Source organism: Streptomyces sp. NPDC048419, assembly GCF_043200415.1.
Classification (GTDB): Bacteria; Actinomycetota; Actinomycetes; order Streptomycetales; family Streptomycetaceae; genus Streptomyces.
This window is the reverse complement of sequence record NZ_JBICXT010000009.1, coordinates 76525-189628: the sequence shown is the minus strand read 5'-3', so window position 1 is coordinate 189628 and position 113104 is coordinate 76525. Positions and strand designations below refer to the sequence as shown.

Here is a 113104-nt window from a genome sequence, read left to right as displayed (position 1 = left end):
CGGTGGGAATGCCAGCGGTCCCAGCACGGGAACCTGCTGCTCCCCGAAAGGCCGGACCGGAAAGCAAACATCCGGGTTCGACTGCTCCGGACTGACGCTCTACGCCTACGCCAAGGCCGGTATCTCCCTGCCCCGCACGGCAGCCGAGCAGTACGCGGCCTCCGAGCCGGTCAAGCCCGGCGACGTACGCCCCGGCGATCTCGTCTTCTACGGCTCAAGTCCCGCATCCATCCACCACGTCGGCCTCTACATCGGCGGCGGCTGGATTCTCGACGCCCCCCGCCCCGGCACCAAGGTCCGCTTCGACCCCATGGACACCATGCCCGACCTGTACGCCGTCGCCCGCCCCACCTCCCGCCAGAACAAGGAGATCTGATCCATGTCCAAGCTCAGCATCCTGGCCAAGCCCACCGACATGTCCGGCGGGTTCAAGGACTTCTTCGACACCATCGGCCTGACCGGTGGCGGCCTGGTCACCAAGGGCATCGCCGCCGTCATCGCGATCATCGCGCTGCGCATGCTGCTCCAGCTGTCCGGCGACCCCAAGGGCGCGCTGCGCAAGGGCAGCACGGCGATCGGCACCCTGTTCGTCGCCGTCGTGCTCGCCCTGTACGGGGACACCCTGTTCTCCACCGTCACCCAGGCCAAGGGCTGATGCCCCATGGCCAGTGACCCGTGCGACGCCATCAAAGGGCCCGGCAAGGCGTACTGCGAGCGAGACCCCGGCTCCAACGGTCCCCCCGGCACCGGCAGTACCGGGGGCGCCTCCGACCACGTCCGCACCCTCGCCGACAGCCTGATCAAGAAGATCGACGGCCTGATAGCGCCGAAGGACGCGTGGGCGCCCTCTCGATCCGACAGCACGCTGTACGAGCCGTTTCTATGGCTCGGGCAGCATCTGGCGGTCGCCATCTTCGTCTGTGTCGTCGTCGTGTGTGCCCTGACCGCCTGGCAGGGCACACCCCGCCTCAAGCAGATGGGCGCGTCGACCGGATGGACCCTGGCGGCCGTCGCCGCCATGGCGTCGGTCCCCGGCGCGGTGATGCTGCTGAACAAGGCCGTCAGCTCTGCGTTCACGGCCGCGTTCAGCAGCAACGAGTCCACCCTGTTCGGCGCGATCAGCGACGACATGCAGCACGCAGCGGACTCCGGCAACCCACTCGCCATCCTGATCATCTTCAGTGCGCTGGTGGTCGCCCTCGCCTTTGCCGCGCTGGTGTTCATGACCCGCCAGCTCGGCATCCTGGCGTTCGTGTGCATGGCCCCTCCGGTGCTGGCCTCGCTAGCCCGCGGGGGCGACACCTCGGCGGTCAAGACCTGGGCAATGCGGCTGCTGGGCCTGACGTTCGCCCCGTTCGCCCTGCTGCTCGTCTCGCCGTTCGTCGAACTCGCCAAGGGCTCCCTGGTGGTGGACGCCGTCCTGCTCATCGCCGCGGACGCCCTCATGCTCCGCATGATCTTCCACGGGGTGCCGTACTTCGGACCCAAGGTGGCCCGCGCCGCCCGCTCCTACGTGGAAAGCAGGATCCCCAGCCCACTGGCCCACGCGGTGGTGCGGGCCGGTGTCCCCGATTTCTACGAGAAGGAGAACACTCCGCGCGGCCCCCGCACGGTGAACACCCCGGGCCGTGCTTTGTCCCAGGACCGGGGCGTGCTGTTCGCGGCCTACGGCCTCAACAAGCCCGACCGGTCTGGGCGGCTGACCACCGCATCGGCCGTCGCCAAGGAACAGCGCGACAAGCGCGAGACCGCCGCCCGCCGGCAGCAACTCCGGGAAGTGCGCGAGCAGTACCGCACCACCCCTCAGCAGGCCGCGGCACCCGCAACCCAGCCGGACACTGCACCCACCCCCGGCCCTGTTCCGGCGCCGAGCCCCCAAGGGCCGGCGGCAACGCCGCCGCCGGCCTCGGGCCAGCCGAACACCCCGTAGAGCCGCCTCCTGGCCCGGCGCCCGCTCCTTCACCGAGCGGGCGCCGGGCCAGAGGCGCTCACCTTCACAGACTTCAGGAGGTTGCTCGCGTGTACTCCCTGACCCCTGGCTACCGCATTCCCGCCGTGCAGCGCGGACTCAGCCGCGCCGAAACCCTGCTGACCAAGGTGAACGCCGGGCTCGGGAGTGCCGCGCTGATGTCCGCGGCCATCACCCCGCCCCCGGTGTGGACTTTCGCCGCCGTCGGCGCCACGGCCGCCGTGCTCAACCTCGCCCCCGGCCCGCGCTCGTTCGCCCGCTGGGCGACGATCGGCTACCGGCATCTACGCGAGCGCGATGCGCCCGACACCATGGCCGCCCACCCCGGCGCCACCACGTCCTGGTCGGTGTACCCGGGACACGGCGCCATGCAGGACCCGCAGCGCCGGGCCGCATTTCACGCTGCGTTCGCCCGGGCCCTCACGTTCGCCAGCGGGCAGGCCCGCACTGCGGGCGTCCAAGTCCACGTCACCCACCACACCACCGCCCACGACTACACCGACCACACCCAGACCATCACCGTCCACGTCCCCAAAGGACTGATCGCCCACCCCGACCGGATCATCGACAGCCTGGAGCATGAATTCGCCGGCCTCGGGGCACTGACCCGCCTCACTCCTCAGGGAGTGCCCCACGTGACCGAACGAGGCTCCGCCTGGGCTGGGTTGACCGACGGCCGCTTCGTGTCGACCGCGCGGATCACGGCCTGGCCGGAGGAGACGGATGGCGACCTCATGCCGAACCTGCTGCTGGCTCCGGGCACGGACCGGTCCCTCGCCGTGCTGTACCGGCCGCTGCCGGTGGGCCAATCCCGCCGCTCCGCGAAGTGGCAACGCGCCGCCTCCGAGGCCTTCACCGCCGACAAGGTCAAGCAGGATGCGCACGACATGGCCAGCGGGACAACGCACGGCGCGCTCGTCCAGGGCGCCACCCTCGTTGATCTGGATGCATACCTGTCGGTGTGGGGCGACAGCCCCGGGAGCGTCACTGAGGCCCGCTGGCAGGCATCCCTCATGGCCGATCGGCACCGCATCCGGCTCGACTGGCTCACCGGCCAGCAGCACCGCGCACACGTGATGACCACCCCGCACGGAGCCTCCACCAGGAAAGGGGCCATCCTGTGATCCGACTGCCCACCACCCACGCCGCGATCACCGCGCCGCTGGTCGCCTCCAGCACCACTTTCCCCGGCATCCTGATCGGCCGCTCCCTGCTGGACGGGCGAGAGTTCCGCCTGTCCCCGGTCCAGACGTCGGCCGCGCTACTGCCGTCAACCAACTCCCTTGCCCTGGGCGGGCTCGGCTCCGGCAAGAGCACCACGGCAAAAACGCGGATCCGCAGGGAGATCCTCGATCACGGTCACCAGGCCGTCGTCATCGACTCCTTCGGCGAGGACAACGCCGGGGAGTGGGCGCCGCTGGCACGCTCCCTGGGCGGCCGGGTCATCGAGGCCGGCACCTTCACCCTCAACCCGGTCAGCACCCTGTTCCCGCCCGAGGTGCGCGAACAGCTGGTCCGCTCGTTGATCCTTGCGGTCGAACCGGGCGCACTCACCTACCAGGCCACCCACGCGCTCCAGCACGCCCTGAACCACCCCAAGGCCACCTCCCTCAACGGCCTGGTCGACGCCCTGGTCAGCCCGGAAGACGGCCGCTGGCCGGCCGCCAAGCTGACCGACTGGGGGGAGGGCGCGGCCATCGGCCTGTCCCGCTACACCGAAGGAAGCCTGCGCGGCCTGTTCGACGGACAAGGTGCGAGCCTGCCCGAAACCGACTTGCCGATCATCTCCTTCGACTTCTCCCACCTGGACCGCAACAGTCCGGCGATCCCCTCGCTGATGGCCGCGGTCAGCTGCTGGGCAGAACACGTGTGGCTGCGCCAGTCCACCGCCGTACACAAGCACCTGGTCCTGGAAGAGGCCTGGCAAATCCTGCTCTCCCCAGCCACCTCCGAGCTGATCCAACGGCTGCTGAAGAACAGCCGCAAGGCCGGTCTCTCGCTGGACGTGCTGATGCACACCCTGTCCGACCTCGGGGAAGGCAAGGCGCGCGACTTGGCCCGGCTGTGCGAGATCGCGCACGTCGGACGCCTGAACCCGGAAGAGGCCGCCCTCGTTGGCACCCTGCTCAGGCTGCCCACCTGGGCCATCGAGAGGATCCCTACGCTTGATCCGGGACAGGCGGTGTGGAAGGTCGGCCCCGACTACGTCGACATCGTTCAGACGGTCCTCAGTGAGGAGGAAGCCGCGCTCACCGACACCTCAGCACGCCGCCGCATGGCACAGCAGGTCCTAATCCTCGAACAGGACACCGCTGCCCCGGAAACGCCGGTCGCGGAGTCAAGCGGGGACAGCGCCGTCGCCGTCGACCCGAGCGAGGATCTGTACGCGCCGTTCACGACGGCTGATGACACCTGGGACTGGGAGACGCTGCCGCCCAACGTCATCGGCGGTGCGCGGCACTTCGACCTCGCCCGGCACGAGAGCGTCATTCAGGCCGCGATGGACGGCCGGTTCAGCGAGGCCGCCGACCTGGCCGTCCTCTACGAGAGCCAGGACATTGGCGTCCACGGCCTCAACTCCCCTCAGGCGCTTGCCTGGTTGGAGACGCGCGCGCAGGTGGCAGATCTGCGCGGGGAGCCCGGACAAGCCATGCAACTGCGCGCTACCGTCGCCCGCATGGGCAACGACGACGTCGAATGGTTCGAAAAGAGCGCCGACAGCACGTCTCCGGCCTGGCACAGCATGCCCCAACCACCCACCCCCGCAATGCCAGTGGGCGACGACCAGCCCGCGCGGGCCCGCCGGCGCACCTGGCCCTACGTCGCCGCGATCGCCACCCTGTCCATCGCGGCGGCCTGCGTCTGGACCAACGCACAGAACGAACACCACGCACAGGAACGCCAGCAGAAGGCCGCCAACTACAAGGGCCGCTCAGGCGCGGCGCTCACCCTCGACGGCGTCAAGACCACCATCGTGGCCCAGTGGAACACCGACCGGGACCACGTGGAACTCGACCTGAGCTCCCTGTTCGACCGGAACGCGCGCTACCTGCGGATCGATGCATCAGGCAAGACCGCCCAAAGCACTCTGGGAAACGACCGGTGGTTCCCCAAGGACCCCAAGATCTTGCTGCCCGTTACCGATCCTCTCGCCGATGTGACGGTGCACGTCGCGGTCGGCGGACGCACCTGGAAGGAAGGCTCCCGAGCCGCCACCCGGACCGTCCGCCTGTCGCCCGACGGAATCGCCTACGACGCACAGACCGGAGACGAGCTCCCCTCCGATCTCTGAGTTCCGCCGACTGAAGCCGAAGGTCGCACGGCTGGCGTGATGGGCTTCCGGTGCGCACGCTGGTCGCAGGCGGAAGTCTGCGAAGTAGAGGGTCTGGCGGAGTGGTCATTCCGTTGTTTTGAGATCAGGCCCGGTGCCGGATGCGGTCCAGATCTGCGTCGAGAACGACCAGGTCGGGGTGGTCTCGAAGCTGCTGCTCACGCGCCCAATCGCCGAGGTCGGCTTTGTGAGCAGCCCGCACGGCGTCGAGGTTGACGCTGGCGAGAGTGGCGAGCAGGACCACTTCGGCGTCGTCGAGGCCGTTGTACCGGTTGGCGGGCGCGTAGATAGCAGCGGTATCGGCCGCGTACTCGCATCCGGCTGCGGTGAGCTTCTCGTACAGCCAGCGCCGGAACGGGGTGTCCTGGTTTTCCCAGGACGGGTCCCAGGCGTCGTTCTCAGGGTCGTCGGGGCCGGGGCCGATGATGGGCATGGGCGATCTCTTTCCACGACTCAGCCGCGGTATGCGGCATTTGCCTGAACTCGGCATCCCGATCGCTCACTACCTTGACCCGCCGTTTTCACGTTGGCGGGGCCTTCTGACGCACATCGCCGCTAAGGGCCCGCATCCCCGAGGGTGCGGGCCCTTTCTCGTGCTCGCCTCCGGACGCTCCGTCCAGTCCTCGCCCACCCGCCCCCGCGCGGTGAACGAGCACTGAACAGGCCGCCCGGCCTCACCCACCACCCCACCCAGCGAAGGAGACCCGTTTTGGCGAAAGCCCCGACCGTCATAGGCGTGCTCACCGAACCCACCCCGCCCACCTGGTGGAAGGCCAACCGGCACAAAGTCCTCGCCATCGCTGGACTGCTCATCGGCCTGTACCTCGGCACCCACCAGGACGGAACCCAACCGCCAGCCCAGGCCCCGCGTCCTGGCCACACCACTCCCGGCCCGAGCAGCACGAACACGGCCCCGCACGCGCAGCCGGAGACCGGCCCCGCCAGCCCAGGCCGCATCACCATCCGACTCTTCCGCTCCGAGCGCTGACCTGCGAAGGAGCGCCGTGTTCGAGATCCGCATCATCTGCGCGCCGGACGACGCCGACCGCGTCCGCCAGACCCTGGCCACCGCGTTCAACACCGGCCCGGCACGCCAGTACCCCACCCGTGACAGCAAGCGCACCCGCCTGTACGTCACCGCCGCCCACCGGCCCGACCCCTCCAACGTCGACACACCCAAGGAACCCTGATGGACATCGACCCGGACGAGATCGTCACCGTCGAACTGAGCTGGGACAACGACGGGTTACCGGAGTCCTACAGCCGCGAGATCACCCGCCAGCTCGGCAACCTGCTCTTGCAGGTCGACGACCTGGCCGCCGACACGGAGGCCGCATGAGCGCCGTCCTGTGGCCGGTCACCGCCCGCATCACCGCCGCCCTCAATGCGGCCAACGGCACCGGCCAGCACGAAACGGCGATGCGCCTGATCAAAGTCGTAGAGGAGGCGGGCGAGGCGTCCGCCGCCTACATCGGCGCCACCGGTCAGAACCCCCGCAAGGGCACCACCCACACCGCGGCGGACGTCGCCGACGAACTGTGCGACGTCATCATCGCCGCCGCCGTCGCCCTGCACTCCTTCACCACCCACCCACCCGCCGTGCTGGACGCCAAGCTGCACGCCGCCGCCCGGCGACTGGAAGTTGCGGCCTCGCAGGACGGCACACAGGCCTGCCGCGCGGCACTGATCGCCGCCGGCCGATGCCCCAACTGCCAATGGCCGGCCCAGGACTGCAACTGCGCCGACCACCCCGACGCCTAGACCGGACCCGAAAGCGAGTGACCATGTCCTTCGGAGAGACCCCGATCACCATCATCGGCAACCTGACCGCCGACCCGGAACTGAAGTTCACCGCCTCCGGCCAGGCCCTGGCCAAGTTCACCGTCGCCTCCACCCCGCGCACCTTCGACCGCGAGGCCAACCAGTGGACGGACGGCACGTCCACGTTCTTCCGCTGCGCCGCCTGGCGCGCACTCGCCGAACACGTCGCCGAATCCCTCGCCAAGGGCTCCCGGGTGGTGCTCTCCGGTCGCATCCGGCAGCACGACTGGCAGACCCCGGAGGGCGACAACCGCAGCATGCTCGCCGTCGAGGTCGACGAGATCGGCGCCTCCCTGCGCTTCACCACCATCACGATCAACGCCAAGCGCACCAGCAGCAACGGCGCCGCCCCGGCCGGCGACACGTGGAACACCGGGGACAACCAGCCCGCCGCAGCGGGCAACGAACCGCCCTTCTAGACCCGCCCGGGGCGGGCGTCCTCTCGCCAAGAATTCGCGCCCGCCCCGGTCCTCCAGCCACTTCCAACAGAAACCGGAGCCTTGAGTTGCTGACCCTGACCGATCTGTTCTGCGGCGCCGGTGGATCGTCCACCGGCGCCCTCACAGTGCCCGGTTTGAGCGTGCGGATGGCCGCCAACCACGCGCGGCACGCCATCGACACCCACCAGGCCAACCACCCCGACACCGACCACGACTGCGCCGACCTCTCCCAGGTCGAGCCACGCCGCTACCCCGCCACCGACATCCTGTGGGCCTCCCCGGAGTGCACCAACCACTCCATCGCCAAGGGACGCCGACGCGGCCACGGCGAACACACCGACGGCCTGTTCGCCACATCCGGCGTGGACGAAGCCGCCATCCGCTCCCGCGCCACCATGCACGACGTGCCCCGCTTTGCCGAGGTGCACCGCTACCGGGCCATCGTCGTGGAGAACGTGGTGGACGCCTACTGGTGGGGCCCCAAGGAAGCCCCGGGCGCGGTGTTCGACGCCTGGCTGCGCACCCTGCACGCCTGGGGCTACGAGCACCGCATCGTGTGGATGAACTCCATGCACGCCGCCGCCTACGGGAGCGCGGCCCCGCAGTCCCGCGACCGCATGTACGTGGTGCTGTGGCGTAAGGGCGACCGCATGCCGAACTTCGACAAGTGGACCCGCCCGCAGGCCGACTGCCCTACCCACGGCCGCATCCGGGCCATCCAGGGGTGGAAGCAGACGAAGATGTGCAGCCCCACCCGCCCGTGGGGCCGCTACGGCGCACGTGCCCAATACCTGTGGCGCTGCCCGCGCGTGGAGTGCCGCAACCAGGTGGTCGAGCCGGCCGTGCGACCTGCCGCCGAGGTCATCGACTGGACGCTGCCCGCTCCACTGATCGGGGAACGCACGGGCAGCGAAGCGCTCGCGGCCGACACCATGCGCCGCATCCGCGCCGGGTTCACCGCGTTCGCCGCACCGCTCGCGGTGCCGGTGGAGGGCCGCGACGGCAAGAAGGCCGCCCCGGTCGCGGCGCCCCTGCGCACGGTGACCACCCGCAATGAAACCGGGCTCGCGCTGCCGCCGTACATGGTCGAACTCAGGGGCGGGGGCTCCTCCCACCGCGCCATCACCAGGCCGCTGGCCACGGTCACGGCGGGCGGCAACCACCACGGCATCGTCACCGCCCCCGACCTGGTGGTGCCCTACTACGGCAACGGCACCGCCCGCCCCGCCACCCGACCGCTGCCGACGGTGACCACGGTGGACCGGCACGGCGCCCTGTACGGCGGCACCGTGGCCAGCGTGGACGAATGCGGCTTCCGCATGCTCGAGCCGCACGAGTACGCCGCCGCCATGGCCTTCCCCGACACCTACCGGCTGATCGCCACCAGCAAGCGCACCAAGGTGCTCATGCTCGGCAACGCCGTCACCCCGCCCGCCGCCCGCGACCTGATCGCCATGGTCACCGAAGCCGTCACCGGCGAGGAACTCCCCCTCGCCCACGGCCGGTAAAGACGCCCGGGGCGGGCGTCCTCTCGCCAAAGATTCGCGCCCGCCCCGGTCTTCCAGCCACTTCCAACAGAAACTGGAGACCTCCAGCATGCCCCAACCCAACCCCGCCGCGCTGCTGGCCGCAGCGCTGCAAGCCGCCGCACGCGGCTGGTGCGTCCATCCGCTCCGGCCCGGCGGCAAGGGCTCAGCCCTGCACGGCGAACGGGCCTGCCCCCGCACCGGTGAATGCGCCGGCGGGCACGTGAAGTGGGAACAGCGCGCCACCACCGACCCCGACCGCATCCGCGGCGCATGGTCTACGGGCGCGTTCAACGTCGGCATCGCGCCCGGGCCCTCGGGTCTGGTCGTCGTCGACCTGGACGTGCCCAAGGAGGAAGAGCAGAAGGGCAGTTCGGCCGCGCCTGGCGGCGCGACGTCCTTTATGGCGCTCTGCGAGCGCGCCGGAGAGTCCTGGCCGACTACCTACATGGTGCGGACGCCCTCCGGCGGCATGCACCTCTACTTCACCGCCCCGCCGGACGTCCGCCTGCAGAACACTGCGCGCACTGTGGCGCCCTGCGTGGACACCCGCGCGTGGGGCGGCAACGTCGTCGCCGCGGGCAGCACCACCCCACAGGGCGCCTACATGGTGGCCGACGCGGCGCCTGTGACCGCCCTGCCGTTCTGGCTGCTGTCCCACCTCCAGAACCCGCCCACGCGCCAGGCGGCACCCGCCCCGCTTCTGATCCCGGGACAGGCCACCCGCCGCGCCATGGTGGCGCTGGAACGCGAGACGGCCGCCGTGTGCGGCGCCTCGGAAGGCGGCCGGAACAACAGGCTGCTGGCGGGCGCCCGCGCCCTGGGCAGGTTCGTCGCCTGGGGCGAGATCCCCCGAGACGCGGTCGAGGAGGCGTTTCAGGCGGCGGGCGAGGCGGCCGGACTGTCCCCGACCGAGTGCCGCAGCACCATCCGCAGTGCCCTGGACTGGTCGATTCGCACCTGCCGGCCACGGGAGGCCGCGTGAACCCCCGCCCCGCCCCTGAAACGCCTCACCCGCCCACACCCGGCCGTCCGCGCCTGTCAGCGGCCAACGGGGACACCGGCCGTGGCACGAAGAACGACGGCCGACAGGCCGTCCTTTCATCCCTTCCCCCCGACCAGCACCCCACCGGCCCGGCCAGCGGTGACGGCCGGTTCCCCGTGGCCTGGCTCACCATCTGCGCGCCGCGCGGTGCCACCCCGACCGCCACGTCGACGTGCCTGTGCGGCAGAAACCGCAGCGCGGTCGGCCACCCCAAGGTGCATGCACTGATCGCCGACCACGCAACGCACCGCGACGTCTGCCCGCTCCGCACCACCCAGGAAAGGAGGAACGCCGCATGACCAGCACCACGACGCCCGAGCCGTCCATCGACGGCGCGGCCCTGCTCGATGAGGTCGAAGCGTTCCACCGCCGCTTCAACGTCTTCCCCACCGAACACGCCTACACCGCCGTCACCCTGTGGGACGCGCATGCGCACCTGATGGACGCGCTCGATGGCACCGCCCGCATCGCGTTCCTCAGCCCCGAACCCGGCTCTGGAAAGTCGCGAGCCCTGGAAATCATCGAGACCCTCACGCCGCGCGCGGCGACCACCGTCAACGCCTCCGCCAACGCCCTGTTCCGGCTCGTCTCCGCAGACGAGGGCACACCCACCCTCCTCTTCGACGAGATCGACACCGTATTCGGGCCCAAGGCCGGCGGAAACGAGGAAGTCCGCGGATTCCTCAACTCCGGCTACCGGCGCGGTGCCAAGTCACTGCGCTGCATCGGCGAGGGATCGGACCAGAAAGCCGCGTTCCTTCCGTCGTTCTGCGCGGTCGCCATGGCCGGACTCGGCTCGCTGCCCGACACGATCCTGACCAGGTCGGTCATCGTCCGCATGCGCAAGAAGGCGCCCAACGAGAAGTGCGAGCCCTACCGGCGGCGCATCCACGAGAAGCAGGGCCACGCCCTACGGGACCGGCTCGCCGACTGGACGGCCACCCTGCACGACCAGGTCGCCGCCGCGTGGCCGGAGATGCCCGAGGGCGTCACGGACCGGCCAGCCGACGTGTGGGAGCCCCTGCTCGCGGTCGCGGACGCGGCCGGCGGGCACTGGCCCGAGCGGGCCCGCGCAGCGTGCGTGGCGCTCATCAAGGCCGCGTCCGAGGGCGATCAGGCATCCCTCGGGGTACGCCTGCTGACCGACCTGCGCGACAAGGTGTTCTGCGGAGTGGACCGGATGCCCACCGCGGCCATCCTGGAAGTCCTCCTCAACCTGGACGACGCCCCATGGGCCGACATGAGCGAGGACGGACAGAGCAGCAAGCCGCTCACCGCACGTGCCCTGTCCAAGCTCCTGAGCCAGTACGTGCGACCCGACAACAGCCCCATCAAGCCCCGTGGGATCCGGGTCGGTGCGACGACCCCCAAGGGCTACTACGCGGAAGACCTCAGCGACGCCTGGGCCCGCTACTGCCCCCCGGACCCCCAGAAGTCCGCAACATCCGCCACATCCGCAACAACGCAGGTCAGCGGGGGTGAACTTGTGGCGGAAGGCCCGTCCGAGAGCCGCCACATGTTCGCCGAAACCGACACACGCACCCTCCGCAGCGTCGGCTGACGCTGCCCACCCTCGGTCCCGCCACGCGCCCCGCGTGGCGGGACCTATCCGCAACAGAAACGGCATCCGCCACAAATTCAAGCCGCTGACCAGCAATGTTGCGGCGTGGCGGATGTTGCGGATTCCCCAGAAGGCAGAGAGGAGTCACGAAGGTGCCGAAGGAGAGTGGACTTCCCCTGAGCTATTCAGCGGCGGAGGTAGCGACGTCACTGGGGTGCTCGGAGTGGTGGGTGAAGGAACAAGTCCGCCGACGGCGCATCCCCTTCCTGAGGAGCGGTGGCGGGTACCGCTTTACCAGCGATCACGTTCGAGAGATCTTCCACATTCTCGAAGAGCGGCCCAGCCCGGCAACTGCCATCGAGGGCGAAGCAGTGCCCCGGCGCCGCACTGCGGCGCAGCCGGTACGGCCGGTGGCGAGTCTCCGTGCGCGCCGTCCGCGTCGCGCACGGAATGCCGCCTGACAGAACAGCTGATCACGAGGGGTGGAGGCAAGCGATGGTCTCCACCCCTCGCTTGTTGCGAGAGGTAACCATGGGCTACGGCGAGAAGCGTGCCGATTACTACCGAGGCCGGTACTGGATTGCACCTGGTGTGCTCCGCACCGTGGTGGACGCCAATGGCGCCACGATCCGATTCGCCACCAAGCGCGAGGCCGCGAAGGCAGCGAACGATGCGGAGGCCAAGGTCCGAGAGGTCGGCTATCGCGACCCGAATGCCGGGAAGGAGACCTTCGGCGAGTACGTGAACCGCTGGTATGCGGCACAGGAGTTGGCCGCATCGACCATGCAGAACTACAAGCGGCACATCGAGGAACATCTCCTCCCGGCGTTCGAGAGCAAGGCCATCGCCGACATTCAGCCCACGGACGTTGGTGCCTGGGAAAAGAGGGAGCGAAAGCTCTACGCCCCGTCCAGCGTGAAGACTTGGCACGGCACCCTGCACCTCATCCTCGCGGACGCCGTGGACGAAGGGCTTCGCGACTCCAACCCGGCCACCAAACGGCGCGGCCGAGGCAAGCGCGCCGGCCGCTCCCGGAACCGGGGCCCCGAGAAGGTGGTGACCGACGCTCTCGGCATCCTCCTGACAGCCGAACGGGCCTCGCTATTGTCCGGCCGCGATGACGAGTTTGTGGCCGTGGTCCTGAAGGGTTACACCGGCATGCGATGGGGCGAAATCGTCGGCCTGGAGCGCAAGTTCGTCCGCCCCACCTCCGTGCGCGTGGAGTGGCAGCTATACGAGCTCGACTCGGGGGAGTTCGAGCGCTGCCCGCCCAAGGACGACTCCTACCGGACCATCGACACGCCGAAGTGGCTGTCTGGCTTGGTCGCAAGCCATATCGCCCGGACCCAATCGGCACCCTGCCCGTGCCACGAGCACGCCTACGTGTTTCGCGGCCACGGTCCCGCCAACGGCGCTGCCCGGCACGTCGGCGCCAAGCTGGTCGACGTCGCCCGCCGCGCCGAGGTCTCCGCAGCAACCGTCTCGAACGTCCTGAACCGGCCGGACACGGTCGCGGAGCGGACACGGATCAGGGTGGAGACAGCCATCGCGGAACTCGGCTACGTCCGTGCGGGCAAGTCGGGAGAGACGGCCGCGCACTGGCGCCGTACCGGTTTCGCGACCTGGCTGTTCCATCCGGCCACGACGGGGTGGTATCCGAAGAAGGCCCCGCAGGAGGCGCGCCCTGTCCCCGTGATGGCGCACCCTTGGCCTGGGGTGCCAGCGCGGGGCCGGAATGCCTCGGGCCGTGCCGACGCATGCTGGCTGCCGATCGCGCGAGGTCTCACTCCGCACGGGCTCAGGCACTCCCACAAGACGGTCATGGAGGAGCTCGGGACCCCACCGAAACTCATGGACGAACGCATGGGACATGAGGATGGCTCCGTGCAAGCCCGCTACTCGCACATCACGTCGCGGATGAGGAACCGGCTCATGGACGAACTGACCGAGCAGTGGGAGGAGGCGTTGGCCGCTCGGTCTGCCATGCGCCCGCGGTCACCGGTCCACGCGCTTGATGCGCTACTGAGAGCGCGTCTAGCGTGACGTTCGGGGAGTCGATTTCCTTGATCCACTCCCCATTCACTCCCCGGGGACCCTGTAGAACGAATCAGGGCCGATTTCCCGTGGAGGGAAACCGGCCCTGACCTGGTGTTTCAGCTGTCGGGGTGGCGGGATTTGAACCCACGACCTCTTCGTCCCGAACGAAGCGCGCTGCCAAGCTGCGCTACACCCCGATCGTCGCCACTGCTCGCGGCGACGTCGTTTACTTTAGCCCACGGGTGGCTGGAGACGAAATCCGGTTTTGCGGCGGGTGCGGACCGGGTTGGGGCGGGCGTGGTCGAGGGCGACCAGGAGGACCGCGAGGCCGTAGAAGGCGAGGCCGAGCAGGAGGGCGTTGGCGAGGACGTTCTTGTAGCTGTGCAGGTCGACGTCCAGGAAGGGGTAGAGGTAGCGGCCGGGTGTTCCGGGCAGGATCAGCTCGCCCCTCGCGAAGGAGAACAGCAGGTAGGCCAGCGGGTAGAGCAGCCATGTCGCCGCCTGGCGGAGGTGGAGGCCGCCGCGGGGTGTCAGCAGGAGCCAGTCCAGCAGGGCGGCGATCGGGACCACCGTGTGCAGGATCTGGTTGCTGATCCACTGCCAGCCGGTCAGGGCCGTCGTGGTGCCCGTCATGGCGAACCTGGGCGAGGCGCCGGCCAGGAGCAGGTGGTACACCAGCCCGGTGATGATGATGTAGAGCAGCGTCGCGCCGGTCCACGCCGAGGGGAGCGGACGGCGGGCCGCCCAGGCGCGGCGGGCCGAGAGGGCGAAGACCACGGCCAGGAGGATGTTGCTCTGGATCGTGAAGTAGCTCAGGACCCGGACGGGGCTGCCGAGGAGCAGATCGATGGTGACGCCCGCCGCTGCCGCCAGGGCGACCAGAAGGCGGTAGACGGCGGCGAGGGGACGGCGTACGGGAGTCACCACCGCGGAGGCGGGGACGGCGGAGGGCAGCAGCGGGGGGACCCCGGAGAGGGCGGGAAGGTCCGGGAGGTCCCTGGGTATCGGGGCGGTCATGCCCTCAAGTTAGGCAAAAGGGGCATATGCGGCCACGCGGGTGGGCCAGGCGGGTGGGCCGCGCGGGTTACCCCCGGCCCGCCCTCGTCAACTCAGCCCTCCGGGGCCTCAGTCCCGGCTCACCAGCGTCAGCAGCGACGCCTCCGGCGGGCACGCGAAGCGCACCGGCGTGTAGCGGTTCGTGCCGCAGCCGGCTGACACGTGGAGATAGGACGTGCGGCCCTCCGCCGAGTGCGTCGACAGGCCCTTCACCCGCTCCGTGTCCAGGTCGCAGTTGGTGACGAGGGCGCCGTAGAAGGGGATGCAGAGCTGCCCGCCGTGCGTGTGGCCCGCGAGGATCAGCGGGTACGCGTCCGCCGCGAAGGAGTCCAGCACGCGCAGGTACGGCGCGTGCACCACGCCCATCGAGAAGTCGGCCGCGCCGGAGGGGCCGCCGGCCACCTGGAGGTAGCGGTCGCGCTTGATGTGCGGGTCGTCCAGGCCCGTGAGCTCGACGGAGACGCCCTCGACCTTGAGCGTGCCGCGTGTGTTCGTCAGGTTCAGCCAGCCCGCCGCGTCGAAGCCGTCCCGCAGGTCCTCCCACGGGTTGTGGATCGCGCCGACGACCGGCGGGTTGCCGTTCAGGCCGTGCCGCCGCTGGGTCTTCTCCAGCAGGTAGCGGGCCGGGTTGCGGAACCTGGGGCCGTAGTAGTCGTTCGAGCCGAAGACGTACGCCCCCGGGAACTCCATCAGCGGGCCCAGCGCGTCCAGGACCTCCGGCACGCCCTCGGGGTCGGACAGGTTGTCGCCGGTGTTGATCACGAAGTCGGGGCGCAGGCCGGCAAGCGAGCGCAGCCAGCGCTGCTTCTTGTGCTGCCCGCCGACCATGTGGATGTCGGAGACCTGGAGGATGCGCAGAGGCTGCATTCCCGCGGGCAGGACGGGGACCGTCACCCGTCGCAGCCGGAAGGAGCGGGCCTCGAAACCCGCCGCGTACACCACACCGGCGGCGCCGGCCGCCGCGATTCCCAGAGGTACTCCGTATCGAGCGCGCATACATCCATCGTGTCAGACCCGCGGGCCCTCCCGAGCCCCACCGCCCCTTAAATCCACGGGCATCGGGCCTTGCGCACCTGCGACAATCGGTGCCATGACCACCACGCTCAAGTCGAAGCTGCAGGAAGACCTCAACGCCGCGATCAAGGAGCGCGACGAGCTGCGCTCCTCGACGCTCCGGCTGACGCTCGCCGCGATCACCAAGGAGGAGGTCGCGGGCAAGGAGAAGCGCGAGCTCTCCGACGACGAGGTGCTGAAGGTGATCACCAAGGAGGCGAAGAAGCGCCGTGAGGCGGCCGACGCCTTCGCGCAGGGTGGCCGGCCGGAGAGCGCGGAGCGGGAGAAGGCGGAGGGCGAGCTGCTCGCCACGTACCTGCCCAAGCAGCTCGGAGACGAGGAGCTGGAGCGGATCGTCGCCCAGGCCGTCGAGGAGGCCAGGGCGGCCGGCGCCGAGGGACCCCGCGCGATGGGTGCCGTCATGAAGATCGTGAACCCGAAGGTGGCGGGCCTGGCCGAGGGCGGCCGTGTCGCCGCGGCGGTGAAGAAGCTGCTGGCGGGCTGATCCGCCGGGGAAGCCGTACGGGAAACGGCCCCTGACCGTCGTAGCGAGATCACTCTCGTACGACGGTCAGGGGCCGTCTCTGTCTCAGTCCGCGGCGGATCAGTCCGCGGCGGATCCGCTCAGGGCGGATCCGCTCACGGCGGGCAGGCTCACGGCGTCAGCCGCGGCGCCCTCCGTTGCCGTTCGCGTTGCCGCCGTTCTGGCCCTGGAACAGGTTGGACGGGATGGAGAAGGTGGGCGTCGGGAAGGTGCCGCCGTCCGTGTTGCCGCCGTCGGTGCCGCCGTCGGTCAGGCCGCCGAGGAGGCCGCCGTTGGCGTTGCCGCCGTTGTCGCCGTTGTTCCCGTCGTCGTGGCCGTGGCCGTGGCCCTTGCCCTTGTCGCCGTCGGGGATGTCGACGAGGTTGAAGTCCTCCACGGGCTTGCCGTCCAGGGCGCCGCTCATCATGTCGCGCCAGATGGGGCCCGGGACCTGACCGCCGTAGACCTTGGCGTTCCAGGTGCCGCCGATGCTGATGTTGACCATCCGCCGCTTGTGCGTGGGGTCGCCGACCCAGACCGCGCCCGCCATGTTCGGGGTGTAGCCGACGAACCAGGCCGCGTAGCGGTTGTCCGTCGTACCGGTCTTGCCCGCGCTCGGGCGGCTGCCGAGGCCCGCCTGCTGACCCGTGCCGTCCTCGACCACGCCCTTCAGGAGCGTGCTCACCGTGTCGGCGGTCTTCTCCGACATCGCGCGCGAGCAGGTCGACTTCGGCACCGCCAGCGACTTCTTCTGGCTGCCGACGGTCTGGGTGATGGACTCGATGGCGACCGGCGTGCAGTACATGCCGCGCGAGGCGAAGGTCGCGTAAGCGTTCGCCATCGTCAGCGGGGACATCTCCTGGGTGCCGAGCGCGATGGAGGGCGCCTGCTGCATCTTGCCGCCGTCCGCGCGCTCGACGCCCATCTTCTTGGCCATGTCGACGACCGGGCAGATGCCGATGTCGCTGATCAGCTGCACGTAGTAGGTGTTGACCGACTTCGCGGTCGCCTGCTTCATGCTGTACGGGCCGTGCTCCTCGGTGTTCTCGTTCGTCAGCTTGGCCGGGTTGTTCGGATCGGTGCGCCACTCCTTGCCGTCACAGATCGACACCGGGCTCGGATAGGCCATCGCGTACGGCGAGGAGTACGACTGTGTCGCCGGCGTGCCGCCCTCAAGCGCCGCCGCGGCCACGATCGGCTTGAACGTCGAACCGGTCTGGTAGCCCGCGCCGCCGCCCGCGCTCTGGTCCACGGACAGGTTGATCTGCGTCTCGTGCTTGCGGAAGCCGTAGGGCCGGGACTGGCCCATCGCGAGGATGCGGCCGGTGCCGGGCTCGACGATGGTGGCGGCGGTGGCCACGTCGTCGCTCTTGTAGACGTGGTCCTTGATCGACGCCTGGGCCGACTCCTGGGCCTGCGGGTCGAGCGTCGTACGGATCGTCAGACCGCCCTGGTTCCAGACCTTCGCCCGGGCCTCCTTGGTCTTGCCGAAGACCGGGTCGTTCAGGAACACCTCGCGCACGTAGTCGCAGAAGAAGCCGGCGCCCTTGACCGCGGTGATGCAGCCGTTCTTGGGCTTGCTGGGGTTGAGGCCCAGCGGCGTCTTCCCGGCCTTGTCGGCCTCCGCCTGCGAGATGTCGCCCATGTCGGCCATGCGCTGCAGCACGGTGTTGCGGCGCTTGGTGGCCTCCGCCTCGTCGTTGACCGGGTCGTACCGGGTCGGCGACTGGACGATGCCCGCGAGGAGCGCCGACTCCTGGAGGTTGAGGTCCTTGGCGTGCTTGGAGAAGTAGCGCTCGGCGGCCGCCTCGACGCCGTAGGCCTGCTCACCGAAGAACGTGATGTTCAGGTAGTTCTCGAGGATCTTCTTCTTGCCGAGCTCCTCCTCGACCTGGATCGCGTACTTCAGCTCCTTGATCTTGCGGCCGAGGGTCTGCTGGGTGGCCTGGGCGACCTTCGTCGGGTCGTCGCCGGCCTCCTCCACGAAGACGTTCTTCACGTACTGCTGGGTGAGGGTGGAGGCGCCCTGGGAGACGCCGCCGCTCTGCGCGTTCTTGTTCAGCGCGCGCAGGATGCCTTTGAGGTCGACCGCGCCGTGCTGGTAGTAGCGCGAGTCCTCGATCGCGACGATCGCCTTCTGCATGTACGGCGAGATGTCCTTGAGGTTCACCACCGTGCGGTCACGCGAGTAGACGGTGGCGATCTGGCCGCCTTCGGCGTCGAGGATGGAGGTGCGCTGACTCAGCGGCGGCGTCTTGAGGTTGGCCGGCAGCTCGTCGAAGCTCTCCACCGATCCCTTGGCCGTGAGTCCGAGGGCGCCGACGGCGGGCAGCGCGATGCCGGCCAGCACGGCACCGGCGAGCACACTGACACCGAGGAACTTGGCGGCCTGCTGCGTTGGCGACAGACCACCGCCCGAGCGCTTCTTTGGCATGGGGGCAGCCTACGTTCTCATTCGCCGGACACGCGTATATGCCTTGGCCTAAGCTGCTCTCAACTGTCACAGCAGTGGGGCCACGTATCAATACGTCCGGCGACCCCGAATCGTTCCGGAGGTTCCCCGACTTTTTTGGTGGGGCCGTGTCCGAATCCGCCTCGTGTGTCAGTTGGCGCCCGTTGTGACCCAACAGAACTGTCCCGGTTTGCCGGGAAGGTCACGCATGTCACCAGCTCACTCCCCCGGGTGATCTGCCGCTTACGCATAGTCCGTTCGGGCCATTCAAGATTGGGCCCGAAGGGGGTGTTGCGCTGTGCCCGCCTTCCGTAACGTCCTCAACTGGCAGCGGTGAATATGCCGCTGCCGCCGTGGGGGAGCCTCGATTCGGGAGAGGACGGCGCCGGTATGGGCTGGGTAACCGACTGGAGTGCGCAGGCCGCCTGCCGCACTACCGATCCGGATGAACTGTTCGTGCAGGGAGCGGCGCAGAACAGGGCCAAGGCGGTGTGCACCGGATGTCCGGTACGCACGGAATGCCTGGCTGATGCGCTGGACAACCGCGTCGAGTTCGGCGTGTGGGGAGGCATGACGGAGCGGGAGCGCCGCGCACTGCTGCGCAGGCGGCCCACCGTGACCTCCTGGCGCCGGCTCCTTGAGACGGCTCGTCTGGAGTACGAGCGCGGAGTGGGCATCCTGCCGCTCGACGACGACCAGGTGTACGAGAACTACGCGGCGGTGAGCTGAGGCCACCCCCGCTTCACGGGGCGGCCTCCGGCGCACGCCTACGGCAGCTCGGGCCGATTGGCCGCGAGCCGGTCCCCGATGTCCCGCAGTCCCGCGAGGTCGTGCACGTCGCCGGGCAGCGCGGCCACTTCGGCCACCGCCACCTCGGGGTGGCGTGCGGTGAAGCGGTCACGCGTGCGCTGCTCACGGGAGAGCAACTGCATACGCTCGGCGTGTAGCCTCAGCAGGCCTGCGGTGAGCCGCTCGACGCCCTGGTCCTCCTGATCCGGACCGGGGGAGCCGGGCTCGGACGGGGACGACTCGACGGGCGCGGATGCGGAAGATTCTGAACTTCCGTACAGGTCGGGAGAGTTACGAAATCCAGCTTTCCCGCCGTCCTGATCGACAATGCGGGGCTCCACAAGATTTTCCGCGGCGGCGAGCGCACGCTCGGCCGACAGCCGGGCGGCGCCGCTGCCATGGACGCGGTTGAGCACCAGACCCGCGAGCGGCATCTCCTCGGCCGCCAGCCGCTCCACGAAGTACGCGGCCTCACGCAGCGCGTCCCGCTCCGGCGCCGCCACCACGAGGAACGCGGTCCCGGGAGCCTGCAGCAGCTTGTACGTCGCGTCCGCGCGCGTGCGGAAGCCGCCGAAGGTCGTGTCCATCGCGGCCACGAACGTCTGGACGTCCTTGAGGAGTTGACCGCCCAGCAGCTTGCCGAGGGTGCCGGTCATCATCGACATCCCGACGTTCAGGAACTTCATCCCGGCGCGGCCGCCCAGCTTGGCGGGCGCGGTCAGCAGCCGGATCAGCCGCCCGTCCAGGAACGAGCCCAGCCGCTTGGGCGCGTCCAGGAAGTCGAGCGCCGAGCGGGACGGCGGGGTGTCGACGACGATCAGGTCCCACTCGTCGCGCGCCCGCAGCTGCCCGAGCTTCTCCATCGCCATGTACTCCTGCGTGCCCGCGAAGCCGGCGGAGAGCGATTGGTAGAAGGGGTTCGACAGAATCGTGGCGGCCCGCTCGGGGTCCGCGTGCGCCTCGACGATCTCGTCGAAGGTGCGCTTCATGTCGAGCATCATCGCGTGCAGTTCGCCCGCGCCGTCGACGTCCTTCACCCGGCGCGGGGTGTTGTCCAGCGAGTCGATGCCCATGGACTGGGCCAGCCGGCGCGCCGGGTCGATGGTCAGCACGACCACCTTGCGTCCGCGCTCGGCGGCCCGGAGGCCCAGCGCCGCCGCGGTGGTCGTCTTTCCGACGCCGCCCGAGCCGCAGCACACCACGATCCGGGTCTGCGGGTCGTCGAGCAGCGGGTCGAGGTCGAGCACGCGCGCGGGGGAGAGGCGGTGACGCGTGCTCTCCTGCTCCGCGACCGGGTCCTCACTCATGACATCCCCTGCTTCCGCAGCTCGGTGGCCAGCTCGTACAGCCCGGCCAGGTCCATGCCCTCGGTGAGCAGCGGCAGTTCGTGCAGCGGCAGGCCCAGCTCGCCGAGCACCGCGCGCTGCTCGTGCTCCAGCGCATGGCGCTCGCCGTACTCCTCGGCCTGCCGCAGCAGGGGGGCCACCAGCTTCTCGGCGTTCCCACCGCGGCGGGCGCCGCCGAGTCCCGCCGATGACAGTGCCTTCGCCACTGCGGAACGGGGCACGCCGCTCACGAGTTCCAGCTCCGCCGCGTCCAACACCTCGGGGCGCACCATGTTCACCATGATCCGGCCCACCGGGAGCTTCGCGGCGCGCAGTTCGGCGATGCCGTCCGCGGTCTCCTGGACGGGCATCTCCTCGAGGAGCGTGACCATGTGCACGGCCGTCTCCTTCGACTTCAGCACCCGCATCACGGCCTGCGCCTGATTGTGTATCGGGCCGATCTTCGCCAGGCCCGCCACCTCGTCGTTCACGTTCAGGAAGCGGGTGATGCGGCCTGTGGGGGGCGCGTCCATGACGACGTAGTCGTAGGCGAACCGGCCGCTCTTGTCCTTGCGGCGCACCGCCTCGCACGCCTTGCCGGTCAGGAGCACGTCCCTGAGGCCCGGCGCGATGGTGGTGGCGAAGTCGATCGCGCCGAGTTTCTTCAGGGCTCTGCCCGCACCCCCGAGTTTGTAGAACATCTGGAGGTAGTCCAGAAGGGCCAGTTCGGGGTCGATGGCGAGGGCGTACACCTCCCCGCCACCTGGAGCGACGGCGATCTTCCGCTCCTCGTAGGGCAGCGCTTCCGTCTCGAAGAGCTGCGCGATGCCCTGGCGCCCCTCGACCTCGACGAGAAGCGTCCGCTTCCCCTCGGTCGCGAGGGCCAGCGCTAGAGCGGCGGCGACCGTCGTCTTTCCGGTCCCGCCCTTGCCGCTGACGACCTGGAGCCTGCTCACGCCTTCGAGCCTAACCAGTCCGTGCACCAAGCACGCGACAGCCTGTGGACAACTCGACCGCGGGCGGTGGGTGGGCAGCGGCTAGAGTCGGCCGCATGACCAAGTGGGAATACGCAACCGTGCCGCTGCTCGTCCATGCCACGAAGCAGATTCTGGACACCTGGGGCGAGGACGGCTGGGAGCTCGTCCAGGTCGTGCCCGGCCCGAACAACCCCGAGCAGCTCGTCGCGTACCTGAAGCGGGAGAAGGCATGAGTGTCGTAGAGGCGAAGCTGGCCGAACTCGGCCTGACCCTGCCGCAGGTCGTCCCGCCGCTGGCCGCGTACCAGCCGGCCGTGCAGTCGGGCGTGTACGTCTACACCGCCGGCCAGCTCCCCATGGTCGAGGGCAAGCTGCCCATCACCGGCAAGGTGGGCGCCGAGGTCACGGCCGAGGAGGCCAAGGAACTCGCCCGCACCTGCGCCCTGAACGCGCTGGCCGCGGTCAAGTCCGTCGCCGGTGACCTGGACCGCGTCGCGCGCGTGGTGAAGGTCGTGGGCTTCGTCGCCTCGGCCGCCGACTTCACCGGACAGCCGGGCGTGGTCAACGGCGCGAGCGAGCTGCTCGGCGAGGTCCTCGGCGAAAAGGGCGTGCACGCGCGCAGTGCGGTCGGCGTGGCGGTGCTGCCGCTGGACGCACCGGTCGAGGTCGAGATCCAGGTGGAGCTCACCGGGGCGTAGCCCCCGCCGTCCCGGACCGGACCGGCGGTGCGGGCGCACGGGCCCGGTCACCGCTCTGACCTCGGGGGCTCTCGAACATTCGCGCACCACGGGATAGCCTCCGCCCATGGCGAATGGGCAGTGGTTTCCGCAGGACTGGCCGGAACGCATCCGTGCGCTCTCGGACGGCACGCTGACTCCGGTCGTCCCCAGGCGCGCGGCGACCGTCATGCTCCTGAAGGACACCGACAGCGGTCCCGCGGTGCACATGCTGCGCAGACGCGCCTCCATGGCCTTCGCCGGAGGCGCGTACGCATATCCGGGCGGCGGCGTCGACCCGCGTGACGACGAGCACCACGTCCGCTGGGCGGGCCCCACGCGCGCGTGGTGGGCGGACCGGCTCGGCGTGGACGAGGCGACCGCCCAGGCGATCGTCTGCGCGGCCGTACGCGAGACGTACGAGGAGGCAGGCGTCCTGCTGGCCGGGCCGTCCGCCGACTCCGTGGTCGGCGACACCACGGGCGAGGACTGGGAGGCGGACCGTGCGGCCCTGGTCGCCCGCGCCTTCTCCTTCGCCGAGTTCCTGGACCGCCGCGGCCTGGTGCTGCGCTCGGACCTCCTCGGGGCCTGGACCCGCTGGATCACCCCGGAGTTCGAGTCCCGGCGCTACGACACCTGGTTCTTCGTGGCCGCCCTCCCGCACGGCCAGCGCACCCGAAACGCCTCCACAGAGGCCGACCGCACGGTGTGGATCCGGCCCCCCGAGGCCGCCGAGGGCTACGACAAGGGCGAGCTGCTGATGATGCCGCCCACCGTCGCGACCCTGCGCCAGCTGCTCCCTTACGGCACGGCCGCCGAGGCGCTCGCCGCGGCCCCCGGCCGGGACATGACCGCCGTACTGGCGCGGGCCCGGCTGGAGGGCGGCGAGATCGTGCTGTCCTGGCCGGGGCACGACGAGTTCACCAAGCACATCCCGACTGACCTGCCGACCGGTGGAGCCTGAGCATGACGGACGCAGCAGCTCTTCCCGGCCGGCCGCGGGGCGGGGTCCTCAGCGGCCCCGCCACGTCCCGGGCCGTCAACGTCCTGGCGCCCAACGCCTCGGCGATGACCCTCGACGGCACCAACACCTGGATCCTCGCCGAGCCGGACTCGGACCTCGCCGTGGTCGTCGACCCCGGCCCGCTGGACGAGGGCCATCTGAGGAACGTCGTGGACACGGCCGAGAAGGCAGGCCGGCGCATCGCGCTCACCCTGCTGACCCACGGCCATCCGGACCACGCGGAGGGCGCCGCCCGCTTCGCCGAGCTGACCGGCACGAACGTGCGCGCCCTGGACCCGGCGCTGCGGCTGGGCGACGAGGGGCTGACCGCCGGAGACGTGGTCACGGTCGGCGGCCTGGAGCTGGGCGTCGTGCCGACCCCGGGCCACACCTCGGACTCCCTCTGCTTCCATCTCCCGGCCGACCGGGCGGTCCTGACGGGCGACACGGTCCTGGGCCGCGGCACGACGGTCGTGGCGCACCCCGACGGCCGTCTGGGCGACTACCTGGACTCGCTACGACGGCTGCGGTCGCTCACCGTCGACGACGGCGTCCACACCGTGCTCCCCGGGCACGGCCCCGTCCTGGAGGACGCCCAGGGGGCCGTCGAGTTCTACCTCGCCCATCGCGCCCACCGCCTCGCGCAGGTCGAGACGGCGGTCGAGGACGGCTACGACAGCCCGTCCCAGGTCGTTGCCCACGTCTACGCGGACGTGGACCGCTCCCTGTGGCCGGCGGCCGAGCTGTCGGTGCGGGCCCAGCTGGACTACCTGGAGGAGCACGGGCTGATCTAGCCCCTGGGGCTTTTCACGCCGTGCACGCGCGCGTACTCCTCGGCGAGCCACGGCCCCAGGTCGTCGACGTAGGAGCGCAGTACGGCGGCGTCACCGGTCGGCTCCCAGCCCCGCAGGGCCGCGGTGCGCATCTGCTCCGCGCGCTCGGGGTAGTACGCGCCGAACGCCTCGGCCATCTCCGCGAGATCGCTGGTCCAGCCGTTCCAGCGGGGCATGACGAGCGTGAACCCGGTGCGCACGAGATGCCGGGACATGAACCGCACGAGCGGCCGCCGGGCCGCCTCGGTGTCCTCGGCCTCCGCGATCCGCCGCCGCCAGCGGGGCAGCAGCAGGGCGAGGTCCCCGTTGGTCTCGCGGGCGAGCCGGGAGTCGGGCCGGTAGCGGGGCAGGTACTCGGCGAGGTCCTCCCCGAGCAGCGGGGTGCACATACAGGCCACGAACCAGCCGAGGTCGTACGTCTCCGCCGCGCTCAGCAGCCGCGCCCGGCCGTACAGCAGCGTGCCGACACCGTCGAGCTGCGGGAACTCCTTGCCGACGGCCTCCTCGAGCGCCCGTACACCGGCCCGGTCGGTGTCCGCCGGTTCCTCCTGCAGCGCGACGAGCAGATCCAGATCGCTGCGTCCCACGCGCGCGGTGCCGCGCGGGATCGACCCGTAGAGATACGCGCTCTGCAGCCGCGCCCCGAACACCTCGAGCAGCCGGTCCCGCGCGGAGGCGACGACTGGCCGGAAGGCACGCGGGATGCGGCCGAGAGAGCCTTCGCGCTCGATGTAACCCTGGGGATCGAGACCCTTGGAGCTCGCGTTTTCGGCCATGGGGCCCACTCAATCAGCCCGTCCGGCGTTCGAGGGCGAGGCCGTCGAGGCCGAACGGGGGGCCCGGGGGCGCGAGCCCCCGGAACACGGCCGGGACCGATTGTCAGCGGGACCGCTTGGCGAGCCGCTCGACGTCCAGCAGGATCACGGCCCGCGCCTCCAGGCGGAGCCACCCGCGCTGGGCGAAGTCCGCCAGCGCCTTGTTGACCGTCTCGCGGGACGCGCCGACCAGCTGGGCCAGCTCCTCCTGCGTCAGGTCGTGGACGACGTGGATGCCCTCCTCGGACTGCACGCCGAAGCGGCGGGAGAGGTCCAGCAGGGCGCGCGCGACACGGCCGGGGACGTCGGAGAAGACCAGGTCGGACATCGCGTCGTTGGTCTTGCGCAGCCGGCGGGCGACGGCGCGCAGCAGGGCGCCTGCCACCTCGGGGCGGGCGCTCAGCCAGGGCTGGAGGTCGCCGTGGCCGAGACCGAGCATCTTGACCTCGGTCAGCGCGGTGGCCGTGGCGGTCCGCGGGCCCGGGTCGAAGAGCGACAGCTCGCCGATCAGCTCGCTGGGACCGACGACGGCGAGCATGTTCTCGCGGCCGTCGGGCGAGGTGCGGTGAAGCTTCACCTTGCCCTCGGTGACCACGTAGAGCCGGTCTCCGGGGTCGCCCTCGTGGAAGAGCGCGTCGCCGCGCGCGAGGGTCACCTCGCTCATGGAGGCGCGAAGCTCCGCGGCCTGCTCGTCGTCGAGCGCCGCGAAGAGCGGGTTGCGCCGCAGAACGTCGTCCACGAGTACTCTCCTTGTCGACCTGCTCAGGGGATCTTGCTCCCCCTTGGTACCAGGGGACCGTGCTCCCCATTTTGCCGGACGGTCCAAACAGTGTGATCTGTCACAAGGATGCCGCACACCTGTCCCGGGGTAAGCGGCAGGGGTCCAATTGGGGGCCGATCCCCGGGGTCCGGGGCGGATGTCAGTGCCGGGCCCTAGGCTGGCCGGGTGTCCAAAACGCCGGTGAGAGCACAGGCCAAGGGGGCTGGGCGGGTGGTTGTACGTCGTGATTCCGCTGTGGGCGAACAGAACTCCGGCGGCGGAAAAAAACCGGCAAAGGTGACGAAAAGCGCTCCGGTGAAGAAGGCCGCCGTCGCGCCCAAGAAGGCGACGGCCTCGGTGAAGGGCGTCCCTCCCGCGAAGGCGGCCGGCAAGCCGCCGAAGGAGGAGTCGCGCACCGCTCTGGTCCGCCGCGCCCGCCGGATCAACCGCGAGCTCGCCGAGGTGTATCCGTACGCCCACCCGGAGCTGGACTTCGACAACCCCTTCCAGCTCGTGATCGCCACGGTCCTGTCGGCGCAGACCACCGACCTCAGGGTCAACCAGACGACGCCGGCGCTCTTCGCCAAGTACCCCACCCCCGAGGACCTGGCCGCGGCCAACCCCGAGGAGGTCGAGGACATCCTCCGCCCGACCGGCTTCTTCCGGGCCAAGACCAAGTCCGTCATGGGGCTGTCCAAGGCGCTGGTGGAGCAGTTCGGCGGTGAGGTCCCCGGCCGCCTCGAGGACCTGGTCAAGTTGCCCGGCGTGGGCCGCAAGACCGCCTTCGTCGTGCTCGGGAACGCGTTCGGGCGGCCCGGCATCACCGTGGACACGCACTTCCAGCGGCTGGTGAAGCGCTGGCAGTGGACGGACCAGACCGACCCGGACAAGATCGAGGCCGCGGTCGGCGCGCTCTTCCCCAAGAGCGACTGGACCGACCTCTCGCACCACGTGATCTGGCACGGCCGCCGCATCTGCCACGCCCGCAAGCCCGCCTGCGGCGCCTGCCCCATCGCCCCGCTCTGCCCGGCGTACGGCGAGGGTGAGACGGACCCGGAGAAGGCGAAGAAGCTCCTCAAGTACGAGAAGGGCGGCTTCCCGGGCCAGCGCCTCAAGCCCCCGCAGGCCTACCTCGACGCGGGCGGGAAGCCGGCCCCGCCGCTGGGCGCCGGATGACGGGCGCCACGACGCGCGGGGCCCCCGATCGGGCGGCCCAGGAACGATCTCGGGTGTCCGGGACGTTGGACTCGGCAGGACGGGGGTGGCGATGACGCGCGCGAGTGAGACACAGGGTGGGCCGGTGACGCTCAGCACCGAGGGGCTGCCCGAGTGGCTGGACCCGGTGGTCCGGGTCGTGGAGACGGTGCAGCCGCTCCAGCTGAGCCGCTTTCTGCCGCCGAAGGACGGGGCGGGGCGGCAGTCCGCCGTGCTGGTCCTCTTCGGCGAGGGCGAGCGCGGCCCCGAACTGCTGCTCATGGAGCGGGCGAGCTCGCTGAGATCGCACGCCGGGCAGCCCTCCTTCCCGGGCGGCGCCCTCGACCCCGAGGACGGCGACCCGCAGGCCGACGGGCCGCTCAGGGCCGCCCTGCGCGAGGCCGAGGAGGAGACCGGGCTCGACCCGGCCGGCGTCCAGCTCTTCGGCGTCCTGCCCCGGCTCTACATCCCGGTCAGCGGCTTCGTGGTGACCCCGGTGCTGGGCTGGTGGCGGCAGCCGACCCCGGTCGGGGTCGTCGACCCGAACGAGACGGCGCGGGTCTTCACGGTCCCCGTGGCGGATCTCACGCACCCCGACAACCGCGCCACCACCGTGCACCCCAGCGGCCACCGAGGTCCGGCATTTCTGGTCGAATCCGCCCTGGTGTGGGGCTTCACGGCCGGAATCATCGACAGAGTGCTGCATTACGCGGGCTGGGAGCGCCCCTGGGACCGCGACAAGCAGGTCCCGCTCGACTGGCGGTCATGACAGGGTGTCTGCCGTGCTGTGTCTTTCCGGGGGATGCCGTATCGGATCGCCGCTGCGCGGCGGGCCGGCCCCCGGCCGACCTGAGGTGACCGCAGAGTGATGAGGCGAGGCTCGAACCGGTGAACGTGCTGGACATCCTGTTGCTGGTCGCCGCCGTGTGGTTCGCGATCGTGGGCTACCGGCAGGGCTTCGTGGTCGGCATCCTGTCGGTGATCGGCTTCCTGGGCGGCGGTCTCGTCGCCGTCTACACCCTGCCCGTCATCTGGGACGCGCTGACCGACAACTCCGAGGTGAGCACGACCGCCGCCGTCGTCGCGGTCGTGGTCGTCATCGTCTGCGCCTCGGTCGGCCAGGCTCTGACCACCCATCTGGGCAACAAGCTGCGCCGGTACATCACTTGGTCCCCGGCCCGCGCCCTGGACGCGACCGGCGGCGCCCTGGTCAACGTCGTCGCGATGCTCCTGGTGGCGTGGCTGATCGGCTCAGCCCTCGCGGGCACCACCCTGCCGACCCTCGGCAAGGAGGTCCGCAGCTCCAAGGTCCTCCTCGGCGTCTCCCGGGCGCTGCCCAACCAGGCCGACACCTGGTTCGCCGACTTCTCCTCGGTCCTCGCGCAGAACGGCTTCCCGCAGGTCTTCAGCCCCTTCGCGAACGAACCGATCACCGACGTCCGGCCCCCGGACCCGGCCCTCGCGAACAGCCCGGTGGCCACGCGCGCCAAGCGTTCCATCGTCAAGGTCATGGGCACCGCGCAGAGTTGCGGCAAGGTCCTGGAGGGCAGCGGCTTCGTCTTCGGCGACCGCCGCGTCATGACCAACGCGCACGTCGTCGGCGGCGTCGACGAGCCCACCGTCCAGATAGGCGGCGAGGGCCGCAAGTACGACGCGAAGGTCGTCCTCTACGACTGGCACCGCGACATCGCCGTGCTCGACGTACCCGATCTCAAGGCGCCGGCCCTGAAGTTCACGGCCACGGACGCCCGGAGCGGCGACAGCGCGATCATCGCGGGCTTCCCGGAGAACGGCTCGTACGACGTCCGGGCGGCCCGCGTGCGGGGCCGCCTCCCGGCCAACGGCCCGGACATCTACCACCGGGGCACCGTCCGCCGGGACGTCTACTCGCTGTACACGACCGTCCGCCAGGGCAACTCCGGCGGCCCGCTGCTCACGCCCGAGGGCGGTGTCTACGGCGTGGTCTTCGCGAAGTCCCTGGACGACGCCGACACCGGGTACGCGCTCACCGCGGACGAGATCCAGGAGGACATCGTCAAGGGGCGTACGGCGAACCAGCAGGTGGACAGCGACAGCTGCGCCCTCTGAGCCCTCGCGGGAGAGAGGGGCGTCAGCCCCGGGTGTGACGCAGGCGTACGGTGACCCAGCGTGCCCTGCGGCGCAGGATGCGCGGGATGCCCACCCGGAGGTCCGTGCCCGCTATCTGCGGGGCAGCACCCCGCTGGTGGGAGCTCAGGCCGCCGGCCGAGCGTCGGGTGCGTGCTGCGTCACTGTAGTCGTGCGTCCAGCCCATACCCCGACGTCTGCCCCTGCCCCAAGGTCGATAACCGCTCCCAGAGCCCCCAATTGGCCTATGCGCCAGGCAATTGGCCGTTCGTCGGACATGCGTTCAGGGCCGGATACCGGGCGCATCCGATCGGTCACCGATCGGGTTCGGGATCCTTCAGCCAATTGACCAGTTCTGTGGTGAAGGCGACCGGATCCTCCTCGTGCGGGAAGTGGCCCAGTCCGTCGAACAGCCGCCAGCGGTACGGCGCTTCGACGTACTCGCCGGATCCGGCCGCGCTCCGTGTGCGCATCACGGGGTCGAGCGAGCCGTGCAGATGGAGGGTCGGCACCCGCAGCGGCCGCTTCATCCGCCGGTTGAACTGGATGCCGTCCGGGCGGGCCATCGAGCGGACCATCCAGCGGTACGGCTCGATCGAGCAGTGCGCCGTGGACGGGATGCACATCGCGCGCCGGTACGTCTCCAGCGCCTTCTCGTCGGCCAGGTTCGGCCCGGCCCACTCGCGGATCAGCTCGCCGACGAGCGCGCCGTCGTCCGCGGTCAGCTGCCGCTCCGGAATCCAGGGGCGCTGGAACCCCCAGATGTAGGAGCCCGCGCGCGTCTGCTTGACGTCCGAGAGCATCGCCGAGCGCCAGCGCCGCGGATGCGGCATCGAGGCGACCGCGAGCCGCCGTACGAGCTTCGGGCGCATCACGGCCGCCGTCCACGCCAGATAGCCGCCCAGGTCGTGGCCGACCAGCGCGGCGTCCGGCTCGCCCAGGGAACGGATCACGCCGGTGATGTCGAGCGCGAGGTTCGCGGGGTCGTAGCCGCGCGGGGTGCGGTCGCTGCCGCCGACGCCGCGCAGGTCCATGGCGACGGCCCGGAAGCCCTCGTCGGCGAGCGCGCTCAGCTGGTGCCGCCAGGTCCACCAGAACTGGGGGAAGCCGTGCAGCAGCAGGACGAGCGGCCCGTCGCCGACCTCGGCGATGTGGAAGCGCGCGCCGTTGGCGGCGACGTCGCGATGCGTCAGCTTCGTTCCGTCGGGGAGGACGTCGGGCCGTACGAGCGAGGCCGGCTGCGCCGAAGGTGTGGCGGGATCCGTCATGAGGATGAGCGTGCCACAGCCTCGATGGCCTCGGGGGTCCGGTCCTCGAGAGCGGGGAGTTCGGGACGCGGGTGCGGCTTGGCCTTCTGCAGCACGTTCGCCGTCTCCTTCATGGACGCGGCGACCTTCTGCGGGCCCTGGCCCTTCTTCGCCTTCTTCGCGAAGACGATGCCGATCAGCGCGAGGATGCCGGCGATGAGGACGTTGGCCGCGAAGGACAGCAGGAAGCACCAGCCGAGGTTCCAGCCGCCCTGGCCGTTGTGCCCGCCCGTCCAGGCGTGAATGCCGTACGCCAGCGCGAAGTTGAGCATCGGCAGCGAGAACACCAGGATGGCGGCGGCCACGGTGAACGAGCCGCCGCTCGTCGCGCCGCGTTTGACGTCCTGCTTGAGCTGCGCCTTGGCCAGCGCGATCTCGTCGTGCACGAGCGCCGACATCTCGGCCGTCGCGGAGGCGAACAGCTGGCCGATGCTGCGTTCGGCGCCGACCGGGCTGCCGTCGGGTGCGCTCATCGCGGTCTCCCTCTTCTGCCGTACTGCTTTCGAGCGGTCCTTTTGTACCGTCCCGTCAGATCATGCCGGACGGCCGTCGTCCTCGCCTGCCCCGCCCGGTACTTCGGCAAGCGCGCGTCGCTCGGCGGCCTTCAGTTCGGCGAGCCTGCGGTGCTCTGCGGCCTTGCTCTCGTGGATCGCGGCCATGCGCAGGTGGTACGCCGGATCGTCCTGTTCGTAGATGTCCGGGACGCCGTCGAGGTCGTCGTCGCGCTCCTCGTCCGCGCACAGCTTGCGGTACTTGGTGTTGCGTATCTTCAGCAGCACCGTCGCGAACAGGGCCGCGATCAGCGATCCGGCGAGGACGGCGGCCTTGACCTCGTCCGTGAGTACGGCGTCCCCGGCGAAGGCGAGTTCGCCGATCAGCAGCGACACCGTGAAACCGATGCCGGCCAGCGTCGCCACCGCGAACACGTCGGCCCAGGCGAGGTCCTCGCTGAGCGAGGCCCTGGTGAAGCGGGCCGTCAGCCACGTACCGCCGAAGATGCCGGCCGTCTTGCCGACGATGAGTCCGAGGACGACGCCCAGCGTCTCCGGCTTGGTGAACACGTCCCCGAGCGCCCCGCCGGACACCACGACACCGGCGCTGAACAGGGCGAACAGCGGCACGGCGAGACCTGCCGACAGAGGCCGTACGAGATGCTCGATGTGCTCGCCGGGGGAGTGCGCCTCGCCTTCACGGGGATGGCAGCGCAGCATCAGGCCCATGGCGACGCCCGCGATGGTGGCGTGCACGCCGCTGTTGTACATCAGCCCCCAGATGACGAGGGCGAGCGGGACGTGGACGTACCAGCCGTGCACGCCCTTTCGCAGCAGCAGCCAGAAGACCGCGAGGCCCACGGCGGCGCCGCCGAGTGCGGCGAAGTCGATGGTGCTGGTGAAGAAGACCGCGATGATCAGGATCGCGAAGAGGTCGTCGACGACGGCGAGAGTGAGCAGGAAGGCGCGCAGGGCGCTCGGCAGCGAGGTGCCGATGACGGCGAGGACCGCCAGCGCGAAGGCGATGTCGGTGGCGGTGGGCACCGCCCAGCCCCCGAGCGAGCCGTGGCCGGTGAGGTTGGTGAGGGCGTAGACGAGTGCCGGTACGGCCATTCCGCACAGGGCCGCGACGACCGGCAGGGCGGCCGCCTTGGGATCGCGCAGATCGCCCGCGACCAGTTCGCGCTTGAGCTCGATGCCGGCGACGAAGAAGAAGACCGCGAGCAGTCCGTCGGCGGCCCAGTGCGAGACCGAGAGGTTCAGGCCGAGGGCCTCGGGACCGAAGTGGAAGTGGCTGACACTCTCGTAACTGTCGTGCAGCGCGGGCACGTTCACCCAGATCAGCGCGGTGACGGCGGCCACGAGCAGCAGCACCCCGCCGACCGTCTCGGTGCGCAGCGCGTCCGCGACGAAGGTCCGCTCGGGCAGGGACAGACGTCCGAGAACCTTGCGGGTGGGGGCGGTGCGGGACGCGGCCACGGCGGGGACCTCCGGTCGGTGGGCAGGATGAGCTACTTGCCGACCAGACTTCCCGGCGCACCTTTGCTTAGTTTACCTAAGGTGCAGACGGAGGAATCCGGCGATCCCTACGTTAGGCGCGAAAAGGGCACCCGGCGCGCCTGCGCCGGGTGCCCCTCCCTGCCGTACTCGGTCCTCGCCGGACTCCTCGCCGGACGGTCAGTCCTCGCTCGGCGCCGAGGGGAGCTTGGCCTGGATGAGGTCCATGACCGTGGAGTCCGTCAGCGTCGTCACGTCACCGAGCTGGCGGTTCTCGGCGACGTCGCGCAGCAGGCGCCGCATGATCTTGCCGGAGCGGGTCTTGGGCAGTTCCCCGACCGGCAGGACGCGCTTGGGCTTGGCGATCGGGCCGAGTGTGGTGCCGACGTGGTTGCGCAGTTCGGCGATGAGGTTCTCGTCCTCGGCGTTCGCCGTGCCGCGCAGGATGACGAAGGCGACGATGGCCTGTCCGGTGGTCTCGTCCGTCGCGCCGACGACGGCCGCCTCGGCGACCGAGGGGTGCGAGACCAGGGCGGATTCGACCTCGGTGGTGGAGATGTTGTGGCCGGACACGAGCATCACGTCGTCGACGCGGCCCAGCAGCCAGATGTCGCCGTCGTCGTCCTTCTTGGCTCCGTCACCGGCGAAGTACTTGCCCTCGAAGCGTGACCAGTAGGTGTCGAGGAACCGCTGGTCGTCGCCCCAGATGGTGCGCAGCATCGAGGGCCACGGCTCGGTGAGCACCAGATAGCCGCCGCCGCCGTCGGGCACCTCGTTCGCCTCGTCGTCGACGACGGTGGCGGAGATGCCGGGCAGCGGGGTCTGCGCGGAGCCGGGCTTGGCCGCGGTGACGCCCGGCAGCGGCGAGATCATCATCGCGCCGGTCTCGGTCTGCCACCAGGTGTCGACGACCGGCGTGGTGTCACCACCGATGTTCTTGCGGTACCAGATCCAGGCCTCGGGGTTGATCGGCTCACCGACCGAGCCCAGGACACGGAGGCTGGACAGGTCGAACTTCGCGGGGATGTCGTCGCCCCACTTCATGAACGTACGGATGGCGGTCGGCGCCGTGTACAGGATCGTCACCCCGTACTTCTGCACGATCTCCCAGAAGCGGCCCTGGTGCGGGGTGTCCGGGGTGCCCTCGTACATCACCTGCGTGGCGCCGTTCGCCAACGGCCCGTAGACGATGTACGAGTGGCCGGTGACCCAGCCGACGTCGGCCGTGCACCAGTACACGTCGGTCTCCGGCTTGAGGTCGAAGACGGCGTGGTGGGTGTACGCGGTCTGCGTGAGGTAGCCGCCGGAGGTGTGCAGGATGCCCTTCGGCTTCCCCGTCGTACCGGACGTGTACAGGATGAACAGCGGGTGCTCGGCGTCGAACGCCTCCGGCGTGTGCTCGGCCGGCTGGCGGTCCACCACCTCGTGCCACCACACGTCCCGGCCCTCGGTCCAGGCGACCTCCTGGCCGGTGCGGCGGACCACGAGCACGTGCTCGACGTTGTCCACGCGCGCGACCGCCTCGTCCACGGCCGGCTTGAGCGCGGACGGCTTGCCGCGCCGGTAGCCGCCGTCCGAGGTGATGACCACGCGCGCGTCGGCGTCCTGGATACGGGTGGCGAGCGCGTCGGCGGAGAAGCCGCCGAAGACGACGGAGTGCGCGGCGCCGATCCGGGCGCACGCCAGCATCGCGACCGCCGTCTCCGGGATCATCGGCATGTAGACGGCGACCCGGTCGCCCTTCTGCACGCCCAGCTCCAGCAGGGCGTTGGCGGCCTTGCTCACCTCGTCCTTGAGCTCGGCGTAGGTGATGGCGCGGCTGTCGCCGGGCTCGCCCTCGAAGTGGATGGCGACCCGGTCGCCGTTCCCTGCCTCGACATGGCGGTCGACGCAGTTGTACGCGACGTTGAGCTCGCCGTCCTCGAACCACTTGGCGAACGGCGGGTTCGACCAGTTGAGCGTCTGAGTGGGCTCCTTGGCCCAGGTCAGCCGACGCGCCTGCTCGGCCCAGAAGCCGAGCCTGTCAGCCTTGGCCTGTTCGTACGCCTCCGCCGTGACGTTGGCGTTCGCGGCCAGGTCGGCCGGCGGCGCGAAGCGTCGCTCCTCCTTCAAGAGGTTGGCCAGGCTTTCGTTGCTCACGACATCTCCCTTTCCCAGGGTGTCCGTTGTGTCCTGGGCCACAGCTCATCAGACCCGGGGGGCCGATGACAAGGGCCGACGGGAAAGTGGTTTAGACCTTTCGGCCGGTGCTGCGGCTCGCGTCGTCATCCGTACCCACGGACCCCGGAGAGACGGAGTTCAGCCCTTGTTACGCCTCTCACACCACAGTCCATCGGCACCGCACGGAGACGGTCACATCTTTCCCGGTCCGGGCGTGTCGGACAGGCCGGCCGCCTCCACATGGCCGAACGCCTCGTCACCTTCCGCCCCTGTGAGCAGATACGCCTGCGCCTCGCCCACGTGGAAGTACATTCCGTGCAGCTCCAGCACGCCGTCCCGCAGGGCCCGGGCCACCGACGCGTGGGGACGCAGATGCTCCAGTTGCTGGACCACGTTGGTCAGGCAGAGCCGCTCGACCGCGTCGGCCGGAGCCCGGCCCGCGAGCCGCGCCCACGGCCGGCCGTCGTCGGCCATCCGCTCCAGGCTCGGCAGCCCGTGCCGCAGCCACCGCCTGAGCGGTGTCGCGGCGCCGCCGGGCTCGGCGGTGAGCAGCGCCTGCATGGCCCCGCAGCCGGAGTGCCCGCACACCGTGATGGAGCGCACCCTCAGCACGTCCACCGCGTACTCGATCGCCGCCGCCACCGAGTCGTCGCCGCCCTCCTCGCCGGGGAGCGGGACGAGGTTGCCCACGTTGCGCACCACGAACAGGTCACCGGGACCGCTGGAGGTGATCATCGACGTGACGACCCGGGAGTCGGCGCAGGTGAGGAAGAGCTGTGACGGCTGCTGCCCTTCCCGGGCCAGACGGGCCAGTTCACCCCGCACCCGCGGTGCGGTGTTGCGCTGGAACGCGCTGATGCCGCGCGCCAGTTGGTGTCCGCTGGGGCTGCCGGTGTCCGCGCCGGTTCCGGTGCCCCTGTCCGGTCTGTCCCGGTCGTCGGGTGCGCCGGGGGTGCCGGCGGGCCGCGCGGACCCGGGCCGCTCGCACCGGTGGTTGCGCCACGGCGTCCAGGGACGGCAGCGGCAGCCGACGGACGCGCCCTGCTCTCCCTCCCCCTCCCCCTCCGCCTTCGTATCGGTCTCGGCCTCGGTCTCGGCGCGAGGCGTGGGTCCATCGGCGCGCGTCTCGGTTCTGCGGCCCGACACCTCCGTGGTGCCGCCACACGCCGTGTGCGTGTTCTGCCAGTCCTGCAGTGACTCGTACGCCGCGTGGTCCATGAACGACCCGTCCAACTCCACGACGGCGTGAGCACCTTGGGGTACGAGATGCAGGGTCCGGCTGAGCTGCGGCACGGCGAGGAACGTCAACTGGCCCCGGACTGCGACGTGATGGACTCCTCCCCTCTCCTCGTACGTGATGCGGGTGTGGGCGAGGCGGTGCATGGCGACGGCGACGGCCACGGCGATCCCCAGGGCCACGCCCTGCAGGACGCCGAGGAACACGACGCCGAGGGTGGTGACGGCGTACACCAGCACCTCGCGGTGGCGGGTCACCGTGCGGATGTGGTGCAGGGACACCATCTGGATGCCGACGGCCATCACCAGGGCGGCGAGTGCGGCGAGCGGGATGCGCTCCAGGAGCGGGACCATCAGCAGCGCGGCGATCACTACGAGAACGCCGTGCAGCATCGTGGAGTTCCGGCTCACGGCACCGGCCTTCACATTCGCCGAACTCCGCACGGCCACACCGGCGACCGGCAGTCCGCCGAGCGCGCCCGAGACGATGTTGGCGGCGCCCTGCCCGAGCAGTTCGCGATCGAGGTCGGCGCGGCGGACGCGGGCGGTGAGACCTGGCCGCGCGGCCACCAGCTTGTCCACGGCGACCGCCCCGAGCAGCGACTGCACGCTGCACACGAGCGTGGTCGTGAGCACGGCCGCGGCCAGGCCGAGCACCGGGCCCTCGGGCAGGCCGGCCAGGGCGTGACTGCTCCAGGACGGCAGGTCGACCCTGGGCAGGGTCAGCCCGGCGAGGGTGGCGGCCACGGTGGCGCCGGCCACGGAGACGAGCGCACCCGGGATCCTGCGCAGTGCGCGGCCCGCCCGGCCGGGGATCCGCGGCCAGAGCAGCAGCAGCGTCAGGGTCAGCGTGCTGACGGCCACGGCGGCGGGGTGCAGGTTCGCCAACTGGGCGGGCAGCGCCCGGAGGTTGGCGAGCACGGAGCTCTGCGGAGTCCCTCCGAGGACGATGTGCACCTGGGCGACGGCGATGGTGACGCCGATGCCGGCGAGCATGCCGTGCACGACGGCGGGGCTGACGGCGAGCGCGGAGCGCGCCACGCGCAGGCAGCCCAGGCCGAGCTGGGCGAGGCCGGCGAGGACGGTGATGGCACAGGTCGTACGCCAGCCGTACTGGTGGATGAGGTCGGCCGTGATCACCGTGAGTCCCGCGGCGGGTCCGCTGACCTGGAGCGGGCAGCCGCCGATCCACCCGGCGACGAGCCCGCCGACCGCGGCGGCGACGAGGCCCGCCTGGAGCGGGGCGCCGGTGGCCAGGGCGATGCCCAGGGACAGGGGCAGGGCGATCAGGAAGACCGCGATCGAGGCCGACAGGTCGGCTCCCGCGATGCGGAAGCGGCGGCGCGGGCCCGGCGGCGGGCTGTGGGGCTGGTGGAGGTGCTCGGTCCGGGTCGGGTCGGTGGCGTGAGTGGGGGCGCAGGCGGACATGGTTCCCGTCTCCTCCGTCGGTTACGGCGCATAGCGGCGGGATGCCTCAACGCTAAGTAAACAGAACGTAATTCAGAGTAAAGGCCAGGCATAGACTTTCCTGGCAAATGGGTTATCAACTCATTCCAATGAGTGAAGCGGGCATTTCATCGGCTTGTCGTACTAATTCCTTCTCGGCCTCGTGCGACCTTGGCGGCGCTGTCGGGCCTGCCCGGCAAACCACCAGAAAACGCCCTCACCGGCGTTGGCCTGAGAGAAGGAAGAAGGTGAGCGGAACATGGCCGCCACCCACAGGATCACCGCGGGCGCCGTGATCGCCGCGGCCTGTGCCGCATCCGTCGCCGGCTGTGCGCTCGGCTCCAACGGGCACAGGGACGGTGCTCCCGGTCCGCAGAAGGTCTCCCCGGCCCGGGCGCCGGGGAGCGCCGTCCGGCTGATCGGCGACGGCTCCACGGCCTACACCGGAGCACAGCCGCACCTGCCGAGACCGCAACGTCTCAAGCCCGGCCAGAAGCCTCCGCAGTTCGTCGTCTTCTCCTGGGACGGCGCGGGCGAGGACAGCCAGAAGCTGTTCTCCCACTTCCGCAAGGTCGCCAAGGCCAACAACGCGTCGATGACGTTCTTCCTCAGCGGCGTGTACATGCTGCCGGAGGAGAAGCGCGACCTCTACAAGCCGCCGCAGCACTCGCCGGGCCGTTCCGACATCGGCTTCAACGACGAGAAGGGCATCTCCGACACCGTGAAGCAGCTGCGCCTGGCGTGGCTGGAGGGCAACGAGATCGGCACCCACTTCAACGGCCACTTCTGCGGCAAGGACGGCGGGGTCGGCGAGTGGTCGGTCGCCGAGTGGAAGAGCGAGATCTCGCAGGCCAAGCAGTTCGTGAAGACCTGGAAGACCAACACCGGGATGAAGAAGGCGGCCCCGCTGCCCTTCGACTACGACAAGGAGCTCATCGGCGCCCGCACGCCCTGCCTGGAGGGCCAGAAGAACTTCATGCGGGCCGCGAGCCAGATGGGCTTCCGCTACGACACCAGCGGCGTCAACGAGCAGGTCTGGCCGAAGAAGAAGGACAACCTGTGGGACCTGTCGATGCAGCTCGTGCCCTTCCCCGGGCACTCCTACGAGCAGCTCACCATGGACTACAACTTCATGGTCAACCAGTCCGGCACCCAGACCCAGGGTGACCCCGACAAGTTCGACTACTGGGGCGACCAGATGCGCGACGGCCTGCTCGCGGGCTTCCGCCGCGTCTACGACGGCAACCGCGCGCCCCTGATCATCGGCAACCACTTCGAGTCCTGGAACGGCGGCACCTACATGCGGGCCCTCGACGAAGTCGTCGCGAAGGTCTGCAACAAGCCGGAGGTGCGCTGCGTGTCCTTCCACCAGCTCGCCGACTGGCTGGACGCCCAGGACCCGAAGGTCCTGGCGAAGCTGCGCGACCTGAACGTCGGCGAGGCCCCGAAGCAGGGCTGGGCCGGCTATCTCTCGGGCCGCCCGGCCCCGGCTCCGAAGGGTGCGCCGGGGGCGCCGCCGGCCAAGAAGGAGTAACCCCTCGTCACGCGGGGGCGGTGACGCCCTCGCCCAGCACGAACCCGGGGTCGACCTGCGCCGCCAGGTCGGCCCCCGCGCGCGCGTTGCCCCACGCGTCCGCGTTCTTCAGGTGGAAGTGCACCATCTGGCTCATGTAGCGCTCCGCGTCGCGCAGTTCGTACGTCGCGTCGGCGGCGATCCGCAGGGTGCGCAGGGCGCTGTGGTTGGCGTCCTCCAGGAGCTCGAACCGGGGCGGGCGGCCCTTCTCCATGGCGCTCACCCAGTCCGAGTGCCCGACCGTCACCAGCAGGTCGTCGCCGACCTCGGCGCGCAGGAAGTCGACGTCGTCCCGGCCCTGCATCTTGTTGCCGACGACCTTGAGCACGACGCCGAAGTCACGGGCGTACTCCTTGTACTGGCGGTAGACGGAGACTCCCTTCCGGGTCGGCTCGGCGACGAGGAACGTGATGTCGAAGCGGGTGAACATGCCGGAGGCGAAGGAGTCCGAGCCGGCCGTCATGTCCACCACGACGTACTCGCCGCGGCCGTCCACCAGGTGGTTCAGGCACAGCTCCACCGCTCCGGTCTTGGAGTGGTAGCAGGCGACCCCCAGGTCGGCGTCGGTGAAGGGGCCGGTGACCATCAAACGGACGGCACCGCCGTCGAGTTCCACCGGCCGGGCGCAGGCGTCGTAGACCGGGTTGTCCTCGCGCACGCGCAGCAGCCGCGAGCCCTCGCCGGGCGGCGTGGTCTTGATCATCGTCTCGGTGGAGGCGATGCGCGGGTTGGAGCCGCGCAGGTACTCCTTGATCAGCGGTAGCCGGTCACCCATCGCGGGCAGCGCGGCGGCTTCCGCCTCATCGAGGCCGAGCGCGGCGCCCAGGTGCTGGTTGATGTCCGCGTCCACCGCGACGACCGGCGCTCCGGTGGCCGCGAGGTGGCGGACGAACAGGGAGGACAGGGTGGTCTTGCCGCTGCCGCCCTTCCCGACGAAAGCAATTTTCATGTTCACGAAGAGTAGTCGGCCGATAGCTGTATGTGGCAGGTGGGCGTGAAGAAGACCACTCAATCGTGGGGCGCGCCCCGGGGGTGGCTAGGGTCGTACTCATGAGTACGACAGGCGCGACCGCCGATCCGCTCGCGGCCCTGGGCTCGCTGCCCGGCGTGGCCGAGTCCGTGGAGTCCGTGCGCAAGGCCGTGGACCGGGTCTACGGGCACCGGGTCATGCGGCGCCGCAGCAACGAGATCACCTCCGAGGCGGCGCTGCGCGGCGCCCGCGGTTCCGCGGCACTCTCCGGCGCCGACTGGGAGCTGGAGGAGGTGCGCCGGCGCAGCGACTTCAGCGGTGACGACGACGCGCGCGTGATGGGCGCGGCGCTCCGGCTGACCGCGGAGGCGGGCCAGCTGCTGTCCATCTGGCGGCAGTCGCCCCTGCGGGTCCTGGCCCGGCTGCACCTGGTGGCCGCCGCGACCAACGGCGACGAGGTCGGGCGGCCGCGGCAGGCGGGCGAGCCGGTCGACGAGCCACTGGTCGAGCTGGACCTGCCGGGCGCCGACGAGGTGCATGGCAGGTTGGACGGCCTGTCCGAGCTGATCATCGCGGGCAGCTCCGCCCCCGCCCTGGTCATGGCCGCCGTCGTCCATGGCGAACTGCTCGCGCTGCGACCCTTCGCGTCCTGCAACGGCCTCATCGCGCGCACCGCCGAGCGCATCGTCCTGGTGGGCAGCGGCCTCGACCCGAAGTCGGTGTGCCCGGCGGAGGTGGGCCACGCCGAACTGGGCCGGGCGGCCTATCTCGCCGCGCTCGACGGATATGTCTCCGGGACGCCCGAGGGCGTGGCCGCCTGGATCGCCCACTGCGGCAGGGCGGTCGGGCTGGGGGCACGTGAATCGACGGCCGTGTGTGAGGCGTTGCAGCGCGGCGCGGCGTAGACGAAGCCGGAAAAGGGATGCGGCGGTACGAGGATTCGTACCGCCGCTGGCATGTTCACCGGGTTACCAGGCGTCCTCGATATGTTGCCCATCAGGTCGGGACTTTGCCCGTCACCTGGTGCGGCTGGCCCGTAATCGACGGGTCGACGTCGCGTGGGTGCCCGGTGTTCATGCTCGGTCCGTGGGGCCAAATGCGTTTTTAAGGTGATCCTTTCGGATGTCCTTGGTCTCGCGGGCCGTTAACCCCTTTGTACTCCTGGACCGAAGCAAGCGGAACCCCTGGCTGTACTTCTTTACTTTTGGTCTCAAATAGGTTGCAAACGGGCGCCGGTATGTCGAACGAGGCTCGAGTGACGCGGATTCAACAGGTTGTACCGGTGATTCCCCGCATCAAAGAGGCATCGCCCGGCGACGGTTGGCGTACCAGACGAGACCCGCGGTCGCGGCCGCGGCGCCTATTGCGGCGGCCGCGACGAGAGCCGGACGGGGCGGTACGGAGAGCCCCGGGATCCGCTGCTTGAGCCGGACCGGACGGTGGAAGTCGAGGATCTGCCACCCGCGCGCGAGTGCCTCGCGGCGCAGCGTGCGGTCGGGGTTCACGGCGTACGGATGGCCGACCGCCTGGAGCATCGGCAGGTCGGTCGCGGAGTCGCTGTAGGCGTAGCAGCGCTCCAGGTCGTACCCCTCCGACACGGCCAGCTCCTTGATGGCCTCGGCCTTCGTCGGGCCGTAGGCGTAGTACTCCACCTCTCCGGTGAAGCAGCCGTCCTCGCCCACGATCATGCGCGTCGCCACCACGCGGTCCGCGCCGAGCAGCTCGCCGATCGGCTCCACCACCTCGGCGCCGGACGTCGACACGATGACGACGTCGCGGCCGGCGGTGTGGTGCTCCTCGATGAGGGAGGCGGCCTCGTCGTAGATGATCGGGTCGATCAGGTCGTGCAGCGTCTCGGCGACGATCTCCTTGACCTGCTGGACGTTCCAGCCGCGGACGAGCGAGGACAGGTACTCGCGCGTCCGCTCCATCTGGTCGTGGTCCATACCGCCGACGAGGAAGACGAACTGGGCATATGCGGTACGCAAGGCGGCCCTGCGGTTGATCAGACCGCCTTGGTAGAACGACTTGCTGAACGTGAGCGTGCTCGACTTCGCAATGACCGTCTTGTCCAGGTCAAAGAAGGCGGCTGTGCGGGGCAAGGAGTGGTTTTCCACGACCCCGAGCATAGGCGCAGCCCATTCGGCGTAAGGTGTGGCGCGTGGGTTTGCCTGAGAGGGCTCTCGGGTACACCATGGAAGTCACGGATCGTTCGCGACCGTGCTATCGCGGTCCGGCTCCTCCCCCCCCGAGTCGGCCGTGGAGACGACCCCCACTCTCCCCCCCGGTGGGGGTCGTCGCATGTCCGGGTGGGTTTTCCTTTTTTCATGCGGTTGTACGGCCGCTGCGTGACGGCCGCGGCCGTCCCTTCGTCATGCCCAAGGTTCGTCACTGTACGTAGTCGTCGCGCTGCTCTGCGGCAGTCGCGCCACGGGCGGTGCGGCACTCACCGGTAAGGGTGACGGCGATATTCACAACCGCCGAGTTGTCCACAGTTATCGACCAAGATCCACACGATTTCCGGGACCGCTGCACGGTGATTCAAACGCGCCTCGGCCGGGCCGAGTTCATGGCCGGTTCCGGTTTGTCGGGCGGGTTTGGCCGGTTCGTATCGGCCGTTCATATGAAGGCCGGTTGCCGGTTCTTCGGAAGTTTGTGAATCGCGTGACCGCAGGGGCTGCGCGAGAGATGCAGCGAAGGGGGATGGAAACCGTGACCGGAGCCGTCACGCACGAACCACCGTCCGCCGCCTCGGGGCGGCAGGCCGGACCACTGATCGTCACGGAGGACGTCGAACTGCTCGACGACCTGCTGCGCCTGTGCGCCGCGGCGGGCGCGACACCCGAGGTCCACCACTCGTTCCCGGAGCGCGCGGGCAGCTGGGAGGCCGCGCCGCTCGTCCTGGTCGGCGACGACGCCGCGCGGCGGGTGCGCGGGGCCGCGCGCCGGCGAGGAGTGGTGCTGGTCGGCCGCGACCAGGACGACTCCGGTGTCTGGCGCCGCGCGGTCGAGATCGGCGCCGACCACGTCCTGATGCTGCCCGACGGCGAACAGTGGCTGGTCGACCGCATCGCGGACGTGGCCGAGGGGGTGGGCCGGCCCGCCCTCACCGTGGGCGTCATCGGCGGGCGCGGTGGGGCCGGGGCGTCAACGCTCGCGTGCGCCCTCGCCGTCACCTCCGCGCGGGAGGGCCTGCGCACGCTGCTCGTGGACGCCGATCCGCTGGGCGGCGGACTGGACGTCCTCCTCGGCGGCGAGAGCGCAGAGGGGTTGCGCTGGCCCGCCTTCGCCGGCTCCCGCGGCCGGGTCGGCGGCGGTGCCCTGGAGGAGTCGCTGCCGGAGCTCCACTCCCTGCGCGTGCTCAGCTGGGACCGCGGCGACCGCATCGCCGTCCCGCCGCAGGCCGTACGGGCGGTCCTGGCCGCGGCGCGGCGGCGCGGCGGCACGGTGGTCGTCGACCTGCCGCGCCGTGTCGACGACGGCGTCGCCGAGGCGCTCGCCCAGCTCGACCTCGGGCTCCTGGTGGTCCCCGGCGAGCTGCGCGCCGTGGCGGCCTCCGGGCGGGTGGCCTCCGCCGTCGGCATGGTCCTGCGCGACCTGCGGATCGCGGTACGGGGGCCGTACGCGCCCGGACTCGACGACCGCGAGGTGGCCCGGCTGCTCCAACTGCCCCTGGCCGGCGAGCTGCCCGTGGAGTCGGCGCTGCTGCGCCCCGGGGAGGGCAAGACACCGCCCGCGGCCGGTGGCCGCGGCCCCCTCGCGCGCTTCTGCAAGGAGTTCTGGGAGCGGTCTCTGGCGGAAGCGGGTGCCGCATGAGCGCCATGTCGCCGCGGACGATCTGGCGGCCGGGTCGTGCGGGCAGTGGCTGGTCGAGAGCGGGGCCGAGCCGACACCCGCGCGCGTGGCGCAGGCGTTGCGGGAGCAGGGGCGGGTGCTCGGGGACGCCGAAGTCCTTGGCGCGGCGGCGCAGTTGCGGTCCGAGCTGGTCGGCAGCGGCCCTCTGGAAGCGCTGCTCGCCGATCCGTTGGTGACCGACGTGCTGGTGACGGCTCCGGACCGGGTCTGGGTGGACCGGGGCGCAGGGCTGGAGCTGACACCGGTCTGCTTCCCGGATGCGGTGGCGGTACGGCGGCTCGCCCAGCGGCTGGCCGCGGTGGCCGGCCGGCGGCTCGACGACGCACGGCCGTGGGCCGACGCCCGGCTGCCCGACGGGACGAGGCTGCACGCGGTCCTGCCGCCGGTGGCCGTGGGCTGCACCTGCCTGTCGCTGCGTGTCGTACGGCCGCGGGCGTTCACGCTCGGCGAGCTGGTCGCGGCGGGCACCGTGCCGCCCGGCGGGGAGCGGGTGCTGCGGGCGCTGATCGAGGCCCGGCTGTCCTTCCTGATCAGCGGCGGCACCGGCAGTGGCAAGACGACTCTGCTGAGCGCGCTGCTGGGGCTGGTCGGACGCGGCGAGCGGATCGTGCTCGCGGAGGACTCGGCGGAGCTGCGCCCGGACCATCCGCATGTCGTCCGCCTCGAGACCAGACCCGCCAACCAGGAGGGCGCGGGACTCGTCACGCTCCAGGACCTCGTACGGCAGGCGCTGCGGATGCGGCCGGACCGGCTGGTCGTGGGCGAGGTGCGGGGGCCCGAAGTGGTGCATCTGCTGGCCGCGTTGAACACCGGGCACGAAGGCGGGTGCCTGGTCTAAGCGTACATGCAGGGGCAGGGCTCAGCGAGGGTGCGCCGAAACAGGCAACGCCACAGGTCACAGGCCCAGTTGACCGACAGAGCGAAGCCCCGCCCACACGCCGGGAGAGACGCATAGACGGGGCAGGACCAGCGCGCTGAGCCATCGGCGTAGACCAGCGGGCCGGAGTCTCACCAGCGGATAGGTTCTGCGTCGCCACCTGCGCACACAGGGCATGGCCGCTTCTCAGTCCACCCGCAGAGCTGACAGCCGCCGAATCCGCAGCACCCGTCACACCAGATTTCACGGTGCCCAGCACAGCAGCCGCATAGGTCACCGAAATTCCACAGGGACCAGGGCCGCTCTCCGCCCGTTCGTCCAGCGCGTGGCTTTGGGTGGTAGGGCGTAACCGCACGGACCTTCGGGCGCTCTGGCGCGGTGGTCATCCATGCCCGTCCGGGTGCCGTGCCATAAGGACATTGCAGTCAGTCACGGTCGTCCAGTCGCCACCCGCCCGCGCACGGTCCCGAACGTTGGCCAGCTCTCGACAACCCGCGCATCCGTCCACGGGTGTGGGCTCCAATTCGGCTCCACGGTCCGGAAGTTCGACCGGCGCGCCTGGGTATCGCTTCGGTTCCGTCATGCGCCTCAGCGTCTGCCCGAAGTCGATCTAGAACTAGCGGCCACGTGTAGGCCAACTGTCGGCCAGAATTGAGGCATGGCGAGCAGCATCGGGGCCAACATCAAACGTCTGCGCGAACAGCGCGGGTGGAGTCAGGCACGGCTAGCGCATGAGGTCTGTCAGGCAGCCGGGGTGATTGGTGATCCGGTCGGACGGCAAGAGATCAGCCGTTGGGAGACAGGCAAGCGCACGCCCCGTGAATGGCTGCCGTTCCTCGCTGCCGCCCTAGGTGTGCCCGTGGAAGTGCTCAGGGAGCCACAGAAGCCCGCTGAGCCTCCCATGCCGACCCTCGCTGACTTCCTGCCCGAAGAGGACCCGCTAAGCCCGCTGGAAGCCCGTACAAGCCGCATCGGCATGTCCACCGTGGATGACCTACAACAGCGCGTGCATGGGCTCAGGCTTGCTGATGATGTGCTGGCAGGGGGAGACCTAATCCGCCCGGCACTTCGAGACCTTCGGCGCACTGTGAAGCTGTACCGGGAGAACACCTACGGCAGCGAAGTGGGGCGCGAACTTCTCAGGCAGATTGGGGAGTTGGCCCAGATTGCCGGATGGATTGCCAGCGATGCGGGGCAGCACGAAGAGGCAGAGCGCATCTACCGGCTAGGAATCAGCGCCGCACGGCAGGCTGAGGACCACACCCTTGCCGGGAACATTGCCGGGTCACTTGCCTACCAGCTCAGCAACACGGGGCGGGAATCCGAAGGGCTGACGCTGGCACACGCGGCCCTGAATGACGCTGGCAGCGAGGCACCCCCGAAAGCCCGCGCGCTGTATCTGGACCGGGTGGCATGGGCCCACACGAAAGCCGGGGGAGTCGAGAACGGACAGCAAGCCATGCGCGCACTGGGGGAAGCCGGGCAGGCACTCAGCGAAGACAGTGAAGGCACGGAATCGCCTGCCTACCTGTATTGGGTGGACGCTGGGGAACTCCGGGTCATGGAATCCCGGGTCTACACAGAGCTTCACCGGCCCTTGCGTGCTGTTCCATTGCTCCGCGAAGTGCTCAGCGGATATGACGCCACGCACACCAGAGAACTAGCGCTGTACCTGTCTTGGCTTGCCGTGGCGCTGGCTGATGCGAACGAACCAGAAGAGGCGGCAGCCGTGGCCGGACGGGTCATTTCCCTGGGAGCTGACACACCGTCAGAAAGGGTTGCAGAACGGGTGCGCGTCATTCTCAGCCGGTTGCAGGAGTACGCCGAAGTGCCGGAAGTAGCCGCCCTACTCGCTGAGCACCAGGCAGCCTAGAAACGCAGAAAGCCCCGTACCGGCCACCAGTCAGGCAGCGGGTACGGGGCTACGGTCATGCGGTCATTGCCAGGTATCGGCGGCCGGTCCGTTGGCCGCAGCAAGGGCCGCGTACCGGACAAGGTCAGTGAAAGGCAGTCGCTTAGTCATTCGGTCTCAGCCCAATCCGTCACGCGCTGGTCATGCTCAGGAGTCTGGAAGTCATCAGCAAGGGAGTACCGGGCGAATTGGCGCCGGGAACGAGCGGCTAGGAATGCCCTTCGGTCGGCAGGCGGAATACCCCACAGGGGGCGCCCTAGCTCTTCGTCGCTGAGTAGCAGGAAGGCGGCAACACGCGCCTTGTAATCGGTGGTCATGGTCACTCTCAGGGCATAGGGAAGCCCCGGCCATTCGCTGACCGGGGCTGTTTGTATCAAGGTTTGTCCCGCGCAAACGCTCCAAGCTGCGGCGCTAGCTTTTTGCCTCCCTGCCGGTCAATCTCTGAGGGGGAAGGGGGTCACCCCCCACCCGGGTAGGCATCAGCGGCAATCAGAACGGCGGAACGTCATTGGGATTCGGCGGCTGAGGCTTCGCCTTCTCGGCTGCCCAACCACCAGGCTGGTTCTTCGCGGTCTCGCTGTCATGGCATGGCTTGCACAATGGCCGAAGGTGCTTAGGTGCATCAGGGTTCGTCTCGCCCCTTGCCTTCAACTGCTTTCGACTCAGCGGCCAATGGTCAGCGACCGTCGCATGCCGACTGCACAGCACACACCACGGATGCGCGTACAGATAAGCCTTGCGCTTGCGCTGCCAGCCAACGTCATAACCGCGTGCGCTTGCACTGCCCCGCTGTTCCTCGCGCTGGCGCTTGTGCTCAGGGCATGGACCACCATTGGTTGACTCAGGGCATCCCGGCTGACTGCATGGCGTCTTAGGCTTCCACGGCATATCTGTACTCCAACGGGTAAGCACCTACGGATTTCCGTATGTGGGGGTGTCGGTAATGGCGCTGAATAGGTGGGGGTCACTAAGCCCCTGGATATCGGCCACGGCATCAATGATCTGTTGCGTGTCGTCCAGCGTGTCTAGTTCATCTGAGGCAGCGCACAACATGTTGCGTACCGCTTGCACCAGGTGCGCCGCCTTATCAGGGTCGGGCTTTCCCTCAGCGAGCATGCGGCTTATCTCGTCCGCGTAGGTGCGTGCATAGCTCAGGACTTCGGCCAGCGAAGCGGCATGCGAGGGTGAGTCATGGTCGGCAAGCATGGGATTCCTTAGCGCCAGCAAGCACGCCAGCGAAGTTGCGGCGCCACAAAGGCGCAGGTCAGAAAACATGGGGATTTCAGCCGGCTGAGGGTGCCTGGTTGCGGCAGCACACCCCGGGCGGGGACCCCCTTCCGGTCCAGCGAATGACCGGCAGGGAGGGAAAAAGCTGCCATGGCTCATTGAGCAATTTGTGCGGGCAGCGAAAAGGGCCGTGCCGCTGGTGGGTGGAGTCCAGTGACACGGCCCTTGGGTTAGTTGCCCTGGGCTTTCCATGCCCGGTAGCAGTCGAGACACATTGACTTCCGGTATCCCGGGTAGTCCGGCCGGATGCCCCGGGCGATTAGCTCAGCGCGTGACAGCGGATAGCAGACGGACACGGCAGCCGGGCTCTCTGTGCCATTCGCTGTCCGGGGGCACAGCTCACAGAACGGGCTGTCAGCCATAGTGATCAGCCCACATCTGCCGAAGCGTGGCTAGCGGAATGGTCGGCGGAATCAGCGGCTTACCGTCAGCGCCGTAATGAGTGAGGTCAGTCAGTGTGCCTCGCTGATGAACCGTGCCACGCCATACCGGAGCGCTGCCCGACTGAGGAAAGACCACGTCCGCCGGACTGTGCGTGTCAGCGAAGCACGGGGCACCATTCGCGTCACGGGGCCAAACCAGGTAGGCAGGCTGGCCGTTGTAGTCCGGTCCCGGGTCGAGTAGGTCAAGTGCCATGGCTAGGCCGCTCTCTTTGGAATGCTGATGACCGGGGGAAGTCCACGGTCAAGGCAGCGTGCACAGGTGGGCTCAATTGCGTATAGCGCACCACCCAAGCCATGCGCGTGCTTGATAGGCGCACCCTCGCTGTCTACCGGCTGGATCGGGAAGCCGTCAGCGTCGCGCGGCCAATTCGGGTAGGTGCCATCAACGCCCGGCTCTAGAAGGTCATCCATTACTTGCCCTCCCCGTTGATGAATGCCTCACGCTCAGCCTCAAGGGCGTCAGCGAATTCCGCAGTGCGGCGCCCGGCCTCACGCTCAACGATCCGAGTGATATCCCCGATGATGTCTAGCGTGAACGGCCTTTCGTCCGGCACGGTGCTTTCCGCAGAGCTAATGCCTAGGGTGGACTCAGCGCGCTGGGCATGCTCCATCACGATTCGGCGCTTCCCACGGCCAGTGGCAAACCTGATCAGCCCCTCAAGGAAGCCCATGGTTTCAGGGTCGTACTCAACATCCGTGCTGCCTTCGGACGCCTTAGCTTCGTCGGCAACCTGACGCCAGCGAGAATGGAAGGCAGCGTCATACTCGGCGGTTCGCTCAGCGCGCTTAGCCGCATCAGCGTCACGCCTTAGCGCCTCTTCGGCTTCCAGCTTGGCTAGCTTCGCCTGAGCCGCTTCGGCAGCCTTGCGCGCCTTCTGTAGCTCATCCTGAGTGGCGGGCCTGGTGTTCTCAGTCATCGTGCTTCCCTTCGGGGTCAGTTGGCAGAGCTGTAGCCGCGCGCAATGCGCTGTTCCGGGGTCAGGTCATCCGTGCTGGCGCTGGTGGCCTTCGGCGTAGCCTCACCTAGCTGGGCAGCCGCCTTGCGGGCAACGGTCGCGTAGCCCATGGCCATTCGCGTAGACGGGTCAATCTCAACTCCCCGGGCCTCAGCGGCCTTTAGGTGAGAGACCATGGCGTCATCCTCAGCGCTGGCCGTAGATGCAATCGACTCAAGGTGCTTGCGCTTGCGCTCAGGGTCGTTGGTGTCAATCGCGCCCGGGTCAACGGTGCGCATGTACCAAGGGGTGTTAGTCATCGTCATTCTTCTTTCTTGAGAGGGGCACATACGGATATCCGTAGGTGGTCAACGGAGCGTGATGCCCAACGCCGTTCTAGATTCCACGCTGATACCGACACTGCGTAGCGTCCGTGCGTACGGCCCATAGGGAACGGTGGGCTTTCCGTGGTGCCGGAGCCATCCATTTATTTTTCTGTGTAGATCTTCGGTCTTGATGGCGCCACCAGGCTCAGCGCGAACTAGCTCAGACAGTGCCGCGCAGATATCCGGGACGTACTCATGGTCAGCGTCAGTCAGTCTCGACATGGTCACCACCCAGCGCGAGAAGGCGGAGCACAACAAAGGCCGCAAAGACTTCGTCGCGCTGAACTTCGTCACGTGGTACGCGCGTATGTGCTTCGAGGATTCGGAGCGCCTGTGTGGGCCCGATAGCGTCCATTGGAATTTCTCCGGATAGGGGGTCAGCCGGCTCGAATCTGCCGGATTTTCGAAAATAGGAAGGGCAGAGCGCCAGCCTTAGGAGTCACCGGCGCTCTGCCCTGGTCTTAGATGACGCCTGCCGCCTGGTAGATCAGCCCCACCAGGTAAGCAATGACGGCTATTTCTACGAAGCACTCAGCGCGAGTCATCAGCGGTCACCCCGCTCAAGGGCGTTATGCCGGTAGCCCCGGGACATGAGCGCGTGAGCGGCCTTCTCAGCGGCAGACTCAGACTTACGGCGCCGGGACATTCGGGCTTCTCGCGCCTCTACGTGGCGGATAGCGGCCTTACGGCTGGTCTCCCGGGCCCTTTCCTCAGTTGCACGCCGTTCGTCGCTCACAGAGCCATAGGCGGCTTCCTTGAGCCGGGCTACTTCGTACGGGAATCGCTCAGCGCCGTAGGACCGGTGCGCGTCATCAAATGCGTTGTGGCAGCGACGACACATAGGCGCGTAACTGGTGGTGTTCTCGCTGTACTGGCCGTGTTCGCTGTCCAGCGCGTTGGGGTCATTCCACTGGTAAGCCCAGTCAGAAGCGGTAAGCCCGCACCAGGCGCATGCGCTGTACTTCGCGGGTAGCTTTAGCCGGTTGAGTGCCTTGTGCACGGCTGCATAAGTCGTCATGGTGTGATGCCTTCTGGTGTGATGCCAAAACAAAAACGGCCCTAGGTCTGGGATTCACCAAAGCGGGGCATCACTACCGCTGAGGGAATCAACCAGACCTAGGGCCGTTGGTATCAGAGCGCCGTAGCGCAGAATGCGAACCAGGGTGATGCCGTTCGCGGTAGGCGGCTTATCGCCCCTACGAACTATGTCTAGTGAGTGGAGCGCCCGCGAAATATGTGCAATCGGACATTGCGGACTGACGAATTTATGTGATGTGGATCACTCGGGAATTCCGTCGAAAATGACTTCCTGGTCGGCGTCCGTTCCCTCAATGCGGAAGCCAGCGGCCTTGAGCTGAGGGAGCATGCCCGAAGGGTTCAGCGGCTCAATGCCATAGGCGCCAGCCCAGACGACGTAAGCGCCGTAGAAGGTCTCAGCGTCCGCACGGGAACCCGGCTTCGCCTGTGCGTACCGGAGGAACTGAGCAACGCCACCAGGGGCAAGGCTGGACAGTTCCCGGGTGCGACGATGACGGCAGGCATTGCCGCAGTACTTCGAGATACGGCCCGAAGTCGCCTTACGCTCAAGCGGAGTGCCACAGACAACACAGGGCAGCGAGCGCCGGGCATTCTGGTCAGCCTTCGTGCGCAGTGCCGCTGTCTTCCGCGTACGGGTCAGCTTCTCCCGTTCCTGCCGGGCGGCTAGCTCATCCTCGGACAGTGCAGCGAACCGGCGGGCAGCCACGTAACAGCGCTGGGAGCAGTAGTCAGAGCGGGCACGGGCACGGTTCTCGCACGCGTCCCATGCACATTCGCGGCTAAGAATCACGGGTCAACTCCTAGGGGCTCAGCGGGGCAGGGGTGCCCTCGCACTAGGTCTAGTGAGTCGAATGAGCGGTAACTGTGGTCGGTGTATGAGTAGTGCAGAACCTACATACCCGCTAAAGGTGCTCTGACCTGGGGTTTCATGGTCGCGTGAGCGGAAAGTGCGTGCAGAGTATGAGAAGCGCCCAATGCCAGTAGATTTCTAGTAGCTTTGAGCGCTTCTAATACTTACTACATAGAAAGCGATCAGTGAGTGGTAAAGGTGCAGGTCAGAAGGTATTTCGGGGGTGTGTAGTTTGCTCACCCACCCGCGCTGAAACTACACACGGCCTGCCCGGGTGCTTGGAAATGGCCGAAGAATCAGAATGGCCTTAGCTGACGGCCTGTCAGAAGCTCTGTGTGCCCGTCTGAGCCCTTCTCGCTGACATCCCGGCACCCAGGGCCAGCGGAGCCCTGAAAGGCGCTCACGGGGCCGCGCAGAGCCGTTCCCGGGAAACACGAAAGCCCCCGTCCGGCGCGCTGCCAGAACGGGGGCTCAGTGGTGGTGCTTAGGGTGTCACCGGGAAGACGCTGATGTCTCCGGCCACGCTTCGCCAAATCTCGCGGGATGCGTGGTTCATTTCGTCATCCATTTCAAACGGGTTGACGCCTGTGATACCCAGCTCCTCACGGATGCGCCGGGCAATCTCCTGAATCAGTTCAGCGGGCATGCGGTCTCTCCTTCCGCCTGGTGGTCCCTACGAACCGGGTCTAGCGGGTCGAATGCTCAGCGGAAGGAAGTTCCCGACCACCGGTCGCGTAGCCGCCGAAGTGCCTTGCTCCGGGCGGCAATGACCTGAGCCTTCGGGATGTCCAGCGCTGCCGCTATCTCTTCGTCGCTCATGCGCCCGTGAGCGCCAATGCCGTAAGTCATCTCCACCACTGCCCGCTGTTGGGGGCTCACTGAGAACAGCATCCATGCCACGCGGTCACTGGAACGCCCTGTGTCGCTCTCTGAGGGCTCCGCCGGGGTCGTGGTGCCCAGGTCTTCCGGTAGCTCCTCAGAAGGGCTCACAGCGACTCTCACGGCTTTGGCGGTAGCCGGGCTCATGCGCCATGCCAACTCCCCGGAGCACATCAGCCGTTCGGCTTCGTCGGCATCGCCCTTCGCGTGCTTGTAGGCAGAGCGCCACAGCTTCGCTTCGTCCAGACTGATCCCCGGGTAGCGCATGGTGCAGTGCGCGTCTTGCATGGCGCCGGTCACGGTCCGGTCAGCGAAGGAGACGTATTGCCCGGCGGAGCCACCAGCAAAGCGGCTCAGGCTCAGCCACAGGGCTTCACGGCCCACCTGTGCAAGGTCTTCCGCGCTGTCCCGGTCAATGCGCTGGGCACGGGACCGGATAAGCCCGTCAAGCGCCCTGAGAATCGCCGTGGTGGCTTCGGGGCTTCCGTCCAGCGCTGCCTTGAGCTGTGTCTCATCAATGCTCATGCGTACAGCGCCTCTTCCATGGCAAGTTCAATCAGGTGGGCTTCCGCTGGGTTCAACTCGCGCCGCCATTCCGGGCCCTGGTAGCTCAGGGCGATTCGCTTAGAGTCAAACCTCTTCGGTGCGCCGGGAGTGGCCGGGCGGATGACCACCTGTGCCCCCAAATCAGCGAGCATTGCGCGCCGCCCCTCTTCGTTCCGCTGTTCCCAGTCCTCAGTAATAGTTTTACCAGTGGAGACCCAGCGGCCTTCCGCGTGTTCGGCTTCTGTCTGTAGTTCCGCCTGCCGCTTTTCCAGCGCGGTTAGCTGTCCGATGACTGCCCGTGCCGCAGATCCGTTGGGGTCGAGTTGTGCAAGGTTCCCCGCCAGCCGCTCAATCTGCTGAGTGATTTCGGAGAGTTGGAGTACGGCGCTACCGTCAGGCTCAGCCCAGCGCATTTGTGCGAAGCTGCCGAAGCGCCTCAGATAGTCGGCTGTCACCAGCTCCTCAACATTGCGGGCAATGACGACGTTGGGTCGGTGAATTCCTCGCTTGCCTACGCCGTTCCGGCATACGTAGGTGCTGTAGTCCTTTCCGCTCACGGCACGGCGCTGCCGGTACATGGGTCCGTCGCATTCGGAGCAACGGGCCACGTGAAGCAACAGGGATTTGCCGCTTCGGTCTACGCCACGCCCCTTGGCCTTGTTGTCGAGAACGGCGCGGACGGCTGACCAGACTTCGGCGCTGAGGATTTCGGGTCCGGCGGATACAGGCTTGCCCTCAGCGTCAAGCACTGGCTGATTGGTGAGCGCGCCCCGTTTGTCACCAGGCGTGGCCTGTACCAGCCACCCGCGAAGCGTTGGCGTATAGAGCACGTCCCGGAGAGTCGTAGAAGACCACTTCGTCCCGCGCATCTTCCGTCCGTCCCGCTGCCGGGCGTGGTCGGCAGGAGAAGGAATCCCGCGCTCATTGAGTTCCCGGGTAAGCCCAGTGATCGAAGCGCCGTGATTGATGAGCTTGTCTGCACAGTCGCGCACGATTGCCGCTGATGTCTCGTCAATGACCCAGCGCTTGTCATTCACGGGGCCTGTGACTTCGTAGCCGTACGGGGCCAGTCCGCCCAGGTGGTTGCCGCGCGCCCGAAAGTGCTTCTTGCTGTCCGTGATACGGGCCTTAATCATGTCCCGCTCGTACTCAGCGAATGCAGCAAGAACGTTGATGATGATGGACGCGTTTTCCGGGCTGACAACCCCATCAGCCGTGACGACAGTGGTGCGCGTGGACTTCGCAGCATCTAGAAGCCGCTGAAATTCCAGAACACTGCGCGCGTACCGGTCCAGCTTTGAGGCAAGCACGTAGTCAGCGCGGGGAAGCCATGACAGGACTTCGCGCATACCGGGCCGGTCTTCAAGTCGGCTGGCTCCGCTGACGTTGGTGTCGGTGGCAATGTGCACCACCTTCCATCCGCGCTGAGCGGCGTAAGCCTTGCAGGCTGCAATTCGGTGGTCTGGGGCTTCCTCAGCGAAGAGGCGTGACAGTCGGTCGTAGATGACGCAAGTGGGTTGGCTCACGGCACGTCCCTGGTGAGTCGAACGCCTTGCAGTGCTAGGCGAGACACCCGGGCGGCTGCGGCACCCTGCACGCGAATGCCGCGGCGGACGTGCCGGCCCGGCTGGAGGCGCTCGGCACGGCTGCCGGGCTCGACCGGGCCGCGCTGCACAGCCAGTTGGCGGCGGCGTTGTCGGTGGTCCTGCATCTCGTGCGCGACCGGTCCGGGCGGCGGCGGATCGCCGAGGTGCATGTGCTGGAGCGGGACCCGTCGGGGCTGGTGCGGACGGTGCCGGCGTTGCGGTGGGGCACGGAGGCGTTCGCGTACGAGCAGGGCTGGGAGCGGCTGCGGGGACTGCTGAGGAACGAGGGGGAGCGATGACGGTGATGGGCGGGACGGCCACGGGCACCGCCGTGATGTGTGCCGGTGCGGCGGCCCTGCTGATGAGCGGGTGGCATTCCGGGGCGCGGCGGGCGCAGCTGCTGCTCGCGGGTGGCGGCGTGGCGGCGAGCGGGCCGCCGGCCTGGCGGGACATGGCCGGGGGGCTGCGGCGGGTTCGCGGGCGGCTGCGGGCCGAGTGGTGGGCCCTGGCCGCCGGGGTGCTGCTGGCGGTGCTGGGCACGTCGGTGCTCCCGGTCGTCGCGGGGGCGGCCGGGGTGCCGTTGCTGCGACGGCTGCGGCTGGCCGCGGAGGCCCGGCGGGCGCTGGAGCACCGCCGGGACGCGGTGATCGCGCTGTGCGGGGCCATCGCCGGGGAGGCGCGGGCCGGGCGGCAGCCGGGCGAGGCGCTGCTGAGCGCGGCGCGGGACTCCGGGGGGCTCGGGGGCGCGCAGGCCGCGGTGCTGGCGGCCGCGCGGTTCGGCGGCGACGTGCCGGCAGCCCTCGCGGCGGCGGCACGGCAACCGGGTGGCGAGGGGCTGTTGGGCCTCGCCGCGTGCTGGCGGGTGGCCGTGGACCAGGGCGCGGGCCTCGCGGCAGGGCTCGACCGGCTCGAAGGGGCGTTGCGGGCCGAGCGGGATCAACGTGCCGATCTGCGAGCCCAGTTGGCGGGACCCCGGTCCACGGCGGCGATGCTCGCGGGGCTGCCGGTTGTGGGTCTCGCCCTCGGTGCCGCGCTCGGGGCCGATCCGCTGCATGTGCTGCTGCACACCGGGGCCGGGCTCGGTTGCCTGTGCGTCGGCGGAGTGCTGGAGGGCCTGGGGCTGTGGTGGGCGATGCGGATCGTCCGGCGGGCGGAGGCGGCATGAGCGCGGACGTTGTCCACAGGCTGGGGGTGACCGTGGGGATTCTGCTCGCTCTCGGGTGGCTGCTGCGCCGGCTGGAGGCGGTACGGCGGGAGCGGAGGGTGGCCCGGCGGCTGGCCGCGCTGGTGGCGGACGCGGAGGAGATGAGCCGCGGGCCGCGCTTCGAGGTCCGGCACACCGCGCGACGTTGGCTGCCCGCGGCGGGGGTGGTGTGCGCCGGGTGGGTTCTGGTCGGCGGCCTCGCCGGCCTCGTCCTGGGGCTGGCCGTCGCGGGCGCTCTGTGGCGGTGGCGCGGCAGACAGGCGGCCACGGGCGGCGCGGAGGCGTACGACCCGGCCGAGGCGGCCCGTCAACTGCCGCTCTCCGCCGACCTGGTGGCCGCCTGCATCGCCGCGGGGGCGGGACCCGTGCCCGCGGCGCGGGCCGTGGGCGAGGCCCTGGGCGGGCCCGTCGGGGACGCGCTGGCGCGGGGTGCGGCCGAGGTTCGGCTCGGCGGTGAACCGGCCGAGGCCTGGCGGAGGTTGGCAGCGCTGCCCGGCGCGGAGGCACTGGCGCGGCTGCTGGAGCGGGCCGACGTGTCGGGGCTCCCCGCCGCCACGCCCGTCGCACGGCTCGCGGCGGACGTCCGCGCCGACTGGGCCCGCACCGCGACGGCACGGGCACGGCGGGCGGCCGTCATGGTCACCGCACCGGTGGGGATGTGCTTCCTGCCCGCGTTCATCGCGGTCGGCGTCCTGCCCGTGGTGATCGGGCTCGCGGGCGGGGTGCTGGGAGGGGGTGGTGGATGACGGGAGCGGAGCGGTCGGCGGCGGACGGCAAGTGATCAACGGGACTGGACCTCACGGGGGTTGAGATGAGCAAGGCGGTACGGGCTCTGGTGCGCAGGGCCGGGGCGGCGCGGAGGGACGCGGGGATGGTCACCTCGGAGTACGCGATGGGGATCGTCGCGGCGGTGGCCTTCGCGGTGGTCCTCTACAAGGTGGTGACGAGCGGTCAGGTCAGCGCGGAGCTGCAGGGCATCGTGAAGCAGGCGCTCGATGGGCACATGTGAGCGGGGACGCGAGAAGGGCGGCGACAGGGGGTTCGTGACGGCGGAGTCGGCCGTCGTGCTGCCCGTGCTGGTGATGTTCACGACGGCACTGGTCTGGGGGCTGCTGGTGGTGGCCGCGCAGATCCAGTGCGTGGACGCGGCGCGGACGGGGGCGCGTGCGGCGGCCCGGCAGGATCCGGCCGCCTCGGTGGTCGAGCTGACCCGCGCGGCGGCCCCGCGTGGAGCGCGGATCACGGTCGGTCGTGAGGGGGACCAGGTCCGTGTGGTCGTGGTGGCGAGGCCACCGGTGCTGCACGGTCTGCCCTTCGACGTACGGGAGGAGGCCGTGGCTCAGGCGGAGGAGACGGTGGGGGTGGGGTCGTGATGCCCGGTCGTCGGAGGCGCCGGTGGGCTTACGAGCGAGACGGTGACCGTGGTTCCGCCACCGTCTGGAGCCTCGGTGCGATCGCCGTGCTGTGCGTGGTGTTCGGTGTCGTGCTCGCCCTCGGGCAGGCCGTCGTGGTCCGGCACCGCGCGGCCGGGGCCGCGGACCTCGCGGCGCTCGCTGCGGCGGACCACTGGGCGGACGGCGGTCCGGCGGCCTGCGCCAGGGCCGGGCGGCAGGCCCGGACCCAGGGCTCCCGGCTGGTGCGGTGCGTGGTCGTGGGCGAGATCTCAGACGTGACGGCGGCGTCGGGACGGGGGCCGTTCACGGCGGAGGTCAGGGCACGGGCGGGGCCTGCGGGGCCGGTGCCGCAGGCGTCGCCCCCGTGACAGGCTCCGGGCCGGCCATCTCCTTCGGCGTGTCCGCCGGGGGCTCTGTCGCGGCTTGGTCCTGCGGCGCCTCTGCCGCGGGCTCTGCTCCGGCTCGGTCCTCCGGTGCGTCCGGTGCGTCCGGTGCGTCCGGCACGGCATCCGCGTCGGCCGGCTTCTCCTCCGGGGCTTCTCGCAGCAGCACCGTCAGCAGCCGTACCGCGCCTCTCTTGTGCAGCGGGTCGTTGCCGTTGCCGCACTTGGGGGACTGGATGCAGGACGGGCAGCCGGCCTCGCACTCGCAGGAGGCGATGGCCTGGCGGGTGGCGGTGAGCCAGGCGCGGGCGGTGTGGAAGGCGCGCTCGGCGAATCCCGCGCCGCCCGGGTGGCCGTCGTAGACGAAGACCGTGGGCAGGAGCGTGTCGGGGTGGAGCGGGACGGAGACGCCGCCGATGTCCCAGCGGTCGCAGGTCGCGAAGAGCGGCAGCATGCCGATGGACGCGTGCTCGGCGGCGTGCAGGGCGCCGCCGAGGATCTCCGGGTTGATCCGGGCCTCGTCGAGCTGGTCCTCGGTGACCGTCCACCACACCGCGCGGGTGCGCAGCGTACGAGGAGGGAGGTCGAGTTTCGTCTCGCCCAGGACTTCGCCGGTGATGAGCCGGCGGCGCAGGAAGGAGACCACCTGGTTGGTGACCTCGACGGAGCCGTAGCAGAGGCGCCCGGAGCCCCAGGGAATCTCGGTGTCCGTCTCCAGGACGGCGATGGACGTCGTGTCGCGGGCGACCGTGGAGTACGACGGGCCGGCCTGCTCGACCAGGGCGACGGAGTCGTCCAGGTCGAGTGAGCGGACCAGGTACGTGCGGCCCTGGTGGAGGTGGACCGCGCCTTCGTGGACGGCCGTGTGGGCGGCGCCCTCGTCGACCGTGCCGAGCAGCCGACCGGTGCCGGACTCGACGACCTGGACCGGCCGGCCGCCTCCGCCGCGGATGTCGGTCAGGTCGGCGGCCCGTTCCCGGCGCGTCCAGTGCCACGCCTTCGTCCGGCGGCGGAGCAGCTTCGCGGCCTCCAGCTGGGGGAGCAGGTCCTCGCAGGCGGGGCCGAAGAGCGCGAAGTCCTCGTCGGTGAGCGGCAGTTCCGCGGCGGCCGCGCACAGGTGCGGGGCGAGGACGTAGGGGTTGTCGGGGTCGAGGACCGTGGACTCCACGGGCTGGTCGAAGAGGGCCTCGGGGTGGTGCACGAGGAAGGTGTCCAGCGGGTCGTCGCGGGCGACCAGGACGGCCAGTGCGCCCTGCCCGGAGCGTCCGGCGCGGCCCGCCTGCTGCCACAGGGAGGCGCGGGTGCCCGGGTAGCCGGCGATCACCACGGCGTCCAGGCCCGAGACGTCGATGCCGAGTTCGAGGGCGGTGGTCGCGGCGAGGCCGAGGAGCTCGCCCGAGTGCAGGGCCTGTTCGAGGGCGCGGCGCTCCTCGGGGAGGTAGCCGCCGCGGTAGGCCGCCACGCGGCGGGCGAGGGAGCGGTCGACCTCGGCCAGGCGTTCCTGGGCGATCACGGCGATCAGCTCGGCGCCGCGCCGGGAGCGTACGAAGGCGACCGAGCGGACGCCCTGCACGGCGAGGTCGGTGAGCAGGTCGGCCGTCTCCGCGGTGGCGGTGCGGCGGACCGGGGCGCCCTTCTCGCCCTGCATCTCGGTGAGCGGGGGCTCCCAGAGGGCGAACACCAGCTCACCGCGCGGGGAGGCGTCGTCGGCCACCTCGACGACCGGGAGGCCCGTCAGGCGGCGGGCGGCCACCGAGGGCTCCGCGGCCGTCGCGGAGGCCAGCAGGAACACGGGAGAGGCGCCGTAGCGGGCGCACAGGCGGCGCAGCCGGCGCAGCACCTGGGCGACATGGGAGCCGAAGACGCCGCGGTAGGTGTGGCACTCGTCGATGACGACGTACTTCAGCGACTTCAGGAAGGAGGACCAGCGGGGGTGGGACGGGAGTATGCCGCGGTGCAGCATGTCCGGGTTGGTGAGGACGTAGTTGGCGTACTGGCGGACCCACTCGCGTTCCTCGAACGGGGTGTCTCCGTCGTACACCGCGGGTCGGACGGCATTTCCCAGAGTTTGTGAAAGTTCCTTCACCGATCGGCACTGATCGGCCGCAAGAGCTTTCGTCGGAGCCAGGTAGAGCGCGGTGGCGCCGCGGCCGTTCGGGGCCTCGGAGCCGTCCAGGAGGGTCGAGAGCACCGGGACCAGGTAGGCGAGGGACTTGCCGGACGCCGTGCCCGTGGCGACGACCACCGAGTCGCCGTCCAGGGCGTGCTCGGCGGCGCGTGCCTGGTGGGCCCAGGGGTGCTGGATGCCGCACGCCTGCACCGCGGCGATGACCTCCGAACGAATCCGGTCAGGCCAGACGGCATGGCGGCCCTCGCGCGGGGGCAAGTGCTCCGTATGAGTGATGCGCGAAGCCCGGCTCGGCCCGGAGGCGAGCCGGCCCAGGACGGTACCCGGATCCGGCCGGGATTCGGGCCCTGCCAGGGATCGATCGGATCGGTGATTCTTGGCCATCGGCACCGAGTGTGTCACCGGCGTGACGGACAATGGGACCAAGGCGTCGTGCACGCCTGCCGTTAAGTGATTGAATGCCATCGCGGCTGGCGAACCGTTCCGGGGGCTGAAGCCGAGATGTCCCAAGGAGCGACCGCTCGATAGCAAGGTGCTGGAGGATCCGTGGACCTGTCCCTGTCGACCCGTACCGTCGGCGATCGTACGGTCGTCGAGGTCGGTGGCGAAATCGACGTATATACCGCGCCCAAGCTGCGCGAGCAGCTGGTCGAGCTGGTGAACGACGGGAGTTTCCACCTCGTCGTCGACATGGAGGGCGTGGACTTCCTCGACTCCACCGGGCTCGGCGTACTGGTCGGCGGACTGAAGCGTGTGCGTGCCCATGAGGGCTCGTTGCGCCTGGTCTGCAACCAGGAGCGCATTTTGAAGATCTTCCGCATCACCGGTCTCACCAAGGTGTTCCCGATTCACACCTCGGTCGAGGAAGCGGTGGCGGCGACCGACTGACCACCACCGCCCCACGGAGCGGGAAAGGACCGCTCCAGGGACGGAAGCAGCTTCATGGGGGTCCGGGCTTTCGGCAGCCCGGTCCCCCGACAGCACGCCCGTAGTTCCGAGGGGGATGCATGGCCACCGTTGAACTCCGCTTCAGCGCGCTGCCCGAGCACGTCAGGACCGCCCGGTTGGTGGCGGCAGCGGTGGCGCGCAGGGCCGGAGTGGACGAGGCCGTCCTCGACGAGGTCAGGCTCGCCGTCGGCGAGGCCTGCACCCGTGCCGTCGGACTGCATCAGAGCGCCGGGATCACGGCGCCGGTGAAGGTGCAGCTGGTCGAGGAGGAGAAGCAGTTCTCCATCGAGGTCGGCGACGAAGCGCCACGCACGGCACCGGGAGACGAGCCCGGTTCCTACGGCGACGACGTGGACACCGAGGAGGACGAGATGGGCCTCGCGGTCATCAGCGGTCTCGTCGACGACGTCGAGGTCACCGCCGGCGAGCACGGCGGGCAGATCCGGATGACCTGGCCGACCACGCCGCCCGTCGCGGTGCTCCCCTGATCACACCCTCGTAGACCGTCCCAGGGCCCTGCTGAGCAGGGCCCTCGCTGTTTTTCGGGTGTTCCCGCGAATTCGTGAAGGAATTCACGATCAATCAGCCGATCATTTGATCAAGCGCCAATCTGAGCGTCAATGCCTTTGAGGCATTACCTCTTTCGGGTTCCGTGGCCTGATGTCGATCATTTGCTGAAGAGCATGTGAAGGCTAATTTCGTTTACCGCGGACTGTTTTGATCAGGTTGCGGTACCTACAATCCGTCCACATCTTGAGCTCAGCCCAAGCGTCAAGGAGGACGAATGGCGGGGCTTTCTACCCCTCATCAGTTGGATCACCCCACTAACCTCGCAGCCGCCGTACTGACGGACGACAACCGGATCATGGTGATGATCATCGGTGTCGTCGCGCTGGCCGCACTCGCGGTCGCCGGCGTCCTGGTACGCCAGGTGCTCGCGGCAGGCGAGGGCACCGACAGCATGAAGAAGATCGCGGCAGCGGTCCAGGAAGGTGCGAACGCCTATCTGGCCCGGCAGCTGCGCACGCTCGGCGTATTCGCCGTCGTCGTGTTCTTCCTGCTCATGCTGTTGCCCGCGGACGACTGGAATCAGCGCGCCGGGCGATCGATCTTCTTTCTGATCGGCGCGGCGTTCTCGGCAACCACCGGCTATATCGGCATGTGGCTCGCCGTGCGCAGTAATGTCCGCGTCGCCGCGGCGGCCCGGGAAGCGACTCCCGCGGAAGGTGAGCCGGAAAAGGATCTCACCGCCGTCTCGCACAAAGCCATGAAGATCGCTTTCCGCACGGGCGGCGTCGTCGGCATGTTCACAGTGGGGCTCGGTCTGCTGGGCGCCTCCTGCGTGGTGCTGGTGTACGCGGCCGACGCGCCGAAAGTGCTCGAAGGCTTCGGCCTCGGTGCCGCTCTGATCGCCATGTTCATGCGTGTCGGCGGCGGCATCTTCACCAAGGCCGCCGACGTCGGCGCCGACCTGGTCGGCAAGGTCGAGCAGGGCATTCCGGAGGACGATCCGCGTAATGCCGCGACCATCGCGGACAACGTGGGCGACAACGTCGGCGACTGCGCGGGCATGGCGGCCGACCTCTTCGAGTCGTATGCCGTGACCCTGGTCGCCGCGCTGATCCTCGGCAAGGTGGCCTTCGGCGACTCGGGACTCGCCTTCCCCCTGCTCGTGCCCGCCATCGGCGTGCTCACGGCGATGATCGGCATCTTCGCCGTGGCGCCGCGCCGCTCGGACCGCAGCGGCATGTCCGCGATCAACCGTGGTTTCTTCATCTCCGCGGTGATCTCGCTCGTGTTCGTGGCCGTGGCGGTCTACGCCTATCTCCCGGCGAAGTACTCGGATCTCGACGGAGTCTCCGACGCCGCGATCCAGGCCAAGGACGGCGACCCGCGCATCCTCGCGCTCGTCGCGGTGGCGATCGGCATCCTGCTGGCCGCCGTCATCCAGCAGCTGACCGGCTACTTCACCGAGACCAACCGCCGTCCCGTCATGGATATCGGCAAGACCTCGCTGACCGGGCCGGCCACCGTCGTCCTCGCCGGTATCTCGGTGGGCCTGGAATCGGCCGTCTACACCGCCCTGCTGATCGGCCTCGGCGTCTACGGGGCGTTCCTGCTCGGCGGCACGTCGATCATGCTCGCGCTGTTCGCGGTGGCGCTGGCCGGTACCGGCCTGCTCACCACGGTCGGCGTGATCGTCGCGATGGACACCTTCGGACCGGTCTCCGACAACGCGCAGGGCATCGCGGAGATGTCCGGTGACGTCGAGGGGGCGGGTGCGCAGGTGCTCACCAACCTGGACGCGGTGGGCAACACCACCAAGGCCATCACCAAGGGCATCGCCATCGCCACCGCCGTCCTGGCGGCGTCGGCGCTCTTCGGGTCCTACCGTGACGCGATCACGACCGGCGCGCAGGACGTCGGCGAGAAGCTCTCCGGGCCCGGCGCGCCGATGAACCTGATGATGGACATCTCGCAGCCGAACAACCTGGTCGGCCTCATCGCCGGCGCGGCGGTCGTCTTCCTCTTCTCGGGGCTGGCGATCAACGCGGTGTCGCGGTCGGCCGGGTCCGTGGTGTACGAGGTGCGGCGGCAGTTCCGTGAGAAGCCCGGGATCATGGACTTCACGGAGACGCCGGAGTACGGCAAGGTCGTCGACATCTGCACCAAGGACGCCCTGCGAGAGCTCACGACGCCGGGTCTGCTGGCGGTCATGGCGCCCATCGCCATCGGGTTCACGCTCGGTGTCGGCGCGCTCGGCTCCTACCTGGCCGGCGCGATCGGCACGGGCACGCTGATGGCGGTGTTCCTCGCCAACTCCGGTGGCGCCTGGGACAACGCCAAGAAGCTCGTGGAGGACGGCCACCACGGCGGCAAGGGCAGTGAGGCCCACGCCGCCACGGTGATCGGCGACACGGTCGGTGACCCCTTCAAGGACACCGCCGGTCCCGCGATCAACCCGCTGCTGAAGGTGATGAACCTGGTGTCGCTGCTCATCGCGCCCGCGATCATCAAGTTCAGCTACGGCGACGACAAGAACCTCGGGGTGCGGATCACGATCGCGATCCTCTCCCTGCTCGTCATCGCCGGGGCGGTCTACGTCTCCAAGCGGCGCGGTATCGCCGTGGGCGACGAGCCCGGCGCCGAACGGGTGGCCAACTCGGCGGATCCCGCGGTGGTTTCGTAGGCGGTCCTACGAGGCCCGGCTCAAGGGGCGGGCGGGAGGCGCGTATTGACGCGTCTCCCGCCCGTCTCGTGTGTTCACGCCCTCATCGTGAGCCTTCTCTCGCCTGGTGCAAAAGGCGTGAAAAGTGAACGTATGGGGCACCCGGCGTGCGGTTGTCGCGTGGGTGGCGTGTATGTTCCGGGGCCGAGAGCCATGGAAGGGACCGATCCGGTGAACAAGAAGCTCGCGGCCGCACTGTCCGGCGGTGCGGTACTGGTACTGGCGCTGTCGGGATGCAGCAGCGACAAGGGCAACGACAAGCTGGACGCCTGGGCCAAGCAGGTCTGCGACGCGGTGCAGCCGCAGGCCAAGAAGATCGAGGCCGCCAACGCCGCGATCCAGAAGCAGACCTCGGACAACAGCACGCCGGAAGAGGTCCGCAAGACCGACGCGCAGGCCTTCCAGGACATGTCCGACGCCTACAAGGCGATCGGCGCCGCCGTGCAGAAGGCCGGCGCACCCGACGTCGACAACGGCGAGAAGAAGCAGACGAACGCGGTCAAGGAGCTCGACCAGATCTCCGCGTCGTACGCCTCGCTCAAGACGCAGGTCGACAAGCTCGACACCAAGGACCAGGCGAAGTTCGCCGACGGCCTCAAGGACATCGCGACCTCGCTGGACAAGCTCAGCAAGAGCGGCAACGACGCGCTGAAGACCCTCGAGGAGGGCGACGTCGGCAAGGCGATGGCGAAGCAGGAGAGCTGCAAGACCGCGTCCACCTCGGCTCCGGCGACGGCGGGCTGACGCCGGGCAGGAGCTGCAGGCGGCCGCCCGTCCCCGCCACAATGGGGGCGTGAGTACCTCAGGCCTGCCTTCCCTGCCCGCCGTCCCCGCCTCCGGCCGTCCCGATGTCGCAGCCCGGCTGCGGGACGCCCTGCTCTCGGCGTCCTTCACCGCCGACGGGCTGCTCGAGCTGCTCGGCGCCCCCGCGTACGCGGCGCTGGCGCGCAGCGAGACCGTGCCCGCCCTCAGGGCGACCCGCGGGGACACCCCGCTGGAAGTCCTCGTCCGGCTCTTCCTGCTCCAGCAGCCGGTGCCGCACGCGCGCGTGGCGGCCGTCCTGCCCGTCGAGGCGTGCCTGGAGAGCGGGTGGCTGGTGGCGGCCGGGGCGGACGAGGTCGCGGCGACCGTCGACGTACGGCCCTACGGCGGGCCCGACGGCGAGGACTGGTTCATCGTCTCCGACCTCGGGTGCGCCGTCGGCGGCGCCGGAGGCATCGGCAGCCGCGAGGAGGGCGTCGTGCTCGGCGTCGGCGGGGCGTCCACCACCCTGGCGGGCATCACCGTCCGCAGGCCCGTGCCCGCCGCCCTCGACGTCGGCACCGGCTCCGGGATCCAGGCACTGCACGCCGCACGCCACGCCACGCGCGTGACGGCCACCGACCTCAACCCGCGCGCGCTGCACATCACCGCCCTCACCCTGGCCCTGTCCGGCGCCCCCGCGGCCGACCTGCGCGAGGGCTCGCTCTTCGAGCCGGTGCGCGACGACGAGAAGTACGACCTGATCGTCTCGAACCCTCCCTTCGTGATCTCTCCGGGCGCACGGCTGACCTACCGCGACGGCGGGATGGGCGGGGACGATCTGTGCCGCTCGATCGTCCAGGGAGCGGGGGAGCGGCTGAACGAGGGCGGGTTCGCGCAGTTCCTCGCCAACTGGCAGCACGTCGAAGGGGAGGACTGGCAGGACCGGCTCAGGTCGTGGGTGCCGCGCGGGTGCGACGCCTGGATCGTGCAGCGCGAGGTGCAGGACGTCACGCAGTACGCCGAGCTGTGGCTCAGGGACGCCGGTGACCACCGGGGCGACCCGGCCGAGTACCAGGCGCGCTACGACGCATGGCTGGACGAGTTCGAGGCGCGCAAGGTGAGGGCCGTCGGGTTCGGCTGGATCACCCTGCGGCGCACGGGCGCGGCCGTGCCCTCGGTCACCGTGGAGGAGTGGCCGCACTCGGTCGAGCAGCCGCTGGGCGAGACGGTGCGGGCGCACTTCGACCGCCTCGACTACCTGCGGGCGCACGACGACGCGGCCCTGCTGGCGGGGCACTTCAAGCTCGTCGCCGAGGTCGTCCAGGAGCAGGTCGGGCTGCCCGGCGCCGAGGACCCCGAGCACGTGGTGCTGCGGCAGAACCGCGGCATGCGCCGGGCCACCAAGGTGGACACGGTCGGCGCGGGCTTCGCCGGCGTCTGCGACGGCACGCTCACCGCGGGCCGTATCCTGGACGCGATCGCCCAACTGATGGGTGACGACCCGGTGTTGCTGCGCGACCGCACGCCGGCGCAGATCCGGCTGCTGGTGGAGCAGGGGTTCATCGAGCCGGTGTGAGCCCCGAGCCACGGCTGAGGCCGGCCCGTGCGCCTGGTGCCCGTTGATACCCATGTGTCCGCTCTGACGGGATTGGTCCCGAAAAAGCCTCCTGTCAGTGGCGGATGCGAAGCTACCTTCGAGAGACAGGCTCCACGCGTCCTCGGGGGAGGCGCGCTGTCTCGGGGGAGGCACGATGACGGGGGGCACGCCGGAACAGGGCGAAAGCAGGGTGATCCACGGCCGGTACCGGCTGCTGCGGACACTGGGCGCGGGCGGCATGGGCCGCGTCTGGCTCGCCTACGACGACGAGCTGGCCTGCGAAGTCGCGCTGAAGGAGATCGCGCTTCCGGAGATCCCGGTGGACGCGGGCGAGCCCGCCCAGCGCATCGCGCGCGCCCGCAGCGAGGCCCGGCACGCGGCCCGTCTGCGCGGTCACCCGCATGTGGCGACGGTGCACGACGTGGTGGTGCACGAGGGCCTGCCCTGGATCGTCATGGAGTACGTGCCGGACGCGGTCGACCTCCAGGCGGTCGTACGGCGGTCCGGCCCGCTGCCGCCCGCCCAGGTGGCCCGCATCGGGCTCGCCGTACTCGACGCGCTCACCGCGGGACACCGCGTCGGCATCCTCCACAGGGATGTGAAACCGGCCAACATCCTTCTGGCGTCCGACGCTTCGGGCGATCCCTACGCGCGCGTGCTGCTCACCGACTACGGCATCGCTCTTCAGCCCGAGTCCCGCGAACCCCGGCTCACCGCCACGGCCGGCATCCTCGGCACACCCGGCTATCTCGCCCCCGAGCGGGCGCGGGGCGAGCCGCCCACCCCGGCCGCCGACCTGTTCTCGCTGGGAGCCACGCTCTACGCCGCCGTCGAGGGCCGGGGCCCCTTCGACCGGCACGGCGACTACGCCACCCTGACGGCCCTGCTCGGCGAGGAGCCCGCCCCGCCCGTCCGCGCGGGCGAACTGGCGCCGGTGCTCCAGGGGTTACTGGTCAAGGACCCCGTGCGCCGGTCCTCGCCGGAGGTGGTCGCGCGCGGCCTGCAGCGGGTGGTGCAGCTGGCGGCGAGCGCCGGGGCCGGGGGCGCGACGCCGGGCTGGGGCGGGCCTGCGGCAGGGGGTCTCGGCCCCGCGCCGGGGGCGGACGCGTCTGCGTCGCCGCAGGGCTACGGCTTCCCGCCGGCCGGGTTCGGGCCGCCGCCCGAGGGGTTCGGTGCGGCGGCGTCCGCCCAGGGTCACGGCGGGCAGCCCGGGGGGTCCGGGACTCCGCACACGCCCGGTGCGCCACCGACGCCCCACACACCGCACACGCCACAGACGCCGCACACCCCGCCCGGCGGGCCCGACACCCCGGGACTCCATCCCTCCGGTCCGGCCACGCCCGCGGGGATGCCCGGTACGCCGCCGTACAACGCGTGGCGGCAGCCCGGCCCGCAGAACCCCGCCGACCCCGCCAATCCGTACGCGCAGGGCCCCGCCTCGCCCTACGCGCAGCCTCCGGCGCCGTACGCGGGCGGCCCCCCGGGCGGCTACTGGAACGCGAGCGCCCCGACCGCGCCCGGCACCGGCGGTCCGGTGCCTCCGCCCCGCGCACCGGCCCCCCGCAGGAAAACGCTGGCGATCGTCGCCCTGGTCGTGGGCGCCGTCCTCGTCGCCGCCGGAGGCACCTGGGGCGTCATCGCGCTGGCCGGCGGGCACGGCGGCGGGAAGAACAGCGCGGTGGCCAAGAAGAAGCCCGCGGCGAGCACGTCGGCCAAGTCCCCGCCGCCGACCGGGCCCGTGCTGCCGTACGGCACCGTGGTCGGGCTCAGCAAGCCGCTGGAGACCGGGGACTGCGTGAAGGCGGTCTGGTCGGGGACGCCGTTCAAGTCGGTGCCCAACCTCGGCGTGGTCGACTGCAAGGACGACTGGCCGGACGGCCAGGTGGTGGGGGTCGACACGGCCGACGACTACGGCCAGGCCCGCGCGCAGGGCGCGAGGCGCTGCGCGAGCCAGAGCAAGGAGGTCGTCGGCGAGCTGCCGGACGCAGAGGACTATGCCGTCCTGCCGACCAAGGAGGGCTTCGCCGCGGCCGGCAGCGGGACGCCATGTCTCGTACTCGGCCGGCATGCCGCGATAGGCGGCGAGGTGGGCCGATTCCGGGACGAGGGCTCGAATTTGTGGGTCGGTCAGATGAGCGTCGGTGACTGCTGGGACTACAAGGAAGTCAAGGACGGTTACAAGGCGCCGCTCACCGACTGCGCCAATCCCCACACCGAGCAGGTCATCGGGTCCGTTCCGGCCCCCGGCGAAATGACCTACAAGAAGGGCATCGACAACGCGAACAAGCTGTGCGGCAACAAATTCGAGTCGACCTGGGCGCCCGGACCCGAGCGCGTCGTCTACGGCTGGGTGGCCGACCAGATCGACTGGGACCGGGGCTTCACCAAGGCGGTGTGCACGGTCGGCCTGGCCGACAACTCGACGACGACCGGAAAGATACCCGCGCCTGGTGCGGTCTGAGCCCGGCTCCGGCTGTGGCGCTCCGGAGCCACGGTCGCGGTCGGGGGCGGGTCCGCGGGGTGACCGCACAGGTCCGTCGGCGCCCCGTTCACCCCGGGTTCGCCTGTGCGCCGCCCGCGCGTGTCAGTCTCCCGGGACCGGGAGCTCGCGAACGGGAGAAAAGGGGCACGGGCAGCCATGGAGAGCGGACCGGCGATCTTCGCCGGAGTGGTGTTCGCCCTGTTCGGAGGGGCGCTTGTGGTGTGGACCGTGAGCCGGGTGCGGCACGGCGAGCCCGTTGCGCACGGTGTGAGCCCTGTCGCATCGGCGACGCTCGCGAGCGTCGCCTCGGTGATCGCACTCGTTCTCGGCGTCTGGTGCTTCTCCCGGGTCTGAAAGCCGCCCCGGAGCTGCGGCTCCGATAATTGAGAGGTGATCCTCCGGACCGGCTCGAAAAGGCCGGTGGGTACGCCGGGCGGCAGGAATGGCGGAAGTCGGGTTACCGTTCGAGTGGCCGTTGCGGGCTTTTCCCGTTTGACACGGGGGCGGGCTGTACCGTCACACTCCGCAGCGTCACCACGACCCCGACCCCGGGACGAACACCCCCGGGGAGGCCCCAGCGTCGACCGGAGAGAAGAGCGAAGTTGTCCCCGACCAGCGAGACCGCGCACGGCGGCCGCCGACTCGTCATCGTCGAGTCGCCTGCCAAGGCGAAGACGATCAAGGGCTATCTCGGCCCCGGCTACATCGTCGAGGCCAGCGTCGGGCACATCCGTGACCTTCCCAACGGCGCCGCGGAGGTGCCCGAGAAGTACACCGGCGAGGTCCGCCGCCTCGGTGTGGACGTCGAACACGACTTCCAGCCCATCTATGTGGTCAACGCCGACAAGCGCGCCCAGGTCAAGAAGCTCAAGGATCTGCTGAAGGAATCCGACGAACTCTTCCTCGCCACCGATGAGGACCGCGAGGGCGAGGCCATCGCGTGGCACCTCCTGGAGGTGCTGAAGCCCAAGGTCCCGGTCAAGCGCATGGTGTTCCACGAGATCACCAAGGACGCCATCCGGGCCGCCGTCGCCAACCCGCGCGATCTCAACCAGCGCATGGTCGACGCCCAGGAGACCCGCCGCATCCTCGACCGCCTCTACGGCTACGAGGTCTCGCCGGTCCTGTGGAAGAAGGTCATGCCGCGTCTGTCGGCCGGCCGTGTCCAGTCCGTCGCCACCCGTCTCGTGGTGGAGCGGGAGCGCGAGCGCATCGCCTTCCGCTCGGCCGAGTACTGGGACCTGACGGGCACCTTCGCGACCGGCCGCGCGGGCGACTCCTCGGACCCGTCGTCGCTGGTCGCCCGCCTGCAGAGCGTGGACGGCAGGCGTGTGGCGCAGGGCCGCGACTTCGACTCCCTGGGCCAGTTGAAGAGCGCGAACACCCTCCACCTCGACGAGGCGAACGCCCGGGCGCTCGCCGCCGCCCTGGAGAACACCCGGTTCTCGGTGCGGTCGGTCGAGTCGAAGCCGTACCGCCGCTCGCCGTACGCCCCGTTCCGTACGACGACGCTGCAGCAGGAGGCGAGCCGCAAGCTCGGTTTCGGTGCGAAGGCCACCATGCAGGTCGCGCAGAAGCTGTACGAGAACGGCTTCATCACCTACATGCGTACGGACTCCACGACGCTCAGCGACACCGCCGTGAACGCCGCCCGCGCCCAGGTGACCCAGCTCTACGGGGCCGACTACCTGCCGGCGCAGCCGCGGACGTACGCCGGAAAGGTCAAGAACGCGCAGGAGGCGCACGAGGCGATCCGCCCCTCGGGTGATCGGTTCCGCACGCCCGCCGAGACCGGCCTGACCGGCGACCAGTTCAAGCTCTACGAGCTGATCTGGAAGCGCACGGTCGCCTCCCAGATGAAGGACGCGACCGGCAACTCGGTCACGGTGAAGATCGGCGGCGCCGCGGCCGACGGCCGGGACGTCGAGTTCAGCGCGTCCGGCAAGACGATCACCTTCCACGGTTTCCTCAAGGCCTACGTCGAGGGCGCCGACGACCCGAACGCCGAGCTGGACGACCGCGAGCGCAGGCTGCCGCAGGTCGCCGAGGGCGACGCCCTCACGGCCGAGGAGCTCACCGTCGACGGCCACGCGACCAAGCCGCCGGCCCGCTACACCGAGGCCAGCCTGGTCAAGGAGCTCGAGGAGCGCGAGATCGGCCGCCCGTCGACGTACGCGTCGATCATCGGCACGATCCTCGACCGCGGCTACGTCTTCAAGAAGGGCACGGCGCTCGTCCCCTCCTTCCTGTCCTTCGCGGTGGTCAACCTCCTGGAGAAGCACTTCGGGCGGCTCGTCGACTACGACTTCACCGCCAAGATGGAGGACGACCTCGACCGCATCGCCCGCGGCGAGGCGCAGGCCGTGCCGTGGCTGAAGCGGTTCTACTTCGGCGAGACGGTGCCGGGCCACAACGGCACCGCGGCCGAGGCGGGCAACGGCGACGGGGACCACCTCGGCGGCCTCAAGGAGCTGGTGACCGACCTGGGCGCGATCGACGCGCGCGAGGTCTCGACGTTCCCTGTGGGCAACGACATCGTGCTCAGGGTCGGGCGCTACGGCCCCTACATCGAGCGCGGCGAGAAGGACTCCGAGAACCACCAGCGGGCGGACGTGCCCGAGGACCTCGCGCCGGACGAGCTGAGCGTGGAGTTCGCGGAGGAACTGCTCGCCAAGCCGAGCGGTGACTTCGAGCTCGGTGCCGACCCGGAGTCGGGCCACCAGATCATCGCCCGGGACGGCCGTTACGGCCCGTACGTCACCGAGGTGCTCCCCGAGGGCACCCCGAAGACCGGCAAGAACGCCGTCAAGCCGCGTACGGCCTCGCTGTTCAAGTCGATGTCGCTCGACACGGTGACGCTTGCGGACGCGCTCAAGCTGATGTCGCTGCCGCGCGTCGTCGGCACAGACGCCGAGGGCCAGGAGATCACCGCGCAGAACGGCCGCTACGGCCCGTACCTGAAGAAGGGCACGGACTCGCGCTCGCTCACCGCCGAGGACCAGCTCTTCACGATCACCCTCGAAGAGGCGCTGCAGATCTACTCGCAGCCCAAGCAGCGTGGTCGCGCGGCTGCCAAGCCGCCGCTGAAGGAGCTGGGCACCGACCCGGTCAGCGAGAAGCCGGTGGTGGTCAAGGACGGCCGCTTCGGGCCGTACGTCACCGACGGGGAGACCAACGCGACCCTGCGCTCCGGCGACAGCGTCGAGGAGATCACCCCGGAGCGCGGCTTCGAACTCCTCGCGGAGAAGCGGGCGAAGGGGCCGGCCAAGAAGACCGCGAAGAAGGCGGCAGCTAAGAAGGCCCCGGCCAAGAAGGCGACCGCCGCCAAGAAGACCGCCGCGAAGAAGACGACCACGGCCGCGAAGAAGACGACCGCCAAGAAGACCGCCGGCACGAAGACGGCGGCTTCGAAGACGGCGACGGACGACTGAGCCGAGACGCCTTCCTCCACGGAGACTTCGCAAAACGCACGCCCCGATATCGCTTTGGTGTCGGGGCGTGCGCACGTTCGGGCGCGCGCCACGGGCTGTCAGTCGGTCCCGATAGGCTGAACGCATGACGCGAGCCGAGCAGCCAACGGCCCACCAACCGGCCCCCGACGACGCCCTAGCCGCGGACTCCCGCGAGCGCGCCGTCCGCTCCCTGCTGCGCCGACCGCAGTTGCGGCGGCTGTGGAGCGCGCAGCTCGTGGGCGGCATCGGTGACACCCTCGCCCTCCTGGTGCTGGTGCTCCTAGCCCTCCAGGCGGCGATCAGCCAGGGCTCGTTCGGCGGTGGTTATCGCGGCGTGGCGTTCGCAGTGGCGACCGTTTTCGGAGCGCGCATCCTCGCGACGCTGCTGTTCGGAGCCGTGCTCCTCGGGCCGCTGACCTCACTGACCTCGCAGGAGGGCCCGCTCGACCGCCGCTGGACCATGGTCGGCGCCGACGGCCTGCGCGCCGCGGTGCTCATCGTCGCCCCGCTGTGGATCGACTGGACGCCTCAGAACGCACTGGCCTTCCTTCTGGTCAGCACCTTCGTGACCGGAGTCGCCGAGCGCTTCTGGACGGTCTGCCGCGAGAGCGCGGCGCCTGCCCTGCTGCCCGCCCCGCCCCCGGAGGGCGCGACGGTACGGCCGCTGCCGGACCACATGGACGCGCTGCGCCGCCTGTCGCTGCGCACGAGCTTCGTGGCGATCCCCGTCGCGGCCGCGGCCCTGGTCGTCGCGGGACTGCTCAACAACCTGCTGGGCGCCGGGATCGACTGGTTCGAGCAGCACCAGGCGGCGCTCGCCTCGTACGTCGCGGCCGGCCTGTTCGCCGCGTCCCTGTCCGTGGTGACCTACCTGGAGCTGCCCGACACGCGCACGCCCCGCGCGCGTTCCCCGCTGGAGGGGCTGCGCCGCCCGAAGACGGGCACGGGCGTGGACAAGGGCCGTACGGGCGCCATCCCGCTGCTGGTGCTCGCCTGCGCCGCCGTCGCGGGCGCGATCTCCGCGGCCGTCGCGGTCTGCGTGCTGCACGCCAAGGACCTGGGCGGCGGCCCGGTGATGTACGGGCTGCTGGTGTTCGCGCTGACCGGCGGTGTCGTCGTCGGCATCCGCACGGCGCCGTCCCTGCTGCCCGCCCTGTCCCGGCGCCGGCTGCTGGCGCTGGCGATCGCCTTCACGGGCGTCGCGCTGCTGGCCGCCGGGCTCGTCCCGGACGTCACCAGCGTGCTGCTGATCGTCGCGCTCGCCGGCATCGGCGCGGGCGTGGCCGCCAACACCGGGCACACGCTGCTCGACCAGGAGGCCGAGGACTTCCGCCGCGCACGCACGACCGAGCACCTGCACGCGGTCGTCCGCGTATGCGTGGCGCTCGGCGCGGTCATCGCGCCCGTGGTGGCGGCCGGGATCGGCCCGCACCGCCTGGAGAACGGCAAGTTCGTGTTCGCGCACGGCGGCGCCGCGTTCACGCTGATGCTCGTCGGCGCACTGCTGCTGCCGGTCGCCGCGCTGGTCCTGGCCAAGGTCGACGACCGCTCGGGCGTGCCGCTGCGGCAGGACCTGCGGGACGCGCTGCTCGGCGGCGACGACCCGCTGACGGCACCCGCCACGAACGGCTTCTTCATCGCCCTGGAGGGCGGCGACGGAGCGGGCAAGTCCACCCAGGCCGAGGCGCTCGCCGAGTGGATAAGGGGCAAGGGCCACGAGGTCGTCCTGACGCGTGAGCCGGGCGCGACACCGGTCGGCAAGCGGCTGCGCTCGATCCTGCTGGACGTGTCGAGCGCGGGGCTCTCCCACCGCGCGGAGGCGCTGCTGTACGCCGCGGACCGGGCCGAGCACGTGGACACCGTGGTCCGGCCCGCCCTGGAGCGCGGCGCGGTCGTCATCACCGACCGCTACGTCGACTCCTCGGTGGCCTACCAGGGAGCGGGCCGCGACCTGTCCCCCACCGAGATCGCCCGTATCAACCGCTGGGCGACGAACGGCCTCGTACCGCAGCTGACCGTGCTCCTCGACGTGTCGCCGGAGATCGCGCGCGAGCGGTTCACGGAGGCGCCGGACCGGCTGGAGTCGGAGCCGGCCGAGTTCCACGCGCGCGTGCGGTCCGGTTTCCTGACGCTGGCCGCGGCCGACCCCGGGCGGTATCTGGTGGTGGACGCGGGCCAGGAGCCCGAGGCCGTCACCACCGTCGTACGCCACCGTCTCGACCTGATGCTGCCGCTGTCCGAGGCCGAGGTGAAGGCCCAGGAGGAGGCGCGCAAGAAGGCCGAGGAGGAGGCGCGCAGGAAGGCCGAGGAAGAGGCCGCGCGCAAGGCCGAGGAGGAGCGGCTGGAGCGCGAGCGCAAGGAGCAGCTCGAGCGGCTGCGCGCCGAGGAGGAGGAGCGCAAGCGCCGCGAGCTGGAGGAGGCGCAGCGCCGCGAGGCCGAGCGGCAGGCGGAGGAGGCCCGGCTGCGGGCCGAGGAGGCGCGCAAGCGTGCCGAGGAGGAGCAGGCACGGCTCCTCGCGGAGGAGAAGGCACGCGCCGAGCAGGAGGCCCTCCGCGAGGCCGAGGAGGCCCGTCGCCGCAAGCAGGCCGAGGAGGAGGCCCGGCTGCACGCCGAGGCCGAGACGCGGCGCCTGGAGAAGCAGCGCAAGGCCGAGGAGGCGCTGCTGCGGGCCGAGGAGGCCCGGCGGCTCGCCGAGCAGGCCGCTGCCGCCGCGGAGGCGGGACCCCGCCAGCCCGAGGCGCCCGTGGTTCCGCCGGAGGCGACGACGGTGTCCACGCCGGTGGTGACGCCGACGAACGCGTCGGGCGGGCCCGTCGACGAGACGGCGGTGCTGCGGCCGGTGCGCGGGAACAAGCGGGACGGCGGCGCGAGAAGCGGCAGGCGTCCGGCCGCCGAGTCCGAGTCCGAGGTCACGGCGAAGCTGCCGAAGCCGCCCGTCCCCGAGGACGCCGCGGAGGAGACGGCGGCGCTGCCGCCCGTCGTGCCGGGTGCCGCCGACGAGACGGCCGTGCTGCCGCCGGTGACTCCCCGGCCCGAGGAGGAGACGGCCGTGCTGCCGCCCGTGCGGGACGACGACCCCGCGCACCGGGTGCCGCCGGGGTACTTCCGGGACGAGCCGGCTCAGGGCCAGGGCCAGGGCGGTCAGGATCAGGCGCCGCCCGACGGAGGCGAGGACCGTACGCGCGAGATGCCGCAGGTCGGAGCGGAGGGGGAGCCGCGGCGCCGGGCCCGTCCGGACTGGGCCGAGGAGACCCCGCTGGACGATCTGCCGACGCTGGCGGACGAACTGCTCGGCCCGCGGGAGGACGAGCACGACGAGGACCAGGGCCGGGGCAGGCGCGGCCGGGGGCGCCGGGGCTGAGAGCCGGGCCCGCCCTGCTGGTGCGCCCGTTGTCAGTGCCGCCCCGCACAATGGATCTCGCAACGTGACATGTGACGAAGGGGGCGGGGTGACCTCATGACCGTCTGGGACGACCTCGTCGGCCAGGAAAAGGTGGCCGGGCAGCTCGACGCCGCTGCCCGGGACGCCGACGCGCTGGTCACCGCGGCCACCACCGGCACGCCGCCGCCCGAGGCGTCGAAGATGACCCACGCCTGGCTGTTCACCGGGCCGCCGGGAGCGGGGCGGACCCAGACGGCGCGGGCGTTCGCCGCCGCGCTCCAGTGCGTGAGCCCCGACCGCGCGCTCGGCGGGATTCCGGGCTGCGGCTTCTGCGACGGCTGCCACACCGCTCTCGTCGGCACGCACGCGGACGTCACCACCGTCGCCGCCGTCGGCGCGCAGATCCTCGCCGAGGACATGCGCGACACCGTCCGCAAGTCGTACACCTCGCCGGCGAACGGCCGCTGGCAGGTGATCCTCGTCGAGGACGCCGAGCGGCTGAACGAGAAGTCGGCCAACGCCGTCCTGAAGGCGGTGGAGGAGCCCGCCCCGCGCACGGTCTGGCTGCTGTGCGCGCCCTCCGTCGAGGACGTCCTGCCCACCATCCGCTCCCGCTGCCGCCACCTCAATCTGCTGACACCCTCGGTGGACGCCGTCGCCGACATGCTCGTACGGCGCGAAGGCGTCGAACCGGCCGTCGCCGCCGCGGCGGCCCGCGCCACGCAGGGGCACATCGACCGGGCCCGTCGCCTGGCCACCGATCCGGCGGCCCGCGAGCGCCGCGCCACCGTGCTGAAGCTGCCGCTGCGGGTCGAGGAGATCGGAAGCGCGCTCAAGGCCGCCCAGGAGCTCGTCGACGCGGCCGCCGAGGACGCCAAGCAGCTCGCCGAGGAGCGGGACGGCAAGGAGACCGAGGAGCTGAAGGCGGCGCTGGGCGCGGTCCAGGGCGGCCGGCTGCCCCGGGGCACGGCGGGCGTGATGAAGGACCTGGAGGACAAGCAGAAGCGCCGCAGAACCCGCACGCAGCGCGACAGCCTGGACGTCGCCCTGACCGACCTCACCGGCTTCTACCGCGACATCCTCGCCCTTCAGCTCGGTTCCCGCGTGGCCATCGCCAACGCGGACGCCGAGGACACCCTGGAGCGCTTCGCCCGCGGCAGCTCCCCGGAGTCCACCCTCCGCCGTATCGAGGCGATCGCCGCCTGCCGCGACGCCCTCGACCGCAATGTGGCCCCGCTGCTGGCCGTGGAGGCGATGACGATGGCGCTCAGAGCGGGCTGACGGCGCAGGTGGGCAATGTGCGTTGACGTTGTCATTCGTACGAGCCACGGCATGCACGGACAGCATTCGGGCGGCTGCGCAGAGTTACGCTCGCCAGATGTACCTCAGGCGCAGCTCCCGTCCTTGTCGGCCCCGCACCGTCGCCGCCCTTCTCGCGGCCGCCGCGCTGCTCGTCTCCGCCTGCTCCTCCGGCGGCAGCGCGGAAACCGGAACCGGTGACCACGCGGCACAGGCGGCGCTGGCCGCACTGCCGCAGGCGACGCCGTCCGCCCTGACGCCGTACTACGGACAGAAGCTGAGCTGGCGCAGCTGCGGAGTCCCGGGCTTCCAGTGCGCCACGATGAAGGCGCCGCTGGACTACGCCAGGCCGGGCGCCGGCGACGTGCGGCTCGCCGTGGCCCGCAAGAAGGCCACCGGCAAGGGCAAGCCGCTCGGTTCGCTGCTCGTGAACCCGGGCGGGCCGGGCGGCTCGGCGGTCGGGTACCTCCAGCAGTACGCCGGCATCGGCTACCCGGCGAGCGTCCGCTCCCGCTACGACATGGTCGCGGTCGATCCGCGCGGCGTCGCCCGCAGCGAGCCCGTCGAATGCCTCGACGGCCGCCAGATGGACGCGTACACGCAGACGGACAACACGCCCGACGACAGCAAGGAGACGAGTCAACTCGTCGCGGCGGACAAGAAGTTCGCGAACGGCTGCGGGACGCGCTCGGGGAAGCTGCTGCAACACGTCTCCACCGTCGAGGCGGCCCGCGACATGGACATCCTGCGCTCCGCGCTGGGCGACGCGAAGCTGACGTACGTGGGGGCGTCGTACGGGACGTTCCTCGGCGCGACGTACGCCGGGCTCTTCCCGAACCGGGTGGGGCGCATGGTCCTGGACGGCGCGATGGACCCCACCCTGACCTCGCGCCGGATGAACCTGGACCAGACGGCGGGGTTCGAGACCGCGTTCCAGTCCTTCGCGAAGGACTGCGTGCGGCAGTCGGACTGTCCGCTCGGCCACAAGGGCACCTCGCCCGCGCAGGTCGGCAGGAACCTCAGCGCCTTCTTCAAGAAGCTGGACGCGCAGCCCATCCCCGCCGGTGACGCCGACGGCCGCAAGCTCGGCGAGGCGCTCGCCACCACCGGCGTGATCGCGGCCATGTACGACGAGAGCTCGTGGGGGCAGCTCCGTGAGGGGCTGACGTCGGCGATGAAGGAGCACGACGGCGCCGGCCTGCTCGTCCTCTCCGACAGCTACTACGAGCGCGACGCTGGCGGCCGTTACTCGAACCTGATGGCCGCCAACGCCGCCGTGAACTGCCTGGACCTCCCCGGCGCCTTCACCGGTCCCGGCGATGTGCAGAAGGCGCTGCCGGCCTTCGAGAAGGCGTCCCCGGTCTTCGGCGAGGGCCTCGCCTGGGCCTCCCTGAACTGCGCCTACTGGCCGGTGAAGCCGACTGGGGCGCCGCACCGCATCGAGGCGAAGGGCGCCGCCCCGATCGTCGTCGTCGGCACCACCCGCGACCCGGCGACGCCGTACCGCTGGGCCCAGTCCCTGTCCCGCCAGCTCACCTCGGCTCGGCTCCTGACCTACGTCGGCGACGGCCACACCGCCTACGGCCGCGGCAGCAACTGCATCGACTCCGCGATCGACACCTACCTGCTCCGCGGCACCCCTCCCACCAAGGGAAAGCGCTGCTCATAGCGCCACCTGCGGCCCCGCGGCCACCCGGCCCGGGGCCGGTACGGAGCACCCCCCGAAACTGTGTAGACTTACCGACGTTGCTGATCGCACCATAGTGCGGACAGCGCGCCGCCTTAGCTCAGATGGCCAGAGCAACGCACTCGTAATGCGTAGGTCTCGGGTTCGAATCCCGAAGGCGGCTCCACCAAAACCCCCGGTCGGATCTTCGCGACCGGGGGTTTCGCGTGCCGTCGTGCTCGGGCCGCGGCCGCTCGTCCGACCGTCACGCCCGTGCCATCGCCTCCCGCCAGCGCACCGCCGTGCCCATGCGCAGGATCGAGCGTCGGTAGACGCGTGCGGAGAGGACCGCGAGGCCGGCTGCCGCGGCCGTCATCAGGAGGGCCGCCGCGAGATTGGGCAGCCAGCCTGCCTCGTGGACGCTGACCTGAAGCGGCATGATCAGCATCGAGAACGGGGGGATGTACTGCACGACATGGACCCAGGTGGCGTCCAGGTCCTGTGCGGCGGCGACGGCCACACCGAAGGGGAGCAGGGTGCTCATGAGGACCGGCATGACCGCCGACGACACGTCCTCTGCGCGGGAGACCAGGGAGCCCGCCGCGGCGAAGACGAACGCGAAGAAGGCGAAGCCCAGGACGAACCAGGCGAGTGCGGCGAGCGTCGCGGGCGTGGCCGGGAACTGCGCGGGCAGCACATGGCCGAACTGCACGGCCACCACGGCCGCGACCCCGAACACGGCGGTCTGCAGCACCGCCGCCAGACCGATGCCGGCGACCTTGCCGATCATCAGCCGCAGCGGGGTGAGGGTGGCCAGCAGCACCTCGACGACGCGGGTGGACTTCTCCTCCACCACCCCCTGGGCGACCATCATCCCGTAGCCGAAGAGCTGGAAGAACAGGATCGTCACAATGCCGACCGCGGCGCCCAGGCCCGCGCCCTGGCCGGCTCCGGCGTGCCCGGGCCCGCCGACCGTCTCGGTTCGGGGAAGGGCCGCGGTGACCGTGCGTCCCAGGCGGTCCATGTCGACGTTCTGGTCGTGCAGCGCACGGGTTGTCGCCCACTGCCGTACGGCGGCCACGACCGTGGCGCGGATCTGTGGCGGGGTGTCGGCCCGGACCAGCATCGTCACCCGTGATCCGCGCACCAGCAGGCCGGCGTCGGCCTTCTTACCGGTGACCTGGTGGCGTGCCGCGTCCTCGCTGCCGGCCGCCCGCCATCGGGTGGCGCCCACGTCGGATGCTCCGGAGGGCTGCGGGGCGACCGCCGTGACCGGTACGCCGGTGACCGCAACGGTCGCGGTGGTGCGGTGCCCGTCGGACGGGGACGGTGCGAAGAAGTACAGCAGGCCCAGGATCACCGCGACGTTGAGCAACGTACCGATGACGTAGGCGCGGTTGGCGATCCGGGCGGCCGTCTCACGCTTCAGCACCAGCCATACGGCCGCCCTCGCGGACGCGCCGGTCCCGGCGCTCGGTGAGTCGGATCCGGCCTTGGCGAGAAGGCTCATGCGGCGGCCTCCGTGGACCCGTCGGCGTCGGTCATGTACGTGCGGAACAGCTCGGTGAGCGTGGCCTGTTGGCGCCGGAAGGTGCGCAGCCTGCCCAGGGAGGCGACGTGCCGCAGGAGTTCGCCTTCGTCGCAGTCGTCCGCGACCCGGACCAGGGTGCCGTGCCCCTGGTCGCGGAAGGAGTCGATGCCGCGCAGCGCCCGGGCCCAGTCGCGCGGTGCGCCCTCGATCTCGATGTACAGGTCCTCGCCGCCGCCGGCGCGCAGTTCGCCGGCCGATCCGCAGGCCACCATCGAGCCGGACCGGACGATGCCGATGCGGTCGCACAGCCGCTCCACCAGGTCGAGTTGGTGGCTGGAGAAGAGGACCGGGGCGCCCTGCTCGGCGCGCTCGCGCAGTACGGCGCTCATGGTGTCCACGGCCAGTGGGTCCAGGCCGGAGAACGGCTCGTCCAGCAGCAGCACCCGCGGATCGTGGACGAGGGCGGCGGCCAGCTGGACGCGCTGCTGGTTGCCGAGGCTGAGGGAGTCCACCTGATGGTCGCGGTGCTGGGCCACGTCGAGCCGCTCGGTCCATGTGCGCATGGCGTCGGCGGCGTCCGTGCGGGAGAGGCCGTGCAGCCGTGCCAGATAGGTGAGTTGCCTCGCCACAGTCATCTTCGGATACAGCCCGCGCTCCTCCGGCATGTAGCCGAAGCGGGCGCGGGAGGCGGCGTCCACGGGCCTGCCTTTGAAGTGCACCTCGCCACCGTCGCTGTCCAGGACGCCGACCGCGATGCGCATCGTGGTGGTCTTGCCCGCGCCGTTGCTGCCGACGAACCCGAAGACCTCTCCCGGTCTCACCTCGAAGGACATCTCGTCGAGCGCCCGATGGTCCCCGTAACGTTTCGTCAGGGCCCGTACGGCGAGGCCTGATGTGTCGTGCATGATCCGCTCTCCGCAGGTGTCGTGTGCCGCGTGTCTCAGCCGTCCCGGGACGTCAGTCGACGCGCGTAAGTGCTTCGCGGTATCCCGAGGAGGCTGCAGAACCTCGAAACGCTGAGCCCGCATTCACGCCGTACGGTTTCGAGGTCTGTGAAGGGACCGCGTGAAAGTCCACCGTCTGCCGCCGGGCGCGGAGTTGGACGTACACCTCACCGAGCGCGGTCTTGAGCTCGGTGATCTGGGCGCGGAGCTTGCGCTCGCGCTCGCTGCTGAGCCGGTCACCGCCCTCCAGGCCCTGGCTGCCTGCCGCGATGAACTGGCGTTTCCAGTTGCCGATGGCCTGTTCGGAGACGCCGGCCTCGCGGGCGGCCTGGGAGACCGTGAGTTTTCCCGAGAGAACACCGAGTACGAGCTTGGCTTTTTCTTCTGGAGGCATGACGGGCGGGCGCGCCACGATTCTGATTCCCTTCGGACGGAATTTCAGAAGTTCCGGTCACTCGACCTTGGTCGCAGTCGGTCTGCGAAAGGAAGAGAGTTGAGGAAAATGTGAGGTAAGAGAAACGCGTGAGAAGTTCGCCTCGAATTCTATTCGGGCAGCACTTTTTTGCGCGACAGCAATGAGCGGTCACGCAAAGGACGCGTAAAGGAGTCGGCTCAGTCCCGCGGTGGCGGTGACGGCATGACGAAATAAATGATGAACCCCCGTTCATTCGGCCCTGACGGGCTGGACGAGCCCTTGGAAAGGGCTCGGTGAGATGTGAATGGGCTCGGCTGGTCAGGCCGCGGCCAGATCTCAGCCTATGGACATCGGCCAGGCTTGACAAGCGAGCCCCAGCATCACGCAAGTACTTGCCAACCGGGAAAGTAGATGCCAGGGTGTCACCATGACCGATCCACTCTCGCCCACCGGGGCGGACGCCGCTCTCACCGCCGCACGCAGTGCGTTCTCGGCCGCTCGCGCCGCGCGGCGCGTACCCGTGTGGCATCCGCCCGCCGCCGGGCTGCTGTTCGCCGCCGGGTTCGGCGGCCTCGCCCTGTTCGACGCCCACCCCGGCGCCTGGGGGTACCTCGTGGCCGGATTCGGCTCTCTGCTCGCCTTCCTCGTGCTGCACGTGGCGTCCAGCCGGGCGGGCGGCGTGGCCCTGTGGCCGGCCGGGGACACCCGGACCCGGGCGCTGCGGCAGTCGGCGCTGCTGATCCCTCTGGCGGCCGCGGGTGCGGCGGCCGTGTTCCTCGGCTTTCCCGGGTTCCTCGCCGTGTTCGGCCTCGGCCTGGGCGCACTGACCTGGATCCAGCTCGCACAGGCCCGTACGGGGCGGCGGGCATGACCGTCCGGGACGTCGCCCCGCAGCTGGACGCCGCCATCCAGCACCCCACCCGGCTGGCCGTCGTCGCGTTCCTGTCCGGATGCGCGGAAGCCGACTTCAAGACGGTGCGCGACGGTCTGGAGATGTCGGACTCCGCCCTGAGCAAGACCGTCTCAGCGCTGGAGGCCGCCGAATACGTCAAGGCCCGCAAGGGCTTCGTCGGCAAGCGGCCGCGCACCTGGCTGTCGCTCACCGCCGACGGCCGCGCCCGGCTCGCCGCCCACCTCAAGGCACTCCAGCAGATCGCCGAGCAGGCCCAGAGCCAGGGTGTGCAGAACCGGACCTGACAGGTGCCCGGGAACGCGCGAGGCCGCCGTACCTGCCCATGGACCCGGGAGTCCATGGTCAGGTACGGCGGCCGGGCGAGGAGCCCGCACGACGCGTGGGGTGCTGCCGCATGCCCGGCGGCAGCACCCCACGTCTGGCGAACCGTTTACGGCAGCGAGATCAGCAGCCGGCGCCGTGCGTGATCGAGACGCTGGTCAGGACGCCGCTGGCGGCGCTGATGGTGAACGCGCCGCACTCGGGCGAGGACGCGGTGATGATGGACGGCGTGGTCGCCGGGGCCTCGCCTGCGGCGGTGGCACCGAAGTCGGCGGCGTCGGTGTAGGCGGTGTAGCCGGCGATGAGCTGGTCAGCGGTGTTCATGGAAGGTCCTTCCGGGAGTTGGGTCGATGAAGGGTCGGGACGCCGGTCGGCCGTCCCGGGCGCGGCGCGCCGGTCGGCTGTCAGCAGCCCCAGTGCGCGGTGAAGCCGACGGACGCGGCGGAGACCGCGCTCACGGCACCGCCGCACGCGGCACTCGACTCTGCGACGACGCTGAGGATCGACGGCGTCGTGGCCGGGGCCTGGCCGCCCGCGGTGGCGCCGAAGTCGGCGGCGTCGGTGTAGGCGGTGTAGCCGGCGATCAGCTGGTCGGCGGTGTTCATGTGAATTCCCCTCTCGGTACGGGCCGGACGAGCCTTCCGGGGTGAACCCCCGCCCCTCGTCCGGCAGTTCGATTCCAGCACGGCCCACCCGTCCGCAGGGGGCCGAAAATTACCGTCAACTTTCTGGCGTGTGGCCTGTGAGCTGCGCAAATGTCGGCGGGAGCAAAGAAAAGACGTCACCGGTCGCGCGGCTCGGAGACGGCGGCCAGCCGTTCCCACAGCTCCCACTCCTCGCGGGCCTCGCGCAGGACCCTGCGCAACTCCGCGACGTCCTCGGCCATGACGTCCGCGGCGTCCCCGCCCGTCGCACCACCTGTCAGGGCGCGCACGCCGTGGGCGAGGAACGTGGAGCACCAGTCGTCGAGGCAGCCGGGGCACACCCGCAGCCGCCGGCAGAGCGCCAGGGCCGGCTCGGCGCCGTTGAGGAGCAGCAGGACGGCCCGGGTGCGGACGCCGGCAGGCGGCGTGCAGCGGTGTGCCGTGCCGTCTTCCGGGAGTGCCACGCTGGTTACAGCGCCGGCCCGGCACCCGGCAGAGGCGGGGAGCCGAGGTTGCGGGCGGGGGCCAGGGGGTCGATGCCCGCGTCCATGAACGCCTCCTCGACGGTGGCGGACAGGCTCACTCCGTCGGTGCGCACCGCGTGCTTGACCAGCGCCTCGGCCAGCGCGCCGCTGCGGTGCTCGCCGAAACTGAGCGACCGCATGCCGGGGCGCCCGTCGTCCGGCTCCCAGGCAAGAGCGACGCCGGGCGCCAGACGGTGGGCGAAGGGCGAGACGTCGGTCCCGAGGCCGGGCAGCCCGGTCGCGTGGGCGGCGAGTCCCGGCACCGCGTGCCGGCCCTGCGGGCCGAGGTAGACCACGAGCGCGTCCCGGCGCGGGAACAGGCGCGGCGAGGAGGTGATCTTGGCGCGGTACGGCACCCCGGCCTCCTCCAGATAGGTCAGCACCGCGTGCCACACGCCGGGCGCCACCTCGGGCCCGGCCACGTGGACGTACACACGCAGCGTCTGCGGGCCCGAGCCCACACCGGTTCCCGCGGAGCCGTCGGCCAGGAAGAACCCGGTGGACAGCGCCGGCCGCGCGGCCGGCAGCCGTACCGCGACCTGGGCGGGCAGGACGTCGGGGACGGGGCCGGCCGGCGCGTCCGCGGGCAGCAGCACCCGTACGCCCTCGACGACGGCCAGCAGCGTGCCGTCCGCCGTCCGTTCGTGCACGACCGCCCGCGCGGTGGTGACCGTGTGCGGCATGGCCTCGGTCAGCGCGCGGTCGAAGTCCGTGTCGCGCAGGGTGCGCGGGCGGCTCGTCTCCGGCTTGTCGCGGCCGACGTGCACCATCTGGTAGACGGCGGAGCCGAGTTGCTGGGCCAGCTTGTGCGGTGAGTCGGCCTCCAGGTGTTCCGCGCCGAGCGTGGCGGACAGCCCGTCGGGGGCGACGTCGATGTCCCGGACCGCCTGCGCCAGGGCCTGCGGAAGGGTGTCGGCGGTGGTGATCAACGCATCTCTCCAGGTCCGGGGGTTGCGGCGGCCGGGGCGGCCGGGTGCTCGGTCAGCCCGAGGGTGTCGGTGAAGCCGTCCGGGGCCAGCAGCACGGTGCGGCCGATGCCGGCGCAGGCGCGGTCGGCGGCCTGCACCCGCCCGCCCACCATGGCGGTGGCGAACATCCGGTCGAACATGTGCCAGCCGGCGAAGGCGGCGGCCCGCGCACGCAGTCCCTCGTCGACGGTGGGGCGGACGCTGCGGTAGCCATCCCAGAAGGCGGCCATCCGGGGCCGCAGCCGGTCCAGTTCGCGGACGCCGAAGGCCAGGATCTCGTCGTGCGTGGTTTCGTGGCCGAAGGTGAAGTCCGGCTCGCCGCCTATCGCCTTCGGGATGCCCCGTACGGCGAAGTAGAGCCACTCCCCGACGAACGCGCCGACGTCGCGAGCCGGGTCGCCGAGGCGGAACTCCTCCCAGTCGGTGAGGTGCAGCCGCTCGGGCGTCCACAGGAACTGGTCCAGGCGCAGGTCGCCGTGGATCGGGCGCGTGTCGGCCAGCGCCTGCTCCTGCCGCCGCAGCCGGGCCAGCGCCTCCAGCAGCTCCGCGTCCGCCTGGAGCAGCCGCCAGGTCTCCAGTTCGCCGAAAGTGGCGCCGGTGAAGGCGGGCAGCGGCAGGGCGCGCAGCTTGTCGGTGGCCGGCAGCGGATGCGGCGTGGCGTCCAGCAGCCCGGCGTCCGCGGGCAGTTCGTGCAGGGCGCCGGTGATGCGGCCCGCGACGCGGCACAGCTCGTCGTCGAAGTCATCGTCGGCAGCGAGTTCGGCGCCGGATCGCGCGTCGTCGAGAAGCTCGAAGGCGACGAGCAGCTCCTCGTCGTCGTGGCCGAGGAACCGCGGCCCGCGCAGCACGCCCTCGGCGGAGTGGGCGGCGAGGGTCTCGAAGGCGAGCAGCCGCGAGAAGCGGCGGCGGTTGTCGGCCGGGGACGGTCCGCCGAGGCGTTTGACGAAGACGCGGGCGCCGGTGGTGGTCGGGCCGGACCAGTTGTCGTTGCGTCCGACGTGGGAGGTGATCCCGTCGGGGTCGAAGGCCCCGAGGCCCAGCGAGGCGAGCAGCGCCGCCACCCCGGGCTCGTTGTCCAGGGTGGGCGGATCGTAGCGCGCACGCGTCCGTCGGGATTCCTCGACTTCGGCTCCATATTTATCTGTCACACGGCGGAATGGTAAATAGGCGGACTCCCGGTCACCAGAAACAAACAATTCAAGTTTCTTCGTTGCTTTCCGTCGTGACGCGCTGAGCAGCGGCCGGGCGGCCGTCGGGAAAGAAACCAGAATCCCGGGTTTCTTTAGGCGTGGAAACGGGGCCTACGTTGACCGCATGTCCCGACCCTCGCTGTACCGTTCGACGCTGCCCAATGGCCTCCGCCTGGTGGTGCAGCCGCTGGCCGGTGCTCCGTCCGTCGGCGTCGCCGTCCATTACGACGTCGGTTTCCGGTCCGAGCCGCCCGGGCGAACGGGGTTCGCCCATCTCTTCGAGCACGTCATGTTCCAGGGGAGCGAACACGTCGGCCCCGCCGACCACTTCCGGCTCGTACAGGCGTCGGGCGGCGCCGCCAACGGCTCGACCCACCAGGACCACACCGACTACTACCAGGTGGTGCCCGTCCAGGCCCTGGAGCGCGTGCTGTTCCTGGAGGCCGACCGGATGCGGGCGCTCAGCATCACCGAGGGGACGCTGCGCACCCAGACGGCCGTGGTCAAGGAGGAGATCCGGCAGACGGTCACGGACCGTCCCTACGGCGGCTTCCCCTGGACCGTGCTGCCCGCCGTCCTGTACCGGACCCACCCCAACGCCCACAACGGCTACGGCGCGTTCGAGGACCTCGAGGCGGCGACCGTCGAGGAGTGCCAGGCGTTCTTCGACACCTACTACGCCCCGGGCAACGCGGTGCTGACCATCTGCGGGGACGTGGATCCGGAGCGCGCCGCGGAGCTGGCGGAGCGTCACTTCGGCCCGGTGCCCGCACGCCCGGTGCCACCGGCGGCGGCCCTGTTCGAACCGGTGCCGGACGGCCCCCGCCACGCCACCCACCACGACCCGCACGCGGCCCTCGCGGCCACCGCGATCGGCCACCGCATGCCGGACGCCGAGACCAGGTTGCCGGGCTACCTCGCGCACATGGTGCTGGCCGAACTCCTCACGGGCCGCGACACCTCCCGGCTCAAGCGCCGGCTGGTGCACGGCGGCACGGCAGTGCCGGTGGCCGACGTCAGCGCGAGCTGCGGCCTGTTCGGGCCGCTGCGCGCGCGGAACCCGGAGACCTTCCTGCTGGTGGTGACCCACCCGAGGACGACGGACACCGGCCGGCTGCTGGCAGAGCTCGACGCCGAGCTGGCCGGCCTGGCCTCGGCGGGCCCCCGCGAGGACGAACTCGCCCGCTCCCGCGCCCTGATCACCTCGGCCACCTGGCGGGGCTTCGACAACCTGGTCGCCCGCACGCGCGCCCTCGGCACCTGTGAACTGCTTTACCGCGCCCCCGATCTCGTCGACGGCCTCGGGGACCGCCTCGCGGCCGTTAGCCCCGAGGACGTGGCGGCCGCCGCGGCGGGCCTGCGCCCGCGGGAGCGTGCCGTGCTGTCCCTGATACCGGGCGGAGGCGCCCCCCGATGACCCATACCGCACTGCTACCGCCCGTCGGCTCCGTGCCGGAGCTGGTACTGCCGCCGACGGCGGACGTACGGCTGCCGAGCGGGCTCCGTGTCGTCGCGCTGCGCCACGCGTCCATCCCGATGGCCGAACTGCGCCTGGCCGTACCGCTGGACGCCGGCAGTTTCCGTACGGCCGCCGTGCACGAACTGCTTGCCGCGACGCTGCTGCACGGCACTCCGCGGCGCGACCGGGAGTCGATCACGGACGGCCTGGCCAGGGACGGCGCCGTCCTGTCGGCCTCCCGCAGCTCCCGCTGGCTCGGCGTCTCCGGCTCAGGCCCGGCCGCCGCGCTGCCCACCCTGCTCGGCGTGCTCGGTGAGTGCCTGGTCGAGGCCCGGCACGCGGACCCGGCGGTGCTGGCGGCGCGGGACCGGGCCGTGCGGCAGGTCGCCACCACCCGCCGACAGCCGCACCTGCTCGCCTCCGAGGCGCTCCTCGGCCACCTCTACGGCCCGATGCCGCGCATGACCGACGTCCCGCACGAGGCGGACCTCGCCGCCGTCACCGCCGAGGAGGTCCGCGCCGCGCACCGCGACGCCGTACGTCCCGACCGCGCGGTCCTCGTCCTCGTCGGCGACCTCGATCCGGTGCACGCGGCCGCCCTGGCCGCGCGGGCGCTGGGGGAGTGGCGCCCCGCGGGCGCCCCGCCTCCCCTCCGGCACACGCCGGAGACCGGGCGCACGGGCGTCGCGCGGATCCACCGCGCCGGCGCCGCCCAGTCGCAGATCCGGCTGGTGCGGCCCGCGCTCGATCGCACCGAGCCCGGATTCGCGGCGCTGACCCTGGCCAACATCGTCTTCGGCGGGTACTTCTCCTCCCGGCTCGTCGCCGATGTCCGCGAGCGGCACGGCCTCGCCTACCGCTGCGAGAGTGCCTTCCACGACCACCTCGACCGGCTGGTCATCTCGCTGGAGGCCGACACCGCGACCGCGTCGGCGGCAGGCACCCTGCGCCGGATGCGACACGTGCTGCGCGGCATGGCCGAACGGCCGCCGAGCCAGGCCGAGACCGAGGCCGCCCGGCGCTACGTCACCGGCATGACCGCACTGGCCACCTCCTCCCAGCAGGCCTGGGCGAGCACTCTGCTGCTGTCCCTGACGCTCGGTCAGGAGCCGGACCGCATCGCGCACTTCCTCTCCGAACTCGCCACCGTCACCACCGCCGACCTCGCGGCGGCGGCCGCACGGTTCTACGACCCGACCGACTACCACGGTGTCGTCCTCGGTGACACCGCACATCTCACGGAGACGGACACAGCCCTGTGAAACGGCAGCTGAACTCCCCGCACACCACGAGCGTCGTGTATCCGCTCCAGGCCTCCCAGGTCGGTCATGTCATGCCCTTCGCGCGGCTGTTGGAGCGTCGTGGCAGCGGACGGCTGTGGCTGGGCCAGTCGCTGGGCATCGAGACGCACCACGTGTTCGCCGCGCTCGCCGGGGCGGGCGTCCACATCCCGTTCGGCTCCTCGGTGGCCCTGTCGCCACTGCGTCATCCCTACGACGCCGCCGTGCAGGCCCGTTCCATCGCGCAGCTGTCCGGACTGCCGTTCGTGGCCGGCATCGGGCCGGGGTCGAAGGAGTTCCAGTCCGCGGTCCGGCCCGCCCCGCTCGCCAAGCCCGTCACGGCCGCCCGCGAGTACGTGCGGACCATGCGCGCCCTGATCGACGGGGAGACGGTGCACCAGGACTCCGGCGAGCACAGCACCCACGCCGTCTTCCCGGTCATGGACGCGCCGCCCGTCGAGTACGGCCTGGGCGTGCTGCGTCCCGCCATGGCCCGCGCGGCCGGGGAGGTCGCCGACGTCGCCATCACCTGGCTGACCCCGCCGCCGTACATCCGCGACGTGCTCGCCCCCGCCCTGAAGGAGGGCGCCGCCCGGTCCGGGCGGCCCGTGCCGCGGGTGGCGACGGTGGTGCACGCGGCGGTGGACCGTCCCGGCCGCTACATCCCCGCCGTCGCGCTCGCGGCGGCCCGCGCCCATCTCAGCGCCGACCACTACACCGATATGCTGCGGCGGGCCGGCATCCCGGCGTACCCCTCGGACCCCGTGACCGGCGCACGTCTGCTGGTGGAGTCCGGGACGTTCGTCGCCGGGACGCCGGAGGAGATCGCGGACGGCCTCGACCGGTACCGGGAGCACGGGGTCGACGAGGTCGTCGTCAACGTCTGCGGCGTCCTCAACGCTCACGGACTCGGCGCCGCCGTCACCGACCTCACCCAGATCCTCGCCGCCGTGGACGGCCGCCGTGCATGACGCCGCCTCCGCGCTGCCGTCCGCGGCACCGCCGTTCACCGGCCGTCGTCTCCTTTACGTCGGCACCGGCGCCCTCGGCGTGATGTTCATGCCGATGTGGCTGCACTGGCTGCGCACCTCCTACCCGGAGGTGGAGATACGGACCGTCGTCACCCGCTCCGCCACCCGCTTCGTGACGCCCACGACCCTGTCGGTGTTCGGCGGCCGGCCGCCCCAACTGGACGTGTGGGGCGACGAACCGGAGACCACGGCACCGCACGTCGAGCTGGCGCACTGGGCCGACACGGTCGTCGTGCACCCGGCCACCTTCCACTTCACCGGTCGCCTCGCCCTGGGCGTCGCCGACACACCCACCCTGCTCGCCCTCCAGTGCACGGCCGCGCCCATCGCCCTGGCGCCGGCACTGCCCCCGGGGGCGCTGACCTCCCCGGCCTGGCAGCAGCACGCCCGCACCCTCGCCGAACGCGCCAACGTCACGGTCGTACCGCCCCATCAGGGCATCAGTATGACCACGGGCGAGCCCGGCGCCATGACCGCCGCGACCCTCACCGAGGTGATCCCGGCCGTCGAGGTACTGCGCGCCCGGCTCGCCGGACAGCCCGGCGGGGGGCGGGCATGACGGCGGACACGTCCGCCGGCCTCCCGGCCGGCATCACCGGCGCCCGCCTCGTGGACTCCTTCGCCACCGGCTACCAGCGCACCGCCGTGCACCGGTCGGCGGACGGCTCATGCCTGTGGGTGCGCAGTGCCGGTGCCGACCGGCCCGTACCACTCACCGGTCCCGGCGCACGGGCGCGGCTGCGGGTGGCGGCGCCGCGGCCGGAAGGCATCCGGGTCGTCCTGCCGGACGAGATCCCCGGCGCACTCCTCTACACCGCGTACGGAGCGGAGTCGGCCGCCAAACTGCTGTGGACCGAACTCCCGCCCGCGCGCCGCGACCGGCTCACCGCCGCCCTGCACGGCACCGGTCGACTGCTGCGCACCCTGCACGACGCTCCGCGCGACGCGCCGCCCGCCGAGATCACCGGCCGGACCGGTCCCCCGGGACCCGCCCGGCTCGCCGCCTGGATGGACACCGGCACCGGCCCCCGCGCCGCGGCGCAGCTGCACGGGGTACTGCGCGCCCGCTTCGGACCGCACCGCTGGGCGGTCGTACGGTCCTGGTGCGCCGAACTGGCCGAGCGGGCGCCCGGGGACGTACTGCTGCACGGGGCGCCGAGCACCGGGTCCGTGATCGTCGCCGACGAGCGTCTCGAGCCCGCCGACGCCGCTCTGCTGACCGGCGAGGACCTCGCCCCAGGCCCGGCCGCGTTCGACATCGGCTGGCTGCTCGGCGAGTTCCTGGAACTGCGGATGACGGACACCCGCAAGCGAGCCCGGCCCCGGCCGCTGCTGACCGACCTGCCGGCGGCCCTCCTCGACGGATACGGCGCCATCGGTGACCCGCCGGCCGCCGGCCGCGCCGCTGTCCTGCGCATCGTCACGCACGCCCACGACTTCGCCGCCTACATGGGCTGGCACTCCGAACTCGGGCTCTACGCCGATGCGTTGCCCGCGTACGTCGACAGCGAGGGAACCGCCGCCCTGAACGGCACCTGCTGACCCACGACGACACCACCGACGAAAGGATCTGTCATGCGCACCACCCGCCACCTCAACCTCGTGGTCCTGCACGACCTCGACGACGCCCGCACCGCCGTCGAGGAGGCCCTGGCACACGCGGACGCCACCGAGGCTCCGGGGCTCAGGAAGGCGCTGACCCTGATCGACGGCGCCGCCCGCAGCGACGAGGACATGAAGATCCGCTGGGCCTGCCAGGCCCTGGAGCGGGCCGGGGTGACCGCGGGGGACACCTCGACCCGGGCGATCAAGGAGCTGCGCCGGGCGGCCCCGCAGCTCGGTCTCGCCGAGGCGGTCGAGCTGGTCACCCTGGCGGCGAAGCACTGACATGGCCCGACGCGACGCCCCGCCCGCCCCCGCCGCCCAGGCCGTCCGCCTCGGCGCCGACATCGTGCACGGAAACCGGCTCCAGCTCGCCGTGGCCCTGCTGCTCGCCCTCGCCTCCACCGCGGGCACGCTGGGAGTGCCACTGATCATGAAGGATGTGATCGGCGCCTTCGCCCACGACGAGTCGATCACCGTCCCGGCGCTGGAGCTGGCGGGAGTGGCGCTGGGCGCCGCGCTGGCCTCCGCCGGATCGGGCTATCTGCTCGCCAGGGTCGGCGAGTTCATGCTGCTGCGGCTGCGCCGGCGGGTCATGGCCCACACCCTCGCCCTGCCCCTGGGCACCGTACGGATCCAGGGTGCCGGAAACCTGGTCGCGCGGGTCACCTCGGACGCGCTGCTGCTGCGCGCCGTGATCGACGTGGGCCTGGTCCAACTGCCGCTCGCCGTACTGACGGTGGCGTCCACCCTGGCCATCATGGCCGTACTCGACTGGATGCTGGTGCTGGTCGCCGTGGCGGCGTTCGCCGTCGCCGGAGCGGCGATCGGATTCGTCGTCGTCCGCGTCAAGCGCAACGTGGTCGACCAGCAGGAGGCCATCGGAGGCCTCGCCCAGCGGTTCACGGCCCATCTCGCCGCCCTCGCGACCATCAAGGCGTACCGCTCGGAGGGGAAGTCGGCCGAACGGCTCGGCGACGACGCGGCGCAGCTGACCGGCACCTCGCTGACCGGGGCCCGGCTCCAGTCCCTGATCGGGCCGGTGATGGGGCTCGGTCAGCAGATCGCCCTGGTGTCGGTGATCGTCGGCGGCGGCGCGCGAATGGCGCACGGCCACCTCACCGCACCGGACTTCGCGGCGTTCCTGCTCTATCTGCTCCAGCTCGTCACGCCGGTCACCATGGTCGCCACCGGCATCGGCCGCCTCCAGGCCGGACTGGCCGCCAAGGCGCGCTTCAGCGAACTGCTCGCGCTGCCCCGGGAGGGCGACGACGACGCGGTGAGCGGGGCGCCGGTCCCCGAGCCGCTGCCCGGCCGCCCGGCAGTCGCCTTCCATGAGGTGGGCTTCTCCTACGCCGGGTCGCTCGCATCCCCAGTCCTTGCCGGACTGACGTTCACCGCGCCCCGCACCGGTCTGACCGCACTCGTCGGCCCCTCCGGCGCCGGCAAGTCCACCGCTCTGACCCTGATCGACCGGTTCGCCCACGCCGGCACAGGAAGCATCGAGGTGCTCGGGCACGACGTCCGGGCCTGGCCGCTGCCCGAACTGCGCCGTCGCGTCACCTACGTCGACCAGCAGTTCACGCTGCTGGAAGGGTCCGTACGGGACAACCTCCAGCTCGGCCGCCACCGGCCGCCCGCCGAGGAGGAGCTGACGGCGGCCCTGGACGCGGTGGGGCTGCGCGAGGACGTGGCGGCACTGCCGGACGGGCTCGACACCGTGCTCGGCCGCGAGAACGACCTGTCCGGCGGCCAGCGCCAACGTCTCGCACTGGCCAGGGCGCTGCTCACCGACGCGGAGATCGTCCTGCTCGACGAGCCCACCTCGCAGCTGGACAGCATCAACGAACTCCGGTTCCGGCACGTGGTGGAGGAACTGTCGGCCACCCGGGCGGTCCTGGTCGTCGCCCACCGGCTGTCCACCGTGCGCCATGCCGACCACGTGGTGATGCTCGACGCCGGCGCCGTGCTGGACGCCGCCACCCACCCCGAGCTCATGGCCCGCTGCGCCCCGTACCGCGAACTGGTCACCACCCAGGCCCTCGCCGCCGACGACTCCCAGATCGATTTGGTCCACGAATCGGCGTCCTCAAGAAGTCCTTACTGTTAACGGCTAGCATCGCGGCCGGAATTGCAGGCGGCCGCGATGGGGTGAGGGCATGGGGGACCGGCGAGCGCCGAGGATCGCCGTCGCGGTGGTGACCATGGGAAACCGGCCCGACGAGGTCGACGCCCTGCTGGAGTCCGTGGCCAAGCAGGACGTCGCCGCCACCCGGATCGTGGTCGTCGGGAACGGCTGCCCGCTGCCCGACTTCGGCGAGCGGCTGTCGCTGCCGGGCGAGGTCACCCTTCTCGAACTCGACGAGAACCTCGGCTGCCCGGGCGGACGCAACCAAGCACTGGCCCAGCTACGGGAGTTCGGGGACGTCGACGTCGTCGTGGAGCTGGACGACGACGGCCTGCTCGTAGACGCCGACGTGCTGCGCCGGGTACGGGACCTGTTCGCGGCCGACCCGAAACTCGGCATCGTCGGCTTCCGCATCGCGGACGAGCACGGCGAGACCCAGCAGCGGCACGTGCCCAGACTCGGCGCCTCCGACGCCATGCGGGGTGGCTACGTCACCGGGTTCCTCGGCGGCGGCCACGCCTTCAGGACGGCCATGCTCGACGAGATCGGGGACTGGCCCGCCCAGTTCTTCTTCGCCCACGAGGAGACCGACCTGGCCTGGCGGGCGGCCGACGCCGGCTGGCGCATCCTGTACGTGCCGGAACTGCTGCTCCAGCACCCGAAGACCTCACCGGCCCGGCACGCCATCTACCACCGCGTGACCGCCCGGAACCGGGTCTGGCTGGTCCGCCGCCGCCTTCCGCTCCCGCTCATCCCCGTGCACCTGGGCGTCTGGACGCTGCTCACCCTCGTACGGACCCGCTCGCGCGCGGGACTGCGGGCCTGGCTCGGCGGTTTCGTGGAGGGTCTGCGGGAGCCGGCCGGCGAGCGGCGGCCGATGCGATGGCGGACGGTGTGGCGGCTGGCGCGGCTGGGTCGGCCGCCTGTGGTCTGACACCGGCCGCGATCCGGCGGGTTGACGTCAACCGGACGAAAGCAGGCCGAAGTCGTCCGGACGAAAGACGGGACGAAAGAGGGGACGAGGGCCCCGGTCGCTCGCCTCCGCCGACCGGGACCCTCCGACGTCCCCGGATCCGGCCGCGGCGGCGTCACTCCCCCGAGTTGCGCGTCGTACGCGCGCACCCCCGGGCCAGATCCGATGAAGTGATCACATCAGGCCGCACCAACGGATCGCTAACATGTGGCCAACGGTTCTCCCTTCAAGCGGAAATCCGTCAGGGACATGGGAAGGCAGTGGACGGCGTGAGGCGGTACGAGCCGCGGTTCGGACTGCTGGGGCCGCCGGTGCTCTACGACGTTCCCGGCGCCGCCGAGGGCGGCGACGACGGTGACGGCAGCGACCGTAGCCACGACGGTGACGGCAGCGACCGTAGCCACGACGGTGACGGCAGCGAAGGCAGCTACGACGGTGACGGCAGCGTCGGCAGTGGGGGCGGCGAGGCCCGGCCGGGACATGCCGTCGTCAGAACCGTCGGCAGCCCCAAGGTCCGCACCCTGCTCGCCGCCCTGCTCCTCGAAGCCGGCCGCGTCGTCTCCGTCGAGTCGCTCAAGGACGCGCTCTGGGCCGGGGCGCCGCCCGCGTCCGCGCAGGCCTCGCTGCACAACCACGTGGCCCGTCTGCGCAGGCTGCTCGACGATCCGGACCGGCTGCGCGCGGTGCCGCCCGGCTATGTGCTGCGGGTCGAGCAGGGCGAGCTGGACGTCCACGTCTTCGAACGCCACCTCGCCACGGCACGCGGCGCCCACGCCGCTCGTAACTGGGAGCGCGTCGTCCGGGAGTGCACGTCCGCGCTGGCCCTCTGGCGGGGCACCCCGCTCGGCGGCCTCCCCCCGGAGTTCTGCGGACACGCCTTCACCCAGCGCCTGAAGGAGGCCCGCCTCCTTCTCCTGGAATGGCGCTACGACGCGGAACTGGCCATGGACAGCGCCCGACTGGACGGCATCGTCCCCGAGTTGACCGCGCTGACGGCCGAGCACCCCCTGCGCGAGTCCTACCACCGCCAGCTGATGCTCGCCCTCCACCGCACCGGCCGCCAGGCGGAGGCCCTGGCGGTCCACCGAGACCTACGCGCCCGGCTACGGGAAGAACTGGGTGTGGAACCGGGCCAGTCGGTGAGACGGGCACACGCGGAGGTGCTGAAGGAGACGGATCCTCCGGCCGGCCAACCCGCGGCCGCCGACGCTGAGAACCCCCCACAGGGGCCCTCGGCACCTGACGTCGACACGCGCACGAGGGGTGCGGGTGGGAGCCCGCAACCGGCCGAAGGCCGGGTGTCGCTCACGCCCCCCGCGCCGGCCCAACTCCCCCCTCCTCCACCGAACTTCACCGGCAGGACGACGGAACACCCCGCCCTGCAGCACACCCTCCTCACCCGCCGGAACCACGTGGTGATCAGCGGTATGGCAGGCGTGGGCAAAAGCGCCCTCGCCCTGCACACCGCGCACCGGATCCGCCCCCACTTCCCCGACGGCCAGCTCTACCTCAACCTGCACGGCGCCACCCCCGGCATGACCCCCCTCACTCCCGCCCAGTCCCTCACCGCCCTGCTGAGAGACCTGGGCACGGAGCCCCGGCACATCCCCGAACACCCGGACGCCGCGGCCGCGTTGCTGCGCAGCAAACTCGCCCCCACCCGTACCCTGCTGCTCCTCGACGACGCCGCGAACGCCGCCCAGGTACGCCCCCTGCTGCCGGCCGGTCCCGGATGCGCCGTGATCATCACGAGCCGCTCACCCCTGACCACCCTCGACGGCGCCCGCCGCTTCCCGCTCACCCCGCTGAGCGACGAGGAGAGCGCCGCCCTGCTGAGAGCGGCCTCCGGCCGGGACACCCTGCACCCGGGCCACCCCCTCGTCGCCCTCACCGGCCGCCTCCCCCTCGCGCTGCGCATCGTCGCCGCCCGTCTCGCCGCCCGGAACGCGCTCACCCCGGACGTACTCGCCCATCAACTGGCCGCCACCGGTGGCCGGTTGCGCCACCTCGAATACGACGACCTGAGCGTCCGCCGCTCCCTGGCCGTCGCCCACGACGCACTCGCCGCCTCGGAGCGCGAGGCCGACCGCGACGCCGCCCTCGTCCTGCGCGGCATCGGCGCCCTCGACCTGCCCGTCTACGGCGCCCCCTTGCTCGGCCACCTCGTCGGCATCGACGCGCGCCGAGCCGAGACCGCGCTGGACCGGCTCGTGGACGTGGCCCTCCTGGAGGAGACGGCGTACGGCCGCTACGCCCCCCACGACCTGGTCCGCGACTTCGCCCGCGAACTCGCCGGAGGAACCGGCGACGTCGACTCCGCCCTGCCCTGGTACGCCGCGGTCGCCGAACTCGTCCTCACCTCGATCGTCGAGCCGGGCCTCGACCAGGACGACCGACGCCGCCCGACCGCGGCCCAGCCCCCGGACCACGCGGCGCACGTCGCCGTCCTCCCCGCCTTCGAATGCCCCGAACAGGCCTTCGCCTGGGGCGACATGGAGCTGCGGAACGTCATCACCCTCGTCGAGCGCTACGCAGATCACGCAGATCACGCGGACCAAGCCGGCCCCCGCAGAGCCGCCCACATCTCGGCCCTGATCCGCCTCTTCTTCCCGTACGTGCAGCGCAGCGGCCGCGTCGCCGAGATGGAGGTACTCGGCCGGGCCGCCCTCCGGGTGGCGCGGCGCCTCGGTGACGAGGCAGCCGAGGCGTACGCACTGGGCGACCTCGCCGGCCTGCACTTCCTGACCGGACAGCAGGGCGAGGCCCTCGCCCTCAACGACCGGGCGCTGACGATCTGGCGCCGGCTGGGCCATGTCTCCCGGCTGCGCCGCTGCCTCAACAACCGTGGCCTGCTGCTCGAAGGACTCGGCCGCTACGAGGAGTCGGGACAGGCACTGCGCCAGAGCCTGGAGTACTCACGGCAGTTGAACGACCCCCAGGGCGAGGCTGTGACCCACAGCCACCTCGGCAACCTGTACGAGCACACCGACCCGCGGGCCGCGATCGAGCAGCACCGGCGCTCGCTCGCCATCGGCGACGAGATCGGCGCCGTGATCGTGCAGCACTCCGCGCACTGCAACATCGGCTACGCCCACCTCACCCTTGGTGAACCGGCCGCCGCCGTACCCCACTTCGAGGAGAGCCTGCGCATCCTCGGCGGCCACGGCGACTGGCACGGCGAGTCGCAGACCCGGCTCGGCCTGGTGCGGGCGCTGCGGCTGCTCGGCCGTACGGAACGGGCCGGCGACGAGTGCGCCGAGCTGCTCCGCCGCGCGGACGCCCGGGCCGACCGCTACACCGGCGGTCTCGCCCGCCACCAGCACGGGCTCCTGCTGCGGGAGCAGGGACGCGGCGAGGAGGCGTACGCGCAATGGCGCGGTGCCCTCGACGCGCTGGACGGGACGGACGAGAAGACGGTGGTCGCGGAGCTGAACGAGCTGCTGGCCACGGCGGACGTCCGCTGATCACCGCTCGTCAACTCCGCGCCCCCGTAGGTCACTTGGCGTCGGCATAGCACTCCACCACCGCGGTCGTGAACGGAAACCGCACCGGTGTCTCCCCGAACGTCAGCCGGCCCGCCAGCTCCGCCGCCTCCCGGATGGCCTTCACCACGGCCTCCGCCTCCTCCTCGGGGCAGTGCACGATCACCTCGTCGTGCTGGAAGAAGACCAGCTCGGCCGCCATGTCCGCGCAGGTCTGCCGCAGCGCGGCGAGCAGCAGCAGAGCCCAGTCGGCCGCGCTGCCCTGGACGACGAAGTTGCGGGCGAAGCGGCCGCGGGCGCGGGTGTTCGTCGAGGCGTAACCCGGCACCCACTCGTCACCGGAGGGTGTCTCGGCCGGGTCGTCCTGCGGGATGCCGGCCTCCTCGACGGCGTCGCCCGACCCGGCCGCCGGCGGGCACGTCCGCCCCAGCCAGGTCCGCACCAGCCGCCCCTCCTCGCCTGCGCGCGCCGCGTCGTCGACGTACGCCACCGCCTTGGGGAAGCGGCGTCTGAGCGCGGCGAGGTTCTTCAGGCCGTCGCCCGAGGTCTGGCCGTAGACCGCGCCGAGCACGGCGAGCTTGGCCTGGGAGCGGTCGCCGGAGAAGGCCCGGTCGGAGACGGACTGGTAGAGGTCGGTCTCGCGGCCGGCCACCTCCATCAGCCCCGGGTCGCGGGAGATGGCCGCCAGTACGCGCGGCTCCATCTGGTCGGCGTCCGCGACGACGAGCCGCCAGCCGGGGTCGGCGACCACCGCGCGCCGGATGACCTTGGGAATCTGCAGGGCGCCCCCGCCGTTGGTGACCCAGCGCCCTGTCACGGTCCCGTGCGCGAGGAACTCGGGCCTGAACCGCCCGTCCCGCACCCAGTCCTGCAGCCAGGACCAGCCGTGGGCGACCCAGATGCGGTACAGCTTCTTGTACTCCAGCAACGGCTTCACGGCCGGGTGGTCGAGGGATTCGATCTCCCAGCGCCGGGTCGACCTGACCTTGATCCCGGCCTGGCCGAACGCCTTGACGACGTCCGCGGGCAGGTCCGGCCGCACCCGGCGGCCGAAGGCGGTGGACACCTCGTCCGCGAGTTCGGCCAGGCGCCGGGGCTCGCCACCGCCCGCGTACCGCTCGCCGAGCAGTTCGTGCAGCACCCGGCGGTGCACGTCGGCGCTCCACGGCAGCCCCGCGCGGTTCATCTCGGCGGCGACCAGCATGCCCGCCGACTCGGCCGCGGTCAGCAGCCGCATCCGGTCGGGGTGCGCGGTCGCGTCGTGCCGGCGCTGCTGCCCGGCGTAGACGTCGACGAGGTCGGGCAGCGGGAGGTGCACGGCCTGCGGCTCGAAGAGGGAGGACTGCGCGCCGGGTTCGGCGGCGCGCAGGGGCGGGTCGGGCGGTACGGGGCCGCCGCGCAGCCGGGCCAGGGCGGCGGCCGCCGAGCGGGGCTCGCCGTACCTCCCCTCGTGGCCCAGCAGGAGGGTCTCGGCGTCCTCGACGTCGTAGCACCGCTCCACCCGCATCCCTGTGGCGAGCAGACGCGGGTACACCTCGGCCGTGGACCGCCACACCCATCGCGCGACGTCCGGCCGTGCCCGCACGGCCGTCGCGAGGTCGGGCTCCCATCGGACCGGTCCGGTGAGCAGGCCGTCCGGGCCGAGGGGGGCGATCTCCACGCCACCGTCCTCGGCCGGGGCGAGTGCCCAGCGGTCTGTCATGCTGCGAGTGTCGCAGGGGGGTCCGACCACGGCGTCAGCCCTGCGTGGGCGGGGGCTGCAGATACCCCTCCAGCGCCTTGGCGAGTTCGGCCTCCACCGCCCGCTTCGCCAGGCCGAGGCCGGCCAGCACGCCCGAGCCGTGCTCGAACTCCAGCAGGGCCAGCAGGATGTGCTCGGTGCCGACGTAGTTGTGACCGAGGCGAAGCGCCTCGCGGAAGGTGAGCTCCAGGACCTTCTTGGCGTCGGAGGAGTACGGGACCAGCTCGGGGGCCTCGTCGGCGCCCGGCGGGAGCGCGGCGGTCGCGGCCTCGCGCACGGCGTCGAGGGAGACGTCCTGCAGGACCATCGCCTTGGCGGCCAGGCCCTCCGGTTCGGCGAGCAGGCCGATGACCAGGTGCGCCGGGGCGACCTCGGTGTTGCGGGCGGCCTTGGCCTCGTTGTGCGCGGTCATCACCACGTTGCGGGCGCGCAGGGTGTAGCGGCCGAAGCCCTGGTTGGGGTCGAGACCGGTCGACTCCTTGGGCACGAAGCGCTTCTGCGCCGCCTGCCGGGTGACCCCCATGCTCTGGCCGATGTCCGTCCAGGACGCTCCGGAGCGCCGGGCCTGGTCCACGAAGTGGCCGATCAGGTGGTCGGCCACCTCGCCGAGGTGGTCGGCGGCGATGACCGCGTCCTGGAGCTGGTCGAGGGGTTCGGAGTGAACCTTCTTGATGGCCGCGATGAGGTCGTCGAGACGTACGGATGACGTGATGCCGGGGTTGGTCGTCATGTGTCAACCGTAGGTTGACACTTCAGGGCTGTCAACCGGCGGTTGACAGTAACGCCTCCACGCACGCGTGCCGTCACTTCGGGCTGTCACCTCGGGCTGTCACTTCGGGTCGCCGCTACGGGTCGTCACTTCGGAGAGGCCGCCAGCCGCACGGCCAGCCCCGTGAAGACCGTCCCGCTGAAGATGTTCATCCCGCGCGCCACCCGCCGACTGCGGCGCAGCAGCGCGGAGAGCCGCCCGGAGAGCAGGCCGATCGAGCCGTCCACTCCGAGCCCCATGACCGTGATCGTCAGCCCGAAGACCAGGAACTGCTCGCGTACATGGCCCAGGGAGGGGTCCACGAACTGCGGCAGGAAGGAGACGTTGAAGAGGATCACCTTGGGGTTGAGCAGATTGGTGACGGCCCCCTGCCAGAAGGCACGCCGCCGCCCGGGCCCGGCCGGCGCCCCCTCCTCCACCGGCACCGCACGGTCCCGGAAGGCCTTGACCGCGAGGTACAGGAGATAGGCCGCACCCGCCCAGCGCAGCACGTGGTACAGCGTCGGCAGTGCCAGGAACAGCGCCGACAGACCGAGCGCGGCGGCGACCGAGTGCACGAACATCGCGCAGGCCACGCCGAACGCGGCCAGCACTCCGGTCCTGGGCCCGCCCCGTCCGCCCATCGCCACGATGAACATCATGTCGGGGCCGGGAGTGATGCAGAGCGCGAAGGCGGCGACGAGGAAGGCCGCGTACGAAGACATGTCCACCATGCGACCATGCTGGAACCCGGCCGGGCGCGGCGGCGACCGAATTTCGGGGAATGGGACGAGTCCGGGAAAACGCCGTGTGAGGCCCCCGCGCACGGTGATTGACTCGTCTGCCATGACGACGACCACGCCGGCCAAGGACACCGCCACCGCACCCGGACCGGTCTCGACCGCCGTCCCCGTCACAGACGTTCCGGCGGTCGTCGACGAGACCGCCCGGCTCATCACCGAGCACTACGTCTTCCCCGAGATCGCCGAACAGCTGGCCGCACTACTGCGCCGGCGCCTGGCGGAAGGGGCGTACGGCGTGGCGAGCGCGGAGGAGCTCGGCGACCTGGTCACCGCGGATCTGCATTCGCTCAACGGCGATCCGCATCTGCGCCTCAAGTACCACCCGGAGCAGGTGCCGCGAGGGCAGGGCGAGGCCGCTCTGGCGGCGATGCGGCGCGACTTCGACGCCTCCCTGGGCGGCGTTCCGCGCGTCCAGCTCCTGGACGGCGGGACCGCCCTGCTCGAACTGTCCCCGACCCTCTTCCCGCTCGCCTGGTCCGCCGGGCCGCTGACCGCCGCCCTCACCCTCGTCGCGCCCGCCGACGCGCTGATCCTGGACCTCAGGTCCAACGGTGGCGGCGACCCGGACACCGTCGCCTTCGTCTGCAGCTACCTCCTGGAGGAGCGCACCCACCTCAACACCATGTACGCGCGCGTGGGCGACCGGCACGACCAGTCCTGGAGCCTGCCGCACGTCCCAGGCGCCCGCTTCGGCGGCACCAAGCCGGTCCACGTCCTCACCGGCCCGCGCACCTTCTCCGCAGCCGAGGAACTCGCCTACGACCTACAGCAGCTGGGCCGCGCGACCGTCGTGGGGGAGACCACCCGAGGCGGCGCCCACCCCCGCGAGGGCTGGACGGTCCACCCGAACCTGGAGGCCACGATCCCGGTCGGACGCTCGATCAACCCGGTCTCCGGCACCAACTGGGAGGGCACCGGAGTCCTCCCCGACGTCCCCTGCCCGGCCCCCGACGCCCTCGACCGCGCGCTGGCCCTGATCCACGGCTGACCCGGCCCCGGGACCGGTTGTCGGTGCCGCGTGGCACGATCGACGGGTGAGCAGCACTGCGTCCAGCACCGTCGACAGCGCCTTCGGGGCCGCCCTGTACGCCGAGAGCGACACCGCCCTCGACACGGGCGCCTCCCTGCTGGCCGCGGACCCGGAGTCCGACGCCGAACTCGCCCGACGCGGCCGGGAGTTCGTGGCGACGGCCTGGCAGCGCGGCTGGCAGCCCGCCGACGTCGCGCGCATCGTGCGGCGCGAGCTGGACGACGTACACGTACGGCTGGCGGTGGCACTGATCCGCGCACAGGCGCCCTACGACGGCCCGCGCGGCCCCCGCTGGCAGGCGCAGCTGGACGACCTCACCGCCGAAGCCGATGCAGCCGGGACCGCCGGGCCGTCCGGGAGCACCGGGTCCGTAGCCGCGCCGCCCGGCACCGACCGCTTCTCGCACGCGACCACCGTCCTGGAGTTGTACCGCCTGCTGCTGCGCCTGCCGTCGCTCGAATCCCTCGACGAGCCCACGCACCGGCCCGGTCCCGCCTCCGGCCGCGGCACCGAGTCCCGCATGCTCACCCGCATCCGCGCTCTGCTCGCCAAGGCGGAGGCGACCGGTTTCCCGGAGGAGGCGGAGGCGCTGTCCGCGAAGGCCCAGGAGCTGATGGCCCGGCACAGCATCGACGAGGCGCTGCTCGCGGCCCGGGCGCCGTCCCCTTCGGCACCCGGCGCCTGCCGGATCGGCGTCGAGGCACCGTACGAGCAGGCCAAGGCGGTACTGCTGGACGCGGTCGCCACCGCCAACCACTGCCGCGCGGTGTGGAACGAACCCCTGGGCTTCTCCACCGTCGTCGGCTTCGAGGCCGACCTGGAGGCGGTGGAGCTGCTCCACACCTCGCTCCTGGTGCAGGCCACGGCCGCCATGACGAAGGCGGAGGCGGCCCAGCGCGCGGGCGGCCGCAAACGCACCAAGACCTTCCGGCAGTCCTTCCTCGCCGCCTACGCCCACCGGATAGGCACGCGCCTCGCGGCGGCGGCCGAGACGCAGGTGACCGACGACCCGCTCCCGGTGCTGGCCTCCCGCGAGGTCGCGGTCACCGACCGCACGGACGATCTGTTCCCGCAGACGACGACGAGCCGTCTGCGCGGGGTGAGCGACGCGGCGGGCTGGACCGAGGGCGCGCAGGCCGCGGACCGGGCCCAGGTCGGGACCCGGCCGCGGCTTCCCTGAGCCGGACGGGCGCCCGTCAGTCGCCGGCCTGCTGGAAGGCCGTCACCGAGGCGTTCGGCCGGTCCGCGCCGCCCTTGAGGGCCACTTCGCCGTACGACCACGGGATGCTGTGCCCGGCGGAGGAGCCGGGCAGGCTGAACTTGGCCGTCTTCACCGCGAGGCTCTGCTTGCCGCCCGCCTCACCGCGGACGTAGGTGATCGTGAAGGAGGCGGTCGCGTCCTTGGCGAGAGTCAGCTTCTGTGCCTTGGCGGCCTTGTCGGACGGGACACTGCTCGTGGTGCCGCCCGCCTGCAGACGGACGGCCGGGAAACCGCTCAGGGTGCACGTGGAGCCGTTGTTGGTGATCGTGACGGTGACGTCGCCGGAGTCGCCGGCGCTGGGGGCGGCGCTCGCTCCGACCTGCACGCCGACGCCGTCGAGCGTGCAGGCGTCGCCGGACTTGGCGGCCTTGCCGTTGCTGCCGTCGCCACCGCCGCTGCCGTTGTCGCAGGCGGTGAGAAGCAGGGCCGCGGCGAGAGCGGCGACGGCGATGGGGGTGGCGCGCATAGGGATCCTCTGGTGCTCTGCGGCGTGACGCCGGTGATCGCGTGCACCGATCATCACGCACGCGCGCGTGAGGCGCTCGCGCGCCCCCCGGCGGCTACTGCCCGAGGCTCGCGGTCGGCAGCCCCGTCGGCAGCGTCCCGCCCTTGGACCTGGTGTACGTCTCCTTGCCGACACTGCCCGACCAGGTGATCCGCATCCCGCTCTTCGACACGGAGTCGACCATTCCCGACGCCCGGCCCTTGTCGCCGTCCGCGCAGGTCAGGTGGATCATCCGCATACCGGCCTCCTTGCCGGCGGTACCGCTGCACACGGTGCCGCCGGTGGAGAAGAGCCCGGCCTGCTTGCCGTTGATCACCAGGGCGACGGCCTTGCCGCCGGTCGTGGCGAGCCAGCTGCCCTGAAGGTCGTCGGACGCGCTCGCGGTCCCACCGGTGTTCCCACCCGTGTCCGCGGTCGAGGTCGAGGAGGCGGACGGGCTGGACGAGGAGTCGTCCTTGGAGCCGCCGCCGTCGCTGCACGCGCTCAGCACGAGCGTGCCCACCAGCCCGGCGACCGCCGCCGCGATCCGCACCTGCCGACGCGACACCCTGCGAGAGGAACGCGTGAACATCGCCGAAGTCACTGAAAGCTCCCAAGCTGTAGCAGGAGGTGGCCGAACGCTCCGGCCCCCGACCGAAACGCCCGCAGCAAGCTACCAGCAGCTCCCGGCGACCCCATGGGGAGCGCCTGTGAGGTTTGGCGGGAGGACTTGCGTGCGCCCGGCACTCCACGGGTAGGAAATTGCCTACGCTTGACTCGTAGGGAATTCCCTACCTATCGTCGTCTCCATGAACATCACCCACGCCTCGTTCGTCACGCTCCCCGTCGTCGACCAGGACCGCGCCCTTCGCTTCTACCGGGACGTCCTCGGCTTCGAGGTCACCGCCGACCTGCAGATGCCGCCGGGCCGGTGGCTCCAGGTCGCGCCCAAGGGTGCGCAGACCGTCTTCACGCTGTCCGGGCCGGGGATGGGGGATTTCGAGCCCGGATCGACCCGGGGGATCATGTTGGTCACGACCGATGTCGACGCCGACTGTGCCCGGCTCGCCGAGGCGGGCACCGAGGTGGAGGGCCCGGACGACCTTCCGTGGGGCCGGATGGCCTCCTTCCGGGACCCGGACGGCAACGGTCTGATGCTGATCACGGAGGCCCACCAGTAGAAAGGCCGGTCATGCCCGCAGCCGAGGCCCGCGAGGCCGCCGACGACCGCGTCTTCGCCGCGCTCGCGAACGCCACCCGCCGCGAGGTGCTGCGGCTGCTGCGCGAGCGCGGGCCTCAGCCCGTCCAGGCCCTGGCCGACCACTTCGACATGCGGCGCCCGAGCCTCTCGGAACACCTCAAGGTGCTCCGGGAGGCCGGCCTCGTCTCCGAGCAGCGCTCCGGCCGGCAGCGCATCTACCGCCTCGACGCGGCCCCGCTCGCCGAGGTGCAGGACTGGCTCCATCCGTATGAGCGGTTCTGGCGCGAGCGGCTGAAGGGCCTCGGCGATCTGCTGGACCGCATGCCCGACGATGACCCGGCATGAGCACAGAACCCACGGACGGCCGCGACGGCGACCCGGCCCACACCGATCCGGCCCACGACGACCTGAACGACGACCGCTTGAGCGACGACCGCATGAGCGACGACGATCTGAACGCCGGCGACCTGACCGTCATCCGCGTCGACCAGTTCTTCCCCCACCCGCCCGCCAAGGTCTGGCGCGCCCTCACCGAGCCCGCGCTGCTCGTGCAGTGGCAGATGCAGGGAGCCGGGGACTTCCGGCTGGAGGTGGGGCACCGGTATCGCCTGACCTCCGTACCCAGGCCCAACACCAACTTCTCCGGTGTCGTGGACGTGCGGGTCCTCGCCTACGACATCGAGCGGATGCTGTCCCTCCGCTGGGCTGACGCCGATCCGGCCAATCCCGCGGACTGGACCATCACTTGGACACTGGAACAGGAAGGGCGCGGAACGCGTCTGTTCCTAGTGCACGAGGGTTTCGATCCGGACGACCCGGCGCAACTGATGGCGCGCAGGATCATGGGCGGCGGCTGGCGATCGCATGTCCTGCAGGCATTGGGGCAAACGCTGGAAGGGCTCGGGTAAAGCGCTCACCAAAGCTGTAACCGCAGGACCACCCCGCGTGCACGTGCATCTGCTCATGCATCTGCACATGAAGACGGCTATGATCCGGGAAGTTGACCTCTGCATCAATGGCCACATGGCCACCGCACCACCGGGGAGCGACCTGTGGACCGCGACGCGTACAACGGCATGACAGCCACGGAGCTGAACGGGGTGGCCTGGCAGAAGAGCCGGCACAGCAACTCGCAGGGTTCCTGCGTGGAGTTCGCGAGACTGCCCGGCGGCGAGGTGGCCGTGCGCAACTCGCGCTTCCCCGACGGTCCGGCGCTCGTCTACACGCGCGCGGAGATCGAGGCGATGCTTCTGGGCATCAAGGACGGCGAGTTCGACCACCTGATCGCGGGCTGACCGCCGCCAACCCCCGGGGCAACTCGGGGCAATCGGCTGTTTACGGGCTGTGACGCGCGTAGAACCCGGGCGTCGAACAATGCCCGGGTGCACTATTCGGCGGACTGCGGCCGGGGCGGGTGAGGCAGCCGGAACAGCGCCCAGACGACCTTCCCGCCCAGCGTGCCCGCCATCGGGTGCCAGCCCCAGCCGTCGGCGAAGGAGTCGACGAGGAAGAGGCCGCGGCCCGACTCCGCCGAGAAGTCGTCCGCCTCGCGGGCGACCGGGCTGGCCTGGCTCGGGTCGCGCACAGCGCACACCAGCCGCTCCGTCCAGCGCATCAGGTGCAGCCGTACGGGCGGGCTCTGGTCCGCGGCGCACAGGGTGCCGGCCGGCAGGCCGTGCCGCAGGGAGTTGGTGACGAGCTCCGAGACCACCAGGCACACGTCGTCGAAGCGATCGCCTATGTCCCACTGGTCGAGGGTTCTGCGGGTGAAGCGCCGGGCCTCGCGCACGGCCTCGTACCGGGCGGGAAGGGCGCAGGAGGCGGCGTTGGACACGGCCGTGAGGTCAAGCGGCGGAAGGCCCTGCCGTAACGGCTCGAGCATGGTCGATCCATTCGTCCCCATGCGAGGCACTCCCGGAATTCGCGGTCGTTGCGATGCAGCGGTGGCGCGGGACCATGGTTTCGGATGCGCGGTGCAGATGCAAGGTGCAGATGCACGTGCACGTGACCGAATTGGACGTGCCCGTACCGCTTGTTGGCCATTTTTTCCGCCATCTTCTCTCCCTCTGGTTGCCATCTCCTTCCCTTCTCCTGTGCGGAATCTTTGACTTCTTCCCTTCTCTGTAATCGGACGAGTACTGCTCGGAGTGTTTTAGTGGCAGACTCTGGCCTCTGAAGCGGTTGGGGAGGCTGGCGAACGTGAGCGTGGGAGAGCCCGGATCGGTGGTGCGGCGCATGCTGCTCGGCTCGCAACTCAGGCGGCTGCGCGAGGCACGCGGGATCACCCGCGAAGCAGCGGGTTACTCGATCCGCGCCTCCGAATCCAAGATCAGCCGGATGGAACTGGGCCGCGTGAGCTTCAAGACGCGTGACGTGGAAGACCTGTTGACGCTCTACGGCATCACGGACGAGCAGGAGCGCGCCCAGCTCGTCTCCCTCGCCCGCGAGGCCAACGTCGCGGGCTGGTGGCACAGTTACTCCGACGTCCTGCCGACCTGGTTCCCCACCTATGTGGGGCTGGAGGGTGCGGCGCACCTGATCCGCGCCTACGAGGTGCAGTTCGTGCACGGTCTGCTGCAGACCGAGGCGTACGCGCGCGCGGTCGTGAGGCGGGGCATGAAGGGCGCGAGCCGCGCCGACGTCGACAAGCGCGTGGCGCTGCGTCTCGAGCGGCAGAAGAACCTCCTTGCCGAGCACGCCCCCGAGTTCCACGTCGTCCTGGACGAGGCCGCCCTGCGCCGGCCCTACGGCGACCGCGAGGTGATGCGCGGCCAGCTCCAGCACCTGATCGAGATCTCGGAGCGGCCCAACGTACGGCTGCAGATCATGCCGTTCGGCTTCGGCGGCCACTCGGGCGAGAGCGGCGCGTTCACGCTGCTCAGCTTCCCCGAGTCCGACCTGTCGGACGTCGTCTACCTGGAACAGCTCACCAGCGCGCTCTACCTGGACAAACACGAGGACGTCATTCAGTACGAGAAGGCGCTCAAGGAGCTCCAGCAGGACAGTCCGGGGCCGGACGAGAGCCGTGATCTGCTCCGGGGTCTCCTCCAACTCTCCTAGAGTTCTCCCCAGAAGATTGCGGAGCGTCCCCAACTCACTTGCGTCACCAGTACGATGACGTGTGATCAGACCGTGACGTCGATCGTCTGTCTGCTAGTGATTTGGGGATCACATGTCGTCCTACTTCACCGACCTGGCCCAGCAGTACATCGACGGTGAGTGGCGCCCGGGCACCGGCTCCTGGGACATCATCGACTTCAACCCGTACAACGGCGAGAAGCTGGCGTCGATCACCATAGCCACGGTCGACGAGGTCGACGAGGCGTACCGCTCGGCCGCCCGCGCCCAGAAGGAATGGGCGAGGACCAATCCGTACGCGCGCCGCACGATCCTGGAGAAGGCCCTCAGGCTGATCGAGGAGCGCGAGCAGGAGATCGCCGAGGTGATCATCGCCGAGCTCGGCGGCACCCGGCTGAAGGCCGGCTTCGAACTCCACCTGGCCAAGGAGTTCCTGCGCGAGTCGATCCAGTGGGCGCTGCGCCCCGAGGGCAAGATCCTCCCCTCGCCCGTGGACGGCAAGGAGAACCGCCTCTACCGCGTGCCGGTGGGCGTCGTGGGCGTCATCAGCCCCTTCAACTTCCCCTTCCTGCTGTCGCTCAAGTCGGTCGCCCCGGCCCTCGCGCTCGGCAACGGCGTGGTGCTCAAGCCGCACCAGAACACCCCGATCACCGGCGGCTCCCTGGTCGCGAAGATCTTCGAGGACGCGGGTCTGCCGGGCGGTCTGCTGAACGTCGTGATCACCGACATCGCGGAGATCGGCGACGCCTTCATCGAGCACCCGGTCCCGAAGGTCATCTCCTTCACCGGCTCCGACAAGGTCGGCCGCCATGTGGCCACCGTCTGCGCCTCGCACTTCAAGCGCTCGGTCCTCGAACTCGGCGGCAACAGCGCGATCGTGGTCCTCGACGACGCCGACATCGACTACGCGGTCGACGCCGCGGTCTTCAGCCGGTACGTCCACCAGGGCCAGGTCTGCATGGCCGCGAACCGGGTGCTCGTGGACCGCGGCATCGCCGAGGAGTTCACCGAGAAGTTCGTCGCCAAGGTCAGGACGCTCAAGGCCGGCGACCCGAGCGACCCGCAGACCGTCATCGGACCGGTGATCAACTCCTCGCAGGCGGACGCCATTTCGGCCACCGTCGAGCAGGCGATCGCCGAGGGCGCGACGGCCCTGGTGCACGGCACGACCACCGAGAACCTGGTCGAGCCCTCCGTCCTGACCGGCGTCCCCGCGGACTCGGCCCTGCTCCGGCAGGAGGTCTTCGGCCCGGTCGCCTTCCTCATCCCCTTCGACGGCGAGCAGGAGGCGGTCGCCCTCGTCAACGACACGCCGTACGGCCTGAGCGGCGCCGTCCACACGGGCGACGTCGAGCGCGGCGTCAATTTCGCCAAGCAGATCGACACCGGCATGTTCCACGTCAACGACGGGACCGTCCACGACGAGCCGCTCGTCCCCTTCGGCGGCGAGAAGAGCTCGGGCGTGGGCCGACTGAACGGCGAGTCGACCGTCGAGTGCTTCACCACGCTGAAGTGGATCTCGGTGCAGCACGGCCGGAGCCGATTCCCCTTCTAGGACGGAACCTGTCCTAAAGGGCCCGTAGCTTCGTCGGTGTCAGGGGGAGCCTCCACCCCCCGCAGCACCCGACGAAAGGCGGCCGGTCATGGTCACTCACGTTTCCGCGGAAGCTCAGGGCGACGAGCGCGGAGCGCTGCTGGCGTTCATCGAGGAGCAGCGCGGCGGCATCCGGCGCTCGCTGCTCGGGCTGACCGAGGAGCAGGCCGCGAGCAGGCCCAGCGCGAGCGAGCTGTCCCTGTCCGGTCTGCTCAAGCATGTGGCCGAAGTCGAGCAGGGCTGGATCGCGCGGGCCAGGCAGGAGCCGCCGGCGATCCGGCGGGACGCGTCCAACTGGCACGAGGCGTTCCAGCTGGTCGAGGGCGAGACCGTGGAGTCGCAGCTCGCGTACTGGGAGAAGGTCGCCGCCGAGACCGAGGCGTACATCCGCTCCGTGCCGAGCCTCGACGACAGCTTCCCGCTGCCGGAGGAACCCTGGTTCCCGGAGGGCAGCGTCTCCGTGCGCTGGCTCTGCCTGCACCTGATCCGCGAGACCGCGCGGCACGCCGGGCATGCCGACATCATCCGCGAGTCCCTGGACGGCGCCACCGCCTTCGAGCTGGTGGCCAAGGAGCAGGGCGCGAGCCGGAGCTGACCTCCCGGGTCCTACGCTGGCCGCATGTCAGCGATCCGTCTTCTGGTGCTCGGCGCGGTCCGCCAGCACGGGCGGGCCCACGGCTACCAGGTGCGCAACGACCTGGAGTACTGGGGCGCGCACGAGTGGTCCAACGCCAAGCCCGGCTCGATCTACCACGCGCTCAAGCAGATGGCGAAGCAAGGGCTGCTGCACGCGCACGAGATCGCGCCGTCCACGGCCGGCGGCCCGCCGCGCACCGAGTACGAGCTCACCGATTGGGGCACCGAGGAGTACTTCCGGCTGCTGCGTGAGGCGCTGACCTCGTACGACCAGAAGATGGACGTCAAGTCGGCGGCGATCGGCTTCATGGTCGACCTGCCGCGGGCCGAGGCGGTGGCGCTGCTGAAGGACCGGATCCGGCGCACCGAGGCCTGGCGCTCCTCGGTCACCGAGCACTACGTCCCCGAGGACGGCCCCGAACAGCTCGGCCACATCGGCGAGATCATGAACCTCTGGGTCCACACGGCCGACGCCGAGGCCGAGTGGACCCAGAGGCTGATCGGGCGGATCGAGGACGGGGCGTACATGTTCGCGGGGGAGGGCGATCCCTTCGTGGGCGTCCTGGCGGACGACGAGGAGAACCCGTACGCGACGGGGGAGCGGCATCCGGAGGACGACCGCTGATCAAGTTTGGCCAATCATCTCGGCGCGCTGCCTTCGCGCAGTGGTCAAGTTTGCGACCTGCTCGGCGGCCCCGACGGGGAGCCGGGGCACGTGTGGGTGGCGGTCGTGTGGTCGCTGGGGCTGCTCGCCGTCTTCTTCCCGCTCGCGGTACGGCGGTTCGCGCGCCTGGGCGGCTGACCCGGCGGTGCGTCAGTGGTGGAAGCCGGTGGTCGCCCCCTTGTCCTTGGGCGAGGGGTGCGGCTGCTTGCGCAGTTCGGGCAGGAGCCGGGTGAGGTCCTCCACGAAGAGGTCGGCGAGGTCGTCCGAGAAGCCGTTGCGGGCCACCACCCGCAGCACGGACAGGTCCTCGCGGTTCGGCGGGAAGGTGTACGCGGGCAGCAGCCAGCCGCTCTCCCGCATCCGCCGGGACACGTCGAAGACGTCGTACGCGTCCACGCCGTCCGCGGTCGTGAACGCGAAGACGGGCAGCTCGTCGCCCCTGGTCAGCAGCCGGAAGTCGCCCAGCGCCTCGACGCGTTCGGCGAGGGACATGGCCACGTCGCGGGTCGTCTGCTGCACGGCGCGGTAGCCCTCGCGGCCCAGCCGCAGGAACGTGTAGTACTGCGCGACCACCTGGGCGCCGGGGCGGGAGAAGTTCAGGGCGAAGGTCGGCATGTCGCCGCCCAGGTAGTTGACGCGGAAGACCAGCTCCTCGGGCAGCGCCTCCTTGTCGCGCCACAGGGCCCAGCCCACGCCCGGGTAGACGAGGCCGTACTTGTGCCCCGAGGTGTTGATGGACGCCACGCGCGGGAGGCGGAAGTCCCACACCACGTCCGGGTCGAGGAAGGGCGCGACCATGGCGCCGGACGCGCCGTCGACGTGCACGGGGATGTCCAGACCGGTGCGCTCCTGAAGGGCGTCGAGGGCCGCGCACAGGTCGGCGATGGGCTCGTAGGAGCCGTCGAAGGTGGAGCCGAGGATGCCGACGACCCCGATGGTGTTCTCGTCGCACAGCTCGGCGGCGGCCTGCGGGTCGAGGTGGAAGCGGTCGCCCTCCATGGGCACCAGGCGCGCCTCGACCTCCCAGAAGTTGCAGAACTTCTCCCAGCACACCTGGACGTTGACGCCCATGACCAGGTTGGGGCGTGCCCCGGAGGCGGCGATGCGCTTGCTCCAGCGCCGCTTCAGGGCCATCCCGGCGAGCATGCACGCCTCGCTCGATCCGGTGGTGGAACAGCCCACGGCGGTCGCCGGATCCGGTGCGTTCCACAGGTCGGCGAGCATCGCCACGCAACGCCGCTCCAGTTCGGCGGTGCGCGGATACTCGTCCTTGTCGATCATGTTCTTGTCCTGGCACTCCGCCATCAGGACGCCGGCCTGCGGCTCCATCCACGTGGTGACGAACGTGGCGAGGTTCAGCCGGGAGTTGCCGTCCAGCATCAGCTCGTCGTGCACCAGCTGATACGCCGTCATGGGCGGCAGCGGACCGTCCGGTAGCCGGTGCCGGGGCGGAGCGTCGGTCATGCCGGCGACCGGATTGGCCTCCCCGAAGAAGGGGTTGACCGACACCGGGCGCTCGTCGTGCTTATGCGGACCTTTGTGGAGGGCCATGTCTTGTCTCCCTTGGTGTCATCCGGGGAACGGGTGTCAGCGGACCGGAGTTCCGTCGTCCCGCAACTGCATCTGGGGCCGGCCGGTCACCAGCAGCCAGGCGGGCAGCGAGGCGAAGCAGAGCAGGGCGATGATCGCGGGCTCGGACACGAGCACCGCGGCCGTGAACAGGCTCACCCAGCCCTGGCGGGTGACGGCGAGGAGTATGCCCAGGACGCCGGCGGCGACGCCGACCGCCGGGTGAACGTCCGGTATGAGGGCGTGCGCGCCCAGCCCGAAGGCGGCCCCGACGAACACCGCCGGGAAGATGCGCCCGCCCCGGAAGCCGCAGGACGCGGCGACGAGCAGTGCGGCCAGCTTCACCACGGCCATCCCCACGAACTGCCCCGCCGACC

Annotated in this window: 105 protein-coding genes, 2 tRNA genes and 3 pseudogenes (2 of these 110 running past the window's edge); 69 read left to right on the top strand and 41 right to left on the bottom strand. The window is 70.6% G+C overall.

What is annotated here, in order from left to right:
- The 5 genes from ACGFYN_RS20810 to ACGFYN_RS20790 form a co-directional block, all read left to right on the top strand.
- On the top strand, positions 1-376 hold the 3' end of the coding sequence (locus ACGFYN_RS20810) for an NlpC/P60 family protein (protein WP_393867295.1). It extends 617 nt beyond the left edge of the window; 376 of the gene's 993 nt are visible here — the last part of the coding sequence; its start codon lies beyond the left edge, outside the window; its stop codon occupies positions 374-376.
- Between the two features lie 3 nt (positions 377-379).
- A complete protein-coding gene (locus tag ACGFYN_RS20805) occupies positions 380-655 on the top strand; it encodes a hypothetical protein (RefSeq protein WP_393867294.1) in 276 nt (91 codons plus the stop codon).
- A gap of 6 nt (positions 656-661) precedes the next feature.
- The gene (locus ACGFYN_RS20800; RefSeq protein WP_393867293.1) at positions 662-1930 is read left to right on the top strand and encodes a hypothetical protein; all 1269 of its coding nucleotides are present in this window, start codon (positions 662-664) and stop codon (positions 1928-1930) included.
- Between the two features lie 89 nt (positions 1931-2019).
- Positions 2020-3093: a hypothetical protein gene (locus ACGFYN_RS20795; protein WP_393867292.1), complete on the top strand. Its 1074-nt coding sequence runs from the start codon at positions 2020-2022 to the stop codon at positions 3091-3093.
- Positions 3090-5261 carry a hypothetical protein gene (locus ACGFYN_RS20790; RefSeq protein WP_393867291.1) on the top strand — a complete coding sequence of 724 codons (2172 nt, stop codon included), beginning with the start codon at positions 3090-3092 and terminating at the stop codon, positions 5259-5261. The genes ACGFYN_RS20795 and ACGFYN_RS20790 overlap by 4 nt, the downstream gene beginning before the upstream one ends.
- Positions 5262-5385: 124 nt before the next feature.
- Here ACGFYN_RS20790 and ACGFYN_RS20785 read toward each other — a convergent pair whose 3' ends face one another.
- Positions 5386-5733: a hypothetical protein gene (locus ACGFYN_RS20785; RefSeq protein ID WP_393867290.1), complete on the bottom strand. Its 348-nt coding sequence runs from the start codon at positions 5731-5733 to the stop codon at positions 5386-5388.
- Between the two features lie 276 nt (positions 5734-6009).
- Between ACGFYN_RS20785 and ACGFYN_RS20780 the strand changes: the two genes are divergently transcribed.
- From ACGFYN_RS20780 to ACGFYN_RS20740, 9 genes are all read left to right on the top strand, one after another.
- Positions 6010-6288: a hypothetical protein gene (locus tag ACGFYN_RS20780; RefSeq protein ID WP_393867289.1), complete on the top strand. Its 279-nt coding sequence runs from the start codon at positions 6010-6012 to the stop codon at positions 6286-6288.
- Between the two features lie 16 nt (positions 6289-6304).
- The gene (locus ACGFYN_RS20775; protein WP_393867288.1) at positions 6305-6490 is read left to right on the top strand and encodes a hypothetical protein; all 186 of its coding nucleotides are present in this window, start codon (positions 6305-6307) and stop codon (positions 6488-6490) included.
- A complete protein-coding gene (locus ACGFYN_RS20770; RefSeq protein ID WP_393867287.1) occupies positions 6490-6639 on the top strand; it encodes a hypothetical protein in 150 nt (49 codons plus the stop codon). Before ACGFYN_RS20775 ends, ACGFYN_RS20770 begins: the two co-directional genes overlap by 1 nt.
- Positions 6636-7061: a MazG-like family protein gene (locus ACGFYN_RS20765; RefSeq protein ID WP_393867286.1), complete on the top strand. Its 426-nt coding sequence runs from the start codon at positions 6636-6638 to the stop codon at positions 7059-7061. The genes ACGFYN_RS20770 and ACGFYN_RS20765 overlap by 4 nt, the downstream gene beginning before the upstream one ends.
- A gap of 23 nt (positions 7062-7084) precedes the next feature.
- Positions 7085-7540: a single-stranded DNA-binding protein gene (gene ssb / locus ACGFYN_RS20760; protein WP_393867285.1), complete on the top strand. Its 456-nt coding sequence runs from the start codon at positions 7085-7087 to the stop codon at positions 7538-7540.
- An 86-nt stretch (positions 7541-7626) separates the two neighbouring features.
- A complete protein-coding gene (locus tag ACGFYN_RS20755) occupies positions 7627-9069 on the top strand; it encodes a DNA cytosine methyltransferase (RefSeq protein ID WP_393867284.1) in 1443 nt (480 codons plus the stop codon).
- 88 nt (positions 9070-9157) lie between these two features.
- Positions 9158-10072 carry a bifunctional DNA primase/polymerase gene (locus tag ACGFYN_RS20750; RefSeq protein ID WP_393867283.1) on the top strand — a complete coding sequence of 305 codons (915 nt, stop codon included), beginning with the start codon at positions 9158-9160 and terminating at the stop codon, positions 10070-10072.
- Between the two features lie 355 nt (positions 10073-10427).
- Positions 10428-11693: a DUF3631 domain-containing protein gene (locus tag ACGFYN_RS20745; RefSeq protein WP_393867282.1), complete on the top strand. Its 1266-nt coding sequence runs from the start codon at positions 10428-10430 to the stop codon at positions 11691-11693.
- A gap of 531 nt (positions 11694-12224) precedes the next feature.
- Complete coding sequence (locus ACGFYN_RS20740) at positions 12225-13736, top strand: LacI family DNA-binding transcriptional regulator (protein WP_393867410.1); 1512 nt, start codon at positions 12225-12227, stop codon at positions 13734-13736.
- Positions 13737-13853: 117 nt separating this feature from the next.
- On the opposite strand, the gene ACGFYN_RS20735 is transcribed toward ACGFYN_RS20740, so the two are convergent.
- From ACGFYN_RS20735 to ACGFYN_RS20725, 3 genes are all read right to left on the bottom strand, one after another.
- Positions 13854-13927 (bottom strand) — tRNA-Pro (locus ACGFYN_RS20735).
- 34 nt (positions 13928-13961) lie between these two features.
- Positions 13962-14747: a Pr6Pr family membrane protein gene (locus tag ACGFYN_RS20730; RefSeq protein WP_393867281.1), complete on the bottom strand. Its 786-nt coding sequence runs from the start codon at positions 14745-14747 to the stop codon at positions 13962-13964.
- A 108-nt stretch (positions 14748-14855) separates the two neighbouring features.
- On the bottom strand, positions 14856-15782 hold the full coding sequence (locus ACGFYN_RS20725; RefSeq protein WP_393867280.1) for a metallophosphoesterase: 927 nt from the start codon (positions 15780-15782) through the stop codon (positions 14856-14858).
- Between the two features lie 94 nt (positions 15783-15876).
- On the opposite strand from ACGFYN_RS20725, the gene ACGFYN_RS20720 reads away from it, so the two are divergent.
- A complete protein-coding gene (locus tag ACGFYN_RS20720) occupies positions 15877-16344 on the top strand; it encodes a GatB/YqeY domain-containing protein (protein WP_393867279.1) in 468 nt (155 codons plus the stop codon).
- A 157-nt stretch (positions 16345-16501) separates the two neighbouring features.
- On the opposite strand, the gene ACGFYN_RS20715 is transcribed toward ACGFYN_RS20720, so the two are convergent.
- On the bottom strand, positions 16502-18796 hold the full coding sequence (locus tag ACGFYN_RS20715) for a transglycosylase domain-containing protein (RefSeq protein WP_393867278.1): 2295 nt from the start codon (positions 18794-18796) through the stop codon (positions 16502-16504).
- A gap of 408 nt (positions 18797-19204) precedes the next feature.
- Here ACGFYN_RS20715 and wblA point away from each other — a divergent pair, with 408 nt between their 5' ends.
- Complete coding sequence (gene wblA, locus ACGFYN_RS20710; protein WP_037783411.1) at positions 19205-19543, top strand: transcriptional regulator WblA; 339 nt, start codon at positions 19205-19207, stop codon at positions 19541-19543.
- A gap of 38 nt (positions 19544-19581) precedes the next feature.
- Here the strand turns inward: wblA and ACGFYN_RS20705 are convergent, their stop codons facing one another.
- Both ACGFYN_RS20705 and ACGFYN_RS20700 read right to left on the bottom strand, forming a co-directional pair.
- Positions 19582-20910, bottom strand: coding sequence for an ArsA family ATPase (locus ACGFYN_RS20705; protein WP_393867277.1), 1329 nt, complete (start codon positions 20908-20910; stop codon positions 19582-19584).
- Entirely contained in the window at positions 20907-21884 is a 978-nt protein-coding gene (locus tag ACGFYN_RS20700) for an ArsA-related P-loop ATPase (protein WP_393867276.1), read from the bottom strand. The genes ACGFYN_RS20705 and ACGFYN_RS20700 overlap by 4 nt, the downstream gene beginning before the upstream one ends.
- Positions 21885-21979: 95 nt before the next feature.
- Between ACGFYN_RS20700 and ACGFYN_RS20695 the strand changes: the two genes are divergently transcribed.
- The 4 genes from ACGFYN_RS20695 (at position 21980) to ACGFYN_RS20680 (ending at position 24417) form a co-directional block, all read left to right on the top strand.
- Positions 21980-22138 carry a DUF4177 domain-containing protein gene (locus ACGFYN_RS20695; protein ID WP_003967454.1) on the top strand — a complete coding sequence of 53 codons (159 nt, stop codon included), beginning with the start codon at positions 21980-21982 and terminating at the stop codon, positions 22136-22138.
- Positions 22135-22602 (top strand): RidA family protein, encoded by a 468-nt coding sequence (locus ACGFYN_RS20690; RefSeq protein WP_393867275.1) that lies wholly within the window; start codon positions 22135-22137, stop codon positions 22600-22602. The genes ACGFYN_RS20695 and ACGFYN_RS20690 overlap by 4 nt, the downstream gene beginning before the upstream one ends.
- 106 nt (positions 22603-22708) lie before the next feature.
- A complete protein-coding gene (locus tag ACGFYN_RS20685) occupies positions 22709-23584 on the top strand; it encodes an NUDIX hydrolase (RefSeq protein WP_393867274.1) in 876 nt (291 codons plus the stop codon).
- A gap of 2 nt (positions 23585-23586) precedes the next feature.
- Positions 23587-24417 carry an MBL fold metallo-hydrolase gene (locus tag ACGFYN_RS20680; RefSeq protein WP_393867273.1) on the top strand — a complete coding sequence of 277 codons (831 nt, stop codon included), beginning with the start codon at positions 23587-23589 and terminating at the stop codon, positions 24415-24417.
- Here the strand turns inward: ACGFYN_RS20680 and ACGFYN_RS20675 are convergent.
- Both ACGFYN_RS20675 and ACGFYN_RS20670 read right to left on the bottom strand, forming a co-directional pair.
- The gene (locus ACGFYN_RS20675; protein WP_393867272.1) at positions 24414-25232 is read right to left on the bottom strand and encodes a nucleotidyltransferase domain-containing protein; all 819 of its coding nucleotides are present in this window, start codon (positions 25230-25232) and stop codon (positions 24414-24416) included. The genes ACGFYN_RS20680 and ACGFYN_RS20675 overlap by 4 nt on opposite strands.
- 103 nt (positions 25233-25335) lie before the next feature.
- Positions 25336-26010 (bottom strand): Crp/Fnr family transcriptional regulator, encoded by a 675-nt coding sequence (locus tag ACGFYN_RS20670; protein WP_030942386.1) that lies wholly within the window; start codon positions 26008-26010, stop codon positions 25336-25338.
- Between the two features lie 318 nt (positions 26011-26328).
- Here ACGFYN_RS20670 and nth point away from each other — a divergent pair, with 318 nt between their 5' ends.
- From nth to ACGFYN_RS20655, 3 genes are all read left to right on the top strand, one after another.
- A complete protein-coding gene (gene nth, locus ACGFYN_RS20665) occupies positions 26329-27207 on the top strand; it encodes an endonuclease III (RefSeq protein ID WP_393867271.1) in 879 nt (292 codons plus the stop codon).
- A 91-nt stretch (positions 27208-27298) separates the two neighbouring features.
- On the top strand, positions 27299-27994 hold the full coding sequence (locus ACGFYN_RS20660; protein ID WP_393867270.1) for an NUDIX hydrolase: 696 nt from the start codon (positions 27299-27301) through the stop codon (positions 27992-27994).
- Positions 27995-28113: 119 nt separating this feature from the next.
- Complete coding sequence (locus ACGFYN_RS20655; protein WP_393867269.1) at positions 28114-29313, top strand: MarP family serine protease; 1200 nt, start codon at positions 28114-28116, stop codon at positions 29311-29313.
- Positions 29314-29335: 22 nt separating this feature from the next.
- Here the strand turns inward: ACGFYN_RS20655 and ACGFYN_RS20650 are convergent, their stop codons facing one another.
- The 6 genes from ACGFYN_RS20650 to ACGFYN_RS20625 form a co-directional block, all read right to left on the bottom strand.
- A complete protein-coding gene (locus ACGFYN_RS20650; protein ID WP_393867268.1) occupies positions 29336-29518 on the bottom strand; it encodes a hypothetical protein in 183 nt (60 codons plus the stop codon).
- 127 nt (positions 29519-29645) lie between these two features.
- Positions 29646-30599, bottom strand: a complete 954-nt coding sequence (locus tag ACGFYN_RS20645) for an alpha/beta fold hydrolase (RefSeq protein WP_393867267.1) — start codon at positions 30597-30599, stop codon at positions 29646-29648.
- Complete coding sequence (locus ACGFYN_RS20640; protein ID WP_393867266.1) at positions 30596-31111, bottom strand: phage holin family protein; 516 nt, start codon at positions 31109-31111, stop codon at positions 30596-30598. The genes ACGFYN_RS20645 and ACGFYN_RS20640 overlap by 4 nt, the downstream gene beginning before the upstream one ends.
- A gap of 60 nt (positions 31112-31171) precedes the next feature.
- Positions 31172-32608 (bottom strand): Na+/H+ antiporter NhaA, encoded by a 1437-nt coding sequence (gene nhaA / locus ACGFYN_RS20635; protein ID WP_393867265.1) that lies wholly within the window; start codon positions 32606-32608, stop codon positions 31172-31174.
- A 198-nt stretch (positions 32609-32806) separates the two neighbouring features.
- The gene (gene acs / locus ACGFYN_RS20630; RefSeq protein WP_393867264.1) at positions 32807-34765 is read right to left on the bottom strand and encodes an acetate--CoA ligase; all 1959 of its coding nucleotides are present in this window, start codon (positions 34763-34765) and stop codon (positions 32807-32809) included.
- Between the two features lie 213 nt (positions 34766-34978).
- Positions 34979-37450, bottom strand: coding sequence for a SulP family inorganic anion transporter (locus ACGFYN_RS20625; protein ID WP_393867263.1), 2472 nt, complete (start codon positions 37448-37450; stop codon positions 34979-34981).
- A gap of 277 nt (positions 37451-37727) precedes the next feature.
- On the opposite strand from ACGFYN_RS20625, the gene ACGFYN_RS20620 reads away from it, so the two are divergent.
- Positions 37728-39002, top strand: coding sequence for a hypothetical protein (locus tag ACGFYN_RS20620; protein ID WP_393867262.1), 1275 nt, complete (start codon positions 37728-37730; stop codon positions 39000-39002).
- Positions 39003-39009: 7 nt separating this feature from the next.
- Here the strand turns inward: ACGFYN_RS20620 and ACGFYN_RS20615 are convergent, their stop codons facing one another.
- Positions 39010-39990 carry an ATP-binding protein gene (locus tag ACGFYN_RS20615; protein WP_393867261.1) on the bottom strand — a complete coding sequence of 327 codons (981 nt, stop codon included), beginning with the start codon at positions 39988-39990 and terminating at the stop codon, positions 39010-39012.
- Between the two features lie 101 nt (positions 39991-40091).
- On the opposite strand from ACGFYN_RS20615, the gene ACGFYN_RS20610 reads away from it, so the two are divergent.
- Complete coding sequence (locus ACGFYN_RS20610) at positions 40092-40916, top strand: oxidoreductase (protein ID WP_393867260.1); 825 nt, start codon at positions 40092-40094, stop codon at positions 40914-40916.
- Between the two features lie 390 nt (positions 40917-41306).
- Here ACGFYN_RS20610 and ACGFYN_RS20605 read toward each other — a convergent pair whose 3' ends face one another.
- The gene (locus ACGFYN_RS20605) at positions 41307-42140 is read right to left on the bottom strand and encodes an HAD family hydrolase (protein WP_393867259.1); all 834 of its coding nucleotides are present in this window, start codon (positions 42138-42140) and stop codon (positions 41307-41309) included.
- A 574-nt stretch (positions 42141-42714) separates the two neighbouring features.
- Here ACGFYN_RS20605 and ssd point away from each other — a divergent pair.
- From ssd to ACGFYN_RS20590, 3 genes and pseudogenes are all read left to right on the top strand, one after another.
- The gene (gene ssd / locus ACGFYN_RS20600) at positions 42715-43827 is read left to right on the top strand and encodes a septum site-determining protein Ssd (RefSeq protein ID WP_393867258.1); all 1113 of its coding nucleotides are present in this window, start codon (positions 42715-42717) and stop codon (positions 43825-43827) included.
- Positions 43817-44695: pseudogene (locus tag ACGFYN_RS20595) on the top strand (TadA family conjugal transfer-associated ATPase); the annotation flags it as partial. The gene ssd and the pseudogene ACGFYN_RS20595, both read left to right, overlap by 11 nt.
- A 706-nt stretch (positions 44696-45401) precedes the next feature.
- Positions 45402-46616 carry a helix-turn-helix domain-containing protein gene (locus ACGFYN_RS20590; RefSeq protein ID WP_393867257.1) on the top strand — a complete coding sequence of 405 codons (1215 nt, stop codon included), beginning with the start codon at positions 45402-45404 and terminating at the stop codon, positions 46614-46616.
- A 951-nt stretch (positions 46617-47567) separates the two neighbouring features.
- Here the strand turns inward: ACGFYN_RS20590 and ACGFYN_RS20585 are convergent.
- The 3 genes from ACGFYN_RS20585 to ACGFYN_RS20575 form a co-directional block, all read right to left on the bottom strand.
- Entirely contained in the window at positions 47568-47861 is a 294-nt protein-coding gene (locus ACGFYN_RS20585; RefSeq protein ID WP_393867256.1) for a hypothetical protein, read from the bottom strand.
- A 934-nt stretch (positions 47862-48795) separates the two neighbouring features.
- Entirely contained in the window at positions 48796-49302 is a 507-nt protein-coding gene (locus tag ACGFYN_RS20580) for a hypothetical protein (RefSeq protein WP_393867255.1), read from the bottom strand.
- A 17-nt stretch (positions 49303-49319) separates the two neighbouring features.
- Positions 49320-49619 (bottom strand): hypothetical protein, encoded by a 300-nt coding sequence (locus ACGFYN_RS20575; protein WP_393867254.1) that lies wholly within the window; start codon positions 49617-49619, stop codon positions 49320-49322.
- 307 nt (positions 49620-49926) lie between these two features.
- On the opposite strand from ACGFYN_RS20575, the gene ACGFYN_RS20570 reads away from it, so the two are divergent.
- Complete coding sequence (locus tag ACGFYN_RS20570) at positions 49927-50079, top strand: hypothetical protein (RefSeq protein WP_393867253.1); 153 nt, start codon at positions 49927-49929, stop codon at positions 50077-50079.
- 906 nt (positions 50080-50985) lie between these two features.
- On the opposite strand, the gene ACGFYN_RS20565 is transcribed toward ACGFYN_RS20570, so the two are convergent.
- From ACGFYN_RS20565 to ACGFYN_RS20550, 4 genes are all read right to left on the bottom strand, one after another.
- A complete protein-coding gene (locus ACGFYN_RS20565; protein ID WP_393867252.1) occupies positions 50986-51450 on the bottom strand; it encodes a hypothetical protein in 465 nt (154 codons plus the stop codon).
- 628 nt (positions 51451-52078) lie between these two features.
- On the bottom strand, positions 52079-52240 hold the full coding sequence (locus ACGFYN_RS20560) for a hypothetical protein (RefSeq protein ID WP_393867251.1): 162 nt from the start codon (positions 52238-52240) through the stop codon (positions 52079-52081).
- Between the two features lie 56 nt (positions 52241-52296).
- Positions 52297-52998, bottom strand: a complete 702-nt coding sequence (locus ACGFYN_RS20555) for an RNA polymerase sigma factor (protein ID WP_393867250.1) — start codon at positions 52996-52998, stop codon at positions 52297-52299.
- Positions 52995-54545 (bottom strand): recombinase family protein, encoded by a 1551-nt coding sequence (locus ACGFYN_RS20550; protein ID WP_393867249.1) that lies wholly within the window; start codon positions 54543-54545, stop codon positions 52995-52997. Before ACGFYN_RS20550 ends, ACGFYN_RS20555 begins: the two co-directional genes overlap by 4 nt.
- A 44-nt stretch (positions 54546-54589) precedes the next feature.
- Between ACGFYN_RS20550 and ACGFYN_RS20545 the strand changes: the two are divergent.
- The 6 genes and pseudogenes from ACGFYN_RS20545 to ACGFYN_RS20520 form a co-directional block, all read left to right on the top strand.
- A pseudogene (locus tag ACGFYN_RS20545) lies at positions 54590-54904 on the top strand (ATPase, T2SS/T4P/T4SS family); the annotation flags it as partial.
- Entirely contained in the window at positions 54901-55770 is an 870-nt protein-coding gene (locus tag ACGFYN_RS20540; protein ID WP_393867248.1) for a type II secretion system F family protein, read from the top strand. The pseudogene ACGFYN_RS20545 and the gene ACGFYN_RS20540, both read left to right, overlap by 4 nt.
- Entirely contained in the window at positions 55767-56555 is a 789-nt protein-coding gene (locus ACGFYN_RS20535; RefSeq protein ID WP_393867247.1) for a type II secretion system F family protein, read from the top strand. Before ACGFYN_RS20540 ends, ACGFYN_RS20535 begins: the two co-directional genes overlap by 4 nt.
- A 65-nt stretch (positions 56556-56620) precedes the next feature.
- Positions 56621-56818, top strand: a complete 198-nt coding sequence (locus ACGFYN_RS20530; RefSeq protein WP_393867246.1) for a DUF4244 domain-containing protein — start codon at positions 56621-56623, stop codon at positions 56816-56818.
- Positions 56805-57182: a TadE family type IV pilus minor pilin gene (locus ACGFYN_RS20525; protein ID WP_393867245.1), complete on the top strand. Its 378-nt coding sequence runs from the start codon at positions 56805-56807 to the stop codon at positions 57180-57182. The genes ACGFYN_RS20530 and ACGFYN_RS20525 overlap by 14 nt, the downstream gene beginning before the upstream one ends.
- Positions 57182-57571 carry an Rv3654c family TadE-like protein gene (locus ACGFYN_RS20520; protein WP_393867244.1) on the top strand — a complete coding sequence of 130 codons (390 nt, stop codon included), beginning with the start codon at positions 57182-57184 and terminating at the stop codon, positions 57569-57571. The genes ACGFYN_RS20525 and ACGFYN_RS20520 overlap by 1 nt, the downstream gene beginning before the upstream one ends.
- On the opposite strand, the gene ACGFYN_RS20515 is transcribed toward ACGFYN_RS20520, so the two are convergent.
- Positions 57519-60179: a DEAD/DEAH box helicase gene (locus ACGFYN_RS20515; protein ID WP_393867243.1), complete on the bottom strand. Its 2661-nt coding sequence runs from the start codon at positions 60177-60179 to the stop codon at positions 57519-57521. The two genes, ACGFYN_RS20520 and ACGFYN_RS20515, sit on opposite strands and share 53 nt — an antisense overlap.
- A gap of 81 nt (positions 60180-60260) precedes the next feature.
- Here ACGFYN_RS20515 and bldG point away from each other — a divergent pair, with 81 nt between their 5' ends.
- The 12 genes from bldG to ACGFYN_RS20455 all read left to right on the top strand — a co-directional run bounded on the left by bldG (position 60261) and on the right by ACGFYN_RS20455 (position 78700).
- Complete coding sequence (bldG, locus tag ACGFYN_RS20510) at positions 60261-60602, top strand: anti-sigma factor antagonist BldG (RefSeq protein WP_003975386.1); 342 nt, start codon at positions 60261-60263, stop codon at positions 60600-60602.
- Between the two features lie 119 nt (positions 60603-60721).
- Positions 60722-61150: an ATP-binding protein gene (locus ACGFYN_RS20505; RefSeq protein ID WP_393867242.1), complete on the top strand. Its 429-nt coding sequence runs from the start codon at positions 60722-60724 to the stop codon at positions 61148-61150.
- Between the two features lie 296 nt (positions 61151-61446).
- Entirely contained in the window at positions 61447-63852 is a 2406-nt protein-coding gene (locus ACGFYN_RS20500; protein ID WP_393867241.1) for a sodium-translocating pyrophosphatase, read from the top strand.
- 192 nt (positions 63853-64044) lie between these two features.
- The gene (locus tag ACGFYN_RS20495) at positions 64045-64635 is read left to right on the top strand and encodes a small secreted protein (protein ID WP_393867240.1); all 591 of its coding nucleotides are present in this window, start codon (positions 64045-64047) and stop codon (positions 64633-64635) included.
- A 49-nt stretch (positions 64636-64684) separates the two neighbouring features.
- Positions 64685-66211: a methyltransferase gene (locus tag ACGFYN_RS20490; RefSeq protein ID WP_393867239.1), complete on the top strand. Its 1527-nt coding sequence runs from the start codon at positions 64685-64687 to the stop codon at positions 66209-66211.
- Between the two features lie 175 nt (positions 66212-66386).
- A complete protein-coding gene (locus ACGFYN_RS20485) occupies positions 66387-68693 on the top strand; it encodes a protein kinase (protein WP_393867238.1) in 2307 nt (768 codons plus the stop codon).
- 177 nt (positions 68694-68870) lie between these two features.
- Entirely contained in the window at positions 68871-69068 is a 198-nt protein-coding gene (locus ACGFYN_RS20480; RefSeq protein WP_393867237.1) for a hypothetical protein, read from the top strand.
- A 248-nt stretch (positions 69069-69316) separates the two neighbouring features.
- Positions 69317-72145, top strand: coding sequence for a type I DNA topoisomerase (topA, locus tag ACGFYN_RS20475; protein WP_393867236.1), 2829 nt, complete (start codon positions 69317-69319; stop codon positions 72143-72145).
- A 124-nt stretch (positions 72146-72269) separates the two neighbouring features.
- Complete coding sequence (gene tmk / locus ACGFYN_RS20470; protein WP_393867235.1) at positions 72270-75527, top strand: dTMP kinase; 3258 nt, start codon at positions 72270-72272, stop codon at positions 75525-75527.
- Positions 75528-75623: 96 nt separating this feature from the next.
- Entirely contained in the window at positions 75624-76829 is a 1206-nt protein-coding gene (locus tag ACGFYN_RS20465) for a DNA polymerase III subunit delta' (RefSeq protein ID WP_393867234.1), read from the top strand.
- Between the two features lie 97 nt (positions 76830-76926).
- On the top strand, positions 76927-78516 hold the full coding sequence (locus ACGFYN_RS20460; protein ID WP_393867233.1) for an alpha/beta hydrolase: 1590 nt from the start codon (positions 76927-76929) through the stop codon (positions 78514-78516).
- Positions 78517-78623: 107 nt separating this feature from the next.
- Positions 78624-78700, top strand: a tRNA-Thr gene (locus ACGFYN_RS20455).
- Between the two features lie 78 nt (positions 78701-78778).
- Here the strand turns inward: ACGFYN_RS20455 and ACGFYN_RS20450 are convergent.
- From ACGFYN_RS20450 to ACGFYN_RS20440, 3 genes are read right to left on the bottom strand one after another with little or no spacing between them, the layout of a single operon-like run.
- Complete coding sequence (locus ACGFYN_RS20450; RefSeq protein ID WP_393867232.1) at positions 78779-80023, bottom strand: ABC transporter permease; 1245 nt, start codon at positions 80021-80023, stop codon at positions 78779-78781.
- A complete protein-coding gene (locus ACGFYN_RS20445; protein WP_393867231.1) occupies positions 80020-80949 on the bottom strand; it encodes an ABC transporter ATP-binding protein in 930 nt (309 codons plus the stop codon). The genes ACGFYN_RS20450 and ACGFYN_RS20445 overlap by 4 nt, the downstream gene beginning before the upstream one ends.
- 52 nt (positions 80950-81001) lie before the next feature.
- A complete protein-coding gene (locus ACGFYN_RS20440) occupies positions 81002-81400 on the bottom strand; it encodes a transposase (RefSeq protein ID WP_389071874.1) in 399 nt (132 codons plus the stop codon).
- 430 nt (positions 81401-81830) lie between these two features.
- Between ACGFYN_RS20440 and ACGFYN_RS20435 the strand changes: the two genes are divergently transcribed.
- Positions 81831-82274 (top strand): hypothetical protein, encoded by a 444-nt coding sequence (locus ACGFYN_RS20435; RefSeq protein ID WP_393867230.1) that lies wholly within the window; start codon positions 81831-81833, stop codon positions 82272-82274.
- The gene (locus ACGFYN_RS20430; protein ID WP_393867229.1) at positions 82271-82600 is read left to right on the top strand and encodes a winged helix-turn-helix domain-containing protein; all 330 of its coding nucleotides are present in this window, start codon (positions 82271-82273) and stop codon (positions 82598-82600) included. Before ACGFYN_RS20435 ends, ACGFYN_RS20430 begins: the two co-directional genes overlap by 4 nt.
- A 160-nt stretch (positions 82601-82760) precedes the next feature.
- On the opposite strand, the gene ACGFYN_RS20425 is transcribed toward ACGFYN_RS20430, so the two are convergent.
- The 5 genes from ACGFYN_RS20425 to lxmK all read right to left on the bottom strand — a co-directional run bounded on the left by ACGFYN_RS20425 (position 82761) and on the right by lxmK (position 85921).
- Positions 82761-82961, bottom strand: coding sequence for an LxmA leader domain family RiPP (locus tag ACGFYN_RS20425; protein WP_306186810.1), 201 nt, complete (start codon positions 82959-82961; stop codon positions 82761-82763).
- 80 nt (positions 82962-83041) lie between these two features.
- Positions 83042-83242 (bottom strand): LxmA leader domain family RiPP, encoded by a 201-nt coding sequence (locus tag ACGFYN_RS20420; RefSeq protein ID WP_306186812.1) that lies wholly within the window; start codon positions 83240-83242, stop codon positions 83042-83044.
- 176 nt (positions 83243-83418) lie between these two features.
- The gene (locus ACGFYN_RS20415) at positions 83419-83745 is read right to left on the bottom strand and encodes a hypothetical protein (RefSeq protein ID WP_393867228.1); all 327 of its coding nucleotides are present in this window, start codon (positions 83743-83745) and stop codon (positions 83419-83421) included.
- A 5-nt stretch (positions 83746-83750) separates the two neighbouring features.
- Complete coding sequence (locus tag ACGFYN_RS20410) at positions 83751-84734, bottom strand: T3SS effector HopA1 family protein (RefSeq protein WP_393867227.1); 984 nt, start codon at positions 84732-84734, stop codon at positions 83751-83753.
- Positions 84731-85921, bottom strand: a complete 1191-nt coding sequence (gene lxmK, locus ACGFYN_RS20405; RefSeq protein ID WP_393867226.1) for a class V lanthionine synthetase subunit LxmK — start codon at positions 85919-85921, stop codon at positions 84731-84733. The genes ACGFYN_RS20410 and lxmK overlap by 4 nt, the downstream gene beginning before the upstream one ends.
- A gap of 166 nt (positions 85922-86087) precedes the next feature.
- On the opposite strand from lxmK, the gene ACGFYN_RS20400 reads away from it, so the two are divergent.
- The 9 genes from ACGFYN_RS20400 (at position 86088) to ACGFYN_RS20360 (ending at position 97900) form a co-directional block, all read left to right on the top strand.
- Positions 86088-87380: a M16 family metallopeptidase gene (locus ACGFYN_RS20400; RefSeq protein WP_393867225.1), complete on the top strand. Its 1293-nt coding sequence runs from the start codon at positions 86088-86090 to the stop codon at positions 87378-87380.
- Positions 87377-88684: a M16 family metallopeptidase gene (locus ACGFYN_RS20395; RefSeq protein ID WP_393867224.1), complete on the top strand. Its 1308-nt coding sequence runs from the start codon at positions 87377-87379 to the stop codon at positions 88682-88684. The genes ACGFYN_RS20400 and ACGFYN_RS20395 overlap by 4 nt, the downstream gene beginning before the upstream one ends.
- Positions 88681-89673: an LLM class flavin-dependent oxidoreductase gene (locus ACGFYN_RS20390; RefSeq protein ID WP_393867223.1), complete on the top strand. Its 993-nt coding sequence runs from the start codon at positions 88681-88683 to the stop codon at positions 89671-89673. Before ACGFYN_RS20395 ends, ACGFYN_RS20390 begins: the two co-directional genes overlap by 4 nt.
- Positions 89666-90292 carry a flavoprotein gene (locus tag ACGFYN_RS20385; RefSeq protein WP_393867222.1) on the top strand — a complete coding sequence of 209 codons (627 nt, stop codon included), beginning with the start codon at positions 89666-89668 and terminating at the stop codon, positions 90290-90292. Before ACGFYN_RS20390 ends, ACGFYN_RS20385 begins: the two co-directional genes overlap by 8 nt.
- Complete coding sequence (locus tag ACGFYN_RS20380) at positions 90289-91275, top strand: hypothetical protein (protein ID WP_393867221.1); 987 nt, start codon at positions 90289-90291, stop codon at positions 91273-91275. The genes ACGFYN_RS20385 and ACGFYN_RS20380 overlap by 4 nt, the downstream gene beginning before the upstream one ends.
- 33 nt (positions 91276-91308) lie before the next feature.
- Positions 91309-91620 carry a hypothetical protein gene (locus ACGFYN_RS20375; RefSeq protein WP_393867220.1) on the top strand — a complete coding sequence of 104 codons (312 nt, stop codon included), beginning with the start codon at positions 91309-91311 and terminating at the stop codon, positions 91618-91620.
- 1 nt (position 91621) lies between these two features.
- The gene (locus tag ACGFYN_RS20370; RefSeq protein WP_393867219.1) at positions 91622-93445 is read left to right on the top strand and encodes an ABC transporter ATP-binding protein; all 1824 of its coding nucleotides are present in this window, start codon (positions 91622-91624) and stop codon (positions 93443-93445) included.
- 49 nt (positions 93446-93494) lie between these two features.
- On the top strand, positions 93495-94397 hold the full coding sequence (locus ACGFYN_RS20365; RefSeq protein WP_393867218.1) for a glycosyltransferase family 2 protein: 903 nt from the start codon (positions 93495-93497) through the stop codon (positions 94395-94397).
- Positions 94398-94705: 308 nt separating this feature from the next.
- The gene (locus ACGFYN_RS20360) at positions 94706-97900 is read left to right on the top strand and encodes a BTAD domain-containing putative transcriptional regulator (protein ID WP_393867409.1); all 3195 of its coding nucleotides are present in this window, start codon (positions 94706-94708) and stop codon (positions 97898-97900) included.
- A 31-nt stretch (positions 97901-97931) separates the two neighbouring features.
- Here the strand turns inward: ACGFYN_RS20360 and ACGFYN_RS20355 are convergent, their stop codons facing one another.
- The 3 genes from ACGFYN_RS20355 to ACGFYN_RS20345 form a co-directional block, all read right to left on the bottom strand.
- A complete protein-coding gene (locus ACGFYN_RS20355) occupies positions 97932-99620 on the bottom strand; it encodes a bifunctional 3'-5' exonuclease/DNA polymerase (protein ID WP_393867217.1) in 1689 nt (562 codons plus the stop codon).
- Between the two features lie 34 nt (positions 99621-99654).
- Positions 99655-100389 (bottom strand): Clp protease N-terminal domain-containing protein, encoded by a 735-nt coding sequence (locus tag ACGFYN_RS20350; protein ID WP_393867216.1) that lies wholly within the window; start codon positions 100387-100389, stop codon positions 99655-99657.
- A 125-nt stretch (positions 100390-100514) separates the two neighbouring features.
- Positions 100515-101141 carry a LysE family translocator gene (locus tag ACGFYN_RS20345; RefSeq protein WP_393867215.1) on the bottom strand — a complete coding sequence of 209 codons (627 nt, stop codon included), beginning with the start codon at positions 101139-101141 and terminating at the stop codon, positions 100515-100517.
- A gap of 112 nt (positions 101142-101253) precedes the next feature.
- Here ACGFYN_RS20345 and ACGFYN_RS20340 point away from each other — a divergent pair, with 112 nt between their 5' ends.
- Together ACGFYN_RS20340 and ACGFYN_RS20335 are read left to right on the top strand one after the other, a co-directional pair.
- Entirely contained in the window at positions 101254-102198 is a 945-nt protein-coding gene (locus tag ACGFYN_RS20340; protein WP_393867214.1) for a S41 family peptidase, read from the top strand.
- Positions 102199-102244: 46 nt separating this feature from the next.
- Entirely contained in the window at positions 102245-103420 is a 1176-nt protein-coding gene (locus tag ACGFYN_RS20335; protein ID WP_393867213.1) for a DUF2786 domain-containing protein, read from the top strand.
- Between the two features lie 16 nt (positions 103421-103436).
- Here the strand turns inward: ACGFYN_RS20335 and ACGFYN_RS20330 are convergent, their stop codons facing one another.
- Positions 103437-103967 (bottom strand): DUF4232 domain-containing protein, encoded by a 531-nt coding sequence (locus tag ACGFYN_RS20330; RefSeq protein ID WP_393867212.1) that lies wholly within the window; start codon positions 103965-103967, stop codon positions 103437-103439.
- Between the two features lie 94 nt (positions 103968-104061).
- Positions 104062-104577 (bottom strand): hypothetical protein, encoded by a 516-nt coding sequence (locus ACGFYN_RS20325; RefSeq protein ID WP_393867408.1) that lies wholly within the window; start codon positions 104575-104577, stop codon positions 104062-104064.
- A gap of 217 nt (positions 104578-104794) precedes the next feature.
- On the opposite strand from ACGFYN_RS20325, the gene ACGFYN_RS20320 reads away from it, so the two are divergent.
- The 4 genes from ACGFYN_RS20320 (at position 104795) to ACGFYN_RS20305 (ending at position 106481) form a co-directional block, all read left to right on the top strand.
- The gene (locus ACGFYN_RS20320) at positions 104795-105166 is read left to right on the top strand and encodes a VOC family protein (protein ID WP_393867211.1); all 372 of its coding nucleotides are present in this window, start codon (positions 104795-104797) and stop codon (positions 105164-105166) included.
- A gap of 11 nt (positions 105167-105177) precedes the next feature.
- On the top strand, positions 105178-105531 hold the full coding sequence (locus ACGFYN_RS20315) for an ArsR/SmtB family transcription factor (protein WP_393867210.1): 354 nt from the start codon (positions 105178-105180) through the stop codon (positions 105529-105531).
- Positions 105532-105623: 92 nt separating this feature from the next.
- Entirely contained in the window at positions 105624-106094 is a 471-nt protein-coding gene (locus ACGFYN_RS20310; protein ID WP_393867407.1) for an SRPBCC domain-containing protein, read from the top strand.
- A gap of 168 nt (positions 106095-106262) precedes the next feature.
- A complete protein-coding gene (locus ACGFYN_RS20305) occupies positions 106263-106481 on the top strand; it encodes a DUF397 domain-containing protein (RefSeq protein WP_393867406.1) in 219 nt (72 codons plus the stop codon).
- A 92-nt stretch (positions 106482-106573) separates the two neighbouring features.
- Here ACGFYN_RS20305 and ACGFYN_RS20300 read toward each other — a convergent pair whose 3' ends face one another.
- Positions 106574-107089 (bottom strand): ATP-binding protein, encoded by a 516-nt coding sequence (locus ACGFYN_RS20300; protein WP_393867209.1) that lies wholly within the window; start codon positions 107087-107089, stop codon positions 106574-106576.
- Positions 107090-107421: 332 nt separating this feature from the next.
- Between ACGFYN_RS20300 and ACGFYN_RS20295 the strand changes: the two genes are divergently transcribed.
- The 5 genes and pseudogenes from ACGFYN_RS20295 to ACGFYN_RS20275 form a co-directional block, all read left to right on the top strand.
- Complete coding sequence (locus ACGFYN_RS20295; RefSeq protein ID WP_393867405.1) at positions 107422-108246, top strand: helix-turn-helix domain-containing protein; 825 nt, start codon at positions 107422-107424, stop codon at positions 108244-108246.
- Positions 108247-108358: 112 nt separating this feature from the next.
- Positions 108359-109819, top strand: a complete 1461-nt coding sequence (locus ACGFYN_RS20290; protein WP_393867208.1) for an aldehyde dehydrogenase family protein — start codon at positions 108359-108361, stop codon at positions 109817-109819.
- An 88-nt stretch (positions 109820-109907) separates the two neighbouring features.
- Positions 109908-110453 carry a DinB family protein gene (locus ACGFYN_RS20285; protein WP_393867207.1) on the top strand — a complete coding sequence of 182 codons (546 nt, stop codon included), beginning with the start codon at positions 109908-109910 and terminating at the stop codon, positions 110451-110453.
- A gap of 24 nt (positions 110454-110477) precedes the next feature.
- Entirely contained in the window at positions 110478-111119 is a 642-nt protein-coding gene (locus ACGFYN_RS20280) for a PadR family transcriptional regulator (protein WP_393867206.1), read from the top strand.
- A gap of 48 nt (positions 111120-111167) precedes the next feature.
- Positions 111168-111296, top strand: a pseudogene (locus ACGFYN_RS20275) (ABC transporter permease); the annotation flags it as partial.
- A gap of 12 nt (positions 111297-111308) precedes the next feature.
- Here the strand turns inward: ACGFYN_RS20275 and ACGFYN_RS20270 are convergent.
- Together ACGFYN_RS20270 and ACGFYN_RS20265 are read right to left on the bottom strand one after the other, a co-directional pair.
- Complete coding sequence (locus ACGFYN_RS20270) at positions 111309-112709, bottom strand: glutamate decarboxylase (RefSeq protein ID WP_393867205.1); 1401 nt, start codon at positions 112707-112709, stop codon at positions 111309-111311.
- 36 nt (positions 112710-112745) lie between these two features.
- A protein-coding gene (locus tag ACGFYN_RS20265) for an ion channel protein (RefSeq protein WP_393867204.1) crosses the window boundary here: on the bottom strand, positions 112746-113104 show its 3' end. Its footprint extends 925 nt past the window's final position; only the last 359 of its 1284 coding nucleotides appear in the window; its start codon lies beyond the right edge, outside the window; it ends in the stop codon at positions 112746-112748.

Excerpts from the sequence above, each read along its gene's own strand:
- ACGFYN_RS20805 (WP_393867294.1), top strand. The coding sequence starts at position 380 with ATGTCCAAGCTCAGCATCCTGGCCAAGCCCACCGACATGTCCGGCGGG.
- ACGFYN_RS20800 (WP_393867293.1), top strand. The coding sequence starts at position 662 with ATGGCCAGTGACCCGTGCGACGCCATCAAAGGGCCCGGCAAGGCGTAC.
- ACGFYN_RS20785 (WP_393867290.1), bottom strand. The coding sequence starts at position 5,733 with ATGCCCATCATCGGCCCCGGCCCCGACGACCCTGAGAACGACGCCTGG.
- ACGFYN_RS20770 (WP_393867287.1), top strand. The coding sequence starts at position 6,490 with ATGGACATCGACCCGGACGAGATCGTCACCGTCGAACTGAGCTGGGAC.
- ACGFYN_RS20765 (WP_393867286.1), top strand. The coding sequence starts at position 6,636 with ATGAGCGCCGTCCTGTGGCCGGTCACCGCCCGCATCACCGCCGCCCTC.
- ssb (WP_393867285.1), top strand. The coding sequence starts at position 7,085 with ATGTCCTTCGGAGAGACCCCGATCACCATCATCGGCAACCTGACCGCC.
- ACGFYN_RS20750 (WP_393867283.1), top strand. The coding sequence starts at position 9,158 with ATGCCCCAACCCAACCCCGCCGCGCTGCTGGCCGCAGCGCTGCAAGCC.
- ACGFYN_RS20745 (WP_393867282.1), top strand. The coding sequence starts at position 10,428 with ATGACCAGCACCACGACGCCCGAGCCGTCCATCGACGGCGCGGCCCTG.
- ACGFYN_RS20740 (WP_393867410.1), top strand. The coding sequence starts at position 12,225 with ATGGGCTACGGCGAGAAGCGTGCCGATTACTACCGAGGCCGGTACTGG.
- ACGFYN_RS20730 (WP_393867281.1), bottom strand. The coding sequence starts at position 14,747 with ATGACCGCCCCGATACCCAGGGACCTCCCGGACCTTCCCGCCCTCTCC.
- ACGFYN_RS20725 (WP_393867280.1), bottom strand. The coding sequence starts at position 15,782 with ATGCGCGCTCGATACGGAGTACCTCTGGGAATCGCGGCGGCCGGCGCC.
- ACGFYN_RS20720 (WP_393867279.1), top strand. The coding sequence starts at position 15,877 with ATGACCACCACGCTCAAGTCGAAGCTGCAGGAAGACCTCAACGCCGCG.
- ACGFYN_RS20715 (WP_393867278.1), bottom strand. The coding sequence starts at position 18,796 with ATGCCAAAGAAGCGCTCGGGCGGTGGTCTGTCGCCAACGCAGCAGGCC.
- wblA (WP_037783411.1), top strand. The coding sequence starts at position 19,205 with ATGGGCTGGGTAACCGACTGGAGTGCGCAGGCCGCCTGCCGCACTACC.
- ACGFYN_RS20705 (WP_393867277.1), bottom strand. The coding sequence starts at position 20,910 with ATGAGTGAGGACCCGGTCGCGGAGCAGGAGAGCACGCGTCACCGCCTC.
- ACGFYN_RS20695 (WP_003967454.1), top strand. The coding sequence starts at position 21,980 with ATGACCAAGTGGGAATACGCAACCGTGCCGCTGCTCGTCCATGCCACG.
- ACGFYN_RS20690 (WP_393867275.1), top strand. The coding sequence starts at position 22,135 with ATGAGTGTCGTAGAGGCGAAGCTGGCCGAACTCGGCCTGACCCTGCCG.
- ACGFYN_RS20685 (WP_393867274.1), top strand. The coding sequence starts at position 22,709 with ATGGCGAATGGGCAGTGGTTTCCGCAGGACTGGCCGGAACGCATCCGT.
- ACGFYN_RS20680 (WP_393867273.1), top strand. The coding sequence starts at position 23,587 with ATGACGGACGCAGCAGCTCTTCCCGGCCGGCCGCGGGGCGGGGTCCTC.
- ACGFYN_RS20675 (WP_393867272.1), bottom strand. The coding sequence starts at position 25,232 with ATGGCCGAAAACGCGAGCTCCAAGGGTCTCGATCCCCAGGGTTACATC.
- ACGFYN_RS20660 (WP_393867270.1), top strand. The coding sequence starts at position 27,299 with ATGACGCGCGCGAGTGAGACACAGGGTGGGCCGGTGACGCTCAGCACC.
- ACGFYN_RS20650 (WP_393867268.1), bottom strand. The coding sequence starts at position 29,518 with ATGGGCTGGACGCACGACTACAGTGACGCAGCACGCACCCGACGCTCG.
- ACGFYN_RS20645 (WP_393867267.1), bottom strand. The coding sequence starts at position 30,599 with ATGACGGATCCCGCCACACCTTCGGCGCAGCCGGCCTCGCTCGTACGG.
- ACGFYN_RS20640 (WP_393867266.1), bottom strand. The coding sequence starts at position 31,111 with ATGAGCGCACCCGACGGCAGCCCGGTCGGCGCCGAACGCAGCATCGGC.
- ACGFYN_RS20625 (WP_393867263.1), bottom strand. The coding sequence starts at position 37,450 with ATGTCCGCCTGCGCCCCCACTCACGCCACCGACCCGACCCGGACCGAG.
- ACGFYN_RS20620 (WP_393867262.1), top strand. The coding sequence starts at position 37,728 with ATGGCCGCCACCCACAGGATCACCGCGGGCGCCGTGATCGCCGCGGCC.
- ACGFYN_RS20615 (WP_393867261.1), bottom strand. The coding sequence starts at position 39,990 with ATGAAAATTGCTTTCGTCGGGAAGGGCGGCAGCGGCAAGACCACCCTG.
- ACGFYN_RS20610 (WP_393867260.1), top strand. The coding sequence starts at position 40,092 with ATGAGTACGACAGGCGCGACCGCCGATCCGCTCGCGGCCCTGGGCTCG.
- ACGFYN_RS20605 (WP_393867259.1), bottom strand. The coding sequence starts at position 42,140 with ATGCTCGGGGTCGTGGAAAACCACTCCTTGCCCCGCACAGCCGCCTTC.
- ssd (WP_393867258.1), top strand. The coding sequence starts at position 42,715 with ATGGAAACCGTGACCGGAGCCGTCACGCACGAACCACCGTCCGCCGCC.
- ACGFYN_RS20590 (WP_393867257.1), top strand. The coding sequence starts at position 45,402 with ATGGCGAGCAGCATCGGGGCCAACATCAAACGTCTGCGCGAACAGCGC.
- ACGFYN_RS20585 (WP_393867256.1), bottom strand. The coding sequence starts at position 47,861 with ATGCTTGCCGACCATGACTCACCCTCGCATGCCGCTTCGCTGGCCGAA.
- ACGFYN_RS20580 (WP_393867255.1), bottom strand. The coding sequence starts at position 49,302 with ATGACTGAGAACACCAGGCCCGCCACTCAGGATGAGCTACAGAAGGCG.
- ACGFYN_RS20575 (WP_393867254.1), bottom strand. The coding sequence starts at position 49,619 with ATGCGCACCGTTGACCCGGGCGCGATTGACACCAACGACCCTGAGCGC.
- ACGFYN_RS20570 (WP_393867253.1), top strand. The coding sequence starts at position 49,927 with ATGGTCACCACCCAGCGCGAGAAGGCGGAGCACAACAAAGGCCGCAAA.
- ACGFYN_RS20560 (WP_393867251.1), bottom strand. The coding sequence starts at position 52,240 with ATGCCCGCTGAACTGATTCAGGAGATTGCCCGGCGCATCCGTGAGGAG.
- ACGFYN_RS20555 (WP_393867250.1), bottom strand. The coding sequence starts at position 52,998 with ATGAGCATTGATGAGACACAGCTCAAGGCAGCGCTGGACGGAAGCCCC.
- ACGFYN_RS20540 (WP_393867248.1), top strand. The coding sequence starts at position 54,901 with ATGACGGTGATGGGCGGGACGGCCACGGGCACCGCCGTGATGTGTGCC.
- ACGFYN_RS20535 (WP_393867247.1), top strand. The coding sequence starts at position 55,767 with ATGAGCGCGGACGTTGTCCACAGGCTGGGGGTGACCGTGGGGATTCTG.
- ACGFYN_RS20530 (WP_393867246.1), top strand. The coding sequence starts at position 56,621 with ATGAGCAAGGCGGTACGGGCTCTGGTGCGCAGGGCCGGGGCGGCGCGG.
- ACGFYN_RS20525 (WP_393867245.1), top strand. The coding sequence starts at position 56,805 with ATGGGCACATGTGAGCGGGGACGCGAGAAGGGCGGCGACAGGGGGTTC.
- ACGFYN_RS20520 (WP_393867244.1), top strand. The coding sequence starts at position 57,182 with ATGCCCGGTCGTCGGAGGCGCCGGTGGGCTTACGAGCGAGACGGTGAC.
- ACGFYN_RS20515 (WP_393867243.1), bottom strand. The coding sequence starts at position 60,179 with ATGGCATTCAATCACTTAACGGCAGGCGTGCACGACGCCTTGGTCCCA.
- ACGFYN_RS20505 (WP_393867242.1), top strand. The coding sequence starts at position 60,722 with ATGGCCACCGTTGAACTCCGCTTCAGCGCGCTGCCCGAGCACGTCAGG.
- ACGFYN_RS20500 (WP_393867241.1), top strand. The coding sequence starts at position 61,447 with ATGGCGGGGCTTTCTACCCCTCATCAGTTGGATCACCCCACTAACCTC.
- ACGFYN_RS20495 (WP_393867240.1), top strand. The coding sequence starts at position 64,045 with ATGGAAGGGACCGATCCGGTGAACAAGAAGCTCGCGGCCGCACTGTCC.
- ACGFYN_RS20485 (WP_393867238.1), top strand. The coding sequence starts at position 66,387 with ATGACGGGGGGCACGCCGGAACAGGGCGAAAGCAGGGTGATCCACGGC.
- ACGFYN_RS20480 (WP_393867237.1), top strand. The coding sequence starts at position 68,871 with ATGGAGAGCGGACCGGCGATCTTCGCCGGAGTGGTGTTCGCCCTGTTC.
- tmk (WP_393867235.1), top strand. The coding sequence starts at position 72,270 with ATGACGCGAGCCGAGCAGCCAACGGCCCACCAACCGGCCCCCGACGAC.
- ACGFYN_RS20465 (WP_393867234.1), top strand. The coding sequence starts at position 75,624 with ATGACCGTCTGGGACGACCTCGTCGGCCAGGAAAAGGTGGCCGGGCAG.
- ACGFYN_RS20460 (WP_393867233.1), top strand. The coding sequence starts at position 76,927 with ATGTACCTCAGGCGCAGCTCCCGTCCTTGTCGGCCCCGCACCGTCGCC.
- ACGFYN_RS20450 (WP_393867232.1), bottom strand. The coding sequence starts at position 80,023 with ATGAGCCTTCTCGCCAAGGCCGGATCCGACTCACCGAGCGCCGGGACC.
- ACGFYN_RS20445 (WP_393867231.1), bottom strand. The coding sequence starts at position 80,949 with ATGCACGACACATCAGGCCTCGCCGTACGGGCCCTGACGAAACGTTAC.
- ACGFYN_RS20435 (WP_393867230.1), top strand. The coding sequence starts at position 81,831 with ATGACCGATCCACTCTCGCCCACCGGGGCGGACGCCGCTCTCACCGCC.
- ACGFYN_RS20430 (WP_393867229.1), top strand. The coding sequence starts at position 82,271 with ATGACCGTCCGGGACGTCGCCCCGCAGCTGGACGCCGCCATCCAGCAC.
- ACGFYN_RS20425 (WP_306186810.1), bottom strand. The coding sequence starts at position 82,961 with ATGAACACCGCTGACCAGCTCATCGCCGGCTACACCGCCTACACCGAC.
- ACGFYN_RS20420 (WP_306186812.1), bottom strand. The coding sequence starts at position 83,242 with ATGAACACCGCCGACCAGCTGATCGCCGGCTACACCGCCTACACCGAC.
- ACGFYN_RS20400 (WP_393867225.1), top strand. The coding sequence starts at position 86,088 with ATGTCCCGACCCTCGCTGTACCGTTCGACGCTGCCCAATGGCCTCCGC.
- ACGFYN_RS20395 (WP_393867224.1), top strand. The coding sequence starts at position 87,377 with ATGACCCATACCGCACTGCTACCGCCCGTCGGCTCCGTGCCGGAGCTG.
- ACGFYN_RS20380 (WP_393867221.1), top strand. The coding sequence starts at position 90,289 with ATGACGGCGGACACGTCCGCCGGCCTCCCGGCCGGCATCACCGGCGCC.
- ACGFYN_RS20375 (WP_393867220.1), top strand. The coding sequence starts at position 91,309 with ATGCGCACCACCCGCCACCTCAACCTCGTGGTCCTGCACGACCTCGAC.
- ACGFYN_RS20370 (WP_393867219.1), top strand. The coding sequence starts at position 91,622 with ATGGCCCGACGCGACGCCCCGCCCGCCCCCGCCGCCCAGGCCGTCCGC.
- ACGFYN_RS20365 (WP_393867218.1), top strand. The coding sequence starts at position 93,495 with ATGGGGGACCGGCGAGCGCCGAGGATCGCCGTCGCGGTGGTGACCATG.
- ACGFYN_RS20355 (WP_393867217.1), bottom strand. The coding sequence starts at position 99,620 with ATGACAGACCGCTGGGCACTCGCCCCGGCCGAGGACGGTGGCGTGGAG.
- ACGFYN_RS20350 (WP_393867216.1), bottom strand. The coding sequence starts at position 100,389 with ATGACGACCAACCCCGGCATCACGTCATCCGTACGTCTCGACGACCTC.
- ACGFYN_RS20345 (WP_393867215.1), bottom strand. The coding sequence starts at position 101,141 with ATGGTGGACATGTCTTCGTACGCGGCCTTCCTCGTCGCCGCCTTCGCG.
- ACGFYN_RS20340 (WP_393867214.1), top strand. The coding sequence starts at position 101,254 with ATGACGACGACCACGCCGGCCAAGGACACCGCCACCGCACCCGGACCG.
- ACGFYN_RS20330 (WP_393867212.1), bottom strand. The coding sequence starts at position 103,967 with ATGCGCGCCACCCCCATCGCCGTCGCCGCTCTCGCCGCGGCCCTGCTT.
- ACGFYN_RS20325 (WP_393867408.1), bottom strand. The coding sequence starts at position 104,577 with ATGTTCACGCGTTCCTCTCGCAGGGTGTCGCGTCGGCAGGTGCGGATC.
- ACGFYN_RS20320 (WP_393867211.1), top strand. The coding sequence starts at position 104,795 with ATGAACATCACCCACGCCTCGTTCGTCACGCTCCCCGTCGTCGACCAG.
- ACGFYN_RS20315 (WP_393867210.1), top strand. The coding sequence starts at position 105,178 with ATGCCCGCAGCCGAGGCCCGCGAGGCCGCCGACGACCGCGTCTTCGCC.
- ACGFYN_RS20310 (WP_393867407.1), top strand. The coding sequence starts at position 105,624 with ATGAGCGACGACGATCTGAACGCCGGCGACCTGACCGTCATCCGCGTC.
- ACGFYN_RS20305 (WP_393867406.1), top strand. The coding sequence starts at position 106,263 with ATGACAGCCACGGAGCTGAACGGGGTGGCCTGGCAGAAGAGCCGGCAC.
- ACGFYN_RS20300 (WP_393867209.1), bottom strand. The coding sequence starts at position 107,089 with ATGGGGACGAATGGATCGACCATGCTCGAGCCGTTACGGCAGGGCCTT.
- ACGFYN_RS20295 (WP_393867405.1), top strand. The coding sequence starts at position 107,422 with ATGCTGCTCGGCTCGCAACTCAGGCGGCTGCGCGAGGCACGCGGGATC.
- ACGFYN_RS20290 (WP_393867208.1), top strand. The coding sequence starts at position 108,359 with ATGTCGTCCTACTTCACCGACCTGGCCCAGCAGTACATCGACGGTGAG.
- ACGFYN_RS20285 (WP_393867207.1), top strand. The coding sequence starts at position 109,908 with ATGGTCACTCACGTTTCCGCGGAAGCTCAGGGCGACGAGCGCGGAGCG.
- ACGFYN_RS20280 (WP_393867206.1), top strand. The coding sequence starts at position 110,478 with ATGTCAGCGATCCGTCTTCTGGTGCTCGGCGCGGTCCGCCAGCACGGG.
- ACGFYN_RS20270 (WP_393867205.1), bottom strand. The coding sequence starts at position 112,709 with ATGGCCCTCCACAAAGGTCCGCATAAGCACGACGAGCGCCCGGTGTCG.